The following is a 101988-nucleotide window of genomic DNA, read 5'->3' on the forward strand; positions in this document are numbered from 1 at the left end:
CTTCTGAAGCCTGCGCTGGCAAGCGGCTCGATCCGCTGCATGGGCTCCACCACCTATAAGGAATTCCGCAGCCACTTTGAAAAAGACCGCGCGCTTCTGCGCCGGTTCCAAAAGATCGATGTGAACGAGCCAACGGTTGAGGACACGATCAAGATCCTTAAGGGCCTGAAGCCTTATTTCGAGGACCACCACCAGGTGCGTTTCACGGCGGAAGCCATCAAGACGGCTGTTGAGCTGTCGGACCGCTATATCAGTGACCGCAAACTGCCGGATAAGGCCATCGACGTGATCGATGAAACCGGCGCGGCCCAGATGCTGCTGCCGCCATCAAAGCGCAAGAAAACCGTTGGCGTGAAGGATGTGGAAGCCGTGGTCGCCAAGATCGCGCGCATCCCGCCCAAATCCGTATCGCGCGACGAAAGCCGCGTGATGGAAACGCTGCAAAAAGACCTGAAGCGTGTGGTATTCGGCCAGGACAAGGCGATCGAGGCCCTGTCTGCGTCGATCAAGCTGTCGCGCGCGGGACTTCGCGAACCCAACAAGCCGATCGGCTCTTATCTCTTCTCTGGCCCCACCGGCGTGGGCAAGACCGAGGTTGCGCGCCAGCTGTCCAGCCTTTTGGGTGTGGAACTGCACCGCTTCGATATGTCCGAATATATGGAACGCCATTCGATCAGCCGCCTGATCGGCGCGCCTCCGGGCTATGTGGGCTTTGACCAGGGCGGTCTGCTGACCGACGCGGTTGACCAGCACCCGCACTGTGTGCTCCTTCTGGACGAGATCGAAAAAGCGCACCCGGACCTCTTTAACGTGCTTCTGCAGGTTATGGATAACGGCACGCTCACAGACCATAACGGCAAGAAGATCGATTTCCGCAATGTGATCCTGATCATGACCACGAACGCGGGCGCGGCAGAGCTTTCGAAATCCGCGATCGGTTTCGGCCGCGAAACGGACGAGACAGCCTCCGACGACGCGATCAAGAAGATGTTCAGCCCCGAATTCAGGAACCGTCTGGACGCCACCATCGCGTTCGACTTCCTGCCGCCTGAGGTGGTATCCCGCGTGGTTGAGAAATTCGTACTGCAGCTGGAGCTTCAGCTTGCGGAGCGGAATGTCGAGATCAGCCTCACGGAAGAAGCCAAGGCTTGGCTTTCTGACAAGGGGTATGACCGCCACTATGGCGCCCGCCCGCTCGCCCGCGTGATCCAGGAGCATATCAAGACGCCGCTGGCGGACGAACTGCTGTTCGGCAAGCTCGCCAAGGGCGGCGAAGTGGTTGTGAAGGTGAAAGACAAGGAAATCGCCTTCGAGATCACACCGCATGCCCCGCCTGCCGCCAAGCCTAAGGCACCGAAGAAAAAGAAAGCCAAATCCGGCGTGCCAGCAACCCGCAAGGAAGGCAAGCCGCCGGTGCCAGTGAAATAGCGGCCATCAAGCCCAGATACACAAAAGCCAGTAGCCCCGCGGTTGCTGGCTTTTTTCTTGATCACTGTGTCTGCCCGCGCTATAACCCGCGCCCTTTTCATGCACTATTTGGGGAAATGCCGTGCTTGTGACCGACCGCCTGATCCTGCGCCCGTGGCGAGAGGAAGACCGTGAACCCTTCGCAGCCTTGAACGCCGACGCGGATGTGATGCGCTATTTCCCCAGCGTGCAAACCCGCGCACAAAGCGACGCCACGATTGACCGCCAGATGAAGGCGCAGGCGGAAGTCGGCTATTGCTTCTGGGCCACTGAAAAGCGCGATAGTGGCCAGTTCATCGGCTTTATCGGCATTCAGGACGTGCCGGACTATTACGGCATCGGTGACGGCATCGAGATCGGCTGGCGGCTGGCAGCAAATGCATGGGGGCAGGGGCTGGCCCCTGAAGGTGCGCGGGCGTGCCTGGCCTTTGCATTTTCCAAACTGCAGGCGCCTGAAGTGGTGGCCTTCACCGCCAAAGTAAACGGCCCGTCCATGCGGGTGATGGAAAAGATCGGCATGACGCGGGATCAGGGAGGTGATTTCGACCACCCGATGATCGAAGAGGGCCACCCCATCCGTCCGCACGTCCTCTACCGCATTGGAGCGGAGGATATGCGCTAATCCTTCCTGAACGGCGAGTGTTCGCCATAATAGGCGATGTCGCCTGCGACCGCCTCGCGTTCCTCGGCCAGATACTGAGCAACGGCGCGGTGAAAGCCGGGGTCGCGCAGATAATGCGCGCTGTAGGTCTTCACGGGCTCATAGCCGCGCGCCAGCTTGTGCGGGCCCTGGGCACCTGCCTCAACAAACGTCAGGCCGCGGTTGATGGCGAACTCAATGGCTTGGTAGTAGCAGGCTTCGAAATGCAGGCAGGCGTGGTCTTCCACGCAGCCCCAGTGACGGCCGTAAAGCGTGTTCCCACCAATGAAATTGAGCGCGGAGGCAACCGGGCGGCCATCAAGGCTGCAGTGCACCAGCAGGATGCGGTCCGCCATGCGCTCGCCAATGAGCGAGAAGAACTCGCGGTTCAGATAGGGCTGGCCCCATTTGCGCGCGCCGGTATCGATGTAGCAGCGATAGAAATGGTCCCAGTGATGCTCCTGGATGTCGCCGCCTGTCAGCAGCTCGATCTGGATACCGCTATCCGCAACCGTGCGGCGTTCTTTCCTGATCTGCTTGCGTTTCCTTGACGACAGGGCTTCAAGGAAATCTTCAAAATCCCGGAAGTCCCGGTTGCGCCAGTGGAATTGCTGATCGTTCCTGATCAGATAGCCGTTCGCACCCGCGAGCTGTGCTTCGTCTTCGGGCAGGAACGTCAGGTGCAGGGAGGAAAGCCCCAGCTGGTCCGTCAGGCCCTGCGCGGCTTCAAGAAGGGATATGCGCCCCATATCATCCGCGCGGGACAGCAGGCGCGGACCGGTGGCAGGCACAAAGGGCACGGAAGATTGCAGCTTCGGGTAATATTGGCCGCCCGCCCGTTCATAGGCCTGGGCCCAAGCATGGTCGAACACATATTCGCCATAGGAATGGCTTTTCATATAAAGCGGCATCACGGCCAACGGGCGATCCATACCATCAAGGTCGATCCGGGCATGGAACGGTTGCCAGCCAGTGTCCGCCGAGGCGCAGCCGCTTTCCTCAAGCGCCTGAAGGAAATCGAATCCTATGAAAGGGTTGCTGTGCCCGGCGCAGGCATCCCATGCTTCGCGCCCGATATCACTGATGGAATTTGCGAAGGACGCCTTGATTTGGCTGCCGTCCGGCATGCCTAAAAGTCCTCGCCCACCACGGCAGGGGCTTCAAAGATCAGGGCGTCGGCATGCTGGCGGCCAACGGCCTCGAGCTGTTTGTCCCTTACTGTCCAGGTCAGGAGCGGCTTGCCCTTTTCGCGCCATTTGGTGCAATAGGTGTTGGGCAGCAGGTTGATGTCGCAGGCCAGGAAGTCAGGCTTGCATTTATGGACAGCCAGCTGAAGCCCGAGACGCTTTCTGACACCCAGCAGCACTTCACGGCCAACGACCAGGCCGCGGGCGTATTTCGGCATATAGGTTTTGAACCACAGTACGATTCGCGGGTCGAATGACATCACGGCCACCGGCCCCTGATAGCCTTCAAAGGAGTGGCGAACGCCGGCACACAGTTTCTGGATGTCCATTTTAGGATGGGATTTGATCTCGATAAAAAGTGGCACTTGGCCGTCGATCGCATCCATTACATCCGGCAGGCTTGGGATCGGCTTGCCGCTTTTACCCACAGTGAATTTCTTCAGCTGCTGGAAGCCCCACATGCCAACGGCCCCTTGGCCGTCTGTCATGCGTTCAAGTGTATCATCATGAAATACAACGACAATATCGTCTGCGGTGGCGCGTACGTCGATTTCAACGCCATAGCCCGCATGCACCGCGTCAGAGACTGCAGCGATGGTGTTTTCCTCCGCCACTGTGCCTGGCTTATGCAGGCCCCGGTGGGCGACGTCTTTTTCTGTCAGCCATGGAAATTCGCGGGCTGCTGTCTTGCCGTTTGCCATATCAGTCCTTGATTTCAACGAGCGCGTCGATTTCCACCGGCACATTCAGGGGCAGGGCGTTCACGCCTACTGCAGACCGGCTGTGGCGTCCTGCGTCGCCAAATACGTCAACCATCAGGTCGCTTGCCGCATTGATGATCTGCGGCTGGCCGCCGAAGCCATCGACACAGTTCACAAAGCCGCCAAGCTTTACTACGCGGTCCACGCGGTCCAGGTCGCCGTCGCAGGCTGCTTTCATCTGGGCGATCAGGTTGATGGCGCACAGGCGGGCTGCGGCCTTGGCGTCGTCCTCGGAAACCCCGTTCCCGACCTTGCCTTCAAAGGCAAGCTTGCCGTCCTGCATGGGGATTTGGCCGGAAATGCTGACCAGGTTACCGCTTCTGACAAAGGGGACATAGTTGGCCACGGGGGCAACGGGAGTTGGCAGGTCGATGCCGAGGTCTTTCAGGCGTGCTTCAATGCTCATTGGGGTGTCCAAACTCTAGAAAACCTAAGGAAGTTAAGCCCTTATAGCAAACGGTTGGGCATAAAAAAAGGGCCTTGAAGGCCCCAAAAGCGTCATTCGCCGGCCTGACCGGCGAATCCACTTCTCCGTCTGCGTTTGCTGTGATGGACTCGCCGATCAGGTGGCGTACCGCCAGCTTCGCAAACGGCGAGTGACGACCTGCAATCGCGCTGTGACAGTCTTCCTGATACCCTACGCCGACTTCAGATGCGCGCCCTTGCGCGTCTGTTTGTCGTGGTACATGGCCTGGTCCGCCGCTTCGATCAGCACGGCAGGGTCGGTGGTGCCGTCAAACGCCTGAACACCGATGGAGCACCGCACCGGAATGGTGGCACCGCCGTAGCGTACCTTGCCGGCGTTGATTTCCTTTTGCAGTGTCTGAAGGCGCTTCATCCCCTGCGCGGCAGAGCAGCGCTTCAGAATGACAGCAAATTCGTCACCCGCGATGCGCGCCACGGTGTCTGACGGCCGAACATGCTGCTTCAGGGCCTTGGCAACGAAGCGAAGCACGGCGTCGCCAGCCATGTGGCCGTGAACGTCATTGATATGCTTGAAACCGTCCAGGTCGATAAAGCCCAGCACGCCTTCTTCGCCGTGGCGGCCGGCGGATGCCAGCGTCTGGCCAAGGGCAGTTCTGAGGCCGCGCCGGTTCGGAATGCCGGTCAGTTCGTCAGTGACGGATAGCTGCTCAAGGAAGGAAATCCGTTCCTGTTGCTCCGACATGCGTTGCTCGGCGGCGGCTGCGAAGCTCAACACTTCTGTAATCAACTGCCAGCCTGCGCTGTCGAATTTCATTTCAGCATTAGCCGCGGTCTGCATCAGCTTGCTCGCGAGGTTGCTGACATAGGGGTTGATCTCGGCCTTGTCGTTCAGCTTGTTTTTGGACTGCTCGATCATGCGTCTCTCCAAACATTGGTTGCTCGGGAAAAGACTAGCAAGACCTGTGCCACTGAAGGGGCTGTGATAAGGTTCTGAAATATATGAATTTATTATTTCTTTCTTGGGGAGGGGGCATCTTTTGCCGGGACCTTGGAGCGTCCCTTCATGATGGCTGCCGTGCCAAATTTGCCGCGTAGGGCGTCCATGGCCTTTTCAGCCGTCTGGCGTTTGGTGCGCGCGGGCTCAATCAGGTCCGGCTGGTCGGCCTCAGCGAGCGGCCTGAAATGGCTGACGCCGATGCCGATCAGGCGGTAGGGCGTGCCATCCGCGAGCGGCTTCAGGAGTTGCTGGCCGATCTCGAAGATTGTGCCCGCCAGTTGCGTGGCGCCGGAGATAGTGCGCGAGCGGGTGATGATGCGGTGCATGCTTGTCTTGAGCTTGAGCGTGATGGTGATGCCCGCCAGGTCCTTGCGCTTCAGGTCTGCAGACACGGCTTCGCATAGAGGCCAGAGCTTTTCTTCAAGCGCGTCATAGTCCGCCAGGTCTTTATCGAGCGTGCGTTCGCTTGAAACGCTCTTGGTTTCAGACACGGGGCTGACCCGGCGATTATCAATGCCGCGGGACAGGCGGTAGAGCCGTTGTCCGGTCTCGCCGTACCGGCGCATGAGGGTACTTTCTTCCATCTCCTGCAACTGGCTGATCTGGGTCAGCCCATCTTTTTCCAAGGTTCTTGCTGATTTTGCGCCGATGCCATAGATGCGCGTGATCGGCAGCGAGGCAAGCACGGCTTGCTTGTCGCTTTCACCAATCACAGTGAAGCCCCGCGGCTTGTCCATGTCAGACGCCAGTTTAGCCAGGAACTTGTTGGCGGCCAGCCCGACAGAGACAGTGATCCCCACCTCTCGTTCCACATCCAGCGCGAATTTGGCGAGGAGCTTGGCGGGAGAGGCCTTGTGCAGCCGCTCTGTGCCTGTGAGGTCGAGAAAGGCTTCGTCGATCGACAGCGGTTCCACAAGCGGGGTCAGGTCACGCATCATGTCCCGCACCTGACGGCCGACTGCCTGATAGTGGCTCATGCGCGGCTTCAGGATCACGGCGTCCGGGCATAGCTTCCGCGCCTTATACATCGGCATGGCGGACCTGACCCCGCTCATGCGCGCGATATAGCAACAGGTGGAAACCACGCCCCTGTGCTCGCCGCCGATCATCACAGGTTTTGACGCCAGTTCCGGGTTGTCGCGCTTCTCAATAGAGGCATAAAAGGCGTCGCAATCAATGTGTGCGATGGTCAGGCTAAAAAGTTCCGGATGCGAAATTGTCCTTGGTCTGTCGCACTTGGGGCATATTTTGCCACCGTCATATTCATGCAGGCATACCCGACACAGGCTAGGGCGGGATGAACCCGCCTGTGTCGCGGCTGTCTGGGTCATGGTCGCTGCCCCTGGGCCAGCGCATGCAGGTGATCGCCAAGGGTTGGCCAGTCATTGAAGCGGACATGGGCGTCTGGTGCCTTGCCGATAAGTTTCGCGAGGCGCGGGTCGCCGATGAAATGCACCCTGTGAATTTCCGGCGCGTGGGCTGCCACAGACGTGTGCTGGGGCGGCAGGTCATCGATGAACACGGTATGGGCGGATACAGCATCCGCGAGAGTTCTTGCCCCCGGTCCCTTTTCGCCCTTGTTGGCGATCACCGGATAATCCAGGCCTTGGGCCTTCAGGCTGGCTTCGCGGCGGTCGCGGCAGCGGCTGGGCACGTTAGAGAGAATCGCAATCTGGTAGACCTCGCGCAGGCCGTCGAGCGCATCCCGCGCGCCGTCCACCAGCGGTACATCGTCGACACAGGCATCGAAAAAGCCGGCGATATGGTCGCGCACATGTTCAGGCGGGACCGGAGTCTCGCTGCCTCTGTGAAAGATATTGCCGCTTAGCTGGAAGCTTGAAAGCCTCAGTTCCGCCCCTTGGGTGGCCAGATACTGTTCCAGCCGCTCGACGAACCTGAGCAGCACTTCGTCTGCGTCCAGCAGCAAAAGAGGGCGCCCGGGGTCGATGGTGGCAATGAGGTCTGAAACACTTGTCATGGCGCTACCAGTCCTGGCCTTCGCCGCCGCCCAGCGCGCGCCATGCGGTTACCAGCGTTTCGGGCTTTTCCCCCAGCGTTTCCGCACAGGCCATCAGGTCCGGCTCGAAATTCACCAGGAACTCAAGGACGGACGCCAGGAAAGCCGGGTCTTGGATACGGGCGCGGATATCGTCCACATCCACACCCGAGAGCGCCATGAAGCGGTCGCGGATTTCATCTTCCTGAAAGATGAAGGCCGCGCTCTGGAGCGCAACGGTCTGGGCGATGTCGGGGGTCATGGAAAATGCCTCGCTAGCGGTATGTTTTTGTTTAGCCTGATGCCATTGTCCCAAATTCCACCCGCCAGTGGAATGACTTTTTTGGCACAGGCATGCGCTTTTCAAGGAAAAATTTATTTTAATCCCTTGACGGGCTTGTCTTTTTGTCGAAAGCACGACTATTATCGAAAAGGTTGGGTAATGAACCAAAGCGCCTTGTGGAGGGGCCAGGGGAACCGTATGGGTAAAAAGATCCTGATAGTCGAAGACAACGAACTGAACATGAAGTTGTTTTGCGATCTTTTGGAAGCTCACGATTATGAGACGATCCAGACACGTGACGGTATGGCCGCGCTTGATCTGGCGCGTGAACATAACCCCGACTTGATTCTGATGGACATCCAGTTGCCGGAAGTCTCCGGTCTTGAAGTGACCAAATGGCTGAAGGAAGACGAAGACCTGCGGAAAATTCCGGTGGTCGCCGTTACCGCATTTGCCATGAAAGGCGACGAGGAAAAGATCAGAGAAGGCGGCTGCGAGGCCTATATCGCAAAGCCTATTTCGGTGGGACACTTCCTCGAAACCGTAAAACAGTTCGTAGGATAGAGTGCGATGACAGCGCGGGTGCTGGTGGTTGACGACGTTCCGCCGAACGTCAAGCTTCTCGAAGCCAAGCTTACAAGCGAATATTTTGACGTACTGACAGCATTCAGCGGCCCGGAGGCTCTGGATGTGATCAGTCGCGAGCATCCTGATATTATCCTTCTGGACGTGATGATGCCGGGCATGGACGGTTTTGAGGTTTGCCGCCGGATCAAGGCAGACCCCGCAACCGCCCATATTCCCGTGGTTATGGTGACCGCGCTTGACCAGCCCTCTGACCGGGTGGCTGGGCTTGAAGCCGGGGCTGATGATTTCCTGACCAAACCCGTGCAGGATTTGGCGCTGTTTGCCCGTGTCCGCTCGCTGGTGCGCCTCAAGGTGATGATGGACGAACTTCGGAACCGTGAAGCCACGGGTGCCAGCCTTGGCTGGGAAAACGAAGAAGAGCCCACGCTTGAAATGGACGTGCCTACAGATGGCTCCATCCTGATCGTGGATGAGCAGGAACGGGTGATGGAGCGTATCGCCCGTGCGCTTGAAGGCGTGGGCGAGCTGACGTTCATGGCTGGCGGCGAAGACGCGGCCGAGCGGGCGCGCGAAAAGAATTTCGACCTGATTATCGTTTCGCTGACCATGCGCAACACGGACGGCCTTCGGGTTTGCTCCAAACTGCGCAGTTTCGAGGAAACGCGCCATGTGCCGATTCTGGTGATGGTGGATGACGGCAACACGAAACTGCTGGTGCGTGCCCTAGAGATGGGCGTGAACGACTATGTGGTCCGCCCGGTTGACCGGATGGAGTTCCTGGCGCGCGTCAAGACACAGCTGAAGCGCAAGCGTTATGCCGACAAGCTTTGGGAAAACTTCCACCTGTCGATGCAGTTGGCGACGACAGACGCGGTGACCGGCCTTTATAACCGTCACTATCTGACCAGCCACTTAGAGACCCGCCTGCAGGCGGCGCAGAAGTCCGATAAGGCGCTATCTGTGCTGATGATGGATATCGACCACTTCAAGAAGGTGAACGATACCTACGGGCACGCTGTGGGCGATCTGGTGCTGAAGGAATTCGCCAACCGGATCGGCAAGAATATCCGCGGCGTGGATTTGGCCGCGCGCTACGGCGGTGAGGAATTCGTGGTGATGATGCCCGAGACGCCGACCGACTGGGCTTTCATGATCGGGGACCGCTTGCGCCAGGAAGTCTTTGACAACCCGTTTGATGTGGGCGCCGCAGACGGCCCGCTGACGATCAGTGTTTCAATTGGTGTGGCTACCAGCACCGAAGGGCAAACCCCGGCCGCGCTTTTGGAAGCCGCCGACAAGGCGCTCTATGAGGCCAAGGAAAACGGCCGCAACCAGGTGATCATCGCAGAGGCCAACCGGTCCTGATCCGAATGCAGTAACGGAAGACACAGGAAGACACAGTGCGCCGGGGCTATGCTCCGGCCTTTTTTGTTGGGCAGGCGAGGACAAGAAGCGCAGACAATAAAAAACGCCGCGGCCTATGGTGGGGCGCGGCGCTTTTAAGATCAATTCGAAAACCAAGATTACTTGATCTTAGCTTCCTTGAATTCTACGTGCTTGCGAACAACCGGGTCATACTTGCGCAGGACCATTTTCTCGGTCAGTGTCCGCGGATTCTTTTTGGTTACGTAAAAGTAGCCAGTGTCCGCAGTGCTAAGCAGCTTGATCTTGATGCTGGACGGCTTTGCCATCTTTTTAACTCCAAGAAAACATTGTTCCAGGCCGCTTTGAGTACGACCACGTTGAGGGCGCAAAATACTCACACGGGGCTATAAGTCAAGCGCTGTTTGGAGGAATTTACATTATTTTTGACGCGCCTTGCAAAACTTATTGAAAATGCTAACGCTCGGGTAACCTTTTCTGTGCCAAAAGGGTGACAAGCAAAAGAGACAGAGGCCAGTTTATGTCCACCGTAAATAATGATCTTCTTGAAGAACTCCGTACCGAAGCCATCGACACCGTCGAAGACCGTCTGAGAAACCTCACGGAGGCGGTTCAGGATTTCCAGGCGGGTATCATTCAAGGCGGTGATGCACTGGCGGCCATCCGGCTTGAGGCGCATTCGCTGAAGTCTGTCGCTCAAAGCTTTGAGATGAAGTCGCTGAAAGTCATGTGCCACCGGTTTGAAGACTATTTCTTCAACATGAAGGCGCTGACGCCTGAGTCGTGCAAGGATATCCTTTTTTACGCCGACCGCATGGCCGAATGCCTTGAGGCCTTTATCCAAAACCGGGAAATCGACGTTTCGCAGATGATGCGCAAGCTGCCGAACAAAGGCGGCTTTGATGTGAAGGATGTCTCTGTCACGGATATCGAAGTGATGCTGGTGATGGAGCCGGGAACCGCGACCAAGATCGTTACCCGCGAGCTTCTGGAATGCGGTTACCGCATGATCAATGTGGCCTCCACCATGGATGCCATCCAGCTGATCCCATCCATGCGGCCTGATGCCGTGATCGTTTCCCGCGTAATGCCGGAGCTTTCCGGCATTGATCTGGCGTGTGCCTTGAAGGCCATGCCAAGCACGCGCGATATTCCGGTGGCGCTCATTGCCACCAGCCAGAAAGAAAAATACACCGACCTGCCGGCCGATGTGCCTGTGCTTCGGAAGGGCGCGAACTTTGCCGATGACGTGGCGGATGTGTTCATGAAGCTGGGTATTCTCTAATCCGTAAATCTGCCATCTGATCCAGATAACGGTTTTGTTATCTTATAGCATTAATCTGTTATTGGACGGCAGCACCGCCATCGGGCATGTCCTGTCTGGTGCGCGTTTGCGCGTATGTATTTCCATTGTGTTTCAGGCGCTTAGGTGGGTTTTCCAATAGATGCCTTGACCACATGGCAGTTTTTCTTTGGGGGGCTTATGGTTTTTCTGCGTGTGTTACTGGTGATATCTCTGTTTGTGTTTGGAAGAGGGGCGTCAGCCGAAGGCGACAGCCCGTTCGCGGTTCATCAAATTCGCGACAATGTCTTTGTGCTGACCCGCATGTGGGATGACGTTAGCGGCAACAATATGGGGGTTGTCGTGGGTGATGACGGCCTGCTGTTGATCAATTCGATGATGGCGAACGACTCCGAGGCCCTTGAGGCCACGCTGAAAACGCTTTCTGACAAGCCGGTGAAATATGTCATCAACAGCAACTGGGATTTCTATAACGTCCTGGGCAATGAGTATTTTGCCGAGAGGGGCGCGATGGTCATCGCGCAGGAAGATGTGCTTTATGCCCCGCGAAACCGGGATTATGAGCCTGTTTTCCATGATATCCTTTTCAAGGACAGCATCACCTTGCGCTTTGGCGGCGACACGATCACGGCATACAGAAGCGGCGGCCATTCTTTCCCGCATGTGAACATCCGCCTTGAAAAGGCTAATGTGACTTTCGTGGCAGACAGCTTCCGGCCTGACTGGTTCGGCGTCATGGGGCCAAATGGCCTGAAGGGATATTTTGATGGCTTGGATCGTGTGCTGGCGGAAAGTGATGATGACACCATCATCGTGCCCGGCAGCTTCGGTGGGCAAGTGGCATATGGCCGGGACAGTCTCTTGCATGAAAAGAAGATCAGGCAAGCGTTCGTGGACCGTATCGGCGAGCTCTATCGCACCGGTGTGCCTGTGGCTGAGATGATCGCAGATGAGGCATTGAACCGGATTGTCCGCGAAAATTTCCCGACGAGCTATGACCGCTTTGAGGGCCTGCATGGCTATGACATTTTGCCCACGCTGACGACGGAATTTATCCCCGAGCACCCAATGTCAGACGCTGACAGGCAAGCCTTCACTGGCACCTATCATGGCCCGGAGGGCTTGTCGTTTGAGGTTTATGCAGACGGCGGCATGCTGTTCGCCCAATCCCTTGGCCGGTTCAAGGAAAGGCTGAAGCCTGTGTCTGAAACGGACTTCATCTTTGCCGGTGCGCAGGAGGGAGAGAAGCTTGTGTTTGAGCGGGACGGTCAGGGCACGGTCATCGCTGCACGCCCGGAGCTGGGCGAAAGCCATTTGACCCGCCGGATACCGGCGGGCCGCTGGTTGAGGCAGGAGTAGGAAGTTAGCGCTTGCGGCGGCTGGTGCCGGGTTTTCCCGGTTTGCTGGCGCCGCTGCGCCGCCGGGGCTTGCCGCCCTTGGCGCCTTTTGGCCGGTCGTGACGGCGGCTAAGCTTGGCTGCGCGGTTGCCGCCTTTCTCAACAAAATCAGGCAGGTTGCCTTCACCCACCAGCGAAAGCCGCAGCCCGCCGGTGAATTTGTTGGCTTCCTCAAGCTTTACCTCAACCCGGTCACCCAGCTTGAACACCTCACCGTGCCGTTCGCCCACCAGCCGGTGATGGGCTTCGTCCAGCGTGTAAAAGTCGGCGCCGATCTCGGATATCGGGATCAGGCCGTCACCGCCTGATGGCTCCAGGCTGACGAACAGGCCAAAGCGTGTCACGCCGGTGATTCGGCCAACGAATTCTTCGCCAACATGGTCAGACAGATAGTTCGCCAGATAGCGGTCTGTGCTGTCGCGTTCGGCGGCCATGGCCCGGCGTTCGGTATTTGAAATCTGTTCACCGATGGCGCCCAGTTCCTCAACTTCAAGGTCCGTCATGCCGTCTTTGCCGAGCTTCAGCGCGCGGATAAGCCCGCGATGCACGATCAGGTCGGCATAGCGGCGGATCGGCGATGTGAAGTGGGCATAGCGGGGCAGGGCAAGGCCGAAGTGTCCCATGTTGTCCGGGCCATAGTAGGCCTGTGTCTGGGACCGCAGGACCACCTCATTTACCAGATGCTCCTGCGGGGTGTCTTTCACCTTGTGCAGGATACCGTTGAAAAGCCGCGGCATCATCACCGTGCCCTTGGCCAGGTTCAGGTCCATGGTGGCCAGGAAGTCGCGCAGGCTTTCAAGCTTGTCCATCGGCGGCTCTTCATGCACGCGGTACATGGTGGGCAGGTGGTGCTTTTCCATTTCTTCTGCCGCGCACACGTTGGCGGAGATCATGAATTCCTCGACCACACGGTGGGCGTCAAAACGGTCCCTCAGCGTAATGCCGGTTACATGGCCTTCGTCGTTGATTTCCACCCGGCGCTCCGGCAGGTCCAGGTCCAGCGGTTCGCGCTTACTGCGCGCCTCCATGATGGCCTTGAAAGTGCCCCACAGCGGCTTCAGGACAGGCTCCAGCAGTGGTTCTGTCAGCTCATTCGGGGTGCCATCGATAGCGGCCTGGGCATCTGTGTAGCTTACGTTCGCAGCGCTCTTCATCAGGCCGCGCACGAACTTGTGCCTTATCTTACGCCCCTGTGCGTCAAACCACATGTGAACTGCCATGCAGGCGCGCTCCACGCCCGGCATCAGGCTGCAAAGGTCCGCCGACAGCGCTTCCGGCAGCATGGGTACCACGCGGTCCGGGAAATAGCAGCTGTTGCCGCGCTTCAAGGCCTCGCGGTCCAGCTTGCTTTCCGGCTTCACATAGTGGGCAACGTCTGCGATGGCCACGATGGCGTGCCAGCCGCCTTTGTTCTCTACGTCGGGGTCTGCCTCTGCCCAGATGGCGTCGTCATGGTCGCGGGCGTCGGCCGGGTCGATGGTGATCAGCGGAATGTCGCGCAGGTCCGCGCGCTTGCCAAGCCCCACGGGCTGGGCGGCTTCGGCTTCCTTGATCACATCTTCCGGGAATTCATATGGGATATCGTGCGCGTGGATGGCGATCATGCTGATCGCCTTGGCGCTCGAGATATCGTCCAGGCGTTCTTTCACGCGGGCGCGCTTGGGGCCAGAACCGCGGCGCGATTGAACCGGGTCCGCCAGTACAAGCTCGCCGTCCTTGGCGCCGCCCGTGTCATCGCGGTCCACCCAATATTCGTCCCGGTTCTTCTTGTCGATCGGGTGGATGCGGCCACCGTTCTCATTACCGTGGAAAATGCCCATAAGCGCGCGCGGCGCAGGCTTCAGCACCTTGAGTATGCTGGCTTTGTAAACTGGCGGCTCATCCTTGATGTGCGTCAGGCGAACCAGGGCCCGGTCGCCAGGGCCAAGGGCAGGGCCACCTTTACCGCGACCGCGCTTCTTTTCCTTCAGGAAAATGGTCGGCATCTCGCCGCCGCCTTCGAAATTTACCGGTTTTACAAGCACTTCTCCGTGCTTGTTCAGCCCTGCGAACTCCACTACCTGAACACCGGGCAGCCGGTCTGCGGGTCTGAGCGCATGCCCAGTGTCTTTCGTCAGGATGCCGTCTTCCGACAGTTCCCGAAGCGCCTTTTTCAGATGCACCTTGTCCGGCCCTTTGACGCCGAAGGCGCGGGCGATATCGCGTTTGGTGACTTTGCCGCCCTCGAAATCGCGGATGAACTCCATGATTTCGTCTTTGGTTGGTATCTGGCCGGGCTCTGGTTTACGCGCCAAGGGCGGTGTCCTTTCGGGGAAATGTCGTTGTCATTCCGGACAAGCGTAGCGCGATCCGGAATCTTTGTCAGGCAAAGCTTTTGCGTCTAAAAGATTCCGGCCTTCGCCGGAATGACAGGAACAGGTTAGGAGGCCTTCTTCTTCGGCGCAGCCTTTTTCTTGGCCGGGGCCTTCTTGGCAGCTGCTTTCTTCTTTGCCGGTTTCTTGGCCTTGGCGGCAAGCCATTCAAGCGCCTGTTCAAGCGTCACGCTCTCGGGCTCTGTGCCTTTCGGCAGCGTGGCGTTGGTGCGCTTGTGATTGACGTAAGGGCCATAGCGGCCATCAAGAACGCGAACTGCATCGCCGTCATCAGGGTGCTCGCCCAGTTCCTTCAGTACCGTCTTGCCGCCGCCTTTCTTGGCTTTGGCGTCAGCAACCAGGGAAACCGCGCGATTGAGGCCTACGGTGAAGACTTCTTCAGAAGACTGCAGCTTGGCATAGGTGCCGTCATGGGCCACATAGGGGCCATAGCGGCCGATGGCGCTGGTGATAGGCTTGCCGTCCTCAGGGTGCGCACCAATCTCACGCGGGAGGGAGAGAAGCGCGAGCGCCTTTTCAAGATCGATATCGCCTTGGTCCACATCCTTCGGGATGCTGGCGCGCTTGGGCTTTTCGCCCTTCACGGCTTCACCCACCTGGATATAGGGGCCGAACCGCCCGGTGCGGATGGAAATCGGTTCACCGGTCTCTGGGTCGTCGCCCAGCGTGGTAGGTTCGTCGGAATTGCCTTCGCCGTCATCGCCCTTGTTGCCGAACTGGCGGGTGTAGCCGCATTCCGGATAGTTGGAACAGCCAATAAAGGCGCCATAGCGGCTGGTTTTCAGGCCCAGGCGGCCGTCTTCACATTTCGGGCACTTGCGCGCATCCGGGTTCGTGGACGCATCCGGGAACATCATATGCTCCAGGAATTCATCCAGCGCATCAATCACAACAGAGTTGCGGACACCGATGATCTCTTCCGTCTTGGGCTTGAAGGCATGCCAGAAATCGGCGAGAACCTTCTTCCAGTCCTCTTCCCCGGCAGAGATATGGTCAAGCTGCTCTTCAAGGTTCGCTGTGAAATCATATTCCACATAGCGGGTGAAGAATTTCTCCAGGAAGGCGGTGACCAGGCGGCCCTTGTCGTCCGGGATGAAGCGGTTGCGCTCCATATGCACATAGCTGCGGTCGCGCAGCACCGACAGGATCGATGCGTATGTGGACGGGCGACCGATGCCCAGCTCTTCCATGCGCTTCACCAGGCTTGCTTCCGTGAAGCGTGGCGGTGCGTCGGTGAAATGCTGTTTGGGCTCAACGCCTTCAAGGGTCAGCACTTCGCCTTCCTTGATCATTGGCAGGCGGGTTTCGTCCTCGTCGCCTTCGTCGTCCTTGCCTTCCTGGTAAACGGACAGGAAGCCGTCAAACTGGATGATAGTGCCGGTGGCGCGCAGCTCGGCCGATTGGTCGGCGTTCATGATGGTTACCGTGGTGCGTTCCGCAACCGCGCTTTCCATCTGGCTTGCGATGGTCCGGCGCCAGATCAGCTCGTAAAGCTTCTTCTCGTCCGCGTCCAGCGCGTGCGACACCTCGTTTGGTGTGCGCATTGGGTCGGTAGGGCGGATCGCCTCGTGCGCTTCCTGGGCGTTCTTGGCCTTGGTCTTGTAGACGCGCGGGCTGTCCGGCAGATATTTGTCGCCGTAGCGGCTTTCAATCACGCCGCGGGTGGCGTTCAGGGCTTCCTGCGCGATTGTCACGCCGTCTGTACGCATGTAGGTGATCAGGCCTGTCACCTCACCATCAATCGGCTTGCCTTCATAAAGGCTCTGCGCCACACGCATGGTGCGCTGGGCCGGGAAACCAAGCTTCCGCGCGGCTTCCTGCTGCAGGGTTGAGGTGGTGAAGGGCGGTTGTGGGTGGCGGCGAGCTGGCTTGCGCTCCACTGCTGATACTTTCAGCGGCGTGCGCTCGATCAGCGCGGCGGCGGCTTTTGCGTCCACTTCATTGTTCAGGTCGTATTTCTTCAGCTTGTCGCCGTTCATGGCGAACAGGCGGCTCATGAAGCTCTTGCCCGCGTCGCCTTTGACGCCTGCTTCCACGCTCCAGTATTCCTGGGGCACGAATTTTTCGATCTCGTTCTCGCGCTCGCAAATCAGGCGCAGTGCCACAGACTGCACGCGGCCAGCAGACCGGGCGCCCGGCAGCTTGCGCCACAGCACTGGCGACAGGGTAAAGCCCACAAGATAATCCAGCGCGCGGCGGGCGAGGTAGGCATGCACCAGCTCATCATCCAGATCGCGCGGCTCGGCCATGGCCTTCAGGATCGCGGATTTGGTGATCTCGTTGAAGACCACGCGCTTCACGGCAACGTCCTTCAGCGCCTTCTTCTTGTTCAAGACTTCCAGCACGTGCCAGCTGATGGCTTCCCCTTCGCGGTCGGGGTCAGTCGCGAGATACAGTTTGTCAGCGCCTTTTACGGCGTTGGCGATCTCGGTCAGGCGCTTGTTCGAATCGCGGTCGACCACCCAGTCCATCGCGAAATCTTCGTCAGGCTTTACCGAACCGTCTTTGGCAGGCAGGTCACGGACGTGGCCAAAACTGGCTAAGACCTTGTAATCCTTACCAAGATACTTGTTGATGGTTTTTGCCTTTGCCGGCGATTCCACGATAACGACGTTCATACGTCAGCCCGTTCCTTACATTATAATAATGGTGCGCTATAGCGCTTTGTCTTTGCTCTCACCTAGTTCGAAGCGGCGTTGATTGCAATGGCCTTGTTCAATTCAGGGGTAATTTCGGCTAACCCGGCCGCCCGAATGACGGGTGATTTCACCCGCCAGTTCCAGTTCCAGGAAGGCGGCCATAACCGCCTCGGCACTGGCCCCGGATTGGCGAACCACTTCATCCATATGGATGGGTGTACTCGAAAGTAAGCCAAGCAGATCACCTGGGGCCGATGGTGCGTCACGGCTTGGGGCAGGGGAAATGGGCCCTATGGGTGTGCCCTTTTGTGCCCCAAGAGCACTATTTGGGGCACTATGGGGGCGCGGTGTGTGCCCATAATCCACGACAGCCGGAAGCTCATTCAGGATGTCATCCGCATTTTCCACCAGAATGGCGCCGTCTTTGATAAGCCGGTTGCCGCCCTTGGCGCGCGGGTCCAGCGGTGAACCGGGGATCGCGAATACGTCGCGCCCCTGTTCAAGCGCGAAACGCGCCGTGATCAGCGAACCGGATTTAAGCGCGGCTTCAACCACGAGGACACCCACAGAAAGCCCGGAGATCAGCCGGTTTCGGCGCGGAAAATGCCTGGCCTGCGGGCGTGTGCCCATTGGCATTTCAGAGACCAGAAGCCCGTTTTCTGCGATCTGGCGCTGAAGGGCTTCGTTTTCGGGCGGGTAGAAGATGTCCAGCCCGCCCGCCACGCAGGCAATGGTGGCGTGCTCGATGGCCGCCTGGTGCGCTGCTGTGTCGATCCCGCGGGCGAGACCGGATGTGACCGTAATGCCCGCGTCCGCCAGTGCGCCCGCGAGCGTGCGCGTGAGCTTCAGGCCGGAAACGCTGGCATTGCGGGCACCCACGATGCCAACGCCGCGGGTGTTCAAAAGCTCCAGCCTGCCCATGGCGAACAAAACGGGCGGTGCGTCCTCAAGGGCAGCGAGCTGGGCAGGATAGTGCGCGTCTCTCAGGAACAGGGCATGACCGCCAGCGCGCTCAATGCGCTCAAGTTCACTTTCCGCGGCTGTCGCCGTTGGCGGCACAAGCGGCTTCTTGCGGCCATTTTTCTTTGCCAGCTCAACCGCGCCTTCAAGTGCTTCAATGGCATTGCCGAAGCGCGCGAGAAGCCCTTTGAACGTAACGGGCCCAATGCCTTCCGTGCGGATGAGGCGCAGCTGCGCCAGCTTTTCCGCATCTGTCAGGGGCTTTTCTGTTTCCGTTTTGTTCATGGTGGCAGAGTGCCGCCCATGTGCGCCAAAGTCAATCATTGGTGGCGGGATTGCGCGCTTTTATTTGTTCTTCTTGCCGATTTTGGGCTCTTCGCCACGCATTAGCCTGGCGATGTTTTCCTTGTGGCGGATATAGATCACGAGCGTCATGAAGGCGATGAAAATCCAGCTGTCCGGGCCTACGATATAGTAGCTGATGGCCGGCGCCAGAAGCGAGGCGATCAGGGCCGAAAGGCTGGAGAAGCGGAAAATGGCGGCGGCCAGCAGCCAGGTCACGCCACAGGCGAGCCCCAGAAGCAGGTTGATGGCGAAGATAGTGCCGAAGAAGGTGGCAACACCTTTGCCGCCTTTGAACTTGAGATATAGTGGGAAACAGTGGCCAATAAAGGCGGCAGCACCGGCAAGCGGGGCGAGGGCCGGGTCAACCAGATAGCGGGTCAACAGAACCGCGATGGCGCCTTTACCTGCGTCCATGATGAGGGTTGCGAGCGCCAAGTCCTTGCGGCCTGTCCGGAGCACGTTGGTGGCGCCAATGTTGCCTGACCCCACGTTTCGGATGTCGCCCAGGCCTGCCATTTTGGTAAACAGAAGGCCGAAGGGCACAGAACCCAATAGATAGCTCAGGGCCAGTACCAGCCCCATCTCCCCCGAGAAAGTCATCGCTATTCTCCGCTAAAGAGCGTCTTGCCGCCCACGATCGTCTGCCAAACCTGCCCCTGAACGGGCAGCGTGTCAAACGGTGTGTTCTTGGCGCTTGCACGGAAAGCCTCGCGGTCGATGCGCCATGGCTTCTCCGGATCGAAGATCACCAGGTCTGCTGGCGCGCCAGATTCCAGCTTGCCGCCAGGGACGCCCAGAAGGTCTGCTGGAGTAGCTGTGAGCGCCTTTAGCATGGTGACAAGATCAACCTTGCCTGCGTGCACGGGCGCGAGCGCAAGCGCGAGGAGCGTTTCGAAGCCCACGATGCCTGCTGCGGCCTGGCCAAAGGGCAGGCGCTTCACATCTTCGCTTTTCGGGTCATGGTCGCTCACCAGCGTATCGATGGTGCCATCTGCAAGTCCTGCGATCAGCGCCAGACGGTCTTCTTCGGACCTGAGGGGAGGGCTGACCTTCGCAAACGTGCGGTAGCCTTCCATGGCATTGTCGTTGAGGTGCAGATAGTGAGGTGCAGTGGAACAAGTTACTTTCACGCCCCGCGCCTTGGCGGCGCGAATGGCTTCCACGCCTTCGCGACTTGATATCAGCGCAAAGTGGATGGGTGTACCCGTCATTTCACTGAGGCGTGCATCGCGTTCGATCTGGATCACTTCCGCCATTGCCGGGATGCCAGCAAACCCAAGCCGTGTCGCGATTTCGCCTTCATGGGCGATGCCACCGTTCGCCAGGCCCTTGTCCTGTGGGAACTGCACGATAACAGCACCGAAGTAGCTGGCATATTCCATCAGGCGGCGCATGACCTGGCTGTCTGACACCGGCTTGCGGCAATCGGTAAAGGCAACGGCGCCTGAGGCTTTCATCTGGCCGATTTCGGCCAGTTCCTTGCCTTCCATACCGCGCGTTGCCGCGCCCATGGGGTAGACATTGACGGTGTGCGTGTCTTCAGCGCGCCTGCGAATGCGCTCCACCACCGGATCGCTGTCGATCATCGTCGTCTGGTCCGGCTGCAGGATCACGGTCGTGATGCCGCCAGCCAGCGCTGCGTCGGCGTCAACCGAATGGGCGCGCATGTCGATAAGGCCGGGGCAAAGCACGCGACCTTTGCAGTCTGTAACCGTTGCGTCGTCCGGCACCTTAATATCGGGGCCGAAATCGGCGATCTTGCCGTTGTTGACGATCAGCGTGCCTTTGGTGTCCAGGCCGCTTGCCGGGTCAATGAGGCGGGCGTTTGTGAATGCTGAAATCATGCCGCGTCCTCCCCGCGCAAGCCTCGTGTCAGGATATCAAGGCAGGCCATGCGGACAGCCACGCCCATTTCCACTTGTTCTTCGATCGCGGAGCGGTCCAGGTCGTCGGCGACATCAGAGGCGATCTCCACGCCGCGGTTCATCGGACCGGGGTGCATCACCAGCACATCTTCCTTGGCGTATTTGAGCGTGTCGCGCGTCAGGCCCCAGAAGCGGTAATATTCCCGAAGGCTGGGCAGGAAGGCACCTTGCATGCGTTCCTGCTGCAGGCGAAGCATCATCACCACATCCGCGCCTTCAAGGCCTTCGTCCATGCGGTGGGAAACTTCCACGCCCAGGCGGTCTACGTCCTTGGGCAGCAGCGTTGGCGGTGCCACCAGGCGAACCCGCGCGCCCATGGCATTCAAGAGGTAAATGTTGGAGCGGGCAACCCGACTGTGCGCCACATCGCCTGAAATCACGATTGTCTGGCCATGCAGCTTGCCTTTGCGGCGGCGGATCGTCAGCGCGTCAAGAAGCGCCTGTGTCGGATGTTCTGCCCGGCCGTCGCCCGCGTTAATCACAGCGCAATCCATTTTTTCCGACAGAAGCTTTACCGCGCCACTGTCTGCGTGCCGCATCACCAGCACATCGGGGTGCATGGCATTCAGTGTGGCTGCCGTATCCAGAAGCGTTTCCCCCTTCTTGATCGAGCTTGTGCCCGTGGACATGCTGGTCACTTCCATGCCAAGGCGTTTGCCCGCGATCTCGAAGCTCATCAGTGTCCGGGTCGAATTCTCGAAAAACAGGTTGATCTGCGTCAGGCCCGCGCATTTGGGCGAGGACTTCTGCCGCTGCCTGTTCTGCTCGACATAATGATCGGCCACGTCAAGGACATGCTTGATCGCTGTCGGATCAAGATTCCAGATGCCTAGCAAGTGTTTATGAGGGAAAAGTTGACCCGAGGGCGGAGAAACTTCCGCGCGCGGGTAGGACGATTTGTCGGTCTGTTGCGTGCTCATTAAGCCCGCCTTATAGGCCCAAAATTTGCACCCTGCAAGTCTCTAATCCATTGAGCCAACGCAGGTGTCGGATTTGGGGCATGGGGTTTCAGTCCGCGTAGAATTTCGTGTCATAGACCACCCGGCCTGAAAGGCCTTCGAGCGCCCCTTGCCAGCATTCCATCGCCATAAAGGCGGCATTCTGTTCACGGTCGTCAGAAAATGTCAGGCCGAAGTCTGCTGCGGGCCTGAAACCAACCCTCTCATAAAAGTCTGTGTGTCCCAACAGGACAATGGCGTCTGCCTCAACTTCCTTGAGGCTTTCCTCCAACAGGCGCCGGCCCAGGCCCTCGCCCTGATAGTCATTGTGAATCGCCAGCGGGCCAAGGCCAAGTATCTGGCGTTTTGTGTCTACGTCTTTGATGGATACCGGCGAATAGGCAACATAGCCCACAAGGGCACCCTGATCCCACAGGCCATGTTCCGCCGCCATTACGCGCCGGGTGCGCAGGCTTTCAACCAGCCTGGCTTCAAAGTCTGTTGGATAGGTCGTGCGCAGGAGATGGTCGATGTTCGGCCCGTCTTCGGCAGAAAGACTTGTGTCAAATCGCATGCAGGGCCCCCTGGAGGATATAGGCTGCGGCCATCTTGTCGATCACATCCTTGCGCTTGGCGCGGCTGCTGTCTGCTTCCAGGAGCGTGCGTTCAACGGCGCTTGTAGACAGGCGTTCGTCCCACAGCGTTTGCGGCAGGTCAAAAAATTTGGCGAGATTTTCGGAAAAAGCGCGGACCGACTGGCAGCGCGGTCCTTCGCTGCCGTCCATATTCACGGGCCAGCCAATCACGAAGCCGCCGACATTCTGTTCTTCAACAATCTGCTGGATGCGGGCTACGTCATCCTTGAAGCGTTTGCGCCTGATGATTTCCATCGGCGTTGCGATCATCAGCGTGGTGTCCGAAAGCGCAAGGCCAATGGTTTTAGTTCCAGGGTCCATGCCCAGAAGGCGCTGGCGTGGTTTCAGCCGGCCTTTCATTTCCGTGATGGAAACCTGATGGCTCACCGGTTTTTCTCCAGCCAAGCGCTGGCGCGTTCGGCGGCATTCTGGCGAATGTTCATATAGAACAGATTAATATCATAGGCGTGATAGTTGCCGCCCGCCATCTGGTATTCGCTCCAGGAGCCCTGCGGTGGGCGGGTCAGGTAAAGTACGCCGTCTTTGCCGCAGCGGGCACCCGTGAGGGACGGGATCGGGGCCGAAATCGGGCCCGCTTCCGGCAACAGTTCAATCGCACCCAGGTTCGCCGCCTTTGTGGTTGTGCCGTCCACCTCCCAGCTCAGCGGGTTGGTACACAGCATCTTGGTGCCCGCGCGCAGTTTGCCGTTCAGGCCCGGCGTTGCGGCCACAACTTTCAGAAGCGGGCTTGCGTCGCCGTCCTTGTCGAAGCTCTGGAACGAGACAACGCAGCCTGTATCGGTCTTGCCCTCGCAGGCGTCAATGCCCGGCAGAACCGCCAGATCGCCCTCGTGGCTGACCGGCCAGCCGATGATATAGGCGGCAACCATAAGGTCGCGCAGGTTCGTCGGCGCAACCCGTTCGCCCAACAAGAGAAGGGCGTGCAAGGCTCCTTGGCTGTGGCCGACGATAATAAAGGGGCGTCCCTTGTTTTTTGTGGTGATGTAATTGTCAAAAGCTGCGAGCACGTCGGCATGTGCGTTCAGCATTGCCTGAACACCCTGGCCGCTGTCGTCAAGGAAAGCGCCGAAGGTAGCCTGGCGGTAGTGTGGGGCGTAAACCTGGCCAGCCAGGTTGAAGGCGCTGGCCTGATAGCGGAGGGCGAAATTGTCCGTCCAGCGCATGGTTTTTTCGTCGCCGTCAAAAGGCGCGTTCCAGCGCTCCTTGTTCAGATACGTGGTTGGGTGGATGTAGAAGACATCCACTTCCGGCACCATGGCAGTCCGTATAATGCCTTCAGGCATCATTTGCGCGGGCGATGTTTTGCCGGGCAGGGCAGCCCAGGCCTCTTCTGTCGTATAGTCGGGCGCCGGCGTTGGCTCCTCGGATGCGATTTCATGAGACGGCACAAACGCGACCTTCATCATGGCAGCCTGATTCTGGTTCAGGATAATGCCGCCAATCAGGATCAGAATGATCACAACGGCTATCGCGAGCAGAAATTTGGCTGCCGGTGCGGTTTTATGCTTTGCCATGATGGCTTACCCCCTTGGTATTTCTGGTCTATTGGACCGCCCAGGCCACAAAGCCATGATATGGTCGTCAACGATACGGCCGTCTTCATACCGGACGGCATCTTTCCTGACGCCTTCCTGTTCAAAACCAACGGCCTGGTAAAGCGCGATCGCAGCCTTGTTGTCGCTATGGACATGCAGTTCGATCCGCTCAAGTACTTCATGTATTTGCACCCAATCGATGAAATGCAAAAGCAGTTTTTTGCCGATGCCGCGACCGCGCCAGTTTTCTGCCACGCTCATGGCGAAGCCTGTGGTGTGCCGCACCCTTTTTCTACGGTCTGTCCAGCTGTCCAGCATGCCGACAATATCGCCTTCGGACGTTGCGACCAAGCAGACCTCAAACGGGTTGGTCTGTTTCCGGGCGATCCAGAAACGCTGTTTCCAACTGCCCGCGCGAAATTCAGTCGCGCGCGTAATCAGATGATTGGCGCTGGCATAGGTCTGCCGGATGTAACCATTGAGCGGCCCTGCATCGGACAGGCGCGCTTCGCGTATGGTGATCTGGTCGCTCAATCTTGTGTTCCCAACTGCGGTTATCTGCTGATTTGGGCGCGTTGAGGGGGGGAATGCAAGCCGAATTTTGAGGTTTTCGGCATTGCAGGCAAAAGGCTTATTGCAAGAAATGGCCAATTTGGGCATTTTTATGGGGCCTGCTGGCCTGATCAGCGGGTTTCAGGAGGGTAAAATATCTTCTTTTGATTCAACCACAGACCGGATTGGCAGCAAAGACGGATATGGGAACGGAGATTATTTTCTCTACCCGGCTGCGGATGCGCCCGTGTTTGGCGATGATTTCTCAAGCATCTTGAAGCATTTCGCCTCTTGCAGAGGTGCGCGTGCTTTCAACCAGAAAAAAGATGTCTCTCCAGCCGCACTCAAGGCCTATCTGCCCTGGATATCGCTCGTGGAGCCCATCTGGGGCGGCGACGGCAGGATGGCGGATGCGCGTGTAACCTTGCATGGCAGCGCTGTTGCAGGGGCTTACAGCGAAATCACACACCAGCGGGTGCGCGAAGTTCACCAGCCCGACGTGGCCGACCGGGTGATCGCTTCCATGCAGCATGCGGTGGAGATCAAGACGCCAGTGATTGGAGTCAGTGAGGAGCGGAAAGTGGATCCGCCGGTGCGGCTGCATATCCTTTATGTGCCGCTGTCGGAAGACGGTGAGACGGTCAATCGCTTCATGTCTTACGTGCGGCTTGATCCGCTCGATTAGCGGTTGCGGTGTGACCTCTTGAAGCCTCTCACATCAGAATCTGCACGCGCGGGCGGATAAGCCCTTGCTCACAGGGTTGTCAGGCGTTAAGTTCCGCGCTGATTTCACGCATTTTCCTGGCTAGTATCATAGGAATTTTCATGTCGAATATTGATAAGGCAACCGTTGCCAAAATTGCGCGGCTTGCGCGCATCAAAATTGAGGAAGACAAGCTTGAGCCCCTGGCGGGCGAGCTTAACAACATCCTCGGGTGGGTAGAGCAGCTTGACGAGGTCAACACGGACGACATCCAGCCGATGTCAAGCGTGGTGGACGCGAAGCTGCGTTGGCGCCAGGACGAAGTGTCTGATGGCGACAAGCAGGAAAGCGTTCTCAAGAATGCGCCGAACGCCGAGTATGGCTTCTTTGCCGTGCCAAAAGTAATCGAGTAGGGGGCGGCCATGACGGATCTCACGAAACTGACTATCGCGGAAGCTCGCGACCTTTTGAAAAAGGGCGACATCACGTCCCGCGAACTGACGGAAGCGCATATCGCCTCCGTTGAGGCTGCTGACGCGCTCAATGCCTATATCGCCAAGACGCCTGAGCTGGCGCTGGAGCAAGCCGACAAGGCTGACGCCAAGATTGGGGCGGGTGAGCAGAAGGGCATGACCGGCATTCCTGTGGGCATCAAGGACCTGTTCGCCACCAAAGGTGTGCACACACAGGCGTGTTCCCACATTCTGGATGGCTTCAAGCCTGAGTATGAAAGCACCGTCACCCAAAATCTGTGGGACGATGGCGCAGTAATGCTTGGCAAGCTGAACATGGACGAATTCGCCATGGGCTCGTCGAACGAGACAAGCTTCTATGGCCCTGTGAAAAACCCATGGCGCCGCGGTGATACCGATACGGTTCCGGGTGGTTCCTCAGGCGGTTCTGTGGCGTCTGTGGCTGGTTTTGCCGCGATGGGGGCAACGGCTTCCGATACTGGTGGTTCGATCCGCCAGCCAGCGTCCTTCACCGGTACATTCGGTTTCAAGCCAACCTATGGCCGCTGCAGTCGTTACGGCATGGTAGCGTTCGCAAGTTCGCTTGATCAGGCTGGTACCATCACCCGCACCGTGCGTGACGGCGCGATCATGATGGAAAGCATTTCCGGTTTCGACACCAAGGACAGCACCAGCGTTGATATCCCTGTGCCGAACTTTGAAGCGGCGCTCACTGGCGATATCCGCGGCATGAAGATCGGTATCCCGCAGGAATATCATCTTGCCGGCATGCCGGGCGAAATTGAGGCGCTGTGGCACCAGGGGATTGAGTGGATGAAAGCCGCGGGTGCGGAAATCGTCGACATCAACTTGCCGCATACCAAATACGCGCTGCCAACCTATTATATCGTGGCGCCGGCCGAGGCTTCCTCGAACCTGGCGCGCTATGACGGTGTTCGCTACGGCCTTAGGGAAACGGTTGAAGGCGGTGGCCTTGTTGACATGTATGAAGCAACCCGTGCTGCGGGCTTCGGTGACGAGGTTAAGCGCCGGATCATGATCGGCACCTATGTGCTGTCAGCCGGTTACTATGACGCTTATTACCTGAAGGCCCAGAAGGTTCGTCAACTGATCGCCAACGACTTCAAGATGGCGTTTGAAAAAGTTGACGCGATCCTGACGCCAACGGCGCCATCGGCCGCGTTTGCGCCGGGTGAAAAATCCGACGACCCGATCGCCATGTACCTGAATGACGTATTCACCGTACCGGCGTCGCTTGCGGGCCTGCCTGGCTCCAGCGTGCCGGTTGGGCTTGATGCAAACGGTCTGCCGCTTGGCCTGCAGATCCTTGGCAAGCCGTGGGATGAGGAAACCGTGTTCAAAGTATCTGGTGTTATGGAAGAGGCCGCGAACTTTACGGCCAAACCCGCAGAGTGGTGGAGGTAAGCGTCATGAGCAACTATCGTATTCAAGGCGCCACTGGTGATTGGGAAGTTGTCCTCGGTCTTGAGGTGCACGCCCAGGTTATCTCCAACGCCAAGCTGTTTTCTGGTGCTTCAACCGAATTTGGTGCAGAGCCTAACGCGCAGGTGTCGCTTGTTGATGCGGCCATGCCGGGCATGCTCCCCACGATCAACGCCGAATGTATCCGCCAGGCGGTGCGTACTGGTCTGGCGCTCGGTGCCCAGATCAACAAGCGTTCGGTGTTTGACCGCAAGAACTATTTCTATGCCGATCTGCCACAAGGTTATCAGATCAGCCAGTTCAAGCACCCGATTGTGGGTGAAGGCACGATCACGATCGACCTTGGTGACGGCAAGACAAAAGATATCGGTGTTGAGCGCATCCACCTTGAGCAGGATGCGGGCAAGTCAATGCACGACCAGCATCCGCAGATGACATACGTTGACCTGAACCGGTCTGGCGTGGCGCTGATGGAGATCGTTTCCAAGCCTGATATGTCAAGCCCGGAAGAAGCCGGTGCGTACCTGACCAAACTGCGCACCATCCTGCGCTATATCGGTACCTGTGACGGTAACATGGAGCAGGGCAGCATGCGCGCCGACGTGAACGTATCCGTGCGCAAGCCGGGTGACCCACTGGGCACGCGCTGCGAGATCAAAAACGTGAACTCCATCCGTTTCGTGCGTCAGGCGATCGAATATGAAGCGCAGCGCCAGGTGGACATCATCGAGGACGGCGGCACCATCGACCAGGAAACGCGTCTGTTTGACCCATCGAAGGGCGAGACGCGGTCCATGCGATCCAAGGAAGAAGCGCACGATTATCGCTACTTCCCGGATCCAGACCTTCTGCCGGTTGAATTCGACGATGCCTTTATTGACGCAGCACGTGAAAGCCTGCCGGAACTACCGGACGAGAAGAAAGCCCGTTTTGTCGAAGAATTGGGTGTGTCTGACTATAACGCCAGCGTACTGGTGGGCGAGAAAGAGTCCTGTGACTATTTCGAAGACCTGCTTTCGGCCCTTGCCGCGAAAACCGGCAAGCCATCCCAGAAACTGGCCGCAAAGGCGTCCAACTGGGTGATGGGTGACCTGTTCGGTGCCTTGAACAAGGCAAGCAAGTCCGTCAGCGAAAGCCCGGTATCCGCCAAACAGGGCGCCGACCTTTTGGCGCTGGTTGAAGACGGTACGATTTCGGGCCGGATCGCCAAGGATGTGTTCGAGATCATGTTTGAAACTGGCAAGGACGCGGAAGTCATCGTTGAGGAAAAAGGCCTCAAGCAGGTATCGGACACTGGCGAGATTGAAAAGATCATCGACGAGGTGATTGCGGCCAACCCTGCCCAGCTGGAGCAGTACCGCGCGGGCAAGGACAAGCTGATCGGCTTCTTCGTTGGCCAGGTGATGAAAGCCACCGGCGGCAAGGCCAACCCGGGCATGGTCAACCAGCTTCTGAAGCCAAAGCTGGACGGCTAAGTAAAGCCATCCTCTAATGATTTTGGAAACCACCGGTCAGCCTGGCCGGTGGTTTTTCTTTTGCAGAATAGGCTTTATTGCAGGCAGGGGGGATGCCTCAATTCTGCCACCGGAACAAGAGAGACTGCTGAAGCTGTCAATATTGCAGCACGCAATTGCGGGGACGGTTCACCTGTCTTTATTGCCAAACAAAGGTTCATGCCCCGTTCAGTTTACCGGCCGTATTCTCAGGCACAGGATTAAAGGAGGGCATGATGCAAATGACATCCCTGAAACTCTGGGCCCCGGTATTGATGGCGACAACAATGCTTGCCTTGCCATCCCTTGAAGCTTCTGCTGATGACAAGAAAGACCGCCGTGCTGAATACCGGCGTGAAGCCGCGGCGGAGCAGCGCCGCGAGGCAAGACAGCGGGCGCCAAGACAGACGCGGACAGAGCGACGTGCCCCAAGGCAGCAGCCGGCCCCAAGGCCGCCGCGCACCGAGCAACCGGCTCCACGGCAAGCCCGGACTGAGGCCACAGCCCCAAGGCAGGTTCGGACTGAAGCTACGGCACCAAGGAATGTTCGTGTGCCACGAGAAGTGCGCCAGGATCAGCAGCCCAGCCGTCAGACCTATCGTCTCCAGAATAGTCGCGAACAGGCTAATCGCAATCAGAGGACACGCGACGAGCGCGCGCGTGACCAAAGATCCCGTGACGAGAGGGCTCGTAATCAGACAAACCGCGAGCGTTCCCGCCGGGACGATGCAAGGGGGCGCCGTACTGTCCATGATGATGGCGCGCGCCGTGCATTACGTGACGAACGCCGGACGCGCGCGGAGGCTGACCGTGAACGCCGCAGCTATGACAGCCGTGAAAACTGGCGCGACCAACACCGCGGACGGGATCACCAGCGCAGCAGCACCTGGTGGCGTGACCGCTCGCGCGACCGTGACCGTTATTGGGATCGCAGGTACGGGCGAGACTATAGCTATGGCTATTGGAAAGGGTACCGGAAGGGTTATCGCCACAGCTATCATAACTGGTGGTTCGGGGTGCCCAGCTACACCAGCTATTATTACTTCGGCCACTGGCCCTATTATTCCGGATACTGGCACACCCACGCCACCTGGCTGTGGCATGACCACCACCACCACTATCACTATGGTGGATACTGCCCAGGCTTCGACTATCACTATGATACGCGCTATTCCGTGGGCTATTATGGTGGCGGATCAGACAATGTCGCCGGCACCATCCTTGGCGGTGTGATTGGCGGTATCCTGGGGTCTGAGATCGATGGCGGGCACAACCGCTCTGCCGGGATTATCATTGGTTCCCTCGTCGGGATGGCCATTGGCAACGCGGCGACAAGTGACAGTGGTACGTCCAGCCGGTCCTATGACTCCTATGATTATGACCCTGGGTATCAGGGCCGAGACCCGAACCGTTACTCGCTTGAGGACGAGGTTTACAGTCCGCCGCGCGAAGTGCGGAAGTGCATTGAATATGCCTACCGCCACGGTGAATATGTCTGCCGCAAGTGGGAAGTCGAATATGAGTATGACGACTAAAGCCTGATCCTGAATGGAATTTAGTGAAACAATCAGGGCTGCTGGTCTTTGGATCAGCGGCCTTTATCTTTTTGTTTGGCGCGCCAGCAATGTCAAAAGGGGCAAATAAAAAGGCGGCATCAGCCGCCTTCATTCTCCAATCATTTGTGTCACGCGTTGATCAGAGCACTCGCCCAGTTGGATCAGTTTCTTCTTCCTCTTCGGGCTCGTCTTCTGCAGGTTCAAAGTCCTCCAGGCCGTCGCTTTCGTAGGTGCGCGGCACATATTCTTCTTCCTGCGGCTCGTAATTGCCGTACCGCTCGCGCTCTTCGTATGCTGCATGGTCAAGCCGAATGCGGGTGCGGTCTGCGCCAAATACGATAATGACAGGCGTGCCTTCAGCGAAGGGCTGGCGGTCGGCCTGTACGACGGTGATCAGGTTCCCGCTTTCGGTGCGGATGATATATTCAAACCCGGACGTCTTGCTGGATGATTTGTCGATGCTGCTGCCGATCAGGCCGCCGAGTAAGGCGCCGCCGATGGCGCCGATGACATTTTCAGCGCCGCTGTCGCCCACGGTAGACCCGGCGGCCGCGCCGATGCCGACACCAGCTGCAGTGCCCACACCGCTGTTTGATTTCCTGATTTCCACCCAGCGATAGCTGTCGATGACGCCCCGTTCCACACGCCGGGCCTCGCCCACGGCATAGGAATCATAGGTATGGGGTGATACGCTTTGGGTGCAGGCTGTCGCCGTCAGCGCGAGTGGCAGCAAAAGCGCCAGTTTTTTGTTTTTGATCGTCATGGTGGCTGAACTCCTGGATTTCCTCACCATAGCACTGTTTGCCAGAAACAGGGCCTTTTCATGGCAATGGCAGCATTCCTCCAACTTTACGCCAGTGGGCTGAATGGCCGATGAACGGGGCTTGTCGCCATGTCTTCAAGTCGCAATGAAACTGTCATTACACCGTCATGCCGCTTGCTGATAAGGGCAGGAAATAGCAAAAGAAAAAGGCAGATTCATGCATGACATTACCCTCATTTCGGCACCGGTGCATCCAGAGACGCCGGACGCCCATTGTGGGGCAGTGTTTGAACGCTTTCAAGCGGATCCAAATCTCGTTGCCATCCCTGTGCTAAGTCGTGGTGTGCCGATTGGGCTTTTGAAACGGACGGAGTTTCTTGTGCGACTGGCGGACCGCTTCGGGCGCCCCCTATATGAAAAGCGACCGGTATCGGAACTGATGGACCGTAACCCGCTGGTGGTTGATCATGAAGTCTCAATCGACAGCCTCTATGCCATGCTGATCGACGATCAGCGCCATGCCCTGCAGGAAGGTTTTATCGTAACAGCCGGGGGGCTCTATAAAGGGATCTGCACCTCCCACACGCTGCTGCAACTTCACATGAAGCGGGCGGAACGGCGCATGAAGGCCCTGGATGAAGCCCGGATTGAAGCCGAGGCGGCGACCCGCTCCCGTAGCCAGTTTCTTGCCAACATGAGCCATGAACTCAGGACACCCTTGAACGCAGTGATCGGGTTTGCCGATTTCATCCTGGCAGAGCAGGCCAGGGGGCGGTCGCTTGAAAATGTCTGGAGCTATATTTCTGATATCCGCGAAAGCGGGGCCCATCTTCTGGGTGTGATTAATTCGATCCTGGACTTCACCAAGGTTGAGGCCAACGCTTTCACCCTGCGCGAAGATTATGAAGCCCCGCAGGAAATTATCCACCGGGTGGTGCGCATGATGACAGCAGCTGCGCGAAATAAGAAGATCACCCTCCGGGCTGATGCTGAGGATTTGGGCGTCGAACTGTTTGCTGATTTGCAGGTAACAAAACAGATGCTGATCAATCTGGTGTCTAACGCGATCAAATTTTCGCCTGACGGCGCGGAAGTGACAATTTCTCAGCGTCTCATGGACGATGGCGGTATAGAGATCGTTGTCCTGGACAACGGGCCCGGTATGAACGAGGAGCAGCTTGAACTGGTGCTGCAACCCTTCGTGCAGGGGGATGCCGGTCTTTCTCGGCGGCATGAGGGCACAGGGCTTGGGCTACCCCTTGTGAAAGCCTTTGCGGAAGCCCATGACGGTAGGTTGATACTGGAAAGCCAGCCGGGTGTAGGCACACGGGCTGTCATCCGTTTCCCTGCCGGCCGTTCCGTATCCCGTGAAGGACGCGATTACGCCTATATCTAGCCGGTTTGAAGTGGGAGCAAATTGCTTCTGGTTTTCTGGAATTTTTGCTATGCTCTCAACTGAGCACTGCCAACAAGAAGTAGCTGCCGGTCCGTTCATTCATTCGTGTGTGTCTCCCGCTGTGATGTTTTCACAGGCGGTGGTTGCGCGCCATATTGCGCTCCGCCTAAGGGATGGAGGAATGGAATGGGACGAAAAGACACGGAATTATTCGACTATGTAGCGGAACGTATCGCGAAGGCGGAAGAAGGCGCTTCCGATGCGCTCTATGACCTTGGCCTGCTGTATTCAACCGGGCAGGGGGTGGAGCGCGACTATATCCAGGCACACAAGTGGTTCAATCTTGCTGCCATCCGCGGTGTTCACCGCGCACAGGTGGACCGGTGCGAGCTTGCGAAAGACATGAGCCGCCAGCAGATCGCAGAGGCCCAGCGCCAGGCACGGGAATGGCTGCAGGTGCATTGATGAAAGTTTCATCAAACAGCCGTGGCCAAATGACGTAAAAAAACTATACTGCCCCCAAACTGAAGGAGCGGGGCAGCATGATCCATTTTTCCGAAAACCAGACTTTTCTTGTAACCGGCGCATCCCGTGGGATTGGCGCCGCAACAGCACGTATTCTGCTTGAGGCGGGTGCATCCGTTGTTGGCAGCTATAATTCCAGCGAAGGCGCCCTGGCAGACCTGAAGGCCGAATTCGGCTCCGACCGCTTGCTGGCAGTGAAGGCCAATCTAGGCGAAGTAGGGGCCGGCAAGGCGTTGTGGGCGCAGGCAATGGCCTTCAAGGGCGGCCTGAGCGGGCTTGTGAATAACGCGGGCATCATGCCCGAAACGCCGCTGGATATGGATGACGACAGCTGGCATCAGGCTTGGGCCGATGTGATGGCGGTGAATGTGCAGGCGGTTGCGGACCTTTGCCGCGAAGCCATACGGGATTTTGGCGCTGCGGGCGGTGGCAGGATTGTCACCATCGCCAGCCGGGCATCCTTCCGGGGTGACGGGCCGGAATATTTGAACTATGCCGCCAGCAAGGGGGCTGTTGTATCGCTGATGCGCTCAATCGCCCGCGGTTTTGCGGACAAGGGCATTTATGCCTTCACCATCGCGCCTGGTTGGGTGAAAACTGATATGGCGGCTGTGGCCTTCGAGCCCGGCAACGAATGGATGCTGAAAGAAGTGCCGATGGGTGCCGCAGCGCCGCCTGAAAATATCGGCAGCATGGTTGCCTTTTTCCTGAGCGGCCTGATTGACCATTCGACCGGCTGCACCATCGATATCAACGGCGCGAGCTACGTGCGTTAAGGTCGCACTTGTAAACACTCAGACAAACAAAAACGGCGCCACGTTTTCTTTTTCGTGGCGCCGCTTTCTTTTCTGTATCTAGCTATCAACCTTTGTGTACTTCCAGGGCTTTCTCGATCAGGAAGCCCAGGTGGTCGCGGTGCGCGCGGGTTGCTGCGTCACCCCGCCAGCGCGTCATGTCCTTACCAAGCGACTTGAGCGTCGAGAATGCGTTCGAGCGGGCGACATAGTCGTACTCGTCACCTGATAGGATACCAATCAGGCGCTTGACATAGTGCACCTGCAGCTCCTGGCGGAAGGTGTTTACGGCATCGCGGCTGTCATCTTCGAAGATGGCGTCCGTCAGGTCGGTCATCATCTCGGTAACGCTGTAGCTGTTACCGTAAAGGCCGCTGTCGGTAATCCGCATCAGTGTATTCGGGTGCAGCAGGTGTGCCAGAATATCGGCCTGAATGCTCAGCGCGCGGCCATGCAGGGCAGGGTCTTCGTTGCCGCTGAAGTGGAAGAAGCCACGGCGCTGTATCGCCAGGTGCTGGAACAGGGATGGATCAGCCTGGAAGGCATCTGGCGCGAAGATATAGTCACGCAGCAGCTGCATGGCCTGTTCCTGTTTTTCTTTTTCCACTGGGCGGTAAGGCGCTGTCGCACCTTCCTGTCCTGCCACGGCACGGTCCACATACACGCCGCCCACATAGCGGGAAGCAACGCGCCCCTGCCATGCCATGTCAGCTGTCAGGATCAGGTAGGCGTTCCTGAGCTCCTGATAGCTCTGGCCATCTGTCGTGAATTTCTGGCGGAGTTTGCCCATGGCATCGCGGTCCAGCCTCAGTCGGTCGTTCGCGAATTGAACGGCGTCATCAGTCATGTCAAAGATGTTGACGCGCGGATCGATTGCCTTGCCTGGTGCGCGCATGTCGTCCGCGTCGTTACCAAACACAAGGCCCTTTTCAGTTGACCGCGCAAGGTGGGCTTTCATCTTGTCTGGGTCGTCCAGGTCAGGGTCGTAGCCGAACTGAATGGCCCAGATGTCATAGGTGCCAGGGCGAACCGTATAGTAATGCGCCTGCTTTTCACCCGGAGGGGCGAAGTTGATGCTTGGATAATCCATCACCGAGCCGGCAAGGCCTTCTTCCTGCGCTTCGATGTCATAGGTTTCTTCGTAAGCGCGGGCCTGCGTGGCCTTCATATTGTGGTTCAGGCCCAACGTGTGCCCGACCTCATGAAGCATCAGGTAATAGATAGCTTCTTCCACCAGCTTTTCGCTGGCTTCTGGGCCAGCATCGGTAATGGCAGCCAGCGTCTTGCCCAGCATGTTGTTGATCTGCAGGTGGCCTGCCAGGTTGCAGTTGCGACCGTGTGCCTTGACCGACTGCATGAAGTCTTCCATCTGGCTGTCTTCAGTCTGAAGGCCCAGCGCGGCATTTTCAAAGACTTTGCTGGCGTTCATGCGGTTTGTCAGGAATGAATATTCCAGCATGATGTCTGCTGCAAGAATCTGGCCTGTGCGCGGGTTGGAGAAGCTCGGGCCATAGCCGCCAAATGGTGGTTGCGGGCTTGAGGTCCAGCGAAGCACATTGTAGCGGATGTCTCCAGCGTCCCATTCGGCGTCGTCTGGCTGTTCCTTCACCACGACGGCGTTCTTGAAACCAGCGGCTTCAAACGCGATGTTCCAGGCTTCCACAGCTTTCTTGATCGTTGGGCGTAGCTCTACAGGCGTGGTGTTCTCAATCCACCAGGTGATCGGCTCAACGGGCTCGGAAATCTCGGCGCTTGGATCTTTCTTCACAAGGTGCCAGCGGTTGATCATATCGCGCCAGGGCGTTGCGCCGTGGTCGGTCATGTCGTTGACATAGTCGAGGAAATAGCCGACCCGGGCATCGTCAAAGCGTGGTTTGAAGTCATTCTCCGGCATCGCTACCAGCGTGTGCTGTACGGAAACCGTCACATTGCGGGCATCGGTAATTTCGAACCATTGGCCCCGGTTCATCGGGGTCGGGTTGGTATAGACATAGTCAACTGTAACCGCTGTATTTTCAGGGTAGTTGTTGACGGCCGCGATCTTGGTTTTGCTGCCATCAAGCTTGCCAAGGTTGAAGCGCTCCCATGGCTTGAGGCGAGGGTTAGGCGTCGGTTTGACCTGGTCGAAGGCTTCTGAGCGGAACAAGCCTGTGACGTTGATGAGATAGCTTTTGCCGTCTTCGGATTCCGCATCGATCGAATGGGACGCGATCGTTGCAGGGGAGATATTGGCGTCTTTCGCCTTCGACAGCGCGTTGTCTGGATCAAAGTAGAAGTATGGGTTTACTTCCACGAACTGGAGCTTCTTGAAGTGCTTCTCGATGCGGAAGACTTTCTGCTGGCGGTATTGGCCGCGGAAGTGGCCCCCTTCAACAACGCCGTCCGCTGTGTGGGAGAAATAGATGAATTCCTTGCCCAGTTGGTCCTCGTGGACCTCCATCATCAGCGTTCCGTTTTTAGGATCCTGATACAGTTTGAAAAGGCCATCGATTTCGGTCTTGTCCTTGACCAAATCCGCGATGGTTTTTTCCTTCTTCTTTTTGTCTTCTTCACCCGCCTCTTCAGCTTCGTCGTCGGCCTTTTCTTCTTCTTTGGCCTCAGTATCCTCTTCCTGTTTCTTGGCGACAGCCGGCTTGGCGGGCTTGTCGTCTTCTGCAGCGATCGTCGGCGCAACGAATGCGACAGCACCCAGCGCAACGCCTGCTAACAGGAAACGGAATTTCTGGTCCAGGTTATTCACCTTGCTTCTCCTCGATGATGTTGGCCGCCTTTGGCGATCCTCCCCTTAATGCCCGGCTGACAAGCCTATTGCCTGCCGGAAGCTTATTGTCCCAAAAGCAAAAAATGAGTGTCACCAACGCATTCCGGCGAGTCAATGTCCGTATGCTCAGTTAATCCTTTTTGGAAACCGTTTCGTCGCATTTTGGCGACCGGGCTCAGCGTGCCCTGCGAACCATGTCTTCAAAATTGGTCACAAACGCGTCACACCCTTCTTCGGGCTCACGCGCGGCTGCACCTGCAAGAACATTCTTGAATTCAAGCTTGCCCAGGACTTTTTCATAGTCGTCCTTGGACAGAATGGCCAGGCGGGCTTCTGCCTTGGCTATGAATTCGTCGATCATATCCTCGTCTGCTTTGCAGTATTGGGCGCTGCCAGCGACTTTCGCGCTGCTGCGGGCAAAGTTGAGGAGCTCGTTTTCATCTGCGTGAGACGCTGGAATGCCGCTGCCGATCGTGAAGGCCATGATGAGGCCGAATGCAATGGTGTTTTTCATTGTCATCATTCTTGTTTTTGATTCCTGAGGTCACATTAGCGAGGCAAAATGTGGCATGCAAGTGACCTCACGAATAATTAGGGGAACTCGAACTCAAGTGGCTCGCCGCTTGATGTGATGTCGCCGGCCAGCCGCCGCCCCTTTACCATTACCATCACTGAATTAATCTGCCCGGGCAGCCGGTCGATCAACAGGCTGTTCATGACTTCCATTGTCTCTGGTGCCCTGGGAAGATCACTTTCAAGATAGATGAATACTTCCTGGTCACGGTATTCCAGCCCCAGGAATGTCAGGTCAACAGGATCGCCATTGACAGTAATATGCAGATGCCTGGACACAAGGGGTGCCGCGCCGCTTTCCAGTGCGTCAAAATGATCTGGGTTCAGAAAGCTCAGCCGTTCGCCGTGATCAACTGAAATTCGCGCTTCGAGCAGGTCGGCATGCATCTGCATGATGACTTCAAGTGAACCATCCCTGTCGTTCCATTCAATTTCAGTCAGGGTGGCGAAGGCGCTGTGGGCCAGCGCGGCCGTTGTGAATAGGGCAAGGATTGTCAGTTCCACGGTGAAGGTGCGCAGTGATTTTATCATTACAAATCAACTTCTTGGCTAAAGGTCAGGCTGTGGCATATTCGAAACCGACAACCCGGTTCCTGCCGTAAGCCTTGGCACTATAAAGCGCCTGATCGGCCCGGTCGAGAGCGGGCTCAATCGTAATTTCTTCAGGCTGCCACTGGGCCACCCCGATGCTGGTGGTGAAGCGGAATTTTTCATCTTCCCATTTGGTCTGGTGCTTGGCCGTCTGCCGGCGAATATCCTCTGCAAGGCGGATGGCAGCATGCATGTTCGAACCAGGCAGGATTGCGGCGAACTCCTCCCCGCCCATGCGGCCGACAAAACCATGGTCGCTCACGCTGTTATTGATGATGCCGGCAAAATCCCTGATTGCGACATCGCCTGCCGCATGGCCATAGGTGTCGTTGATGCGCTTGAAGTGATCGATGTCCATCATGATCACCCAGATTTCCGTGTCTATCGCGGCGGAGACGGTTTCTTCGCCGCGCGCAGTGAACCGGCGACGGTTCAGGAGGCCGGTGAGCGAGTCAGTGTTGGCCAGGCGCCTGAGTTCTGCCTGTTTTGCTTCAAGCTCTGCCTTGGCGTGATACAGCTGTTCAGCCAGTTCCGCTGTTCGGGCGGCATCGGCTTCCACCATTGACTGGTGCATGGCGCTATCGTTGTTTGCCTGCTGGACATGCGTGATGTCGCGGAGGAACCAGATGCGCCTGCCATCGTCGTCGAGCGGGCGCGTATTGCGTTCAATTACCCGTCCATCCTTAAGGTTCAGCATCTCGGAAAACTGGATATCGGGGGAGGCCAGGACGGCCTCTACCACTTGGTCTGCCTGTGCGCGGTCTCCAAGTTCCCGGTGCCAGCCATCAAACAGCTTGGAGATATCATGGGAAGGGTCAAAATTGGTGATCAGGCGCTGCGCTATGGCGTTGGCAGCCAGCACTTTACCATTGATCCCTGAAATAAGGACACCGTCTGGCAGGCGGTCTGGATCAAGCAGCAGCTTGCCCCTGCCAGCTTGTCCCGGTTTGATAAGGCCATAGAGCGTGATTATGAACAGACAGCCGAGGCAGAACAGTCCAGCCAGAAAGAAGGGCAGTTCCAGTGGCATATCTGGGCCCAGACCACGTCCCAGCAACAAGAACGTGAATGCAGCCAACCCCAAAACCGCTTTAACTATGTCTAGCTTAGCCATAGTACCCGTACATCATCCTCAAACCCCGGAGGCAAAGGACCCCACAACGCTCTCTTTGTCAAGGGGCCAGCCCAGGTTGAAACCAGTCTAACGGACCAAAAGTAAAATTTTGAAGAACATGGTGAAAAAGAAAGGGAGGCCGAAGCCTCCCGATCGTCTTTGCAAAGTAGCAGGGGTGATCCACCTAGTCCTTCTTATCCGACTCGGCTTCTTTCTCACCGTCCAGCACCTCTTTCATGAGGTTGCGGCCAGCTTTACGCTTATAGAGCTCCACGCGAGACATAACAGGCTTGGCAGGCCAGGCATTGTTGGTCTCGTCCGCATCGGCAATTTCATGGTACGGATCAAGCGTAATGGACTTGATCTGTTTGTCGCGGACCAGCAGCTTTGTGACCTTTTGGGCATTTTCACGCCAGATTTCCGCGGCAATGCGGACTTCTTCGTGGCTGCCGTCTTCATATTCCACGTCGAGGATAAGTGGCATTACAAGGCCGCCGATATTCTCGAAATCAATGAAGTAAAGGTCGTGGCCGAATTTCAGCAACTCTTTTTCCCAGTCCTTCAGGCCCTTGAGCTTGCCGGCATAGGCCTTCTTCTGCTTCTCGGTGACGATGAAATCGTCGTTTTCGTTATAGAAATCCAGAAGCTCCGGGAAACGGTCGATCCGATAATTCAGGTTTGCCGCCTGATCACGCATCTCACCGATATAGACCTTGTCCTTGCGGTCTTGCTCCCGTTTGATCGGGTTCTCAACCTCAGGGTCTTCGGTGTTGATGCGGGCATGGGTTACGCCCGTGATGGCGATATCCACATGGTCGGTGGTGTACCACCAGCCGCGGAAGAACCAATCCAGATCCTTGGCGCTGGCGTCTTCCATGGTGCGGAAGAAGTCAGCGGGGTAGGGGCGCTTGAATTTCCAGCGACGGCTGTATTCATGGAATGCGAAATCAAACAGTTCGCGGCCCATGATGGTCTCACGCAGAATGTTGAGCGCCACAGCAGGCTTGGTATAGGCGTTCGGGCCATAACCGATGATGCTGTCTGATTGCGTCATGATTGGCGTCTGGTTCGGGCTCGTCATGTATGATAGTACGCCCTTCGGCACAGAACGGCGGGCAGGATAATTGGCTTCCCACTCGCGCTCTGCCATCGACTGCAGGAAGCTGTTGATGCCTTCGTCCATCCAGGCCCAGTTGCGCTCGTCCGTGTTGACCGTCATCGGGAAATAGATGTGGCCGATTTCATGAATGATCACCGAGATCAGGCCGTATTTGGTGCGACGGGAGTAGGTGCGGGTTTCGCTGCCGTCTTCGTTTTTCTCGATTTCAACAGGATAGCCGTTTGATGTGATCATCGGATATTCCATGCCGCCGCCGATTGGGCCGTGTACGGACCAGGCAACAGGGTAGGGGTATTCGAATGAATAGCGGCTGTAGGTATCCAGTGTGTGGGCGATTGCCTGCGTGGAATATTTGTCCCACAGCGGCATTGTCTCTTCCGGATAGAGCGACATGGCCATTACGGTGCGACCGCTGTCTGGCAGCTTCACTCCCCAGGCATCCCAGACGAATTTCCGCGAGGACGCAAAGGCGAAATCGCGCACGTTTTCTGCCTTGAAGTGCCAGGTCTTGGTGCCGTCAGTGCCTTCTTTCTCGTTCTCAAGGGCTTCTTCGCGGTTGACGATAAAGACGGGGCGATCCGCCGTGCGGGCTTCATCGAGGCGCGCGCGCTGTTCTTTCGTCAGAACATCCTTCGGGTTTTGAAGCTCGCCTGTCGAGCCGACGATATGGTCAGCAGGTACAGTGATCTCAACGTCATAATCACCGAACTCAAGCGTGAATTCACCGGTGCCAAGAAACTGCTTGTGCTCCCAGCCAGCCAGATCTGTGTAGGCTGCAAGACGCGGGAACCACTGGGCGATAAAGAAGACATCGTTGCCGTGACGCTCATACGGCTGGTAGCCGCCGCGAGCCCACATGGCCTTGCCTTCCGGCACATTGAAGTGCCAGTCGATGGAGAAATCGAAGCTTGCGCCCGGCTTCAGCGGCTTGGGCAGGTCGATACGCATCATGGTGTCGACAACGGTGTACTTTAGGTCCTTACCGCCTGACTTGACGCTGTTCAGCTTGAAGCCCCAGTCCTTGCCTTCAGTGCGGGCAAGGAAGCGCAGGGTGCTGTAACCCATCTTCTTCGATGCCTCTTCGCCCATTTCCATGGTGGTATAGGCGTCAGAGTGTTTGGAAAAACGGTTCTGGTCCAGCTGCAGCCACAGGTATGTCAGCGTATCGGGGCTGTTGTTCTCATAGTGGATGGACTCAGAGCCGTGGATCTGGCGGGCCTTTTCGTCCAGCCGGACCTTGATCTTGTAATCTACCTGTTGCTGCCAGTAGGCATGGCCAGGCGCGCCGGAGGCGGTACGATAAACATTCGGCGTAGGAAGGTCCGCTTCCAGCTGCCGGAACTTGTCGTTGAATGTACCTTTGGTTTGCACATTGGCATCCCCAAAGGCCGGGAAGGCAACCAAAGCTGCCAAAACAATCCCGATAAATCTCATGTTTCTGCCCTTCATTAGATTGGATTGCTCACATTTGCTGGCGGCGACCCTATGCCACAAATCTGCTCTGGGCAAGACTATGGCAAAAATGTGTCGCATCAATAATCCAAAGTTTAGCAAATGGAGCGAAGGGCGCTTGCAAATGGGTTCGTAAAAGCTGTGGACGCGCAGAAATGACAAGAGCCAATAGTAGAGGACCAAGACCATGAATGTCTGGAAAAAGACGATAGCGATTTCCGCAACCGCACTGTTCGCCACCGGTGTGCTGGCGGTGGACGGTTCGAAAGAACGCAGAGCCGAGCATGTTGAAAACATGAAAGCCCATCTTGAAGAACGCTTCAATGATTTGGACAGCAACAAAAATGGCGTTGTCAGCCATGCGGAGATGATGGCGAAAGCGCAGGAAAAGTTTGCGGAATTTGACAAGAACAGCGACGGCTACTTGACGCTTGAAGAACTGCCGAAGGAAATGCCCATCCCTGAACACGCCAGGGAGCGCATGAAAAAACGGGCAGAACGGATGAAGGAGCGCATGGACGAGCGGGGAGAAGATTTCGAACCGGACGATATGCCGGACCCGTCAGGCCCGCGTCATGGCCGATTTGAGGGCAAGCCCACACGGCTGCATTTCATCGCAAAGCACGACCGGGACGGCGACGAGCGTATTTCGCTTGAAGAATTTGCAGCCAAACCAGTCGGTCATTTCAAGCGGATGGATGTGAACGGTGACGGTGAAGTCACCAAAGCGGAACTTCTTGAAGCTGCCAAAGCACGCAGAATGAAGAAAGGTAAAGGCCACCGGATGCAGCCCCACTTTAGGCGGTGACTTTCAAGAACTCTCCTCCCAAGTGAGGCTGACCTTCTGGCTGGTACCCGAAGCGGTACGTATGTTTCGATCAGGAGAGCCTCAAGCACACCCAGCCCATGGACTTACCCCTGTGGGCTGGGAGTGTCATAAATTCAAGCCACCTCTTGCTAGGCGCTGTCATCCTGCTGGATGGGCGGCAAGTGGTTCGCAGGAGCCAATATTGCCGACCACTCCTCAAGCTCCGCATTGGTGACATTGGCTGTTTCCTGCAGTCTTTCCCAATCCAGGATGCTGAGATATCCGTGGCTTACATGACATACGTTTCGTTGCCGCAGGCTGGAGAGTAGGCGATTGACATGGATTTTCGAGACCCCGATCAGGTCTGCCAATATCTCCTGCGTGATCGGGATGGGTTCCATATAGTTGCCAATTTTCCCACAAAGCGACAGGCAGGCCTTGAGGAGAAGGCGACAAAGCCTTTCCTCTGCGTTGCGGTGACACAGGTCGAAGGTGCGGTCCGTCAGGGCCATGAACTGTCGTTCCATCAGTCTCTGGAAGAACTGAAAATAGCGACCATTGCCTCGAATGCGGGCGGTGAAATTATCTACATTGATGATGCAGACACTGAGTTTGGTGATCGCACGGGAACTGCACCCGGTGCGATTGCTGAAGATGTTGGGCCAGCAAAGGATGTCGCCGTCGCTGTAAATACCGCCCAGCTGGCGTTCACCATTGGGCATCATTCGGAAGGAATAGGCCCAGCCGTGCCTGATATGAACCATTTGCCCGGGTTTGAGGAAAGTCGACACCACTTGCCGCGCAGGTACCTCATGGTGCCCGGCGATCAAGTCGCTAACGTCCTCAGAAGGCTTATACTTACAGTCTTCCGGCCCACCATGGTGCGGACAGATTTGACAAAAACCACTCACAAATAGCCTCCCAAATGGCAATCTTACCCCCATAAGATGCCGCTATTTCTCTTAACTATAGAAGTCCCATCGAGAGAGCATAGTTAAACCTTGTTAACCTAAGTTAATAGGTGCCGCCTTGCTGCTTCATGTAGGCGCTACGTATATTTCTATACATCAGGTAACGCTACGGAAATCGGCATTTATTATTGCTGATTGCCCGCAAGCATCAGGCATAGGCGAAGCAGATACCCATGACATCCGGAAAATATCCTGGCGAGGAACGTGTCTTCGACACAGACAAAATCATCGTCAGCAAGACTGACTTGAAGGGCCGGATCACTTATGTGAACCGGCTGTTTTGTTCCATTGCAGATTATGCCGAAGATGAATTGATCGGACGCCCCCACAACATCATCCGTCATCCGGCTATGCCGCGGGGCGTGTTCGAGATGCTCTGGACACGGCTGCAGGCAAAGAAGGAAATCTTCGCTTACGTTATCAACAGCACAAAAAGCGGCGACTATTATTGGGTGCTCGCCCATGTGACGCCCAGTTTCGACCAGTCCGGGCAGGCGGTTGGGTATCATTCCAACAGGCGCGCTCCGCGCAAAGCCGCGCTCGACATCATCCGGCCGATTTACGACGAAATGCTCAAAATTGAGGCCAAATCCGACCGCCGAAAAGACGGTATTCAGGCAAGCTGTCACTTTCTGGAACAGTGGCTGCAGGAAAAAGGGGTGAACTACGATGAATTTATTTTCTCGATTTAACCCGAAAGAGGGGCTTACAGGCAAGATCAGCGGCCCCGAGCTGGACACGCTGATGGATGTCTGTCGCGCTGTTTGTGCGGGGGAAACCAATATATCGCTTCCTGAAGGTGGCGAGGCGGAGGCCCTGTCGCCCATTTGGGCCGTGGCGCAAGCCCTTGTGGCAAAATCCCGGCAGTGTGAGCAATATGAGCGGGAGATGGCCGCCGTCACAGATACGCTTGCAAAGGTCACGGGCGGCGACCTTGAAAGCAGGGTTCCTCTTCAGGAAGATGCAAACGAAGCCTTTTGCGAACTCAGGCATCAGGTGAACGATTTCATTGATATGTCCGACGCCTTCATTCGCGAAGCAGGGGCTGCGATGGAATTCGTCCGCGATGATCTTTACTACCGCCAGGTGCGCCGAACCGGTTTTGGTGGCGCATTCAGGCATCAGGCAGGCGTTATCAATGGTGCCCTTGACGCGATGCATGAACGCCAGAAGGCATCAGCGGCAATCACTGAAAAATTCAGCGGCAATGTGCGAAATGTTGTGGCCAGCATGTCGGAAATGCGGGCTGCGGTGGAGATGCTTGCGGATACGGCACGTGAATCTTCAAGTCGCTGCACTGCGGCCAACAACACCGTTCTGGGGGCAGAGGAAGCCGTAAAATCGGTGGCTGCAGCATCGGAGGAAATGACATCCTCCATCAATGAGATTAGCCGGCGGGTGTCGATGTCATCCTCTGATATTCAGTCTGCCGTGGACGAGGCAACAAATGTGGAACAGATCGTTCAGGATCTGGTTGTGGCGTCTGACAAGGTCACGTCAATCATTCGCCTGATTGAGGAAATATCGGACAAAACGAACCTTCTTGCCCTGAATGCCACCATTGAGGCGGCGCGTGCAGGGGAGGCTGGCAAAGGTTTCGCCGTCGTGGCAAGCGAGGTAAAGGCGCTGGCGTCCCAGACAGGGCGGGCCACCGGTGATATTGCCGACCAGATCGGCGCTATCCAGCAAGCAGCAGGAAATGCGGCGGACTCAATTCGGAAAATCACAGACACCATTGAGAGCATGAACGAAAGCTTTGGTATCGTGGCAGGAACCATGAGCGAGCAGAATGCGGCCACGCAGGAGATCAGCGAACATGCCCAATCCGCCTTCACCATGACCAGTTCTTTGGGCCATGATCTCAGGGAAGCATCTGTTGATGCCCAGAAGACGGGAACGGCCGCAGAACAACTCCGTTCTTCGACCGAGCGCCTGTCGGCGGAATCAGACGCGTTGCTGCAGGAACTGGACGCCTACCTGCAGCGCTAACGGCTAACCTGACGGCTTTGTTGACTGCAAAAAGCAAAACTTGCTTTTTGCAGGAGATAAAATGCGTGGTTTTGCAAGCCGGGGGTGCCTTCTGCCTATTGCCCTTTGACCTGCGCGGCGTTAGGGTGCGCCGAGATTTTTTACAGTAAAAGGCCATCGGTATGTTTAAAGGCTCAATCCCAGCGCTAATCACCACCTTTACGGCAGACGGTAAAGTTGACGGTGACACGTTCCAGAAGTTTGTCGACTGGCAAATCAAGGAAGGCAGCCACGCGCTTGTGCCTGTGGGCACCACGGGTGAATCCCCTACGCTGAGCCATGACGAGCACAAGCTGGTGGTCGAGCTTTGTGTGGAAGCCGCCGGTGGCCGCGTGCCGGTGATCGCGGGTGCGGGCTCAAACAACACGCTGGAAGCCATCGGGCTGATCAAACACGCCGAAAAGGTTGGGGCCGACGGTGCGCTTGTCGTGACGCCTTACTATAACAAGCCAAGCCAGGCTGGCCTTTATGCCCACTTCAAGGCGGTGCATGACGCCTCTGATCTGCCGATCATCATCTATAACATTCCCGGCCGGTCTGTGGTGGACATGGCCACTGACACGATGGCACAGCTTTTTGAGTTGCCGCGGATAGTTGGTGTGAAGGATGCGACGGGTGATCTGGACCGCTGCGCCAGCCAGCGCGCTGCCATGGGACCGGATTTCATTCAACTGTCCGGCGAAGATGCCACGGCGCACGGCTTTAACGCCATGGGCGGCGTGGGCTGTATTTCCGTGACTGCGAATGTGGCCCCAAGCCTGTGTGCGAAAATGCAGGAAGCCTGCCTGGCGGGTGACTATAAAACAGCGCTTGCCATCCAGGACAAGCTTATGCCGCTGCACCGCGCCATGTTTGCAGAACCAAGCCCGGCGCCGGCCAAATATGCCTGCTCAACACGGGGCATCGGCACCGATATGGTTCGCCTGCCGCTGTTGCCGGCCACGGAAGCGCTTCGTTCGACTTTGGATGCAATTCTGCATGATCTCGAACTTGAGACTGTAGCGCTTGGATAACCCACATGGCTGGCAAGAATAAAAACAAGAAAAAGGGCGGAACCCTGCCAAATCGTGTCGCGGCGGATAACCGCAAGGCGCGGCACCTTTATCATATAGAAGACGAATATGAGGCGGGGATCGTGCTATCTGGCACCGAAGTGAAATCGCTTCGGAACGGTGAAGCCAACATCCGCGAAAGCTACGCCGAAGAAAAAGATGGCGAGCTGTGGTTGGTGAACGCCCATATCCCTGAATTTTCCCACGGCAACCGCTTCAATCACGAGCCACGCAGGCCGCGGAAGCTTCTGATGCACCGGCGCGAGATCAACCGTCTTGCGGGCGCGGTCCAGCGCCAGGGCTATACACTTGTGCCGCTGAAGGTCTATTTTACAGAACGGGGCAGGGCCAAGATCCTGATCGGCCTTGGCAAGGGTAAGAATGTCCGCGACAAGCGTGAGGACGTCAAACAGCGTGACTGGGCGCGCCAGAAATCCCGCCTGATGAAGGAAAACGGCTAGGCGTCACCCGCCCCGGGTGGCACGGTTATCAGGAATTTGACAGGGCTTTCAGGCCCGCCTGCAGACACGTGGTTCCAGCCTGTTTTCAGTTTCGCCGTGGCATTCAGCGTATATTTCCCCAGTTTCTGGCCATTCACCATGGTGCCGTGCTGGCTGCCCAGATCCCTGATCCAGATGCTGCCGTCCCGCTTGATGACCTCAAAATGACTGTCTGAAAGCTCTGGCGTGTGATTAAGCGGCACCTTCAGCGTTACGGCGCCCACGATTGCATGATCACTCTTGCTTGAGATATTGCCGACGGTGAAGGGGAATTCCTTCACTTCCGTAAAGGTCAGCAGTTTGTCGGCGACAAGGCGGCTTTCCCCCTCAATGATGGGGTGCTTGCTTTTATATTGGGCTGGCTGGTCCGTCTTTTCCTGGATTGCGCTCTGGATGGCGTAGGAGCTCCTGAGCCGGTTTGCCAAAGTGTGCACAACATGGCGCACAAGGGGGTCGGAAAAGCTTTTGCGGAAGGCTTCGGCAGTGATGAAAAGCGCGATGGTGTCGCGCGAGGCGCGGGCGGTCACCGAATGCTTCTTCTTCTCAATCACACTGACTTCACCAAGCAGTTCGCCGCTGCCAAGCGCCGCAATATGGTGACTGTTTTCCCCTTCAAAACGCCAGATATCAATCTGGCCGTCCAGAATCATGTATACGCCGGTGCTGTCGTCATCCTGCGCATAGATGATGTCCCCCTTCTTGAAGGTGACTTGTTCGCCCATGCTTGAAGGTTGGACGGTCATACGGCCTCCTTATCCTGCCTCTCTGGGGGATTCTACCTTGTTTTTTACCACCGGTAAATGTGCAGAAAATACCATATCTTGTGGTCTTATCTGAAAATTAAGGAATTTATAGTGTAATTGAGTCGTCTAGAACGACAAAGGTAAAAGCAATGGCAGATTATATCCTCCCCCGGACTTATGCACACACCATTGCAGCCATGCGCCCAAATCTCACTCGGGCGTTGATCATGGCGGTGGAAAGCGGTGACGCGGCGACGGCCGCCAGCCTTTTCCCCGTCGTTGCAGGCCCTGGGGCCGCAGCCCATATGGGCCCCCGGGATGTGCTTGATAAGGTCGGAGCCTGGCTCTCCAGCCAGTCCGAACTAGCGAATGAAGTGATGGCGGCTTGAGGCCGTCGTCGCTTTCCTCCTGAAGTTCTGAGTATCCGTTCCGAGTAAGAGCGGCGGTGTAGCCCCCATTGCACCGCCGCTTTCCTATTGATGCAGGCTATGTCCGGCCTGACCATAAGGCTAAAGGTTTGCCGCCTTCTTCAGGTCAGCTAGGGCGGCCAGGAACATTTCCCGCGTCAGCCGCCTGGTGTTCACGTTGTAGCGTGAGCAGTGATAGCTATCGATGAGTGTCAGGCCATTCGGCAAGCTATGCACCGCCTGATGCGCGAACGGATAGTCCGCAAGCTTCAGCCCGAGCGTGCGCAGCGTGGCATCGTGGGCAATTTTCCCAAGGGCAAACAAAGCCTTCAGGTTTGGCAGTTCCCTAATGCGGCTTTCCAGGAACGGGCGGCATTTGGCGGCCTCAGCTGCCGTCGGTTTGTTCTCTGGCGGCACGCAGCGCACAGCGTTGGTTATCATGATGCCGTCCAGGTCAAAGCCGTCCTTGGGGTCATTCTCGAACTGGCCGGTTGTGAGCCCGGCTTCCTGCAGGCAGCTGAACAGCATCTCGCCTGACGCGTCGCCCGTGAATACGCGGCCTGTCTTGTTGGCACCGTGCAGCCCTGGTGCCAGGCCCACGATCAGGGCGCGGGCGCCTTCTGGCCCGAAACTGGGTGCCGCGCCATTGAAATAGTCTGGGAAGGCGCGCTCGTTCTTGCGCCGGAAGGCCACAAGGCGCGGGCAGCGGCTGCAGCTAGGTTTCGGTTCAGCGGGATATCGGGGCATTGGCGGGCCTCTGGACACAGGAAAGGCGGCCAAAGCCGCCTTGATCATTGGTTGGCCGGGACTTTAGCCTGTCCGTCAGGTGCTTTCAACCTGAAGGTCTTCATAAGCTTTGCGCGTGTCGGGCTGGCGCGAGTTGCCGCCGGACGTGCGCCCGATCACATCACGCAGGTTCTCCAGGTCAACGAACTGGTCGGCCTGACGTCTCAGTTCATCTGCGATCATGGAGGGCTGGGTCCTGTTCGAGCTGACGACAGTGGCGCGCACGCCCCGGCGCTGGATGGCTTCCAGCAAGCGGCGGAAATCGCCGTCGCCGGAGAAAAGCACAACATGATCCAGCGCGTCAGAGATATTCAGCATATCAACCGCGATTTCGATATCCATGTTGCCCTTGATCTTGCGGCGGCCATGTTCATCCGTGAATTCCTTCACGGGTTTTGTCACCAGCGTAAAGCCGTTATAATCCAGCCAGTCAATGAGCGGCCTGAGCGGGGAATATTCCTGGTCTTCAAGAATAGCTGTGTAATAGAAAGCGCGCACCAAGCGGCCTTTTTCGGAAAAATGCGCCCTTAGGCTTTTATAATCGATCTCCATGTCGAGAGCACGGGCAGTAGCGTAAAGATTGGCGCCGTCGATAAATAGGCCGAGACGCTCTTCTGGATAGAAAATCATAAGAGGTCCAATCGCTTAAAAATTTAAAAATCACCAAGCAACAAAATCGCGTACAAACTATGCTTTGATCATGCTATCAGGGGCTTAAGTTTTGGTAAATTTGGGTTGAATAATTGACCCTTTCCAGCAACTTTTCCGGGGGGAGCATATGTCAAAGCAACAAGTCGTATTAGGCGTTGGGGCAAACCTGCCGTCACATGCCGGTCAGCCTGCCGATACAATCAAAGCCGCAATTGCCGATCTTGCAATTCGTGCAGGCAAGATGCTTGCAGTTTCCCCAATCTACCGGACAAAAGCTGTCACCCTTGATGGGGACGAAAACGTGCCCGATTTTGTGAACGGCTGTGTGCTGATTGAGACAAGCCTGAACCCTGATGACCTCCTTGACATTTGCAAGAGGCTGGAAGCCGACTATGGCCGGATGATCGCCGCACGCTGGAGCGCCCGCACACTTGATATTGACCTGATCAGCTATGGTGACATGGTGCTGCCGTCGCTTGAGGGCTGGACGGCCCTGGCAGAAAGCGAAGACCCAGCGGCCTATACCGAAGAACCCATGGTGCCGCACCCGCGCGCTCACAAACGCGCCTTCGTGCTTATGCCAATGAACGACATAGCCCCGAATTGGCAGCATCCTGTTTTAAAACAAACGGTTAGTGAGCTTTTGTTGAGCATGCGGCAGCAGGGCCTCTGTGTTGGCGTCAAACAAATTGCTGCTGGCATATAAGTTGATTGCGATTATAGTGATTCCAAGCTTTACAGGGGCGGGTGGCGCCTGTATAAGCGGGCGCTCGTATGCCGGACGGCTGAAGCCAGTACCGGCGGACAGAAGAATTGGAGAATAAAGCATGGCTCGCGTTACCGTTGAGGATTGCGTTGATAAAGTAACCAACCGGTTTGATCTGGTGCTCGCTGCTGCACAGCGTTCCCGTCAAATCTCTTCCGGTGCTCCGCTTGAGGTTGAGCGCGACAACGACAAGAACGCCGTTGTGTCCCTGCGCGAGATCGCGGAAGAAAAAGTCGTGGCTGATGACCTGATGGAATCAGTGATCCACGGCCTCAGGAAAGTAGTAGAATCCGACGAGCCGGAAGAAGTGGATATGTCCATTCTGATGGCCGGTATGGAAGATGGCGACGCGAAGAAAGACAGCGCGGAATAAGCCTTTTCCAAAAACGGAATACCCAAAAAGCCCGGCCACATGGTCGGGCTTTTTTTATGGTTGCTTTACCGATGTTGGCTAAGGCTGAATAAGGGCTGGATTAATCCGCCAGAACCATTATTTCTGTCTATTCGGTGTTGTGTAAAAGACGAAGTGAGAAGAACGCGTGATCCGTCAGTTTGAGCTTGTTGAGAAGGTCAGGGCCTACGACAAGAATGTCGATGAAGCCTTGCTTAACAGGGCCTATGTGTTTGCAATGAAAGCACATGGCACGCAGACACGCGCGTCCGGGGACCCGTATTTTTCGCATCCGCTGGAGGTTGCGGGCATCCTGACGGACATGAAGCTGGACGGCAATACCATCGCCACAGCACTTCTCCATGACGTTGTTGAAGACACGGTCGCCACCATCGAAGAGATCGAAGAGCTCTTCGGCCCCAAGGTTGCTGAACTGGTTGACGGGGTGACCAAACTCTCGAAAATCGAGATGCAGACCGAAAGCCTCAGGCAGGCGGAAAACTTCCGTAAATTCCTGCTGGCCATGTCGAACGATATCCGCGTGCTTCTGGTGAAGCTGGCCGACCGGCTGCACAATATGCGCACGCTTTTCTACATCAAAAAGCCTGAAAAACGGCGTCGTATCTCGCTTGAGACGTTGGAAATCTATGCGCCGCTGGCCGAGCGGATCGGTATGCATGAGTTGAAGGACGAGCTTGAGCATCTGTCGTTCCAGCATCTTGACCCGGAAGCGATGGAATCAATCAATGCCCGCCTGCATTATCTGATTGAGGAAAGCCCGGACCTTGAAAAAGACATGGTCGAGGCCCTGAGCAACCTGATGAAGGATAAGGGCATCGAGGCCAAGGTCAGCGGACGGATAAAGCGACCATATTCCATCTGGCGCAAGATGGAGCGCCAGAATATCACCTTCGAGCAGTTGTCTGATGTCATGGCGTTCCGTGTGAAGGTGGATGACGTTGAGGAATGCTACAGGGCGCTTGGGGTTGTGCACCAGACGTTCCCGATGGTGCCGGGCCGCTTCAAGGACTATATCTCCACCCCGAAACGAAATTTCTACCGGTCTATCCACACCACGGTGATCGGCCCGCAGAATTACCGGCTGGAAATCCAGATACGCACCCACAAGATGCATGAGCAGGCTGAAATCGGTGTGGCCGCGCACTGGCAGTACAAGCAGGGCGCCGAACAGGTTGAGGGTTCACAGTACCGCTGGGTGCGTGAACTTCTGGAAATTCTGGAACATACGAATGATCCCGAGGAGTTCCTTGAGCACACCAAGCTTGAGATGTTCCAGGACAAGGTGTTCTGTTTCACGCCGAAAGGGGAGTTGGTTTCCCTGCCGCGCGGTTCATCCACGGTGGATTTCGCCTATGCGGTGCACACGGAAGTGGGCGACCACTGCGTTGGCGCTAAGGTCAATGGCCGGATGGTGCCGCTTAGGCACCAGTTGCAGAACGGTGACCAGGTTCAGATTCTGACGTCCAAAGGCCAGTCGCCATCGCCGCGCTGGGACAGCTTCGTGATCACCGGCAAGGCACGGTCTGCCATCCGCCGCCACGTCAAGCACAAGCGCAAGGTGGAATACGGCCAGCTTGGCCACACGCTGATTGAAAAAGCCTGTCGCCGCAATGGCCTTGATTTCTCTGACCGGGTGATCGAACAGGCGGCCAAGGTGCTGAATCTTGATGACGCGAACATGCTCTATGCGCTGGTGGGGCAGGGCACGCTGACGGAAGAGGAAATCCTGCGCGCGGCATTCCCCGGCTTCAAGGAAGATGCCCGCGGCGAAGGCCTGCCGGAAGTTCACCACGACTGGGAGGAAACGGGCGGCAATGCAGTGCCCATTTCCGGTATTAACCAGGAATCCGCCATTCATTTTGCTGAATGCTGCCACCCCGTACGCGGGGACCGGATCGTGGGTATTCGCGTTCCGGGCAAGGGAGCGGAAATCCATACCATCGATTGCAGTACGCTGAGCCACTATGATGACCACCCGGACCTTTGGCTGGACCTACGCTGGGAAGACGGCGAGGGCGACGGTGCCTTCTACACGGGCCGTCTTCGCCTTGAAGTGGTCAACGAACGCGGCGCGCTTGCAAGCATTGCTGCAACGGTTTCCAAGGGTGGCGGTAATATCTCGAACCTCGAGATCCCGGATCGCGACCCGGAATTTTATGTGATGGTTGTGGATGTGGAAGTGCGCGATGTGAAACATCTCAATGACATTAGCCGTGCGCTTCGGGTCAGCCGTGTAATCAGCCGCGTGGACCGGGTAATCGGATAAGGCTGTCATTTCGCCGCATAAAGCCTGAAATTGCTTGACCTTCGGCCACGCGCGCACTATCCGCGCTATAGCTATTTTTACATTCGCCGGAAACAGGAGCTTGAGCCATGGACCAGGAAGCGGTTTTGAACGAATTTCGCGCGGCGGACGCGCTTCTTGAAGGCCATTTCAAACTGTCCTCCGGGCTCCACAGTTCTGTCTATCTGCAGTGCGCACGGGTGTTGATGAACCCTGAGCGTGCGGGCCGCCTGTGTGCCGCTTTCGCTGAAAAGCTGAAAGCCACAGGGGTAGAGATCGACCTGGTTGTCAGCCCGGCAATGGGGGGCGTGATCGTGGGCTATGAAGTCGCCCGCCAACTGGGTGTGAACAGCATCTTCTGTGAACGCGTTGAAGGCGAGTTCAAGTTTCGCCGGTTCGACCTGCCACAGGGCGCGCGTATCCTGATGATGGAGGACATTATCACCACTGGCCTGTCGTCCCGCGAATGTATTGAAACCATTAACGCTGCTGGTGGTAATGTTGTGGCTGCTGGCTGTCTGATCAACCGCTCTGGCGGTCGGGCTGACGTTGGCGCGCCGATCACGGCGCTGGCAACCATCGACGCACCAACTTATAAGCCGGAAGACCTGCCGGAAGAGTTGAAAGCCATCCCTGCCGTCAAGCCGGGTAGTCGTGGCCTGAAATCATAACTGCCTTTCGGGGCATAGAGAAAGTAGACCGACATGCTGTTTCGGCGCCGCCATCAATTGCCGTGGTGGAAGAAGCTCCTGGGCTGGCTCTGGCCGCGCTCGGGGCTCAAGCGCGCCGGTCAGTATCTTTGGCACCGCATTGCGCGCCTGCCGGGCACGCCGCATAGCATTGCAGCCGGGGTGGCGTCTGGCGCGGCTGTTTCTTTCACGCCGTTCCTTGGCCTCCATTTCCTCATGGGGTTTGCCGTTGCCTGGCTTGTCAGGGGCAATTTGCTGGCATCGGCGATCGGGACAGCAATTGGCAATCCCTGGACATTCCCGTTCATTTTTGCGCTGACCGGGCAGGTAGGCGGCCTGATCCTGGGGGATGCCGTGGTTGCCGAAATCCCGGCCTGGAACTGGGATGCGCTGCTGGGTGATCCGGTTACCTATCTCTCTGCTTTCCTGCCGGTCGTGTTTCCGTTACTTGTAGGGGGCGTGCCGGTGGCAATCGTTGTGTGGCTTCTTTTCTATTTTTCTTTTAAAGGGCTGCTGACGGGCTATCATGCCGCAAGACTAAACAGACGACAGGCAAAGAAGTCGCGGTAGGCGACGCAGAGGCATCAAATGAGTAACAAGAGCAGACTTCGTCTCGGGGTCAATATTGACCATGTGGCAACCATTCGTAACGCCCGCGGTATCCGCCACCCGGACCCGGTGCGCGCGGCAGGCCTTGCGGTTCTGGCAGGCGCGGACGGTATTACCGCGCACCTGCGCGAAGATCGCCGGCATATTTCGGATGAAGATATCGCCACACTCTCTGACGTATTGTCCGTGCCGCTCAATCTGGAAATAGCGGCCACGGAAGAGATGCTGGAGATCGCGCTTCGCCATAAGCCACATGCCGTCTGCCTGGTGCCCGAAAAACGCCAGGAACTGACGACAGAAGGCGGGCTGGATGTCGCTGGCCAACACAACCGGCTGAAACACTATGTGAACGAACTGAACAAGGCCGGTTGCAGGGTAAGCCTGTTTATCGACCCGGATGAAACACAGCTGGACGCTGCCGTATCACTTGGTGCGCCAGTAACAGAACTGCATACTGGCGCATACTGTGAGCTCACTGGAGAACCACAAGCCGAAGAGCTTGAGCGCATCCGCCGTGCGGTTGCCTATGGCGCGGCCAAAGGGCTTGAGATACACGCAGGGCACGGCCTGTCGTATGATACTGTCAAGCCCATTGCAGCAATTCCGGAGCTGGTGGAACTGAATATCGGCCACTTCCTGATCGGGGAAGCCATCTTCCACGGCCTTGAAGCCTCCATTAAGGAAATGCGCCGCCTGATGGACGAAGCCCGCGCGTAAAAAGAGATATATGAGTATTCAAAAGACCATCGCAGACTATACCTTCACCAGTCCCAGCCTTCTTGAAGAAGCGCTGACACACCCTTCGCTGTCTGGATCGCACAATTATCAGCGGCTTGAATTCCTGGGGGACCGGGTTTTAGGGCTTTCTGTTGCGACGCTCCTTCTTGAGGCGTTCCCAGGCGAGGCGGAAGGCAAGCTGAACCGCCGCTTCACAGCGCTTGTGCGCCGGGAAACGCTGGCTGAGATGTCGCGCACCCTTGGCCTTGCTGATGCACTGAAGGTGACGCCGGGCGCGGAAGCCGAAGGCACGCGCACCAAGGAAGCCGTTCAGGCGGACGTCACTGAAGCCGTGATCGGCGCCATGTATCTGGATGGCGGGTTTGAGGTGGCGGACAAATTCATTCGCAAGCACTGGGCGCCCCTGATGAAGGAAGGCCCCAGTGTGCACAAGGATCACAAGACCCAGCTTCAGGAATGGTGTCAGGCCCGAAGCCTGCCGCTGCCATTCTACAAAACGGTGGATCGGTCAGGGCCTGACCACAGCCCGGTTTTCACCATTGAAGCCACAGTCGAGAACAAAGGATCGGCGACAGCGCAGGGCAGTGCCAAGCGCCAGGCCGAACAAGCCGCCGCAGCAGAGCTGCTGGCGACGCTTACAGGAGAAAGATAATGGCCGAAACGGCTACACCAGGAACCCGCTGTGGGTTCGTTGCCCTGATCGGTGCACCGAACGCGGGTAAATCCACCCTGCTTAATGCCATGGTTGGCGCCAAGGTGGCGATTGTGACCCATAAGGTGCAAACCACGCGCACGCGCATCACAGGCATCGCAATGCAAGAAGACTTGGGCGCCCAGCTGGTGTTTATTGACACACCGGGCATTTTCCAGCCCAAGCGCCGGCTTGACCGCGCCATGGTCAACGCCGCCTGGAAGGGCAGCGAGGACGCTGAGGAAACTGTTCTGCTGATTGACGCCAAGAAGGGCCTCAATGAAGAAGTAGAGAAGATCATCGAGGCGCTTAAAAAGGCAGGCCGCACCGTGCATCTGGCGATCAACAAGATCGATACGGTCAAACGTGACAGCCTCCTCGCGCTCGCGCAGGAGCTCAGCGAGACCGGCGTGTTCGATGAGATTTTCATGATCTCGGCCATCAATGGCGACGGCGTGGCTGACCTGAAGAAGTTTTTGGCCAAACGCGCGCCTGTGGGCCCGTGGATGTACCCGGAAGACCAGGTGGCGGACGTAACCATGCGTATCCTGGCCGCTGAAGTAACGCGCGAAAAGGTGTTCCTGCGGCTGCATGACGAACTGCCTTACGCCACCACGGTTGAGACCGAAAAATGGGAAGAGCGCAAGGACGGCAGCGTGCGGATTGAGCAGGTCATCCACGTACAGCGCGAAACCCAGAAGGGTATCGTGATCGGCAAGGGCGGTACCATGCTCAAGACGCTGGGCCAGATGGCGCGCGAAGAGCTTGAAGAGATGTTCGGCCGCAAGGTGCATCTGTTCCTGCATGTGCGCGTGACCGAACGCTGGGCCGAAGACCGCACCATGTATCAGGACATGGGCCTCGATTTCGTCGAATAGGGCGGCTAAAAGTGACGCGCTGGAAATTTACAAACATAGTGGCAAAAGTTTTCGTGCTTGTTGCCATCTTTGCAATTCCAATATTTGTGTTCGCGGATTCCTTTGATCTAAAAATGTCGGCTTTTGTGCCCCTGTTTCTTGTAATGATGGTGGGCAACATCAATTACATGACTTGGCGGTGTAGAGCATGCAGTTGTCGGCCAATGACTTACAATAGAATTACCAGCCGTGTATTCCCGCCGACGAAATGCCCAAAATGTGGGGTAGACTTAACAGAAACTAGTTCGATATAGAGGCATCGCGTGGAATGGCAGGATGAAGGTATTGTTCTTTCGGCAAACCGCTTTGGCGAGCATGACGCGCTTCTGGAGTTGATGACCCGCTCCCACGGTCGTGCGCGCGGCTATGTGAAGGCGGGGATGAGCCGCCGGAACAAAGCCAACCTGCAGGTGGGCAACCGCCTTTCCGTTTCCTGGCGCGCGCGGCTGGAGACCAACCTGGGCCGTTTCACGCACGAGCTGATCCACAGCCCCTTGGGCCTCATGATGGGCGACGGCAACCGCATCTCCGCGCTTTCCGCCATTACCGCCGTGGTGGCCAGCACCATGCCGGAACGCGAACCCCATGAAGGCTTGTTCGAACGACTTGAAGCTGTTGTTGCGCTTCTGGAAGAATCTGACGGCGATATCGCGCTGTGGGCCGGGGCGCTGGCGAAGCTTGAGCTCGCGATCCTGAAGGAACTCGGCTATGGGCTTGACCTTTCCCAGTGCGCAGGTACCGGCACCACGGAAAACCTGCGCTATGTCTCGCCCAAAACCGGGCGGGCGGTCAGCCTGGAGGCAGGCGGGCCCTATAAAGGCAAGCTGCTGCCACTGCCTGCCTTCATGACCGAAGGCCAGCTTGCAGACGCCAGCATGCACGACGCGCTCGACGCGCTCAGGACCACCGGATACTTCCTTGATCGCTTTGTCTGGGTCGTCAGCGGCAAGGGCATGCCGCCCGCGCGTGACCGGTTCCTATCAACGCTTAGCCGCTTGGCCGTCTCTCAATCGTCACCCTGAACTTGGTTCAGGGTCCATAGCGTCAGTTGCACTAGGCACTGCGGCGCCAGGCATTTTATGGATGCTGAAACAAGTTCAGCATGACAGTCATATCACCATCGTCAAATTTTGCTGTGGATAACCACAATATCTTGTGGAAACGCGCGATGTGCTTGATATAGTCGTGCCCATGACGACAAATCCTGAGTTCACAGAGAATATCATCGAGGCCCCGTTCGCAGATGCATTGAGCGAACGCTACCTCGCATACGCCCTTTCCACCATCATGTCCCGGTCGCTGCCGGACGTGCGCGATGGCCTTAAGCCCGTGCACAGGCGGCTTCTCTATGCCATGCGGCTTCTGAAGCTGGACCCAAAGACCGGTTACAAGAAATGTGCCCGCGTGGTTGGTGACGTGATCGGTAAATACCACCCGCACGGCGACCAGGCGGTCTATGATGCCATGGTGCGTCTGGCGCAGGACTTTTCCGTGCGCTTCCCGCTGGTGGACGGGCAGGGCAACTTCGGCAACATTGACGGCGATAACGCGGCGGCGATGCGGTACACCGAAGCCCGTCTGACCGAAGTCGCCGCCGTTCTGATGGAAGGGCTGGAAGAAGACGCAGTCGACTTCCGCGAAACCTATGATGGCGAAGACGAAGAACCGATCGTCTTCCCGGGCAGTTTCCCGAACCTCTTGGCGAACGGCTCATCCGGTATTGCCGTGGGTATGGCCACCAATATCCCGCCGCATAATGTGGGCGAATTGGTTGACGGGCTGCAGCTTCTTATTGAAGCGCGCCGCAATCCGGCCCGCGAAGTGACGGTATCTGACCTTCTTGACCGTATTCCAGGCCCGGATTTTCCAACTGGCGGCCAGGTGGTCGAGAACCGGGAAACCATCCTGCACGCTTACGAGACCGGCCGGGGCAGCCTGCGGGTTCGCGCCCGCTGGGAAAAGGAAGAACTGCCGCGCGGCCTCTATAACATCGTGATCACGGAAATTCCGTATCAGGTGCAGAAATCCAAGCTGATTGAAAAGATCGCAGAGCTGATCGGCGACAAAAAGCTGCCGATCCTGACAGACGTTCGCGACGAATCCGCCGAAGACCTGCGCATCGTACTGGAGCCCAAGAACCGCACGGTGGACGAGAAGGTTCTGATGGAGAGCCTGTTCAAGTTCACCGAGCTTGAAACGCGCTTCTCGCTCAATATGAATGTGATCGGGCTCGACAACCGTCCGCGCGTTCAGTCGCTCAAGGAAATACTGGACAGTTTCCTCGATCACCAGATCGACGTGCTCTTGAGGCGCAACCGCTTCCGGCTTGAGAAGATCGAGCGCCGCTTGGAAATCCTCTCCGGCTATCTGATTGCCTACCTCAATCTGGATGAAGTGATCCGCATCATCCGGGAAGAGGATGACGCCAAGGCAAGCCTGATGAGCACCTTCAAGCTGACGGATAACCAGGCCGAAGCCATCCTGAACATGCGCCTGCGGGCGCTCAGGAAGCTCGAGGAAATGGAAATCCGCACCGAGCACGCCAAGCTTGAGGAAGAAAAATCCAAGATCCTGGCCCTGCTGGGCAGCGAAGAGCTCCAGTGGATCGCGGTTGGCGACAAACTCAGCGATATCAAAGAGCGTTTCGGTCCCGAAACAGACCTTGGCAAGCGCCGGACCCGCTTTGGCGATGCGCCGGTGGCAGAGGTCGTACCGCTTGAAGCCATGATCGAGAAAGAACCGATCACGGTTGTCTGCTCCAAGCGCGGTTGGATCAGGGCGCTCAAGGGCCATGTGAAGCCAGAGGAAGAGCTGAAATACAAGGAAGGCGATGAGGAGCGGTTCCGCTTCCATGCTCAGACGACTGACAAGATCTTCCTGTTTGCCACCAACGGCAAGATATTCACGCTGGGGGCTGACAAGCTGCCGGGTGGGCGCGGCAACGGTGAACCCGTGCGCCTGATGGTGGATATGGAAGCCAATGACGAGATTGTCTCCATCCTGCCGTATCAGCCTGGTGGCAAGCTGTTTGTTGCTTCCTCCATCGGCAAGGGCTTCATTGCTGAAGCCGATAACGCCGTGGCCATGAAAAAAGGCGGCAAGCAGCTGCTGAACGTCAAGGGCGACACGGTGGGCACCCACTGTATTCCGGTAGACGGAGACAGCGTCGCCGTAATCGGCGAAAATCGCAAGCTGCTGGTATTTGATGTCGAGGAAGTACCGACACTTGCGCGCGGGCAGGGTGTGACGCTGCAGCGTTACAAGGATGGCGGCATGGCTGACGTGATGATCTTCCACAAGGAAGAGGGCCTGACCTGGCCAATGGGTGGCAACAGCGACCGCTGGCGTACGGAAACAGAGCTCGCACCATGGACAGGCAAACGTGGTAATGCCGGCCGCCTGCCACCAATGGGCTTCCCACGGAGCAATAAGTTCCGATAAGGTAACGCCTCACATACAAGCCAGTCGTTTAATGGGGGAAACGATGCGTGCTTTAAAGTTCCGCGAGTTCGACGATGTCGGGCTCGTGCCATTCGAAAAACTTCTGCCATATCTGCGCGGCGGCTTTGCCACACCGGAGCAATTGCCGGCCATCTTTCGCCATCGGCGCAGGGGCAAGCTTAGTAAAGACCAAGCGGTTCAAGCAGACCTGGTGGGGGCGCCTCGCTTGAAACCTGCGCCTGGCGATACCTTTGTTTATGGCGGCGTGCTGCACTGGCATTTCGGGCACCTGATCGCCGAGTTCGTCCACCGGCTTTGGGTCCTGCGAGAGCCTGGCCTGGAAAACGCCACCGTCTTATTTGTCGGCAAAAAGCATGTGCCGCAGGTATTTCGTGACTGCATGGCTTACTTCGGTGTTAGCAAGTGGCAAGTTGTGGATAGTCCCTGCATCATTGAGCGGCTTGTAATCGCAGAGCAGGGCAAATCGATCGGTGAGACGCCGCACCCGCAGTATGAAGCGTTCCTCGGAAGCCTCGCGCAGGAAAACCGGCTGGATGATCTGGAAACAGAAAGGCGCTTCGCTGTCCTGAGGGGCCACCTGCCAGACCGCCGGTTCCTGGGGGAGGCTGATTTCGAGCGCTTTCTTGAGGGGGAAGGCTATGTGCCGTTCAGGCCGGAAAAGCATGACCTCCGCAGTCAGCTTGCAACTTTCCTGCAGGCGGAAGAAATCGTAATGTCTGATGGAAGCGCCTGCCATTTATTCGACCTGCTGCCGCGCACGGACGCGCGTGTTGCTTTGATTTCAAGGGCTCGCCGGACGGACTGGAAGGCCCGGGACGCAAAGGCTGTCGTCAATTCAATTGAAGCAAAATGCAGGGAACTGGAGGTGTTTGACGATACCAGCCATGTGGCATCCCCGACAAGGGACGGGCGACAGAGGCCTTTGGGACTTCGCTATGTGCCGCTGGACCGCTTGATCGACTTCCTCAAGCATCACCGATTTCTGCGCGAAGACGCCCGAATGACGGAACAGCCTGACATGATTGCTGATCTACAGTCATATGCAGCCCTTCATCTAAGGGATCAGATACGGGACGTGGACAATACTGATGAGCTTGTGGCCTTCCTAGTCAGCCGCCTTCATGAAAATACACTAGAGAACGAGCGCCTGAAGACAGCCATCGCAAAGCGCCGTGGCCTTTGTGGGCTGGCGAGAAGAATTCTGGGCTGATCGATTGACCGAGCAGGCTTTCGGATTAACTCAAAGGATAAGACTGCCAGAGACCAGAAGGGGGAATGATCATGGAACAAATCAGACAGAACTTGCGGGTGTGGTATGACTTCGTTGCAGACGAGGATGAGAAAGCGCTCAGCGACATGCTGGCTGACGAGGTGGTGTTTCATTCGCCTGTGGTGCACACGCCGCAAGTAGGTAAGGCCATCACCTTCATGTATCTATCTGCCGCGGGTAAGGTGCTTGGAAACGATGACTTCAAATATGTAGGCGAATATCTGACCGACAACGGCGCGGTGCTGGAGTTCAACACACAGATCGACGGTATCCAGATTGACGGGATCGACATGATCACTTGGAACGATGACGGTAAAATCACCGAATTCAAGGTCATGGTCCGGCCGCTCAAGGCCGTTAACAAGCTCCATGAAATGATGAAGGCCATGCTGGAAAAAGCAATGGCCGGCAGTGCCGCCTAACAGGTAGGCGACGTCACGGTGCCTGTGATACTTGGTGGGCTAGACGGAACAACCGTGCCGCCGTCGAGCAGATAGCGCGTTTCTTTCCAGCCGGAAAGCTCCTGCGTAAGGGGATCCCGTTCCCACAAGGTGAAGCCGAAAGCATTTTGCCAGTCAACCGTTGCAGCCAGGTTTGGGCCAAAGGTTGACGGCGAATATTGCGGCACTTTAAAGGCGCAGGGGCTTGCCTGCATTGGCGGTGTCAGCACCACCCCGCTGTTTCCGGAAACATATTGCATGGGCCTGATCCATGATTGGGATTTTGACCCGGTGCCGAAAAACAGCACACGTTCCAGGTTATGGATGTGCCCGGCGATCATGGTTCTGAGCGAACAGGGCAGGTTGCTGTCTGCCCAGCATGGCGTGCCCTGGCTGAAGGACTTAAGCGCAGCCGTTAGGTCTTGTTCCAGATTGGCCTCCAGCGCTGAAACCGGGGAATAGGGGTTGATGCCCCAGATGGGGCGGTGCCCGGTCCACCAGGCGCTGTTGGTAGCGGCGGTATCGCCCAGCATGGTCGTGAAATTGGCCACCTGCTTGGATGAAGGCGTGTCGGTTGAGCTGTCCATCACGATGATGCGGTGCGGTGCCCTCAAGGTGCCACCCCCAATAACACCAACATCAAAGTACCAAGGTGGCTGATACGCGGTCGGGTCAGGCGTGGATTCTGTGCTGTCGGCGGGGCAGGACAAGGAGTTTGCCGCGTCATGGTGCTGCAGGAAGTAGAACCAGCCGGTCCCCCAGGGGGCGTCAACGGGTGTGGGGTTGTCATACCCGCAGGCTTCATGGTTGCCGCGCACCATCACCCAGGGGCTTGTCAGCAACAGGTTGCGGGCAGGATAGAAGAATTCCTCATACCAATATTTCCAGCTGTCGCTGTGGCCTTTGTGGCTGTAACGGTAATCCCCCACATGCAGGACAAAGTCTGGTGTTTGGGCAGCGGCGGCGTCCGACAGCGTTCCAAACGGCCAAGTGGCGCTGGAGGTGCAGGACTGCTGGCTGTTATCGCGGCAGCCGGTGTCGCCCACAGTTACCATCTGTATCTGTCCACCGTTCCTGCGGCCTACGGCGTGCAAGGTAGGGAATGATACATATGGGCCAGCAGCGCCATCAGGCAGCCACAAGGGCGCCTTCTTCCCGCCGGTGGTCAGGGCGATGGTGTTCCATTTAGGGTCAACCGGGGCCTCACATACCGTCACGGGGAACTTGCTTGGGACATCGTTTTGTCGGGCCTTCAAGGCGGGTATGGGGGCAGTGGCATCGCCGAAGACCTGAAGGCTATAACTGTCGCAGGCTGTCTGGCCACCGGTGCCTGCCAGTGCAACCCGAACCAGGCCGGTCAGGTCTCCCTGTTTGGAGCCGTTACCAGTAATCTGGGTCCAGGCTGCCATGACGCTGCCGTCAGGGGCGCTCAATGGTGATGGCCCTATTTGGCCACTGGCAGGAGCTGCAATGGACGTGGAGAGAATAAAGGCGGCAGAAAGGGCGCGGATGGTCATGTGGTATATTCCCGAAAAATGGTGTGATGATCAGGGACTGGGAACAGACAAGTGATGATCTGGAAATACACCAATAAGCATATATATTAAAGCTTTTGTTTGTTTTTCAAGAAAAAGGGCGCAACCAGCGCCCTTCACTCGTGTTTTTCCAGTATCCGGCTGTTAGCGCCGGAAGTGGAAGAAATTCAGTTTATTGCCGTCCAGGTCCCGGAAGTATCCCGCGTAAAATGGGCTGTCATCATTGTCGCGCGGTCGTGGACCGGGGGTGCCTTCACATGTCGCACCAAGCTCAATCGCCTTGGCATACATTTTGTCAACGGTTTCCCGGTCTGGCGCTGCGATGGCGATCATCACACCGTTGCCGACGGTTGCGCCGTTGCCGTCATCCGGCTTGGCAATGCAGAACATGGGGCCGCCTGCGGACCAGCCTTTGAAACCGTCACTGTCCCACGCGCGTGCGTCCACGCCCATTTCAGCAAAAAGGGCGTCATAGAAGGCAGCAGCCCGCGCCATATCGTTTGTGCCAACAGTTGAATATCCGATCATTGTCTTGTCCCTCACATATATCGATAGGCTTGATATAGGGCGGGGTAGCGCGGTCGGTAGCTTCAAAAACGAATAGCAGGCTTTCGGCGGCGTGCGGTGTCAGTTGATACCATTTGCCGTGAGGAAGCCGAGGATCTTGTCCCCGCTGACCAGTCCGGCCTCGCGGGCGACTTCCCGACCGTTCTTGAACAGCACGAGCATACCGGTGCCCTGATATCCGTGCGCCTGGATGAAGCTGGTATCGCGGTCGAAATCGACCCTGACGGCACGGATTTCTGGTGCGCGGCCTGTTTCATGAAGTTCTTCGAAAGCGCGGTGCTGCAACAGGCATGTTGGACACCAGCTGGCGTAGATTTCCACCAGTACCGGCTCACCGCTGGCCATCAGTTCTTCGAAACGCGCAGGGCTGTATTCTTCCCAGCCTGGCAGGATCGGGTCAGCGGACCGCAGGTTCATGTAGATGAGCGCGCTGCCAAGAATGACGGCGATAACGCCAGTGACGCCTAACATGGCCCAAAGCTTGTTGAGTTTCGCTTTCATAAGAGATGCCTATCAGGGTTAGCCGCCGAACAGCTTGTTGGGAAGCCAGGTAACGATTTCAGGCTCGAACGCGATTACAATCAGCGCCAATACCTGGATGATCACGAAGGGAATAACGCCCCTGTATATGGCGGTTGTCGGCACGCTTTCAGGTACAACGCCGCGCAGGTAAAAGAGCGCAAAGCCGAAGGGCGGCGTGAGGAAGCTGGTCTGCAGGTTCATTGCCATCAGAACACCAAGCCAGATCGGGCCATAGGTGCCGTCCATGGCCAACAGTGCAGGGGCGACGACAGGCACAACGACAAAGGTGATTTCGATGAAATCAAGGAAGAAGCCTAGAACGAACATCAGCACCATCACGAGAAGGATGGCGGTAAACTGGCCGCCTGGCAGGCCGTGCAGCATGTTCTCGATGATTTCGTCCCCGCCAAGGCCCCGGAACACCAGCGAGAAGAGCGCGGCACCGATGAGGATACCATAGATCATGCTGGTGATACGAACGGTGGAGCGCATCACTTCGCCGAGCACACCGGTCTTGTGGGTGCGCAGGAGCGCGGCGCACAGGCCTGCGGTGAACACCAGCGTCAGCACAATCGCAAGATAATAGGCAACCTTGTCGGCCGTTGGCACCACCTCGCGCGCCATACGGAGGTCAGCATAATTCGCGATGGCAAGCAGCCCAAGAAGGGCGATCAGCGTGGCGATCACGATCATGCGCATTCGGGCCTGCAGCCGTGCAGCCCCCAGAAGGATCGCGCCAATCGCGCCAACGGATGCTGCCTCGGTCGGCGTAGCGATGCCTGTCAGGATGGACCCCAGCACGGCCACAATTAGGATAAGAGGCGGCAGAAGCGCCAGCAACAGGCGGCCGTAAAAGCCCGCATCCAGCTTTTCGCCTTCTTTGGCCGGAATGGCAGGGCTGGCGGACGGCCTGACAATGGCAATAAAGACCTGATACAGGATATAGAGCCCGACCAGCATCAGCCCTGGCACCAGGGCGCCAGCGAACAGCTCGCCTGCGCTCATGGGCGTGGGGGAGAATATCCCCTGATTAAGCTGTGCCTGCTGCCAGGCGCTTGAGAGCACGTCGGCGAGAAGGATCAGCACGATGGACGGCGGAATGATTTGCCCAAGCGTACCGGCGGCGGCGATAGACCCTGTGGCGAGCGACGGGTTATAGCCGCGCTTCAGCATGGTTGGCAGGCTCAAGAGGCCCATGGTCACGACCGTCGCGCCCACGATGCCAGTGGAAGCCGCCAGAAGCGCCCCTACAATGGTCACGGAAATCCCCAGGCCACCGCGCAAGGGGCCGAACAGCCGCCCCATGTTCTCGAGCAAGTCTTCAGCAACATTGGATTTTTCCAGCATCACGCCCATGGCGACAAAAAGCGGCACGGCGAACAAAAGCTCGTTCCGCACCACATTGCCAAACAGGCGGTTGGGCAGGATTTCGAGGAACGTGGCATCCAGCGCGCCTGTGCCGATGCCGATCAGGCCAAAGAGAAGCCCCGTGCCCCCAAGGGTGAAAGCAACTGGGAAGCCAGAGATCAAAAGGCCGACAAGGACCAGAAACATGGATGCGGTAAGGACAACAGACATATCCATGGCTTAGTCCTTTCGCGCCAGTTTGCCGCCGAAGCGCATCAGGTCGGCAACCGCATGCAGCGAAAGCGTCAGCGCGAACAACAGTAGTGTCGACTTGAGGATATAGACGAACGGCAGGCCTGAGGCCTCAACGCTGGTTTCCTTGATGGCCCAGCTGTCCATCACATAAGGCAGGGCCGAGATCCAGAACAGCACAAGAAACGGTACCAAGAGGAACAGGGTGCCGCAGAAGTTGACAATGGCCTGGCCGCGTTCGCTCATACGACTATAGAAGATATCCACGCGCACATGACCGTCCTTGACGGCGGTATAACCTGCGCCGCCCAGGAACATCATGGCGTTGATATATTGCAGGCTTTCCTGAAGCTGAATGCTGCCGGTCGCGAATACATAGACCATCAGCACCACAGCAAACTGAATAAGCACAAGCGCCAGCGGCAGGACCGCAAGCACATGGCCGCTCTTTTCCTGGAATGCGTCAAGCGCAGCAACAAGCCTGGCCGTCATTGCGGAACTATTCCTCAATCAGGCTGCGGGCGTGGGCAAAGGCCTGCTCCGAAATTGCACCCCAGCGGATACCGCTCTTGCGCGCTGTCTCAAAGCTTTCATAGACGCGGGCAGTGATGGCATCAGCCTTGGCGGCGTCTGCCAGCACGGTTGCGGAAATCGCGCCCAGCTCCCGAAGGATATCATCGCTGAAGCGCTTCAGCTTCACACCGTGGTCGTTGATCAGCGTTTCGAGCGCCCGGGCGTTGCCGGCAGTGAATTCGGAATACATGATGTCATTTTCGGCGGCGCTGGCCGCGCGGATGATTTCCTGCTCTTGCGGGGTCATGTCTTCCCACAGTTCCTTGTTCAGGCCGAGTGAGAGTGTCGTGCCAGGCTCGTGAATGCCTGGGTAGTAATAGTTTTTCACAATGGAATGGAAGCCGAACGCAAGGTCGTTCCATGGGCCGATCCACTCTGTTGCGTCGATATTGCCCTGGCTGAGTGCCTGGAAAATTTCACCGCCCTGTTTGGTGACAGGCGTGGCGCCCACGCGTTTGAGCACCTCGCCGCCAAGCCCAGGCATGCGAATCCGAAGGCCCTGGAAATCTTCGAGGCTGTTGATGTCTTTCTGGAACCAGCCGCCCATCTGGACGCCTGTGTTACCTGCGAGGAACGGTTTGATGCCAAAGCTGCCCGAGAGTTCGTCCCACAGTTCCTGGCCGCCTTCGAAACGCACCCAGGCGTTCATCTCAGAGGCAGTCATCCCCATGGGGACCGCAGCGAAGAAGTTGAAGGCCGGGGATTTGCCTTGCCAATAATATTCGGCAGCATGATACATATCCGCTTTGCCCTGGCTAACGGCGTCGAAGCCGCCCAGCGCACCGACAAGTTCACCGGCCGCATAGACCTTGACCTTGATGCTGCCGCCCGACAGCGCCTCAATGCGCTTGGCCAGGCGCTCGGCACCGGTGCCGAGGCCCGGGAAGTTCTTTGGCCAGCTTGTCACCATCTTGAGCTGGCGCTGTTTGCTGACGATGGCGGGGGCACCGCCTGCGCCTGGTTGCGGGCCACTGTCGCAGGCCGCCACCACGGCGGCTGCGCCCACAAGGCCCGCGCCGCGCAACAGATTGCGGCGGTTCAGCACTGTGTCGCTGCTGGTCGAAGCCGTGTTCTTTGTTTTGCCTTTTGCTGGCTGGTTTTTGGCACCGAAACGCACGAGAAACTCCCCCTTACAAAAATCCCTGGCGACCATTGGTTGGGCGCCGGCGGTCAGTATAGAGCGCCCGCCATGGAGGGCAAGCCCAGTTGGTGGTCAAATCATTGGGAGGACAGGGAAAAGAGGCTTATTTTTCAAGCTCGTCGTCGGCCAGCTCATACCAGCCGTTCTGGCCCAGGCGCTCAAGCGGCCTGAAGCGTCCCTTATAGTTCATTTTCGGGCTGTTTTTCACCCAGTAGCCCAGATAGACATGGGGGTGATTCGCAGCTCGCGCCCGGTTGATATGATCCAGGATCAGATGCGTGCCCAGGCTGCGGTTCGGCTCAGACGTGTCGAAAAAGCTGTAGATCATTGAATAACCGTCAGACAGCTCGTCTGTCAGCGCCACGGCCATCAGCTTGTTGTCGATCGCCCGGCGATATTCGATCAGGATTGTCGGCACGGGGCTGGTTTCCACCATGTCGCGGTATTCGTCCGCTGTCATGTCCGCCATGGTTCCGTCCGAATGACGGGTGTTCAGGTAAGCCTGCAGCAGGTCATATTGCTCGTCGGTCACAAGGGGCGGGCGAATTTCGGACTTGAGGTCAGCATTGGTTCGCGCGACCCGGCGGTGTGACCGCGACAGGCGGAAGTCTTTGGCCCGGACACGAACGGAAACGCATTCCGAGCATCCCTCGCAGGCAGGGCGATACACCACTGACTGGCTACGGCGGAACCCCACGCGCCCAAGCGCTTCATTCAGCGCTGCGGCATCTGGCCCCCTGAGTTCGGTGAAAACTTTACGTTCCGTCTTGCCGTCAAGGTAGGGGCACGGCGAGGGTGCCGTGACATAAAACTTTGGAAATTGAAGGCCTTGGTCGGTCATCGCAACATGACATCCTTTCTACAGGAGGTCATAATACCATGGAACAAACAGCGTAAAGGTTAACCAGACCACAAAAATTAGTGGTGTGCCCACGCGCATGAAGTCGATGAAGCGGTAATGGCCCGGTGCCATGACCAGAAGGTTGGTCTGATAGCTCATCGGTGTTGCGAAGCTGCAGTTTGCGCCGAAGATAACCGCCAGCAGGAACGGCATGGCCGGAACGCCCAACTCGTGCGCCACGGAAACCGCAATCGGCGTAAACAGGACGGCGGTCGCATTGTTCGAGAGAACATTGGTCAGCACCGCCACCAGCAGGAAGAAGCCGGAAAGGATAACCCAGACAGGGGCGCCCATCAGTGCTTCGATCATCGTGTGCGCCAGCCAGGAAGCACCACCTGTGGCCTGCATGGCTGTACCAAGGGCGAGGGCCGCGCCGACAATGGTGAAAACGCGGCGATCAATGGCCCGCGATGCCTGCCGGACGTTGAGGCAGCGGGTGATCATCATCAGCGTTGCACCCATCAGCGCGGAAACCACAATCGGAAAAATCTCCAAAGCGGCAGTCGCTACAACCGCGCCAAAGATGGCGAGCGCCCGCCACGCGAATTCCTGCATCGGCACATCGCTGGCGGAACTTTCCATCAGCATCACATCGCGGTTGTCGCGAAGGGCCAGAACATTGGTGCGGCTGCCCATGATCAGAAGCACATCGCCAGCTTCCAGCCTGAGGGCGGAGAGGGCGGCACGGATCATGCGGCTGCGACGCTGCACGCCAAGTACCGAACACCCGGTTTCGGCACGGAAACCAGTTTGGGCAAGCGTCCGTCCGTCCATGCGTGATGCCGGCGCGATCACAGCTTCTGCGATGACACGCCGTTCACCCGCCTTGTCGTCCACATCTTCGCCTTCGGCGGAGGAGACCAGTTCGGGGGAGGCGTTCAGAAGTTCCGTCATGACAGAGCGCGTCGCGGCCACCAGCACGATGTCACCAGTCTGAAGGGTGATGTCATCATAGGGCGGCAATAGCTTTTCCGTGCCGCGCTGGATCATCCGCACCGTGACTTCCTTGAGTCCCGGGAACATGCCAGCCACGGCACGTTGGCCCACAAGGCCGTTGTCGGGCGTCAGCTCCATTTGGAACAGGAACTGTTTGCCGCCGCCGCTGGCCATGCGTTTGGCGAGGCTTGCGCGGTCAACCAGAAGGCGCGGCGCGATCAGGATGACATAAAGGAACCCGACAGAGGCCAGAACCGCCCCCGGAACGGTGAAATCGAAAAAGCCGATGGTGTCGCCACCGGTCTGTTCAAAGGCGCCGATTGCAAGAAGGTTGGTCGATGAGCCGATCTTGGTCATGTTCCCGCCCAGGATGGCGGCAAAACTGAGCGGCATCATAACCATGGCGGACTTTTTGCCCATGCGGTCAGCAAGGGCCGCCAGGATCGGAATGAAGATCACGACAACTGGCGTATTGTTCATGATTGCTGAAATCAGCATCACGATAATCAGGCAGGCCAGGATAACAAGGCCCGGATAATTCTTGCCCCACCTGACCATCAATCGCGCCGGGCTGTTGAGAGCACCGGTCTGGACCAGGCCCTGGCCCGTTACCAGAAGTGCCATGATGGTGATCAGGGCAGGGTCAGCAAAGCCCTGCAACAGATCACGTGTGGTAACAAGGGACCTGCCGCTCGTGTCCACAAGCGGCAGGACTTCGAAAACGAAAAGCAGCATCGCAATTGTCGCGATGGAGGAAATTTCAAGCGGGATACGGTCATAGGCATAGGCGACAATCGCACCTAGGACGATGGCAAACGTCAGCCACATCTGGATGGTTGGTTCAATTAATTCCATAAGAGTACCAAGTACCTATGCTCTATTGTTACTGGATGCCCGGCAATGGGCAGCCCCCCTTTTGAAAGAAAAGAGTGTTACAGACGTGCCCACCTATGGACAAGTCAAAAGATAATAGAAAGTTTACCGGAAGAGTTGTCCAGTAGGTAGGTCGGCTGAGGCCCCTCTAGTTGGGGCCAGTCAGGTTTGGTGGCACAACCGGCGCTTCCCGTAGCACGAGAACGGTAATACGGCGGTTTTCTGTGCGGTTCGGTTGGTCCGGGTACAGGGGGTCTGTGCCCGCCTTGCCGACAACCTCAAAGAAGCGGTCCTGCGTTACGCCGGAATTATCCAGTACGCGGCGGGCGGAATTGGCGCGGTTTGCGGAAAGCTCCCAATTTGTCTCGCCATTCGGGCCGACAAAAGCGCCACCGTCTGTATGACCCTGGATTGTCACCCGGTTTGGCAGGGTTTGAATGGACTTTCCAATTTCAGCCAGCAGCTTCCGGGCGAAATCGTATAGTTCGTCCGTGCCGCTTTTGAACATGGCGCGACGGTCTTTGTCCAGCAGTTGGATCTTCATGCCATCTTCTGTGATTTCCATGATGATCTGGTCAGACATGTCCGCAAGGTCAGGAGACTGCTGCATGGCAAGCCTGAGCTGTTCCTGCATCTGGGCGAAAGCCGCGTCTTCCTGGGCCTTTAAGTTCACAGATCGATCATTCGGGAAGTTCGGATCCCCGCCGCCTTCTTCGGTCTGGCCGCGCTTGTCGCCGTCTGACGGGCCGCTTTGTGGCGGGCCGGGGACGGTGATAGCTACGACAGGAGATGGGTTGTTGCCGACTGCATCGCTGGACGGCGCATTGACAGCGTCAGAGCCGGTTCGGCCCGAAACTGCTGCTGTGGTTGGCGAAAAATAATCCGCAAGGCCCGCAAGGGTTTCCGGCGGAGCCACATTTAGAAGCCACAAGAGCATGAAAAAGGCCATCATCGCGGTCGTAAAGTCGGCATAGGCAACCTTCCAGGCGCCACCGTGGTGTCCGCCTCCCTGCACCTTTTTGACCTTCTTGATAATCGGCCTTACTTCGTCGTTGTCTGCCACTCTTGTCTCCCACCAGCACTAGGGTGCTTCAATCGCTTGCTACGATAGTGTGTCGAATTCCTTGTGTTAAGGATAAAGTTCAAGCTTAAGCATATGGTTAACGCTTTGGCATGAGTTTCAGAATATGCCTGCTGTCTGCTGGCACGGATTCTTTGGTCTCAATCCTGAAATATGTACCGTCCCGCCACATGGGGAACAGGTCGTCATAATGGTCTGACAGCGGGTTGCCTGACTGCCCGGTTGGGTGCGCATAAAGCGATTTGTCCAGGTCAGACAGGTCGAAAATGCCGCGATAACTTGGGCCAAAGGTCGACCGGTTTACTGCGCTGTCCCCCTGGCTTACACCGGCAACATTGATAGTGTGTGTGCTGCCGGACATAGGGGTGGTTATTTCGAAAAATTCTTTTAGAGCAGGAACTTGCCCAAAAGGTCTGTGAGTTTGGGTCAGGATATGTTCGCTGCCCCATTGCCAGCTTTTCCAGTCTGCACCATGACGCGCGGACAAGTCGGCGATGGTGGCTTCCATGGCCTGCCGGGCAAGAGAAGCACAGGTTTCAATCGTGTCTGCTGTTGTTGTGTTATCGCACCAGGCAAGCGCACTGTCGCGGTCAAGGGGTGGCTGTTCATAATAAGCGGGCGCGATCTTGGTGCGCTTGATGTCTGACCAGAAAAGCGTGCTTTTGATCAGTCGTGTACGTAAGCGTTTAAAGTCGCCATACAGGTCTCCCAGTTCATCCGCCATCAGGGCCGCCTGATACTGCCTAAGCCAGCTATAGAAAATTAGGGGCTCCGGCCTGTCTGCCGCCATGTTGCCGTCCCAAGCATGAAGGGCTTTGGCGATGTCTTCATTTTCGCCGCCCGCGGAGACGGCAGCGGCAATGAGCGGTGCCATTTCCCGCGCCATATCCGACGTGATGTCTTGTTGAAGAGCCGTGAAGCTCTCTAGGTCATGCTTTTCTGTAGCGTCCAGAAGATGGCGGATACGGTTGCCGCGGTAGGGCTGGGCCCAATCACGTGTCATGTAGAAAGGATAGTCGTTATCGACAATCTTCTCATTCGCTGTGGCAATCATGCCGCCTTCCGGGTTGAACCGTGTTGGCAACTGACCGTAGGGGATGAAGCCTTGCCAGTCATAATCCGCGATCCAGCCAGGGGAGGGCAGGCGCCCCATGATGTCATTGTCAGGGTGCCGGATGGGAACAAGGGCCGGGGCGTGATAGCCGATGTTCCCTTCGGTATCCGCGAAGATCATGTTTTGCTCGGGGCCGAAATAGAAGCTGCCGGCCATTTTGAAGTCTTCAAAGGTCTTGCTGTGTGCGAGCGCAAGCAAGCCTGTAATCGCCGTGTCCTCTTTCATGAGGGCGGTCCACTGCAGCGCCAGCACATACCCTTCGCGCTTAAACTCGGTGGGTGACGAGAGGGCATCGTCCATCACCGGGCCGTGGCGGGTTTCCCGCACTTTCAGCAGGACGTCACGCTCCCCTTTCACTTTGATCAGTTCATTTCTGATAATGAAATCGGCTGGTCCTTCGGGTGTCAGATACTGGTTTTCCCCGACCAGCTTTTCGATGAAGAAATCTTGCACGTCTGGGGCGGTATTGGTGAAGCCCCAGGCAATCCTGTCATTCCGCCCCAGGATGATGGACGGCGACCCGGGAAAGCCAACCCCCACAAGGTTTGTACCAGTGGTGCTGTTATGTAGCCTAAGCAGGTACCAGATGCTGGGGGTGGTCAGGCCCAGGTGTGGATCGTTGGCCAGCAGTGGTTTGCCGCTTTTGGTGCGGTCGCCGCTGATGACCCAGTTGTTGGAGCCAATGCCTTCCGGCAGTTCGCCGCCGATCATGGCAATGGTCTTATCAATCTGCAGCCCATACAAATTGCTGAAGTATGGGAAGGGAGGTTCTCTGTCGCCCGGATAAGTGGGATAAATAGCTGCCAATTGCTTTGGTGTCAGTTTGGTCAAAAGCCTGGCGCGTGACAGTTCCTGGCGCATGTTGCCCGAAAGGCTGAGCCACATCATTTTCTGCCAGACCATTGTGTCAATCGGGCTCCAGGGTTCGGGTTCAGCACCGAGGATAAGGAATTCGGGCGGCAAGGCGCCCTTGTGGGTCTCAAGATAGGCATTCACGCCGTCGGCATATGTATTGAGGGCAGCGCGGGTTTCCTGATCCAGCTTCTCCCAGGCGGATGCGGCACGATCCGCAAAGCCGAGCGTGCGGAAATATTTGTCGATCCCGAGCGTGTCCGGGCCAAGAATTTCAGAGAGGCGGCCGAGGCCAGCGCGGCGGTTCATTTCCATTTGCCACAGGCGGTCCTGCGCATGCACATAGCCGGTCGCGAAAAAGAGGTCATGGTCGCTGCTGGCGGAAATATGGGGCACGCCGTGTTTGTCTCGGGCGACGGTAATGGCTGCTTCAGGGCCCTTGATCGTCACGGTGCCGTCCAGGGTCGGCAGACTGCTTCTAACCCACCCGACCCCAAGAAGTACCGATAGTGCGATAACGCCGGCGATTGCCGCCAACCAGACCTTGAATGTGTTCATTTTGCCTCCCCATCCCTCTAAATGTTGGACACTTGCGACTTCCCCTCTTACACAGAGTGCCACACTCTTCACTAACCATATTGGACTGACTAGTCCAGTTTCGGAGGCGCGTATGGCAAATGTAGCATTCATCGGACTTGGCGTTATGGGTTATCCCATGGCGGGGCACCTGGCCAGGGCAGGGCATAATGTAACGGTTTACAACCGCACAGGCGCCAAAGCGGAGCAGTGGCTTGAGGACTATTCGGATGCAGAAGGTGTGGAGCTGTTTGCGGCGCCGACGCCTGCTGGTGCTGCTGCGGATGCGGATGTGGTGTTTGCCTGTGTCGGGGCAGACAAGGACGTCGCAGAGGTTTGCGTGGGCGAAGGCGGCGCGTTCACAGCCATGAAGGCGGGGGCTGTATTCGTCGATCACACGACGGCGTCGGCTGAATGTGCCCGCGTTATGGCGGCGGCGGCGAAAGAGGCTGGTGTCGGCTTTGTTGACGCGCCGGTTTCTGGCGGTGAAGCCGGTGCCGTTAACGGTGTGCTGACGGTGATGTGCGGCGGTGATGCGGTCGCTTTTGCCGAGGCAGAGCCGATCATGCAGGCCTATGCAAAGTCCGTGAAGTTGTTGGGCGAGGCCGGATCCGGCCAGCTGGCCAAGATGGTGAACCAGATTTGTATCGCCGGTGTGGTCCAGGGCCTGTCTGAAGCGCTGCATTTCGCCATGGAAGCCGGCCTTGACGCTAAAGCGGTTGTAGACGTTATTTCCAAAGGCGCGGCACAAAGCTGGCAGATGGAAAACCGTGCCTCGACCATGATCGACGGCGAGTTTGATTTCGGATTCGCGGTTGACTGGATGCGCAAGGACCTTGGGATTGTGCTCAGTGAAGCGACCAGCATGGGTGTGTCCCTGCCGCTGACAGCGCTTGTTGACCAGTTTTATTGCGATGTTCAGAAGATGGGAGGCAACCGCCAGGATACGTCGAGTCTTATCCGCCGCTTCCGAGGCTAGGCGGCGATTTCTATTGGTGGTTGGTTCTAACCGGCGGCGTGGTTTCTAAGGTGTTTTCTACACTTAACCGTGTCGCGGCTAGACTTTTTCTTCAGTTCACGTGGAAAGGGGCAAAAAACCTCTACGGGTAAAGGTATTCTTAATAGTCGTTCGCCTAAAAACACTACTAAGTAGTGTTTTTACCGGATTGTATGATGAAGTTTCTTACCTTTGCCCAAGACTTGGCAATCGGAAAAAAGATTGCCGCAGTAATGGCGACCATGGCTCTGGGCTTGCTGGCCATCATCTGGATGGCGCTCGCAATGGTTCACGACCAGATGCAGTCCGATCGGATCACCTCGCTTAAATGGATACTTGAAACGGCGCATGGCGTTGCCGCCCAACTGGATGTTCGCGTGCAGGCGGGGGAGATAACGCAGGATGAGGCCATCGCAGAGCTTGGCCGTATAGCCACGGGGATGCGTTATGCTGACGGTGAGTATCTGTTCGCTAACAATTTTGCGAATATCAACGTGTTCCATGCCGCTCGGCCGTCGCTCGTTGGCGGCGACCAAAGCCAACTGAAAGACGCAAACGGATTCTTCTTCATTCAGGAAATGTTGCGTATTGCGCAAACAGAAGGCGGCGGCAGTGTGCCCTATATGTGGCCTAAGTCCGGGTCTGACGTGCCAGTCCAGAAGCTGACCTATGTAAAGGCTTTCGAACCTTGGAAGATTTACCTGGGCACAGGCATTTATATGGATGACTTCGAGGCCGATTTTGCAGCCTTTCGGCTGAATATGCTGATGGGGGCCTCCATCGTGCTCTTGCTTTCCGGGGTGGTAACCTGGTGGATCGGGCGCAACATCACCCGTCCAACCAACAGACTTACGCTTGCAACTCGTGCCCTGGCAAATGGCAAGCTGGACACCGAAGTGCAGGACAGGGCGCGCAAGGACGAACTGGGCGAACTCGCGAACGCGGTTCAGGTCTTCAAGGAAATGGCAATCGAGAGCGAAAAGCTGAAGCTCGAAGCCGAAAAGCACCTGGAGAAAAGCGAAAGCATGCGCGAGGAGCAGCTCCGCCTGCAGGAAGAAGCGGAAAAAGCACACCGCCTCGCTGCTGAGCGGGATGAGGAAGCCGCAAACCGCCGCCGCGCTGCGATGCTTGATCTCGCGGGGGCTTTCGAAGGCGAGGTTGGTACCATAGTGGACGACCTGCAAAAAGTTGTTGAGGAAATGCGCGTTGCCTCGCGCGAGCTTACGAATAACACCGAGACCTCAAGCCAGGAATGCGCCTTGGTTGCCGGCTCGGCGGGTGAAGCGTCCGCGAATGTGCAGACCGTGGCAAGCGCGGCAGAGGAACTGACCGCCTCGATCCAGGAAATCAGTCGCCAGCTTGCTGAATCACGCGAAGGATCGTCGCGCGCTGTTGATATGATCAATAACACCGATGAAGCGGTCCTGTCGCTCGCCGAACAGGCGGAGCAGATCAACCAGATTATCAAGCTGATCACGGATATCGCCGAACAGACCAATTTGCTTGCGCTCAACGCCACTATTGAGGCTGCGCGCGCAGGAGAAGCCGGACGGGGCTTTGCCGTCGTGGCGACAGAGGTCAAGGCTCTTGCGACCCAAACAGGTTCCGCGGCGACGGAAATCGGCGAGCAGATCATTAGTGTGCAGGAAAAGACTGAAGCGACGGTTTCAAGTATACGGGGTGTGAAACAGCTTATCCATGACAACGACGGTGTCACCAGTGCCATCGCGGCCGCTGTGGAACAGCAGGGTGCAGCAACCCAGGAAATCGTCCGCAATATCCAGGAAGCTGCGAACGGTACAGCCGACGTGTCTGAACGGATCGAGACGGTGCAGTCACTTGCCAATGGGGTGGAAAACAGCGCTCAGTCGGCGCGGGCAATTTCACGTAAGCTTGGCGAAGTGTGCGAGACGCTGAACACATCTGCCACCAATTTCTTGAGCACGATGCGTAGCGAATAGGCGGCCACACCGGGCCATGTCGATTTTGTCGCCAGCATGGTCACTTGACTGGGGGCGGCAGTCCGAAGGGGGGCAGGAGCAATGTCAGGTTGGCGGGCTTTCCGGCGCCCGCATCCATCGGTCGTAATATTCAGCGAATAGCAAGCTGAGCCGCGATTGCCTGAATCCACCATCTTATCCTCAATCCGTCCTTCCGGACCGTATCTTAGGCTTGTCTGCAGAACCAAATATTTTCATATGTGGAATAAACGCAGGGCGGACCTTGAAGGCGACCATATGCTTTCCTATACTATAGGGGGTATAGTATAGGAGCAAAAAATGATCGCTGCCCAAGACAGGAAAGACATGAAGGTGCGTCTGGCCAGAATTGAAGGCCAGCTGCGCGGCTTGCAGAAGATGATGGATGCCGAAGATGCGGACTGCATCAAGGTGGCGCAGCAGATGCTGGCCGCGCGGAAGGCGCTTGATAAAGCCGGGCACGCAATGCTGGCCTGTATGGTCAAAGGTAAGATGGCCGGGGACCTCCCGGGCGGCGACGACATGGACATTGAGACATTGATTGGCAAATATGCCTAAGGAGTTCTGGTTATGAAAAATTTGAAAATGATTTCCGTTGAGGCGTTCAAGAAGGCCCACGACGCAGGAGCATGCGAGACACTGATTGATGTCCGGACTGGAGCCGAATTTGAAGCCTGCCACGTGCAGGGAGCCAAGCTGTTTCCCCTTCAAAGCCTGAAGCCAACAGAAATTCTGCAGGCAGTAGAAGGCAGCGACGCCCCACTTTATATTCTGTGTAAAGCAGGTGGTCGTGCCAAGAAGGCTGCGGAAGCCATTGCCCCGCATACAGACCGGGATGTTCTGGTTGTTGAAGGCGGCACCGACGCGTGCGTCACTGGTGGGCTGCCTGTTAACCGAAACAAGGAAACAATGTCGCTGGAGCGGCAGGTGCGTATTGCGACAGGGTCGTTGGTTGTTGTTGGAGCTATATTGTCCATGACGGTCGCGCCGGGCTTTATCTGGTTGTCTGCCGCCGTGGGCGCGGGGCTTGTCTTTGCTGGTGTCACGGATTCGTGTGCCATGGGCATGATGCTGGCACGCATGCCCTGGAATCGGTCCTAGGCTATATAGGCGCGTTGCAAAAAGCAGGCTTCCGAGCATTCTTTGGGGTGCTACTGCCTTTTTTACTGCTTTTTCCTTGACTTGGGGCGGGGTTTCCCATATTCCCCGCCCGTTAATGAATGGTTCTGGCAATAAAGCTAAGAACCGCGCGGGCACCATAGTGCACTGGTTTTCGGACAGCACACCGCCCGTGGCGCTTATTTGAAAGGAGCGATTCGCATGTCCAAGCGTATCCAAGCGAAATATAAAATTGACCGCCGTATGGGCGAAAACATCTGGGGCCGTGCCAAGTCTCCAGTGAATTCCCGTGAATACGGCCCAGGTCAACACGGTCAGCGCCGTAAAGGCAAACTGTCTGACTTCGGTATCCAGCTGCGCGCCAAGCAGAAGCTCAAAGGCTACTATGGCAGCATCTCCGAGAAACAGTTCCGTCGTTACTATGACGAAGCTGTGCGTCGCCGCGGCGACACCGGTGAGCACCTGATCGGCATTCTTGAGTGCCGTCTGGACGCAATCGTATATCGTGCGAAGTTCGTACCGACCGTGTTCGCTGCACGTCAGTTTGTGAACCACGGCCACGTTCTCGTGAACGGCAAACGCTGTAACATTCCTTCCCGTCTTCTGAAGGCTGGTGACGTTGTGGAAATCCGTGAGAAATCACGCAACATCCCAATGGTTCTGGAAGCGCAGCAAAGCCCAGAGCGTGACGTTCCTGAATATGTTGCTGTTGATGGCCCTAAAGCTACGTACGTGCGCATTCCAGCGCTCGACGAAGTGCCATACCCAGTGATCATGGAACCGAACCTGGTGGTGGAATTCTACTCCCGTTAATTTTTGCGGGTCTGGACATTTCAGGAAGGCCGTCCGGCATATGCTGGGCGGCCTTTTCTTTTGTTGTTCGTGCCTTCCGTTGCTGCGCAATCAGGCAATGAGGGAAGTATGCGACAGCTTGCACCTTGGCGAGAGTGGGTGGATGGGCTACACAGGCGTCAGAAGTATAGGGGATCAGTGTGGCAAACTCACTTCAGGAACTATGGAATCAGGCACAGCAGGCCCAGGCACAGGGACAGCTGGATCAAGCCGAAGCGTTGCACAAACAGATTGTCGCCAGTAAGCCCGATGCCTTGCCGTCGTGGCAGTTCCTTAGTGCGCGGGCTGCGGCACGCGGAGACTATGCGACCAGCGCGCACGCCATTCGAAACTATCTGAAGGTTGATAACCTGTCAGCCGAGGGATGGCGTTCCTTGGGCGTAGCCGAAATGCAGCAGGAAAATTGGGCCAAGGCGCTTGAAGCGTTCAAGGAAGCCCTGAAGCTTCAGCCGGGTGGCATGGCCAATTTAGTATATTTGGGTGGCGCCGCACAGAGGGCAGGTGAAGATGATCTCGCCGCTGATTGTCTTTCTCTGGCCCTGCAGGGCATGCCTGTGGCAGATATTTTGTCCGGTAACAGCAAAGCCGAACCCACGCTAAAAGCCATTCTTGAAGGAGCTCCAGCTTTTCTTGAAGAGTATGTTGCAAATCTGGTTTGGGGAGATATCGCTCACGATGGCGCGCTCGAAGGTGCACGCTGGCGCTTCCATGAAACGAAGGAACCGGTATGGAATGATCCACACCAGAAACCAGAGCGCTTCTATTTGCCAGCCATACCACCCAAGCCATGGTTTGGGCACGAAGACCTGACGTGGGGTAAGGCCCTGGAAGGTGCTTTCGACGATATCCTGGCAGAGGTTCAGGCCGCCTTGTCGCTCGATGATGCAACGCCCTATATTGCGACGCACATGGCGGAAGCGGAACAATGGCAGAAGCTGGCCGGCAACAAAGACTGGAGCGCGATCCATCTTTATAACGGCGGTATCCCCAATGAACGTATACTGTCCAAGTTTCCGAAAACCATGGAAGCTCTTGAGAAGCTGCCGCTTTGCCGAACCGGGGGGCGGCCTGTTGAGGTGTTTTTCAGCCTGCTGCAGCCTGGCATGCATATCGTGCCGCACCACGGTACCTCGAACGCAAGATTGACAGTCCATCTGCCAATCATCGTGCCAGAAGGCGAGGGCTGTATGCTGCGCGCGGGTGATGAGACCCGAGTGATGGAAGCGGGCAAGCTGTTCGCTTTCGATGACACGTTCGAGCATGAAGCCTGGAACAAGTCAGATAGCCTGCGGGTCAACCTCATATTCGAGACATGGAACCCAGCGCTTTCCTCAGAAGAGCAACAAGAATTGTCAGAAGTCATGGACCGGTATGACCAGTGGTTCTCTGGTCGTGGCCGGCGTATGGATTTCTTGGGGACAACCTTCGCACAAGCTGCGCAGGCAGAGCGTCTCTTTCAGATGGCGGAGCAGACTATCCGTTCTGGTGATCCCCAGGCCGCAGGACAACTGAGGCAGGCGATTGCGCTTAGCCCGAAACACAAGAAGGCTCTGCGTTACCTTGCAGATATGGCGTTCGATGCGGGCGAAGACATGCAGGGGCTTGAGTACCTGAGGCGCTGGGGCGCAGAGGTGCCGATGCATGCGCCGACGCAGTACCGTCTGGCTGTCGTGGAAGAGCAGATAGGGACCGCCGAGCGTGCCCGAGCGGCCTACCTGCGCTGCATTCATGCCGCGCCTGGCAATATTCTGTCATATCTGTATGCCGGATATTTCTTCGAGCAACAGGGTGAAGAGGATCTCGCCGCTCAGATATATTCGCTTGGAAACGATGTGGACGGGCGGTTGACGATGCTCTTTAGGCAGGCGGATGCAGACCCGGAAACCGCGCTTCGATCCAAGGCTGCTTTCCAGTGCATCTCTCGCAGGATGCATGCGCTGCATCAGGGGGCAACCCGAAATGCACCAAGAATATTGGAAGCCCAGTGGGTGCAAAACCTTGATCACCCTGTAGGTTACAGGGAAGCCGATCAAAAACCCCATGAGTTCTACATTCCGGGTATCAGTCCGCATCGTTTTCTGACGCGTGATCAAATGCCGTGGGCGGAAAAGGTGGAAGCGGCATTTGCGGACATCAAAGCCGAACTTCTTGCCGCCTTGCCCCGAGCGGACGAGGCCGGTAGGCCATATCTGGATGCGGGTACGGATATGGGAGCCGCTTTTGATCCGATCAATGGTAGCATGAATTGGACGGCGCTTGACCTCTTTAGGGACGGCAAAGCCAACGAAGCGCTTGTTGGCGCCTTCCCGAAAACACTTGATGTGCTTAAGGCTGCGCCGCTTGTCTGCGTTGGCGATGCGCCGTTTGAGGTTTTTTTCTCGCTGTTGAAGGCGCACCAGCATATTCCGCCTCACTTTGGTCTTTCAAACCACGGCATCACGGTTCACCTGCCGCTTCTGGTTCCGCCGAACTGCCAGATACGTGTAGGGCAGGAATGGCGCCCGTGGGTCGAAGGCAAGCTGATCGCCTTCGATGACAGTTTTGACCATGAGGCCCGCAACGACAGCGATGATTTACGTGTTGTCCTGATTTTTGAGGTTTGGCATCCAGATTTGACGGATGAAGAGATTGAGGCCGTCAGGGCAAGCTTTATTGCACGGGATAGTTGGTTGAAAGCCCGGCGTGTGCCGGAAGCGCCAGCAAGTACGGAGGAAATGTGATGCAGTTGCGCAAGGTTACAGACAAGGATGCAAAGGGCCTGATTGACTTGATCGGCGGCATATTCAGCGAATATGAGGGCGTGTTCCTGGAGCCTGATGGCCTTGATGAGGATCTGAAAGCTTATGCCAGCTACATTGAAGGCATCGGCGGAGAAGGCTATGTGGTGGACGGCGACGATGGCGCTCTGTTGGCTTGCGTTTCCTATGCGCCGCTTGAAGGAAACCGCTTCCAGCTCAAGCGTATCTATCTCTCGAAGGACCTGCGCGGGACTGGAATGGGGTTGAAGTTGCTTCACCATGTGGAAGACAAGGCGCGCGCGCGTGGTGCAACAGAAATGGAGCTGTGGTCAGATACCCGCTTTACCCGGGCGCACCGATTTTACGAGCGCGAGGGCTATGTGAAGCAAGACTATACCCGTGATCTGCACGACAGTTCCAACACTACAGAATACTGTTTTATCAAGGCTCTCTGATTTTACCGATCAGGGTGTTGAAGCGCTGGATGGCGTCAGGCTTCCAGATGTCAGCCTTGCGGTAGTATTCAGGCATTGCTGGCGTGCCGCTCCCAAGCGTTACCCATGGCTGTTTGCTATTGGTGAAAATATGCACATCTGGGGGCAGGGCAGCGGGGTCTTCCAGAGTGCCCACACGCACAAAGGAAACCTGTTCCCCCATGCCCGCATAATGGCTCCATAGCGTTGTCAGGCAGTCCGGGCATTTGATCAAGATCTGGCCCTTGCCACTCTCGCTTGGGACGTCAAGGCGCGCCAGTCCTCCCTTGATAACTTCCAGCCGGTCACTTTCAATCAGGGCATTCAGTGCGAACGCGCCTCCACTTTCCCGTTGGCACCAACTGCAGTGGCAGCAATGGACGACCAGTGGCACACTTGTCATTCGGTAGTGGACCTGACCGCAGGTGCAGCGGCCTTCAAACTCGCCTGTCATTATTTCACCTCTCCATGCTGGTGGCGTTTCCGGCGCCTTTTTATTTTATGCGCTACATATCAAGGGCATATGTTCCTTTTGCTGCGGCGACATGGCGATAAATACTATAGGTTATGTGATAGTCTTGAGAACATTTGATTTTCATGACGTTCTTGATCGCCCGGCCAATAGATGCTTGGCATCATGACGTGCGCAGACGTCAGGAAGTGGCCTCTGGTCAAATCTGACAAAATAACTCGTATTATTGAACGGATATGGTTCGATTGGCCTTGATCCGGCAAGGCAAGAAGCGTAAACCGGGGGCCTACACACATGTGTTCCGAGGGGAGCCCCGCTGCCAATAAGGGCGAGAAGGGCTGAGAGTCTGAAAGCAGCGTCCACGAGTGGAATGTCCGCGCAACAGTGACCCTTAGAACCTGATCTGGCTAACACCAGCGAAGGAACGGAGCTTTTTATGCCTGATACAGCCAATACCGATTTCAAAATCACCACCGGTCCTATCTCCGGCTCGAAGAAAATCTATGTGCGGTCTGAGAACGACCCGTCTGTGCGCGTGCCGATGCGGGAAATCCACCTGCATCCGACCGCGAACGAAGTGCCTGTGCGCGTCTACGACACCTCGGGTCCTTACACGGACCCGGCGGCCGAGATCGACATCTACAAAGGCCTGCCCGAGCTCAGGAAGGAATGGATATTGGCGCGCGGCGACGTGGAAGAATACGAAGGCCGCGACATCAAGCCGGAAGACAACGGCAATGTGGAAGACAAATATCTCGCGCCAGAATTTCCGGTGAAAAAGCGCCCCTTGCGCGCCAAAGAGGGCATGAATGTTACCCAGATGCACTATGCCCGCAAAGGCATTGTCACACCCGAGATGGAATTTGTGGCTGTACGCGAAAATCTGGGCCGCAAGAAGCAGGCCGAGGCGCTCAAGCGTTCGGGCGAAGGCTTCGGCGCAGAAATCCCTGACTATATCGATGGCGAGTTTGTGCGCTCTGAGATTGCCCGTGGCCGTGCTGTGCTGGTGAACAATGTGAACCACCCGGAAAGCGAGCCGCAGATCATCGGCCGGAATTTCCTGGTGAAAATCAACGCCAACATCGGTAACTCGGCGGTCTCTTCTTCCATTGCGGAAGAGGTGGACAAGATGGTCTGGGCCACGCGCTGGGGCGCGGACACGGTGATGGACCTCTCGACCGGCCGCAACATCCACAACACCCGCGAATGGATCATTCGCAACTCGCCTGTGCCGATCGGTACCGTGCCGATCTATCAGGCGCTCGAGAAAGTAGACGGCATCGCCGAAGACCTGACGTGGGAGATTTACCGCGATACGCTCATTGAGCAGTGCGAGCAGGGCGTTGACTATTTCACCATCCACGCCGGCGTGCGCCTGCCGTTCATCCACCTGACGGCCAAGCGCGTGACCGGCATTGTGTCCCGTGGCGGCTCGATCATGGCGAAATGGTGCCTGGCGCACCATAAGGAAAGTTTCCTCTACACCCACTTCGAGGACATCTGTAAAATCCTGAAGCAGTATGATGTGGCCTTCAGCCTTGGCGACGGCTTGCGTCCGGGCTCCATAGCTGACGCCAACGACGAAGCCCAGTTCGCTGAGCTGCGGACACTCGGGGAGCTCACCAAAATCGCATGGGAACATGACGTGCAGGTCTTCATCGAAGGGCCGGGCCACGTGCCGATGCACAAGATCAAGGAAAACATGGAAGAGCAGCTCAAGCACTGCCATGAAGCGCCATTTTATACGCTTGGGCCACTCACAACCGATATCGCACCGGGCTATGACCATATCACCTCGGCGATTGGTGCGGCGCAGATCGGCTGGTACGGCACGGCGATGCTTTGCTATGTGACGCCGAAGGAGCACCTTGGCCTGCCGGACAGGAACGACGTGAAGGAAGGCGTGATCACCTACAAGCTGGCGGCGCACGCGGCGGACCTCGCCAAGGGCCATCCGGCCAGCCAGATCCGGGACGATGCGCTTTCCCGTGCGCGCTTCGAGTTCCGCTGGGAAGACCAGTTCAACCTGAGCCTGGACCCTGACCGCGCCCGCGATTTCCACGACCAGACCCTGCCCAAGGAAGCCCACAAGGTGGCGCATTTCTGTTCCATGTGCGGGCCGAAATTCTGTTCGATGAAAATCACGCAGGACGTGCGCGATTATGCCGCCAAGAAGGAAGAGGCGGAGACAGGCATGAAGCAGATGTCGGAAGAGTTCGCCAAACGCGGCGCAGACCTCTACCTGCCTGCGGACGAGGTTGAGGCGGCTGAATAGCGTGTCTGCCTAACCCACTACCGAATATACCGAAAAGGCGGTCCTTGGGGCCGCCTTTTTATTTGCCATGACAGGCTTTCACCTGCCACCTGATCCCCCCCAACTGCCACCGGCGCCGATCACATATTTTTGTTCTCGCGCCTTCCTGTTTGACTGGCCGCCTATCCGTCATCCGGTTATGGTTTGGCCACGTATCAAGAATACTGATGTCAAACAGTTAAAGGGGGATATTCGATGAAAACTTTCTTCAAAGCTGCTGCGGTGGCTTTATCAATGGGCGGCATGCTCGCGGGCGCAGCCACGGCAGACCACCACGGCCATAGCGCGTCGGCCAAGCTTGACGGCATCCTGGCGGCCCAGCCGGATGAGGCCAAAGCGCGCTACCAGTATCGCCACCCCAAAGAAACGCTTGAGTTCTTTGGGGTTGAGCCAGGCATGACGGTCGCGGACACGCTGCCGGGCGCTTACTATAGCCGCATCCTGCTGCCGTATCTGGGTGACGATGGCGCGCTTATCGGCGTGCAATATTCCATGACCCACCGGGGCATTGACTATAAGGGCGACGCTGAAAAGCTGGCCAAACACAAGGCCTGGCCCGCGCGCTTCACCGAAATGGCGGAAGACTGGCGCGGCGGCAGCAAAGCAGCCATCAGCGCCCATCTGTTCGGGGATTTCCCGGCCTCAATGGACGGCACGGTGGACGTGTTCCTGATGCTGCGTGCCACCCACCACCTCAATAAGCACGACGGCGCGGCAGGCACGCTCAAGTCAGCGCTGGCGGATATCATGCGGGTGCTGAAGCCCGGCGGCACGCTTGGCATCGTCCAGCACCGCGCGCCAGAAGGGAGCAGCGACGAATGGGCCAAGGGCTTCAACGGCTATGTGAAGCAATCTGCGGTGATCAAGGCCGTGACAGACGCGGGCTTTGAATTTGTTGAGGCGTCAGAAATGAACGCGAACCCGAAGGACCAGCCAACGGAAAGCGACTATGTCTGGCGCCTGCCGCCATCCGGTGACGCAAAGGATATCGGCGAAAGCGACCGCATGACGCTGAAGTTCCGCAAGCCGGAGTAGGGCGGGTCATACCGTCACCCTGAACTTGTTTCAGGGTCCATCTTTCGAGTGGATATGCGGTTGATAGGTTAAATGGATGCCGTTTGTGAAGCTGGCGGTACGCCACCTGATCGGCGAATCCATTTTGGCGGTAAACATAGACTCACCGGTCAAGCCGGTGAGTGACGAACAAAGAAAAGGCGGTCCCCGTGGCCGCCTTTTTCTGTCGAACCTATTGGCTTTGTCTATGACTACTGGAACAAATACTGCTGTATCTGGTTCACAAGGGGCAAGAAGGCTGGGCATAAATTGGCGAAATCATCGTCGGATTTTCGAACGATGTGGTTTGCGATCAGTGATTTTCCTTTTTCCTTGAATTTGTACTTAACGAAAATTTCCCAATCTTTATCCATGTAGTCTTCTGCTGTCTTGTTTTCGTTAATCAAATCTTCGGTGATATTATCGGGCAATATTTCAATCAATTTCCGAGGTTCGAGGTAGTGTCTGGCGAGCGCATATTCCCAAATAGATTTCGGATATAAAGTCTCTAGCGTAATAGGGAGCTGCCAATTTGCCCTTAACACTGGAATAATATGTGTTGGCGTATCATAACAAAAACATTTGCATGATTGGGTGTTGTTGGGTTCAGAGTTCCATGTCTTTTTCGCACTTGCACCTGGCTGGTCTTTGTCTAATACGCCAACAGCTTTTGGTAGCCCTGGGTTGTGTTTTTGGACAGATCTCCAACCTGTCAAGTGATCTATAACATAACTATGACCGCCGCCAGGTGACTTGGTCTCAATGCTAACGAGTTGCTCTATTCCAGGCTGAAAAACACGAATAGCTTTTTCAATTAGCAGTTTGTCTGTCGTTCCCTCTACGAATATCTTTGCTTTGTTCTCATTGGATGCTTGTTCGGCTAGTAATTTGGCTCTTTCTCGATCTCTAACCTTATCTTCTATCGCCTGAATTTGTGGTGCAAGCAGAGTCATTGTACCCATTTTTTCATCTAGATCGCGGGCGGAGGAGTCTGCCATTGTGCCAGACTCTGGAGTTTCCAAGAAGACATGATGGCAAATAGTACTCTCCTTGGCATCTTCTCTTGCAGACAAATTGAAGAAAACTGGGGAATGAGTAGTCAGGAGGATTTGGGCTACATTACTAGTGCTGTATTCAGCAAAAGTGTCAGCTAGAGCGACACAACTTGATAGTTCAAGATTGTTTTCAGGTTCTTCATAGCCCCAAATAAACGAATAGGGCATTGCTCCTCGCGTCTGCAATGAACTCTTCTTCTCTGCCATGAATTTCAATATCAGAGGAATGTGGCGAGCTTTAATCCCATCCCCACGAGCGTCTAGAGATACCGAACTAGCGCCGCTTACAAAATCTAACCTCTCAAATATGTGGCTAAGGTCCCTAGGGAGCGCGAGTTTGGTATCAAAATGCAATGCATTTGTAATGTCCGTAGTGAGATCAACTAGGTGGTTCGCAATCGCCGTTTCAAAAGCCGAGCTAGATTTCAGAAAGGTTGCTGCAGCTACTTCAGAGATGATGCCGTATATCTTTCCTCTTAAGGTATCGAAATAATGAGCATCTTTGATCGCGGGAATGTATTGGAACTCGATCTTCTTAAGTAGGCTATGAAGGTTGGATTTCTCAGGAATTTCGACTTTTTCGCGTATATTTTTTTCAGGGCCTTTGAGGCGTATGCCATAGTAACCATCATCTAGCATGCCATCTGCCCGCCATCGCTTCTTCCAGATCAGTATATCGCCATTTGTAGCTCTGTAGGATTGAGGAATCTCAAACTCAATTTGAACAACTATTTGTGGCGCCTTTTTCTCTACGCGAACGTAGGCAAGACTGAAATCTTCTCTAAAGTTAAATGGGGTTCCGGGATTGGTTTGGTTGTTAAAAAAAAGGTTCAAAGCCCTAAGAATGTTAGATTTTCCGCAATCGTTTTTTCCAACCAACACAGACAAATTTTGAACGTCTAAGTTCAATCGGCGTATCGAACGAAAATTTTCGATAGTAATTTTTCGTATCAAAATACCCATCTGCTGACCAGGGTTCCTTAATTAGGGGGTTATTTTATCAAATATAAACGCGGAAAGTGTTCCGAATGCAACTGTGATGTTAGAATAATACAATTCACGCGTAGAGATTTGATCTCTAGAACTTAACATTGCCATCTATTCTCGTGGAAGGCTTGACGCTTTCAAGCGACATGCATGTTCGCAATTTGCCTAAAAGTTTGATATAAGCGCGGTGGGGACACTAAAGGGAACGTATCGGGGGATATATGCCTGACATTCAGACAGACAAGGAAGCCAAGCGTGCGCTTGACAAGCAAAAGGCCATGGGCGTTGGGCTGGGTTGCGCACTCGGCGCTGGTTTTGGCTCGGCAATCGGGGCTGGTTTCGGGGCCGTAATGGATGATATGGCCGTTGGCATGCCGCTTGGGATATCCGTTGGCATGGGGCTTGGCGTGATGGGCGGCAGCATTTATGGCGTGATTCTGGAGCGCCGCGCCAGGGAAGACAGCGAACAGTCTTAGGCCGGGGCCAAGCCCTGTCCAGCTGCATACCGCACCACACATCAACGCAGCCGAAAATAGGGCAGGACATGCTTTCGCAGGGCATGAAAGCCTGCTAGGCTTCGCGCTGGCATCCATCATTCTTTTGGTTGGCCCGGGGAGGCCTTTATGACGTCTGAAACACTTCAAACTTACCGTGTGTGGGACCGCACAACCCGCCTGTTCCACTGGATCAATTTCCTCAGCATTCTGGTGCTGATCGCCGTTGGGCTTGTTATCTATAATGCCAAGGCATTCGGCCTTTCCTCCGGCGGCAAGGTTTTCGCCAAGGAACTGCATGTCTATGCGGGCTATGTGTTCGCTATCAACCTGTTCTGGCGGCTCATCTGGGGCTTCATTGGCGGCGCTTACGCGCGCTTTGGCCGCATTCTGCCGTTTGGCAAGGGCTATGGCGCAGACCTGAAGGCTTACCGGTCTGGCGAAAAAACAGCCTGGCTGGGCCATAACCCCATGGGGCGGCTTGCTGTCACAGCGCTGCTGCTGCTCTTGACCATACAGGCGGTCACCGGCCTTGTGCTGGCGGGCACGGATATCTATTTCCCACCCTTTGGCGGCATGATCGCCGAATGGGTCGCGGCAGAGGGCGTAGACCCCGCCACTTTGGTGCCATACGCCAGGGAAATGCTTGACCCAGCGGCCTATAAGGACATGCGCGAGTTTCGCGGCCCCTTCATTGAAACCCACGAAATTGTTTTCTTCGTCTTGGCTGGCATGATCGTGCTGCATATCGCGGCGGTGGTCTGGTCTGACATCAGGCACGGCGGCGGCATCATTTCCGCCATGTTCACCGGCCGCAAGGCATTCAGCGAAAAACCGGCGGACGCGCCGGAGGATGATTAATGGGGACGTGGTTCCAAAGCCTAACTGATTGCGTGTCTGGACCCTGAAACAAGTTCAGGGTGACAGGTTTACCCGACATTTAGGTTTGTAAAAGCACTGTCATGCTGAACTTGGTTCAGCATCCATGCGGTGCTTCAATACTGGAAATTACATGCGAAAAGGCGGCCCGGTTGGTGCCGCCTTTTTTTGTGCTCTAATGGGCGATGAAGGGGTCTGAGAAACGCTCGTCAACCAGCAGGCTTTCATCCGTCAGGGTGTTCAGGAAGGCCAGCAGGGCGTCCTTTTCCGCCTGTGTCATATTCAGCCGCCGGGGCTGCCCGCCCGGCCGCCTCAGCCGCTGGTCCAGGTTCGGGCTTGGCTGAACGCCTGAATTATAGAATTCAATCACTTCCTCAAGCGTTTCAAACCGGCCGTCATGCATATAAGGCGCGGTCACGGCGATATTCCGCAGGCTTGGGGCCTTGAAGCGTTTGTCGCCTGCGCCGTCGTCGCCCGTGACGGTGATATCAAGGCCATTGTTGTGAATATCGTCCGCGATATGGCCGGGTGTGCCGTGGCACGCCGCGCAGCCAAGGGTGCGGCCGGCGCGGTCACCGCCCTGGCCGAACAGCACAAGGCCTTGAATTTCCTGCGGTGTAAACACGGCCTCGAAGTCCGGCGGGTTGCCGCCGCCGGTGAAGGCGCTGTCATACCTTGTATTTGTGCTGGTCATGGCTCGCACGAACTGCGCCAGCGCTTTTGCGATGCGGTCGCTTGTCACCGTGTCGCTACCGAAGGCGGCTTCAAACAGGGGCCCATAATAGTCTGTGGCCTGCAGCTTGGTCTCAAGTTCAATCAAGGTCATGCCCATCTCAACGCTGTCCTGAACCGGCATCAGTACCTGGTCTTCCAGCGTTTCGGCGCGCTCGTCCCAGAAAAAATGGCCGCGCTCATAAAAGCGGGCGTTCGCCAAACTCATGGAATGGCGGGCTGTCTGGCCGCCGTCAAAGCCGGTTGAAAGCGTCGCGGGGTCGGAAAAGCCGTTCGCTTGCTGGTGGCAGGACGCGCAGGAAACCGTGTCGTTCGCGGACAGTTTCACGTCATAAAACAGCACGCGCCCCAGTGTGGCTCCTGTGTTCGTAATGGGGTTGTCTTCTGGTGTGTTGTCTGCGTCAGCCAGGCGGCCACGGCGATAGTAAGCGGGCAGGGTGGCGTCTGTGTAATTCAGCAGCACATCAGGCAGCTGCGGTGCCTCCAGCCGTGTGGCTGGGGGCTGCGTGGTGTCGCCTATAGTGTCGGTAGTGCCTGTATTGGTGGGTTGCGGCGCTGGTGGCTGTACCGTAGGTGGTTGGGGCGGCTCGGGCGGCCTTGGCCGTGTGGGGCGGACCGAATCCGGCCGTGGCGGGCGCTCCTGGGCCTCGGCTGTGCCTATAGGGCCGGATGCCGCCATCAAGGCAGCCAGCATTAATGTGCTCATTGTTCGGCAAGTCGTCATTGCTTCCCCTTCCTTCGTTGCTGAAGGCTGGTACGGGCGGAAGGGTCAGCGGCCTTCGAAAAAATACTCAGGCAAGGAAAAGCAGGTAGGCGGACGAAAGGGTAATCCAGCTTGCGGCAAAGATTTTCAGGCGGAATGGCCCCAGCATTTCTGCGAACGGCCGGGCAATAAAGCCGCCGGTGATGGCGCCGGGCACTACATACAGCAAGATGTCCCACGGCTGGGGCGTGGACAGCAGATGGTCCCACACGCCAAACAGCACGCTGACGGCGCTGGCGATCACGGCAAGGGCGGCGGTGGTTACCAGCGGGAAGTTCCGCACGAACAGGTAAAGCGCCACCAGTTCCCCCACGCCCACACTGAAGAAAGCCGTGGCCACGCCGCCGATCAGGCTAAGCCCCGCAAGGGCGGCATAATCAACGCCGGTGGGGTGAGACCGGTTCTGCGCCCGTCCGCGCCCCAGCCAGCTGGTGACAAGCACCAGCATCCCAAGCCCCACGGATACCGCCTTGAACGCCCACAGCACCGCCTCCGGCGGGCTGGTGTGCAGTGCCTGGGTGGCCAGCATGGCGGGCAGGGCACAGCCCAGTACCAGGGCAAGCATGCGCAGGAAGACGGCGGGCGGCACGCCAGTGTCGGTGCCTCGCGCGTCGTGGATGCGGTGCAGCCAGCGCAAAGACCCGGTCGACATGCCGAAAGACTGGATGATGAAGCTCATGCCCACGATCTGCCCGGCGACGATGGCGATGTGTCCGTTCGCGCCCAGAAACTCGAACGCGGGCAGAAAAACAACGCCGCCGCCCACCCCGGTTGAGTTGGCGATGGTGGCGGCGCCCAGGCCCACCAGATAGAGGAACAGGCCCTCAAGGGCCGTCAGGGCACTATGGTCCACCGATATCGCCATGCCGCCGTAGGCTGCCACCATGGTGGCGGCGGCCCCGGCGGTGGTGCGCGCCAGCCAGCGGGGCTTTCGTTTCGCATCCGTTCTGGTCTGGTTTATGGGGGTGGCCATGGGGGTGAAAACCTCGGTGCAACAAAAAGGGCACTTTTTGGGCACTACCACTGTGCCCTTTTGTGCCCCAAGGGCACATGCAGTGTGCCCATTTTTATGCCCGCCGTTCAATAGAAAAGCTCATGCTTTCATGAAGAAACTCTGGCTTTAAATGGGGTGGTCGCGTGCCCATGTCAGAAGGGCAAGTGAGGAAAAGTGGAGGGCAAGATGCCGCGCAGTAACCACCCTGGTGAGGGGTTCAGTCCAGCGAATTTCGAATTAGCTCAGCTTAACGTAGGCAAGATCAAATACCCGAAAGACAGCCCCGAGATGGCCGATTTTGTCAGCGCGCTGGACCATATCAATGGCCTCGCCGAACAGTCAGACGGCTTCATCTGGCGGCTCAAGGACGAAAGCGGCAGCGCCATGTCTTTCTCGCTGTTTGATGACGACACGCTGCCGAACCTCAGTGTCTGGCGGGATCGGGAAAGCCTCTTCACTTATGTCTACAAGACAGCCCATACAGACTATCTGGCGCGGCGGAAAGAATGGTTTCACATGCCGTCAGAAGGGCATCTGGTGCTGTGGTGGGTGCCGAAAGGCCATCGCCCGACGATTGAGGAAGCCGCCAGGCATCTGGAATATCTCAGGAAAAATGGCCCGACCCCCATGGCCTTCACCTTCAAGCGGGCGTTTGGCGCGGATGGGGAACCGCTTGTTGGCAAGCCTGTGGCCCAGCCCGTCTGACCGTTTGCTTTTGCGGGTGCGGGCGGGGTGTTTGTCCCGCTTATGGCTCGGTCTGTCGCTTTCTTGTGGCGCGTATGGTCTGGCCGCGCATGCTTCACGTCTATATGATTTGGCGCCTTTTTGCCGTGGGGGTAGGCTGGCACCTTGATAGTGACGACAGAGGAAGTGGGGACATCAGATGACCATTAGAAATTCTTTACGTGCGGGCGCGGCTGCGTTGGCGCTCTCGGCAGCATCCTTCGGCCTCCTACCAGCCCAGGCAGACCATCATGAAGCGGCGATCGAGGCGGCGGTGAACCATCCGGACCGGCCGGCCACGGACCGCGCACGCGACGCTCTGCGCAAGCCTGCCGAAATCCTCAAGTTCGCGGGTATCAAACCGGGCATGACGGTCCTAGACATCAACTCCGCGGGCGGCTATTACACCGAACTCCTGTCCCGCACGGTTGGTGAAGAAGGCAAGATTTATGCTCATAACGGGTCGGTATATTGGGCTTTTATGAAGCAAACCACACCTCCCCGATACGAAGAGGGCCGCTTGCAGAATGTGGTGCAAATTCATGACGGCAACGAGACATTTAGTCTTCCGCCTGAGAGCCTAGACGCTGCCATGGCGGTGCTAGCATACCATGATTATTACTTTACCCATGAAGCTCGTCAGGGGGGTGGATATGAAGACGTGCCAGCTGTACTTGCATCTCTCTATGCTGCGCTAAGGTCTGGCGGATACGTAGTGATAGTAGATCATTTAGCTCCAGCAGGAACTGGCCCCGCAGATTTTGACACAATGCACCGCATAGATCCAGATGTCGTCAGAGCACAAATGCTGGCTGCTGGATTTAAACTGGATGGGGAAAGTAGTATATTGCTTAACCCTGATGACGGACTAATTGGCTCGCCATTCGATCCAGCTATTCGGGGCAAAACAAGCCGCTTCATTCTTAGATTCGTCAAGAAGTAGCAATAAATAAGGCGCCTTAAACTGGCGCCTTATTCTTTCAGTATCTTAAGCTGCCCCAAGGCCTTTGTCTTTGAGAAGCTGTTGAAGCTCGCCGCTTTCAAACATTTCACGCACGATATCGCAGCCGCCAACAAACTCACCTTTGACATAAAGCTGAGGGATCGTGGGCCAATCGGAAAATTCCTTAATGCCTTCACGCAGGTCGAAGTCCTCAAGTACGTTATAGCTCTCGTAAGGTACACCGACATGGGTCAGCACTTGGGCTACAACGCTGGAAAACCCACACTGTGGGAACACTGGAGTGCCCTTCATAAAGAGGACCACGTCGTCCTTACCGACATAGTCTTGGATACGATCGAAAACAGGATTATCACTCATTACCGGTTCCTTTGAAATTCCACTTTCGCCTAGAAATAAGCCCCCAGGGCGATCTTGCCAAGGGGGGGGGCGTCTAAATTAGACGAATTTTATCAGGATTAGGGTGCCAAGGCTATTCTGGTGCGCTGGTCTGAAGTGCAAGCGCGTGCAGCTCGCCGCCCATGCGGCCCTTCAGGCTTTTATACACCATCTGGTGCTGCTGGACACGGGTCAGGCCCTTGAAGCCATCATAAATTACATGTGCAGCGTAATGATCGCCGTCGCCACGCAAGTCCTCAATGTGAACTTTTGCGCCCGGGAGGCTTTCCTTAATCAGCTTTTCAATGTCTTCCGCATGCATTGCCATGTGATTTTTCCTCGAATACTCGGTTGCTTCAACGATAGGTTTGTCGCCAGCCCATACCAATGTGATGGTACACATGAGATACGTTCAGCCTTTGTAGCCGGGGACATTAATGCTTTCAATGTTTTTGGGCCTGGGAACCACAAAAAGCTATCAGGGTAAGTTGATGGATCAATTGTCCAAATGCAGGTTGACTGGGCGGCTTCTCTTAGGCTTTATCGCATAGATATCAAATAGATCGGTAGCATGACGACTGTAGCAGCAAAGCATATAATTATCACAACGCACTACTGTCCTCTCGTTGGTGGTGCCCAAACCGTATATGATGCACTGGCATCAGCGCAGCCCGACAAGATTGAGATTCTGACCTCTTCAACAGACTATACAACCGGCCAAAAAGTGGCGGGTTGGGAAGGGTTTGACGCTAGTGCCCCTTATTCGATTGTCAGGCTTGAAGAAATGCGACCGCCTCTGGTGGAAGGGCCTGTCGGGTTCTTCAGGCGCCTGTCCATGGCAGCTTACGACTTGCTTCTGAGGCGGCGGATTGTCGGACGACTTAAACGCCTTTCAAAAGAAAAATCATATGAAACCATAGTGTTAGGGTCTGTTGATGGCCTTGGCTGGATGATGCGCCCCCTGCGTAAAATTTTCCCCGATGCAAAGATTGTGATCTATACCCACGGCGAGGAGATCTCGCAGCAGACCTATTCCATCAGGGCCGACCAAAGGCGGGCAGGTGCCCTGAGAGCGGCAGACGGTGTGGTCACGGTGAGCAGCTTTACAGCAGGCCTGCTTACAAGCAAATACGGTGTCCCTCGTGAGCGTATCGAGCTTGTGACCAACGGTGTGGACCTGGCTATATTCGATAGTCTGCCACAGGGAAACATCCGCTCACACTTTGGTCTCACGAGCGGTCCCCTGGTGCTGGGAGTAGGGCGGCTGGTACGCCGAAAAGGCTTCGATACACTGCTTGCCGCGTGGCCTAGAATCTTGGCAGCTGTCCCCGGCGCCCAGTTGGCAATCGCAGGCACAGGCCCGCTTTCAGAGGAATTGAAGGCAGCTGCTGCTAGGCCAGAGATGGGCGGAAGCGTGCATATGCTGGGGTTTGTTGCGGATGAGACGTTGCCTTCGCTATACGCCAGCGCGGACCTGTTTGCCATGCCGAACCGTACGATGCCGGATGGCGACACCGAGGGCTTTGGCCTTGTGTTTCTGGAGGCTGCTGCGGCTGGAACGCCGTCGGTTGGCGGGAACGCGGGCGGCGCAGTTGACGCCATTCTGGACGGCGAAACAGGGCGACTGGTGGACGGCGAGGACCCTGGTGCCGTTGCCTTTGCCATCAGCGAACTTTTGAATGACGAAGTCACCCGCAGAAGGATGGGCGAAGCAGCGCGATCTCATGCGCTGACGCAGGGGTGGGACGATAAGGCAAAGCAATTGCTGAGCTTTTTCAAGCGCTTGCAGGAGGAAAGCTGAAATGCTGCGGCTTTTCGAGCAACGTGTCATGCGGCGCTTATCAGCCCATCCTGGGCTTGAGCGGACCGCAGCCCATGCCATGGGCCTCTTTCGCGCTAAAGCACCACTGCCTACCTACAGGGACGTAGATAAATTTCCCAACAATAACAATTCATTACATCCCGATGGACCTGTATTCATAACGGCCCGTTTCAGGAGTGGCTCGACCCTTCTGTGGCAAGCGTTCGACCGGCTCGCGGGCTTTACGGCCTATTATGAACCACTGAACGAGCGTCGATGGTTTGACCCGATCACAAGGGGCGAGGGCACAGATGAGACCCATCGGGGTGTTCAGAATTACCATAGTAATTACAATGGCTTGGAGCATCTTTCGCAGTGGTTTACGGACGAATGGACATACAAAAATCTGGTTTTGGGCCATAGTGCCCATGCGTGTGCCCTTGAAAAATACATCGCCGAGCTGATCTCAAGGGCCCCTGAACGGCCTGTTTTGCAGTTCAATCGCGTGGATTTCAGGCTGCCTTTTCTCAAGAAAAACTTCCCTGAGGCGAGCATCCTGCACCTGCGGCGGAACCCGCGCGATACGTGGCGCTCGACCCTCAAGGGGCATCAGAATGACCAAAGCTGGAATCTTCTAAGTTATTCGGATCATTGTCATTTTTACCTTCTGCCCTGGTATCGTGATCTGGTGATCAGCTATCCTTGGCTCTTGATGGATGGTCGGCGCACACACCCTTACAGGCTACATTATCTGGTGTCTCGGCTGTCTGATCTGTTTGCGGCGGAATGGGCTGACGCGTCCATCAGCTATGAAGCCTTGTGCAACGATTTTACAGGCATTTTCGAGCGTATTCTCTCCGAAAAAGGGCACACTCATAGTGCCCAAAAATCGAAAAAGGGCACACCCATAGTGCCCAAAGAGTGCCCATTTGACCTGAGCCCTCTCCATGGTCTGATGGCCCCACGACAGAAGGCATATGATCACAGCGCCGATGAAGAATTTTATGCCGCGGAAGAGGCCGCTGCAGAGCGGCTACTTCGGGCACACCTTCCGCACCTCGAACGTGATTGATTTCATGGCTTGAAACCGCTAGCGTCCAATTACGAGACTGATCAGTTTGATAAATGGGGCGCATATGGGGGACTGGGTAACAATCGACAACGGTAAAGGCGTTTCCGTGCCGCTGAATACCTATGCACCGGATGGTGAACCGAAAGCTGCGATGTTGCTTTTACCGGCGCTTGGGGTGCCAGCACGTTTCTACCGCCATCTGGCTGAGCGCCTTGCCGCAGCGGGTATCGCAACCTGCCTTTTTGAACAGCGCGGGCACGGCAATAGCCCACACCGGGCGGGGCGGGGGCAACACTTCGGGCTGAAGGCCTTTCTGGAAGACGACATCCCGGCTGCCATCAATCATGTACAAAATGCGTTGCCTGATACACCCCTTTTTCTGGGCGGCCACAGCCTTGGTGGGCACCTTAGCTCCATCACGGCAGGGCAGCGGGATGATATCAAGGGGGTGGTGCATCTGGCGTGCGGGTTTCCATACCATGGGCTATTCGGCAGCAAACAGGCGCGCCAGATCAAGTGGCTGTGCCGACTGCTGCCAGTGCTGACAGCTGTTGTCGGATATTTCCCGGGTGACAAGTTAGGCTTTGGCGGTCGGGAATACCGCAGGCTTATGCTTGACTGGCGCGACTGGGCCAAAGGCGGCAGCTATGATGGCCCGGCAACTCCAGGCGCCATGGCCGCCATTGCCGGATATGAAGGCCGGGTACTGTCATTAGCGTTCGACAGGGACAGGCTTGCCCCGGATAAAGCCGTGGAGTTCAGCCGTGGCTGCTTCAAGAATGCCGACGTTACAGGCAGGAAATTGGGGGAGCCAGAGCAGGGAAGGTATGTCGGCCATTTCGACTGGGCTCGCAAGCCAGAAGGTGTAGTCCGCGAAATCGTGAAGTGGATAGGCTAGTCGGCTCACTTGCCCGAAGCCGGTTTCCAGCTATGTCACCTTCTAACAAGGGAGACTTTCAATGAGCCATATCGATCCAGAGCGCGACCAGTTTGAAGCCTTCAAGGACCTGCCGCGTGATACGCCCATCAATATGCTGAATCTGGTCCGCTTGAAGGACAAGGCAGACTATGACGGCACAGCGCCCGAAGGCGTGGTGACAGGGGCAGATGCCTATAAGGCCTACAGCCGGGAAAGCGGGCCCATCTTTGCCCGCGTTGGTGGCAGCATCCTTTGGCGTGGCGCGCCGGAACTGATGCTTATTGGCCCCAAGGATGAAGCCTGGGACGTGGCGTTCGTGGCGCGCTATCCGAACGCAGGGGCCTTCATGGAAATGGTGACAGACCCGGATTACCGCAAGGCGGTGAAGCACAGGCAGGCTGGCGTGCTCGATAGCCGGCTCTTGAGATGCGCCGAACTTGGCGATGCCAAAGGGTTTGGCTAAGCCTTTGAAATAATAGTCTCTTGCCTCAGTTCCCCAAGCTCCGGTACACTGCTGTCGGGCGCATAAGAAAGCGCCGTATAGGGAAAAGGGGACTAATCTTATGAATATCAATCTTGGGCGTAATGATATTATCACGCTGGTTGGGTCACTGATGGTGGCGATCGGGGCATTTCTGCCAATGATCAACATCGGCGGGATCGGCACCATGAGCTATGCTGACGCGGCAGATCCGGAGGTCTATCTTCTGGTGGTGTTTGCGCTGGCGGCTTCTGTTGTGATCTTCCTGGACAAGCGTAATTTCAGCCTGTTCGCGGCCATTGGCGCGTGGCTGGTGCTGTTGTGGCCGGTGATCAAGAACATAGGCGGCGACAGCGGTGATGACGGCGGCCTGATGGGGAAGCTGTCGAAAGTGACCGATCCGATCCAGAAAGCGGCTTCGGACGTAGCTGGCAAGATTTTCTCGAACGTGTTCGATATGGAAATCGGCGGTATGATGTTTGTTCTGGGCATGATCGTGATGACGGTGGGTGCCGTGATGGCATTCATGGCGGCCAAGAAAGCCTAAGGCCGCACCCGTGAAACAACCGAACAGAAACATCAGCCTGCTGATGTTTACAGGGGCGCTGATGACAATCATCGGCGCCTTTTCACCCATGCTGGAGGTGCTGCACCTGAAGGTGATCAGTTACGCTGATATCGGCAAGCCCCAGCTATATATCCTGATTGCCTGTGCGGTGCTAGCCCCGGTTCTTGATGCTGTTCGGGCGCGCTGGGGGGCTTTTCTGGCGGTTCTTGGTGTTTGGGGCGCGCTTTGCTGGCCGCTTATTCGTTGGCAATTGCACCTGGAGCGGGAGCGTGGCCTTTTGGGCGAAATCGAAAAGCATGTTACCGACCCGCTTGAGGAAGCCGGCGAACATATAGCCGAACGCTTGTTCCTGCATGTGAAGGATTTTGAATGGGGCGGGTATGTGTTTCTGGGCGGCGTGGTGTTGATGACCATCGCGGCGCTGATGGGGCTCAGGAAAGCTCGATAAAACAATAAAGTCATCAAAAACGACGATAATGAGGAATCAACAATGATCGCTATAGTCAAAACGGCATCGACAGCGCTTAAGGCCGTTCTTTGTATGGCTGGACTTATTTGGGGCCTGAGTAGTGCGCAGGCGGCAGATGATGAAATGCCAAAGGTTATGATGTTTGGCGTGTTTCATTTTGCCAATCCGGGCAAAGACATGGTTAAGACAGATCAGATCAATGTCATGACCGATAAGCCGCAGGCATATCTTGACCGACTAGCCCAGCGGATTGTAACCGAATTCAAACCTACAAAAATCCTGCTGGAATACTCGCCGGCTGGCGAGGAAGTGTGGCAGGACCGCTATCAAAAGTATTTGGACGGCACTTATGAATTGCCAAGCAACGAGAATTACCAGCTAGGGTTCCGTATCGGTAAGGCGGCAGGTGGTATTCCTGTCCGTGGCTATGACGAACAGGAAATCGGATGGGAGGCGGACGCTATGTTTGAGGTGATGCCGGTTGCTGCCCCTGCGCTGCAGGCTGAGGTGGAGCGTATGATAGGCGAGATTAGCCAGGAAACGGCCGAGGCCCATCGCACCAAATCTCTGGGAGAGTTGTTGTTGGACGCCAACGACCCGGAAAAAGACCGATTGAACAAAAGCTTCTATATCATGACCAATGGCGTGTCTGCAGATGGAAAGTTCCAGGGCGCGACTGCGTCCGCCAGTTGGTGGCACCGAAATTTCCGCATGTACGCCCGTATCCAGCAAAATGCAGCGCCGGGTGAGCGCTTGCTAGTGATTGGTGGGCAGGGGCATACGGCGATCCTGAAGGATTTCCTGGCCATGGACAGTCACATGGACGGGTTGGACATTCGTCCGCTTCTTTTGGACGCCGAGCAGAGTGCGCCCTAGTCAGCTGCGATTTTCCTGAAACCGAAGCGGTTGTTGCCTGGGTGTATCAGCATTTCATAGGCCATCAGAACATTGCGGCCTGTATTGATAATGCGGCCCTTCTTAGACGTACCCCAACGAACGTAATCTGCTGCCATTGGCGGATTTCCCTCATGGTCGCCGACCGTAAAATCATAGCTGATACCACCGTCAAACTTTATAGATGTGCCGTCCAGAAAATGACCCGTCTCTTTGTTGCAGAACCCGGGCGGCGCGTCAGTCACTGACCGAAGTGAGGGGTTCAGGATCATGTATCCGATGCCGCTGTCGATCAGGGCAGGGGCCTTGAAGTGATAGAGGGCTCCTCCGACCGTGCCCGTCGGTTTCAAGTGAACGGTGGCCTTGAAGTCGTCCATGGGAACCATTGTAGGAAATTGGCTGACAATTTCCTCTGATAGTCCCAGCGTAATGCCGTCTTTGCTCAGGACATAGCCTTGGGTGACAAAGGTGTTCGGGCTGCCCTTCAATGTGATGCTGTCGATGCTCAGGAACGGGTTGAAGGTTGCAGGCTTGTCCCCTTGTACGCCCACGCCGCACATGGCCACCCCCGGATGGCTTGTGGCACTGAAAATGGGAAGCTGGTTCGTGACGGCGCAGCCACCCACGCCTGGTATGGTGACATTTACGCTATACCACGCGCCTGCATAGGCCTTGTCGCTGCTGCTGTAGCCAACCTTGTATGGGGGCTGAGGGTCCATTTTCACCGCGCTTGACGGCAGGTGTTCATGGCCGATGACAATGCCGGTTGATCCAGTATCCAGCAGGACACCAATTGGAGCGTTTTCGCCCAGCCGGATTTTTATGTGGAATGGACCTTTTTCGCGCCGCTGAATGGGCACCTGCAGGCTGGCTGGCTCCTGAGTATTGGATGTCATGCGTTCCTCCCTCTTGATGGCGTTAGACGGAGAAAACGCTAATTTATGAAGCTTCGGTGATCGTTTTCACGCGAAGAATTGTGAAACCCATTGGCGTTATCCATTAAGCCAAGACGATGTTGCCAACGAGAGAAAGGCGCCCGGTAAGGCGCCTTATTATCTTTGTCACCCTGAACTTGGTTCAGGGTCCATGTGTCAACCTCTTGTATGGTTGAACCGTAGATATGGATGCTGAAACAAGTTCAGCATGACGGCCGGACTTAGCCTGCCATGGCGAGGATGTCCTCGAACGTCTTACCGCTCAGCTTGTCGCCCATTTTTTCATAAAGCGTTTCGGTGAGCGATTTGCCGGAAGCCATGCTTTTGGCAGTGTCCATCAGGCCGCTTGAGCCTTCCTTGCTGTCTGCCACCATGCCGGAAAGGGCATCCATCAGCTTGGATTGGTCCTCAGCCGACAGGGAGCCTTTCATGTTCGCGAGGCTGGTCTTGAAAGCATCGAGCGAGCTGGTGTCCAGTTTCAGGGATTCGACCGCTTTGGTGGCCATGTCCTTGGCGGCCTCTGTGGCTTTGTCCATGGTGGACTTTTCAGCTGTGGCCGCTTCCATGGCTGGGGCTTGGCTTGTATCACCCTTGTTATCGCTGCTGTCGCCGCAGGCGGCGAGGGCAAGCAGCATGGCTGTGGCGGTCAGGGGCTTCAAATAGTGTGTCATGCGTTGTCTCCCTTTTTGATTGTCTCTGTACGCGCACACTATAGCATAAGATGTGGAAAATTTATGGCATCAAACAAGCTTGGGCTGGTTCAGCATCATATGTGACAAAGGTGGCGCAGGCGACATGGAACGGCATGAAAACAGTTAAACATAAGCGCCATCGGCATTCTGAAGGTCCGGGATATTACAAGTGGGTCGTCACTGGACTTGCTGCGTTGGGTCTTGTTCATCTTTGCTACCGCGTCGCAGGCGAGCATTTTGACAGTTTCGGCGGGGCGCTCATGACCGTGTGGGTATTGCTGCCGGCTTTTGGGGCGGTGAAGGTTGGGGCTCAGGGCGTTATCAAGGGCGGTTTGCCTGCACTTATTGGAACACTGTTCCTGGTTGCCAACTATTTTCTGCCGATTGTGGGCTATGTGGGGTGGGAGGACGGCCTCTCAACCCCCGTGCTTCTTGTATCGCCCGCCATTCACTGGGTGGTGGTTTTTGCCGTATCCGTGCTTTTGAAGGCGCTCAAGCGCTGAGCCCAATAAAAAAGCAGCGGTGTTATGTGTCAAGCGCGGCTGCATAGTGATCCCTCATTTTTGCGTTTGCGCGAATGAGGATTTTTCTAG

99 protein-coding genes and 1 riboswitch (1 of these 100 running past the window's edge) are annotated in these 101988 nt (G+C 56.7%); of the genes, 53 read left to right on the forward strand and 46 right to left on the reverse strand.

Features of this window, described 5'->3' with window-relative positions:
* Both clpA and ACFO5Q_RS18365 read left to right on the forward strand, forming a co-directional pair.
* Positions 1–1428: the 3' portion of an ATP-dependent Clp protease ATP-binding subunit ClpA gene (gene clpA / locus ACFO5Q_RS18360; RefSeq protein ID WP_068144519.1), read on the forward strand. The gene continues 954 nt to the left of window position 1, outside the view; 1428 of the gene's 2382 nt are visible here — the last part of the coding sequence; its start codon lies beyond the left edge, outside the window; it ends in the stop codon at positions 1426–1428.
* 121 nt (positions 1429–1549) lie between these two features.
* Positions 1550–2089, forward strand: a complete 540-nt coding sequence (locus tag ACFO5Q_RS18365) for a GNAT family N-acetyltransferase (RefSeq protein WP_068144516.1) — start codon at positions 1550–1552, stop codon at positions 2087–2089.
* Here ACFO5Q_RS18365 and ACFO5Q_RS18370 read toward each other — a convergent pair.
* The 7 genes from ACFO5Q_RS18370 to ACFO5Q_RS18400 all read right to left on the reverse strand — a co-directional run bounded on the left by ACFO5Q_RS18370 (position 2086) and on the right by ACFO5Q_RS18400 (position 7736).
* Positions 2086–3234 (reverse strand): GNAT family N-acetyltransferase, encoded by a 1149-nt coding sequence (locus ACFO5Q_RS18370; RefSeq protein ID WP_068144513.1) that lies wholly within the window; start codon positions 3232–3234, stop codon positions 2086–2088. The genes ACFO5Q_RS18365 and ACFO5Q_RS18370 overlap by 4 nt on opposite strands.
* 2 nt (positions 3235–3236) lie before the next feature.
* Positions 3237–3995 (reverse strand): glycerophosphodiester phosphodiesterase family protein, encoded by a 759-nt coding sequence (locus tag ACFO5Q_RS18375; protein WP_068144510.1) that lies wholly within the window; start codon positions 3993–3995, stop codon positions 3237–3239.
* 1 nt (position 3996) lies between these two features.
* Entirely contained in the window at positions 3997–4461 is a 465-nt protein-coding gene (locus ACFO5Q_RS18380) for a RidA family protein (RefSeq protein ID WP_068144508.1), read from the reverse strand.
* A 231-nt stretch (positions 4462–4692) separates the two neighbouring features.
* Entirely contained in the window at positions 4693–5397 is a 705-nt protein-coding gene (locus ACFO5Q_RS18385) for a GGDEF domain-containing protein (RefSeq protein ID WP_068144506.1), read from the reverse strand.
* Between the two features lie 92 nt (positions 5398–5489).
* Complete coding sequence (locus ACFO5Q_RS18390; RefSeq protein WP_068144503.1) at positions 5490–6809, reverse strand: DNA polymerase IV; 1320 nt, start codon at positions 6807–6809, stop codon at positions 5490–5492.
* The gene (locus tag ACFO5Q_RS18395; protein ID WP_068144500.1) at positions 6806–7456 is read right to left on the reverse strand and encodes a hypothetical protein; all 651 of its coding nucleotides are present in this window, start codon (positions 7454–7456) and stop codon (positions 6806–6808) included. The genes ACFO5Q_RS18390 and ACFO5Q_RS18395 overlap by 4 nt, the downstream gene beginning before the upstream one ends.
* Before the next feature lie 4 nt (positions 7457–7460).
* Complete coding sequence (locus tag ACFO5Q_RS18400) at positions 7461–7736, reverse strand: DUF3572 domain-containing protein (protein WP_068144497.1); 276 nt, start codon at positions 7734–7736, stop codon at positions 7461–7463.
* 219 nt (positions 7737–7955) lie between these two features.
* Between ACFO5Q_RS18400 and ACFO5Q_RS18405 the strand changes: the two genes are divergently transcribed.
* The gene (locus ACFO5Q_RS18405) at positions 7956–8321 is read left to right on the forward strand and encodes a response regulator (protein ID WP_020401241.1); all 366 of its coding nucleotides are present in this window, start codon (positions 7956–7958) and stop codon (positions 8319–8321) included.
* 6 nt (positions 8322–8327) lie between these two features.
* Positions 8328–9710: a PleD family two-component system response regulator gene (locus ACFO5Q_RS18410; protein ID WP_068144494.1), complete on the forward strand. Its 1383-nt coding sequence runs from the start codon at positions 8328–8330 to the stop codon at positions 9708–9710.
* Between the two features lie 158 nt (positions 9711–9868).
* On the opposite strand, the gene rpmG is transcribed toward ACFO5Q_RS18410, so the two are convergent.
* Complete coding sequence (gene rpmG, locus ACFO5Q_RS18415; RefSeq protein WP_068144491.1) at positions 9869–10036, reverse strand: 50S ribosomal protein L33; 168 nt, start codon at positions 10034–10036, stop codon at positions 9869–9871.
* 212 nt (positions 10037–10248) lie between these two features.
* On the opposite strand from rpmG, the gene ACFO5Q_RS18420 reads away from it, so the two are divergent.
* Positions 10249–11013: an Hpt domain-containing protein gene (locus ACFO5Q_RS18420; protein ID WP_068144489.1), complete on the forward strand. Its 765-nt coding sequence runs from the start codon at positions 10249–10251 to the stop codon at positions 11011–11013.
* Positions 11014–11211: 198 nt separating this feature from the next.
* A complete protein-coding gene (locus tag ACFO5Q_RS18425) occupies positions 11212–12390 on the forward strand; it encodes an MBL fold metallo-hydrolase (protein ID WP_068144485.1) in 1179 nt (392 codons plus the stop codon).
* Between the two features lie 4 nt (positions 12391–12394).
* Here ACFO5Q_RS18425 and rnr read toward each other — a convergent pair whose 3' ends face one another.
* The 10 genes from rnr to ACFO5Q_RS18475 all read right to left on the reverse strand — a co-directional run bounded on the left by rnr (position 12395) and on the right by ACFO5Q_RS18475 (position 24332).
* Entirely contained in the window at positions 12395–14722 is a 2328-nt protein-coding gene (gene rnr / locus ACFO5Q_RS18430; RefSeq protein ID WP_231727118.1) for a ribonuclease R, read from the reverse strand.
* A 125-nt stretch (positions 14723–14847) separates the two neighbouring features.
* Positions 14848–17418 (reverse strand): type I DNA topoisomerase, encoded by a 2571-nt coding sequence (topA, locus tag ACFO5Q_RS18435; protein ID WP_068144483.1) that lies wholly within the window; start codon positions 17416–17418, stop codon positions 14848–14850.
* A gap of 102 nt (positions 17419–17520) precedes the next feature.
* Entirely contained in the window at positions 17521–18684 is a 1164-nt protein-coding gene (dprA, locus tag ACFO5Q_RS18440) for a DNA-processing protein DprA (protein WP_197420947.1), read from the reverse strand.
* Positions 18685–18744: 60 nt separating this feature from the next.
* Positions 18745–19344 carry a glycerol-3-phosphate 1-O-acyltransferase PlsY gene (gene plsY, locus ACFO5Q_RS18445; RefSeq protein ID WP_082719718.1) on the reverse strand — a complete coding sequence of 200 codons (600 nt, stop codon included), beginning with the start codon at positions 19342–19344 and terminating at the stop codon, positions 18745–18747.
* Between the two features lie 2 nt (positions 19345–19346).
* The gene (gene pyrC, locus ACFO5Q_RS18450; protein WP_068144480.1) at positions 19347–20588 is read right to left on the reverse strand and encodes a dihydroorotase; all 1242 of its coding nucleotides are present in this window, start codon (positions 20586–20588) and stop codon (positions 19347–19349) included.
* Positions 20585–21589 carry an aspartate carbamoyltransferase catalytic subunit gene (locus ACFO5Q_RS18455; RefSeq protein WP_082719717.1) on the reverse strand — a complete coding sequence of 335 codons (1005 nt, stop codon included), beginning with the start codon at positions 21587–21589 and terminating at the stop codon, positions 20585–20587. The genes pyrC and ACFO5Q_RS18455 overlap by 4 nt, the downstream gene beginning before the upstream one ends.
* Before the next feature lie 88 nt (positions 21590–21677).
* On the reverse strand, positions 21678–22181 hold the full coding sequence (locus tag ACFO5Q_RS18460) for a GNAT family N-acetyltransferase (protein ID WP_068144477.1): 504 nt from the start codon (positions 22179–22181) through the stop codon (positions 21678–21680).
* Complete coding sequence (gene ruvX / locus ACFO5Q_RS18465) at positions 22171–22602, reverse strand: Holliday junction resolvase RuvX (protein WP_068144743.1); 432 nt, start codon at positions 22600–22602, stop codon at positions 22171–22173. The genes ACFO5Q_RS18460 and ruvX overlap by 11 nt, the downstream gene beginning before the upstream one ends.
* A gap of 23 nt (positions 22603–22625) precedes the next feature.
* Complete coding sequence (locus ACFO5Q_RS18470; protein ID WP_068144474.1) at positions 22626–23777, reverse strand: DUF3089 domain-containing protein; 1152 nt, start codon at positions 23775–23777, stop codon at positions 22626–22628.
* Between the two features lie 6 nt (positions 23778–23783).
* Complete coding sequence (locus ACFO5Q_RS18475) at positions 23784–24332, reverse strand: GNAT family N-acetyltransferase (protein WP_068144469.1); 549 nt, start codon at positions 24330–24332, stop codon at positions 23784–23786.
* Positions 24333–24462: 130 nt separating this feature from the next.
* Between ACFO5Q_RS18475 and ACFO5Q_RS18480 the strand changes: the two genes are divergently transcribed.
* The 5 genes from ACFO5Q_RS18480 to ACFO5Q_RS18500 all read left to right on the forward strand — a co-directional run bounded on the left by ACFO5Q_RS18480 (position 24463) and on the right by ACFO5Q_RS18500 (position 29997).
* Positions 24463–25035 (forward strand): PAS domain-containing protein, encoded by a 573-nt coding sequence (locus ACFO5Q_RS18480; RefSeq protein WP_082719715.1) that lies wholly within the window; start codon positions 24463–24465, stop codon positions 25033–25035.
* A gap of 140 nt (positions 25036–25175) precedes the next feature.
* Entirely contained in the window at positions 25176–25466 is a 291-nt protein-coding gene (gatC, locus tag ACFO5Q_RS18485) for an Asp-tRNA(Asn)/Glu-tRNA(Gln) amidotransferase subunit GatC (protein ID WP_068144465.1), read from the forward strand.
* A gap of 9 nt (positions 25467–25475) precedes the next feature.
* On the forward strand, positions 25476–26951 hold the full coding sequence (gatA, locus tag ACFO5Q_RS18490) for an Asp-tRNA(Asn)/Glu-tRNA(Gln) amidotransferase subunit GatA (protein ID WP_068144464.1): 1476 nt from the start codon (positions 25476–25478) through the stop codon (positions 26949–26951).
* 5 nt (positions 26952–26956) lie between these two features.
* Positions 26957–28444, forward strand: a complete 1488-nt coding sequence (gene gatB / locus ACFO5Q_RS18495; RefSeq protein WP_068144462.1) for an Asp-tRNA(Asn)/Glu-tRNA(Gln) amidotransferase subunit GatB — start codon at positions 26957–26959, stop codon at positions 28442–28444.
* Positions 28445–28698: 254 nt separating this feature from the next.
* Positions 28699–29997 (forward strand): glycine zipper 2TM domain-containing protein, encoded by a 1299-nt coding sequence (locus ACFO5Q_RS18500; protein WP_068144458.1) that lies wholly within the window; start codon positions 28699–28701, stop codon positions 29995–29997.
* A 160-nt stretch (positions 29998–30157) separates the two neighbouring features.
* On the opposite strand, the gene ACFO5Q_RS18505 is transcribed toward ACFO5Q_RS18500, so the two are convergent.
* Positions 30158–30781 carry a glycine zipper domain-containing protein gene (locus ACFO5Q_RS18505; RefSeq protein ID WP_068144456.1) on the reverse strand — a complete coding sequence of 208 codons (624 nt, stop codon included), beginning with the start codon at positions 30779–30781 and terminating at the stop codon, positions 30158–30160.
* Between the two features lie 217 nt (positions 30782–30998).
* On the opposite strand from ACFO5Q_RS18505, the gene ACFO5Q_RS18510 reads away from it, so the two are divergent.
* From ACFO5Q_RS18510 to ACFO5Q_RS18520, 3 genes are all read left to right on the forward strand, one after another.
* Complete coding sequence (locus tag ACFO5Q_RS18510) at positions 30999–32177, forward strand: ATP-binding protein (RefSeq protein ID WP_068144451.1); 1179 nt, start codon at positions 30999–31001, stop codon at positions 32175–32177.
* A gap of 186 nt (positions 32178–32363) precedes the next feature.
* The gene (locus ACFO5Q_RS18515; protein WP_068144446.1) at positions 32364–32642 is read left to right on the forward strand and encodes an SEL1-like repeat protein; all 279 of its coding nucleotides are present in this window, start codon (positions 32364–32366) and stop codon (positions 32640–32642) included.
* A gap of 77 nt (positions 32643–32719) precedes the next feature.
* Complete coding sequence (locus tag ACFO5Q_RS18520) at positions 32720–33478, forward strand: SDR family NAD(P)-dependent oxidoreductase (RefSeq protein ID WP_068144443.1); 759 nt, start codon at positions 32720–32722, stop codon at positions 33476–33478.
* Positions 33479–33563: 85 nt separating this feature from the next.
* On the opposite strand, the gene ACFO5Q_RS18525 is transcribed toward ACFO5Q_RS18520, so the two are convergent.
* The 5 genes from ACFO5Q_RS18525 to ACFO5Q_RS18545 form a co-directional block, all read right to left on the reverse strand.
* Entirely contained in the window at positions 33564–36236 is a 2673-nt protein-coding gene (locus tag ACFO5Q_RS18525) for a zinc-dependent metalloprotease (protein WP_068144438.1), read from the reverse strand.
* A 196-nt stretch (positions 36237–36432) separates the two neighbouring features.
* Positions 36433–36780, reverse strand: coding sequence for a hypothetical protein (locus tag ACFO5Q_RS18530; RefSeq protein ID WP_068144437.1), 348 nt, complete (start codon positions 36778–36780; stop codon positions 36433–36435).
* A 68-nt stretch (positions 36781–36848) separates the two neighbouring features.
* Positions 36849–37361, reverse strand: a complete 513-nt coding sequence (locus tag ACFO5Q_RS18535; protein WP_068144435.1) for a DUF6702 family protein — start codon at positions 37359–37361, stop codon at positions 36849–36851.
* A 25-nt stretch (positions 37362–37386) separates the two neighbouring features.
* A complete protein-coding gene (locus tag ACFO5Q_RS18540; RefSeq protein ID WP_068144433.1) occupies positions 37387–38451 on the reverse strand; it encodes a GGDEF domain-containing protein in 1065 nt (354 codons plus the stop codon).
* 268 nt (positions 38452–38719) lie between these two features.
* Positions 38720–41089 (reverse strand): M1 family metallopeptidase, encoded by a 2370-nt coding sequence (locus ACFO5Q_RS18545; RefSeq protein WP_068144430.1) that lies wholly within the window; start codon positions 41087–41089, stop codon positions 38720–38722.
* Between the two features lie 205 nt (positions 41090–41294).
* Between ACFO5Q_RS18545 and ACFO5Q_RS18550 the strand changes: the two genes are divergently transcribed.
* Positions 41295–41915: an EF-hand domain-containing protein gene (locus ACFO5Q_RS18550; protein ID WP_068144427.1), complete on the forward strand. Its 621-nt coding sequence runs from the start codon at positions 41295–41297 to the stop codon at positions 41913–41915.
* A gap of 149 nt (positions 41916–42064) precedes the next feature.
* Here the strand turns inward: ACFO5Q_RS18550 and ACFO5Q_RS18555 are convergent, their stop codons facing one another.
* On the reverse strand, positions 42065–42826 hold the full coding sequence (locus tag ACFO5Q_RS18555; RefSeq protein WP_197420945.1) for a Crp/Fnr family transcriptional regulator: 762 nt from the start codon (positions 42824–42826) through the stop codon (positions 42065–42067).
* Positions 42827–43059: 233 nt separating this feature from the next.
* On the opposite strand from ACFO5Q_RS18555, the gene ACFO5Q_RS18560 reads away from it, so the two are divergent.
* The 4 genes from ACFO5Q_RS18560 (at position 43060) to smpB (ending at position 46427) form a co-directional block, all read left to right on the forward strand.
* Positions 43060–43578, forward strand: a complete 519-nt coding sequence (locus ACFO5Q_RS18560; RefSeq protein WP_068144421.1) for a PAS domain-containing protein — start codon at positions 43060–43062, stop codon at positions 43576–43578.
* Positions 43556–44875 carry a methyl-accepting chemotaxis protein gene (locus ACFO5Q_RS18565; RefSeq protein WP_068144418.1) on the forward strand — a complete coding sequence of 440 codons (1320 nt, stop codon included), beginning with the start codon at positions 43556–43558 and terminating at the stop codon, positions 44873–44875. Before ACFO5Q_RS18560 ends, ACFO5Q_RS18565 begins: the two co-directional genes overlap by 23 nt.
* A gap of 161 nt (positions 44876–45036) precedes the next feature.
* Entirely contained in the window at positions 45037–45927 is an 891-nt protein-coding gene (gene dapA / locus ACFO5Q_RS18570; protein WP_068144415.1) for a 4-hydroxy-tetrahydrodipicolinate synthase, read from the forward strand.
* A 5-nt stretch (positions 45928–45932) separates the two neighbouring features.
* The gene (gene smpB / locus ACFO5Q_RS18575) at positions 45933–46427 is read left to right on the forward strand and encodes an SsrA-binding protein SmpB (RefSeq protein ID WP_068144412.1); all 495 of its coding nucleotides are present in this window, start codon (positions 45933–45935) and stop codon (positions 46425–46427) included.
* Here smpB and ACFO5Q_RS18580 read toward each other — a convergent pair.
* The gene (locus ACFO5Q_RS18580) at positions 46424–47209 is read right to left on the reverse strand and encodes a cyclic nucleotide-binding domain-containing protein (protein ID WP_068144409.1); all 786 of its coding nucleotides are present in this window, start codon (positions 47207–47209) and stop codon (positions 46424–46426) included. The genes smpB and ACFO5Q_RS18580 overlap by 4 nt on opposite strands.
* Positions 47210–47358: 149 nt before the next feature.
* Here ACFO5Q_RS18580 and ACFO5Q_RS18585 point away from each other — a divergent pair, with 149 nt between their 5' ends.
* Positions 47359–47598, forward strand: a complete 240-nt coding sequence (locus tag ACFO5Q_RS18585) for a hypothetical protein (RefSeq protein WP_068144406.1) — start codon at positions 47359–47361, stop codon at positions 47596–47598.
* A 120-nt stretch (positions 47599–47718) separates the two neighbouring features.
* Here ACFO5Q_RS18585 and ACFO5Q_RS18590 read toward each other — a convergent pair whose 3' ends face one another.
* Together ACFO5Q_RS18590 and ACFO5Q_RS18595 are read right to left on the reverse strand one after the other, a co-directional pair.
* On the reverse strand, positions 47719–48363 hold the full coding sequence (locus ACFO5Q_RS18590; protein WP_068144739.1) for a uracil-DNA glycosylase: 645 nt from the start codon (positions 48361–48363) through the stop codon (positions 47719–47721).
* 75 nt (positions 48364–48438) lie between these two features.
* Positions 48439–49032 carry a LabA-like NYN domain-containing protein gene (locus tag ACFO5Q_RS18595; RefSeq protein WP_068144404.1) on the reverse strand — a complete coding sequence of 198 codons (594 nt, stop codon included), beginning with the start codon at positions 49030–49032 and terminating at the stop codon, positions 48439–48441.
* A gap of 148 nt (positions 49033–49180) precedes the next feature.
* Here ACFO5Q_RS18595 and folK point away from each other — a divergent pair, with 148 nt between their 5' ends.
* The 12 genes from folK (at position 49181) to ACFO5Q_RS18655 (ending at position 61313) form a co-directional block, all read left to right on the forward strand.
* A complete protein-coding gene (gene folK / locus ACFO5Q_RS18600; RefSeq protein WP_068144399.1) occupies positions 49181–49759 on the forward strand; it encodes a 2-amino-4-hydroxy-6-hydroxymethyldihydropteridine diphosphokinase in 579 nt (192 codons plus the stop codon).
* 121 nt (positions 49760–49880) lie between these two features.
* Positions 49881–50192 carry a DNA-directed RNA polymerase subunit omega gene (gene rpoZ, locus ACFO5Q_RS18605; RefSeq protein ID WP_068144395.1) on the forward strand — a complete coding sequence of 104 codons (312 nt, stop codon included), beginning with the start codon at positions 49881–49883 and terminating at the stop codon, positions 50190–50192.
* 166 nt (positions 50193–50358) lie between these two features.
* On the forward strand, positions 50359–52497 hold the full coding sequence (locus ACFO5Q_RS18610; protein ID WP_068144392.1) for a RelA/SpoT family protein: 2139 nt from the start codon (positions 50359–50361) through the stop codon (positions 52495–52497).
* A gap of 107 nt (positions 52498–52604) precedes the next feature.
* The gene (gene pyrE, locus ACFO5Q_RS18615) at positions 52605–53186 is read left to right on the forward strand and encodes an orotate phosphoribosyltransferase (protein WP_068144389.1); all 582 of its coding nucleotides are present in this window, start codon (positions 52605–52607) and stop codon (positions 53184–53186) included.
* A 33-nt stretch (positions 53187–53219) separates the two neighbouring features.
* Complete coding sequence (locus ACFO5Q_RS18620) at positions 53220–53774, forward strand: DUF2062 domain-containing protein (RefSeq protein ID WP_068144385.1); 555 nt, start codon at positions 53220–53222, stop codon at positions 53772–53774.
* A gap of 18 nt (positions 53775–53792) precedes the next feature.
* Positions 53793–54530: a pyridoxine 5'-phosphate synthase gene (locus ACFO5Q_RS18625; protein WP_068144382.1), complete on the forward strand. Its 738-nt coding sequence runs from the start codon at positions 53793–53795 to the stop codon at positions 54528–54530.
* A gap of 10 nt (positions 54531–54540) precedes the next feature.
* Complete coding sequence (rnc, locus tag ACFO5Q_RS18630; RefSeq protein WP_068144379.1) at positions 54541–55203, forward strand: ribonuclease III; 663 nt, start codon at positions 54541–54543, stop codon at positions 55201–55203.
* Positions 55203–56120, forward strand: coding sequence for a GTPase Era (gene era / locus ACFO5Q_RS18635; RefSeq protein ID WP_068144375.1), 918 nt, complete (start codon positions 55203–55205; stop codon positions 56118–56120). The genes rnc and era overlap by 1 nt, the downstream gene beginning before the upstream one ends.
* A gap of 302 nt (positions 56121–56422) precedes the next feature.
* On the forward strand, positions 56423–57181 hold the full coding sequence (recO, locus tag ACFO5Q_RS18640; protein ID WP_068144371.1) for a DNA repair protein RecO: 759 nt from the start codon (positions 56423–56425) through the stop codon (positions 57179–57181).
* 169 nt (positions 57182–57350) lie between these two features.
* Positions 57351–59600, forward strand: coding sequence for a DNA topoisomerase IV subunit A (gene parC / locus ACFO5Q_RS18645; RefSeq protein ID WP_068144367.1), 2250 nt, complete (start codon positions 57351–57353; stop codon positions 59598–59600).
* 43 nt (positions 59601–59643) lie between these two features.
* Positions 59644–60831 (forward strand): glycosyltransferase 61 family protein, encoded by a 1188-nt coding sequence (locus ACFO5Q_RS18650; protein ID WP_068144364.1) that lies wholly within the window; start codon positions 59644–59646, stop codon positions 60829–60831.
* A 71-nt stretch (positions 60832–60902) separates the two neighbouring features.
* Positions 60903–61313: a nuclear transport factor 2 family protein gene (locus ACFO5Q_RS18655; protein WP_068144362.1), complete on the forward strand. Its 411-nt coding sequence runs from the start codon at positions 60903–60905 to the stop codon at positions 61311–61313.
* Here the strand turns inward: ACFO5Q_RS18655 and ACFO5Q_RS18660 are convergent.
* From ACFO5Q_RS18660 to ACFO5Q_RS18705, 10 genes are all read right to left on the reverse strand, one after another.
* Positions 61310–62848: a metallophosphoesterase gene (locus ACFO5Q_RS18660; RefSeq protein WP_082719708.1), complete on the reverse strand. Its 1539-nt coding sequence runs from the start codon at positions 62846–62848 to the stop codon at positions 61310–61312. The two genes, ACFO5Q_RS18655 and ACFO5Q_RS18660, sit on opposite strands and share 4 nt — an antisense overlap.
* A 162-nt stretch (positions 62849–63010) precedes the next feature.
* On the reverse strand, positions 63011–63394 hold the full coding sequence (locus tag ACFO5Q_RS18665; RefSeq protein ID WP_068144358.1) for a VOC family protein: 384 nt from the start codon (positions 63392–63394) through the stop codon (positions 63011–63013).
* Between the two features lie 99 nt (positions 63395–63493).
* Positions 63494–63934, reverse strand: coding sequence for a thioredoxin family protein (locus tag ACFO5Q_RS18670; protein ID WP_068144355.1), 441 nt, complete (start codon positions 63932–63934; stop codon positions 63494–63496).
* A gap of 18 nt (positions 63935–63952) precedes the next feature.
* The gene (locus tag ACFO5Q_RS18675; protein WP_068144352.1) at positions 63953–65539 is read right to left on the reverse strand and encodes a TRAP transporter large permease; all 1587 of its coding nucleotides are present in this window, start codon (positions 65537–65539) and stop codon (positions 63953–63955) included.
* Positions 65540–65542: 3 nt separating this feature from the next.
* A complete protein-coding gene (locus tag ACFO5Q_RS18680) occupies positions 65543–66046 on the reverse strand; it encodes a TRAP transporter small permease subunit (protein ID WP_068144350.1) in 504 nt (167 codons plus the stop codon).
* A gap of 7 nt (positions 66047–66053) precedes the next feature.
* Positions 66054–67169, reverse strand: coding sequence for a TRAP transporter substrate-binding protein (locus ACFO5Q_RS18685; protein WP_068144735.1), 1116 nt, complete (start codon positions 67167–67169; stop codon positions 66054–66056).
* A 202-nt stretch (positions 67170–67371) separates the two neighbouring features.
* On the reverse strand, positions 67372–68109 hold the full coding sequence (locus tag ACFO5Q_RS18690; protein WP_068144347.1) for an arginyltransferase: 738 nt from the start codon (positions 68107–68109) through the stop codon (positions 67372–67374).
* A gap of 18 nt (positions 68110–68127) precedes the next feature.
* Entirely contained in the window at positions 68128–69960 is a 1833-nt protein-coding gene (locus ACFO5Q_RS18695; protein ID WP_068144346.1) for an SLC13 family permease, read from the reverse strand.
* Positions 69961–70126: 166 nt separating this feature from the next.
* Positions 70127–71041 carry a flagellar motor protein MotB gene (locus tag ACFO5Q_RS18700; protein WP_068144343.1) on the reverse strand — a complete coding sequence of 305 codons (915 nt, stop codon included), beginning with the start codon at positions 71039–71041 and terminating at the stop codon, positions 70127–70129.
* Between the two features lie 97 nt (positions 71042–71138).
* The gene (locus ACFO5Q_RS18705) at positions 71139–73583 is read right to left on the reverse strand and encodes a penicillin acylase family protein (RefSeq protein WP_068144341.1); all 2445 of its coding nucleotides are present in this window, start codon (positions 73581–73583) and stop codon (positions 71139–71141) included.
* A 112-nt stretch (positions 73584–73695) separates the two neighbouring features.
* Between ACFO5Q_RS18705 and ACFO5Q_RS18710 the strand changes: the two genes are divergently transcribed.
* The 7 genes from ACFO5Q_RS18710 to ACFO5Q_RS18740 all read left to right on the forward strand — a co-directional run bounded on the left by ACFO5Q_RS18710 (position 73696) and on the right by ACFO5Q_RS18740 (position 81741).
* Positions 73696–74580 carry an NAD(P)-dependent oxidoreductase gene (locus tag ACFO5Q_RS18710; protein WP_068144339.1) on the forward strand — a complete coding sequence of 295 codons (885 nt, stop codon included), beginning with the start codon at positions 73696–73698 and terminating at the stop codon, positions 74578–74580.
* Between the two features lie 191 nt (positions 74581–74771).
* Complete coding sequence (locus ACFO5Q_RS18715) at positions 74772–76559, forward strand: methyl-accepting chemotaxis protein (RefSeq protein ID WP_068144337.1); 1788 nt, start codon at positions 74772–74774, stop codon at positions 76557–76559.
* 318 nt (positions 76560–76877) lie between these two features.
* Positions 76878–77135, forward strand: a complete 258-nt coding sequence (locus tag ACFO5Q_RS18720; protein ID WP_068144334.1) for a metal-sensitive transcriptional regulator — start codon at positions 76878–76880, stop codon at positions 77133–77135.
* Positions 77136–77147: 12 nt separating this feature from the next.
* On the forward strand, positions 77148–77678 hold the full coding sequence (locus ACFO5Q_RS18725) for a rhodanese-like domain-containing protein (RefSeq protein WP_068144331.1): 531 nt from the start codon (positions 77148–77150) through the stop codon (positions 77676–77678).
* A 219-nt stretch (positions 77679–77897) separates the two neighbouring features.
* Complete coding sequence (gene rpsD, locus ACFO5Q_RS18730; protein ID WP_068144327.1) at positions 77898–78509, forward strand: 30S ribosomal protein S4; 612 nt, start codon at positions 77898–77900, stop codon at positions 78507–78509.
* A 179-nt stretch (positions 78510–78688) separates the two neighbouring features.
* Positions 78689–81268 carry an aspartyl/asparaginyl beta-hydroxylase domain-containing protein gene (locus ACFO5Q_RS18735; protein ID WP_068144324.1) on the forward strand — a complete coding sequence of 860 codons (2580 nt, stop codon included), beginning with the start codon at positions 78689–78691 and terminating at the stop codon, positions 81266–81268.
* A complete protein-coding gene (locus ACFO5Q_RS18740; RefSeq protein ID WP_068144320.1) occupies positions 81268–81741 on the forward strand; it encodes a GNAT family N-acetyltransferase in 474 nt (157 codons plus the stop codon). Before ACFO5Q_RS18735 ends, ACFO5Q_RS18740 begins: the two co-directional genes overlap by 1 nt.
* On the opposite strand, the gene ACFO5Q_RS18745 is transcribed toward ACFO5Q_RS18740, so the two are convergent.
* Positions 81728–82213 (reverse strand): GFA family protein, encoded by a 486-nt coding sequence (locus tag ACFO5Q_RS18745; RefSeq protein ID WP_068144317.1) that lies wholly within the window; start codon positions 82211–82213, stop codon positions 81728–81730. The two genes, ACFO5Q_RS18740 and ACFO5Q_RS18745, sit on opposite strands and share 14 nt — an antisense overlap.
* 312 nt (positions 82214–82525) lie before the next feature.
* Positions 82526–82673, forward strand: a riboswitch (TPP riboswitch).
* Here ACFO5Q_RS18745 and thiC point away from each other — a divergent pair.
* Entirely contained in the window at positions 82668–84506 is a 1839-nt protein-coding gene (gene thiC, locus ACFO5Q_RS18750; protein WP_068144312.1) for a phosphomethylpyrimidine synthase ThiC, read from the forward strand. (Overlaps the previous riboswitch by 6 nt.)
* 234 nt (positions 84507–84740) lie before the next feature.
* Positions 84741–85580: a class I SAM-dependent methyltransferase gene (locus ACFO5Q_RS18755; RefSeq protein WP_068144308.1), complete on the forward strand. Its 840-nt coding sequence runs from the start codon at positions 84741–84743 to the stop codon at positions 85578–85580.
* 230 nt (positions 85581–85810) lie between these two features.
* Here the strand turns inward: ACFO5Q_RS18755 and ACFO5Q_RS18760 are convergent, their stop codons facing one another.
* Positions 85811–87616, reverse strand: a complete 1806-nt coding sequence (locus tag ACFO5Q_RS18760; RefSeq protein WP_068144305.1) for an ATP-dependent nuclease — start codon at positions 87614–87616, stop codon at positions 85811–85813.
* A gap of 245 nt (positions 87617–87861) precedes the next feature.
* Between ACFO5Q_RS18760 and ACFO5Q_RS18765 the strand changes: the two genes are divergently transcribed.
* The gene (locus ACFO5Q_RS18765; RefSeq protein WP_068144303.1) at positions 87862–88116 is read left to right on the forward strand and encodes a hypothetical protein; all 255 of its coding nucleotides are present in this window, start codon (positions 87862–87864) and stop codon (positions 88114–88116) included.
* Positions 88117–88263: 147 nt separating this feature from the next.
* Complete coding sequence (locus ACFO5Q_RS18770; protein WP_068144300.1) at positions 88264–88995, forward strand: cytochrome b/b6 domain-containing protein; 732 nt, start codon at positions 88264–88266, stop codon at positions 88993–88995.
* 193 nt (positions 88996–89188) lie between these two features.
* Here ACFO5Q_RS18770 and ACFO5Q_RS18775 read toward each other — a convergent pair whose 3' ends face one another.
* Both ACFO5Q_RS18775 and ACFO5Q_RS18780 read right to left on the reverse strand, forming a co-directional pair.
* On the reverse strand, positions 89189–90469 hold the full coding sequence (locus ACFO5Q_RS18775) for a cytochrome-c peroxidase (RefSeq protein WP_380084457.1): 1281 nt from the start codon (positions 90467–90469) through the stop codon (positions 89189–89191).
* A gap of 67 nt (positions 90470–90536) precedes the next feature.
* The gene (locus ACFO5Q_RS18780; protein ID WP_068144294.1) at positions 90537–91481 is read right to left on the reverse strand and encodes a sulfite exporter TauE/SafE family protein; all 945 of its coding nucleotides are present in this window, start codon (positions 91479–91481) and stop codon (positions 90537–90539) included.
* A gap of 207 nt (positions 91482–91688) precedes the next feature.
* On the opposite strand from ACFO5Q_RS18780, the gene ACFO5Q_RS18785 reads away from it, so the two are divergent.
* The gene (locus tag ACFO5Q_RS18785) at positions 91689–92207 is read left to right on the forward strand and encodes a DUF3291 domain-containing protein (protein WP_068144293.1); all 519 of its coding nucleotides are present in this window, start codon (positions 91689–91691) and stop codon (positions 92205–92207) included.
* Between the two features lie 178 nt (positions 92208–92385).
* Positions 92386–93168, forward strand: coding sequence for a class I SAM-dependent methyltransferase (locus ACFO5Q_RS18790; protein ID WP_068144291.1), 783 nt, complete (start codon positions 92386–92388; stop codon positions 93166–93168).
* Positions 93169–93213: 45 nt separating this feature from the next.
* Here ACFO5Q_RS18790 and grxD read toward each other — a convergent pair whose 3' ends face one another.
* Both grxD and ACFO5Q_RS18800 read right to left on the reverse strand, forming a co-directional pair.
* Complete coding sequence (gene grxD / locus ACFO5Q_RS18795; protein WP_068144288.1) at positions 93214–93546, reverse strand: Grx4 family monothiol glutaredoxin; 333 nt, start codon at positions 93544–93546, stop codon at positions 93214–93216.
* Between the two features lie 112 nt (positions 93547–93658).
* Positions 93659–93892, reverse strand: coding sequence for a BolA family protein (locus ACFO5Q_RS18800; RefSeq protein ID WP_068144285.1), 234 nt, complete (start codon positions 93890–93892; stop codon positions 93659–93661).
* 243 nt (positions 93893–94135) lie between these two features.
* Here ACFO5Q_RS18800 and ACFO5Q_RS18805 point away from each other — a divergent pair, with 243 nt between their 5' ends.
* From ACFO5Q_RS18805 to ACFO5Q_RS18835, 7 genes are all read left to right on the forward strand, one after another.
* Positions 94136–95365 (forward strand): glycosyltransferase family 4 protein, encoded by a 1230-nt coding sequence (locus ACFO5Q_RS18805; protein WP_068144282.1) that lies wholly within the window; start codon positions 94136–94138, stop codon positions 95363–95365.
* 1 nt (position 95366) lies between these two features.
* The gene (locus ACFO5Q_RS18810) at positions 95367–96437 is read left to right on the forward strand and encodes a sulfotransferase (RefSeq protein WP_068144279.1); all 1071 of its coding nucleotides are present in this window, start codon (positions 95367–95369) and stop codon (positions 96435–96437) included.
* A 64-nt stretch (positions 96438–96501) separates the two neighbouring features.
* A complete protein-coding gene (locus ACFO5Q_RS18815; RefSeq protein ID WP_068144277.1) occupies positions 96502–97335 on the forward strand; it encodes an alpha/beta hydrolase family protein in 834 nt (277 codons plus the stop codon).
* A gap of 61 nt (positions 97336–97396) precedes the next feature.
* On the forward strand, positions 97397–97819 hold the full coding sequence (locus tag ACFO5Q_RS18820; RefSeq protein ID WP_068144274.1) for a DUF1330 domain-containing protein: 423 nt from the start codon (positions 97397–97399) through the stop codon (positions 97817–97819).
* A 100-nt stretch (positions 97820–97919) separates the two neighbouring features.
* Positions 97920–98384 (forward strand): hypothetical protein, encoded by a 465-nt coding sequence (locus tag ACFO5Q_RS18825; protein ID WP_068144271.1) that lies wholly within the window; start codon positions 97920–97922, stop codon positions 98382–98384.
* 61 nt (positions 98385–98445) lie between these two features.
* Entirely contained in the window at positions 98446–98853 is a 408-nt protein-coding gene (locus tag ACFO5Q_RS18830; RefSeq protein WP_156431874.1) for a hypothetical protein, read from the forward strand.
* 93 nt (positions 98854–98946) lie between these two features.
* On the forward strand, positions 98947–99750 hold the full coding sequence (locus ACFO5Q_RS18835) for a DUF5694 domain-containing protein (protein ID WP_156431873.1): 804 nt from the start codon (positions 98947–98949) through the stop codon (positions 99748–99750).
* Here ACFO5Q_RS18835 and ACFO5Q_RS18840 read toward each other — a convergent pair.
* Together ACFO5Q_RS18840 and ACFO5Q_RS18845 are read right to left on the reverse strand one after the other, a co-directional pair.
* Entirely contained in the window at positions 99747–100664 is a 918-nt protein-coding gene (locus ACFO5Q_RS18840) for a hypothetical protein (RefSeq protein WP_068144258.1), read from the reverse strand. The genes ACFO5Q_RS18835 and ACFO5Q_RS18840 overlap by 4 nt on opposite strands.
* A 260-nt stretch (positions 100665–100924) precedes the next feature.
* Positions 100925–101374, reverse strand: coding sequence for a DUF6694 family lipoprotein (locus ACFO5Q_RS18845; protein ID WP_068144254.1), 450 nt, complete (start codon positions 101372–101374; stop codon positions 100925–100927).
* Positions 101375–101508: 134 nt separating this feature from the next.
* On the opposite strand from ACFO5Q_RS18845, the gene ACFO5Q_RS18850 reads away from it, so the two are divergent.
* Positions 101509–101898: a hypothetical protein gene (locus ACFO5Q_RS18850; protein WP_156431872.1), complete on the forward strand. Its 390-nt coding sequence runs from the start codon at positions 101509–101511 to the stop codon at positions 101896–101898.
* The last annotated feature ends 90 nt before the right edge of the window (positions 101899–101988 follow it).

It is taken from the genome of Kordiimonas lipolytica, assembly GCF_042651265.1.
Classification (GTDB): Bacteria; Pseudomonadota; Alphaproteobacteria; order Sphingomonadales; family Kordiimonadaceae; genus Kordiimonas; species Kordiimonas lipolytica.

What these genes read in the sequence shown, in the direction of transcription:
- ACFO5Q_RS18370 (WP_068144513.1), bottom strand. Translation starts at nt 3,234, where the DNA reads ATGCCGGACGGCAGCCAAATCAAGGCGTCCTTCGCAAATTCCATCAGT.
- ACFO5Q_RS18375 (WP_068144510.1), bottom strand. Translation starts at nt 3,995, where the DNA reads ATGGCAAACGGCAAGACAGCAGCCCGCGAATTTCCATGGCTGACAGAA.
- ACFO5Q_RS18380 (WP_068144508.1), bottom strand. Translation starts at nt 4,461, where the DNA reads ATGAGCATTGAAGCACGCCTGAAAGACCTCGGCATCGACCTGCCAACT.
- ACFO5Q_RS18385 (WP_068144506.1), bottom strand. Translation starts at nt 5,397, where the DNA reads ATGATCGAGCAGTCCAAAAACAAGCTGAACGACAAGGCCGAGATCAAC.
- ACFO5Q_RS18390 (WP_068144503.1), bottom strand. Translation starts at nt 6,809, where the DNA reads ATGACCCAGACAGCCGCGACACAGGCGGGTTCATCCCGCCCTAGCCTG.
- ACFO5Q_RS18395 (WP_068144500.1), bottom strand. Translation starts at nt 7,456, where the DNA reads ATGACAAGTGTTTCAGACCTCATTGCCACCATCGACCCCGGGCGCCCT.
- ACFO5Q_RS18400 (WP_068144497.1), bottom strand. Translation starts at nt 7,736, where the DNA reads ATGACCCCCGACATCGCCCAGACCGTTGCGCTCCAGAGCGCGGCCTTC.
- ACFO5Q_RS18405 (WP_020401241.1), top strand. Translation starts at nt 7,956, where the DNA reads ATGGGTAAAAAGATCCTGATAGTCGAAGACAACGAACTGAACATGAAG.
- ACFO5Q_RS18410 (WP_068144494.1), top strand. Translation starts at nt 8,328, where the DNA reads ATGACAGCGCGGGTGCTGGTGGTTGACGACGTTCCGCCGAACGTCAAG.
- rpmG (WP_068144491.1), bottom strand. Translation starts at nt 10,036, where the DNA reads ATGGCAAAGCCGTCCAGCATCAAGATCAAGCTGCTTAGCACTGCGGAC.
- ACFO5Q_RS18420 (WP_068144489.1), top strand. Translation starts at nt 10,249, where the DNA reads ATGTCCACCGTAAATAATGATCTTCTTGAAGAACTCCGTACCGAAGCC.
- ACFO5Q_RS18425 (WP_068144485.1), top strand. Translation starts at nt 11,212, where the DNA reads ATGGTTTTTCTGCGTGTGTTACTGGTGATATCTCTGTTTGTGTTTGGA.
- topA (WP_068144483.1), bottom strand. Translation starts at nt 17,418, where the DNA reads ATGAACGTCGTTATCGTGGAATCGCCGGCAAAGGCAAAAACCATCAAC.
- dprA (WP_197420947.1), bottom strand. Translation starts at nt 18,684, where the DNA reads ATGAACAAAACGGAAACAGAAAAGCCCCTGACAGATGCGGAAAAGCTG.
- plsY (WP_082719718.1), bottom strand. Translation starts at nt 19,344, where the DNA reads ATGACTTTCTCGGGGGAGATGGGGCTGGTACTGGCCCTGAGCTATCTA.
- pyrC (WP_068144480.1), bottom strand. Translation starts at nt 20,588, where the DNA reads ATGATTTCAGCATTCACAAACGCCCGCCTCATTGACCCGGCAAGCGGC.
- ACFO5Q_RS18455 (WP_082719717.1), bottom strand. Translation starts at nt 21,589, where the DNA reads ATGAGCACGCAACAGACCGACAAATCGTCCTACCCGCGCGCGGAAGTT.
- ACFO5Q_RS18460 (WP_068144477.1), bottom strand. Translation starts at nt 22,181, where the DNA reads ATGCGATTTGACACAAGTCTTTCTGCCGAAGACGGGCCGAACATCGAC.
- ruvX (WP_068144743.1), bottom strand. Translation starts at nt 22,602, where the DNA reads ATGAAAGGCCGGCTGAAACCACGCCAGCGCCTTCTGGGCATGGACCCT.
- ACFO5Q_RS18470 (WP_068144474.1), bottom strand. Translation starts at nt 23,777, where the DNA reads ATGGCAAAGCATAAAACCGCACCGGCAGCCAAATTTCTGCTCGCGATA.
- ACFO5Q_RS18480 (WP_082719715.1), top strand. Translation starts at nt 24,463, where the DNA reads ATGGGGCCTGCTGGCCTGATCAGCGGGTTTCAGGAGGGTAAAATATCT.
- gatC (WP_068144465.1), top strand. Translation starts at nt 25,176, where the DNA reads ATGTCGAATATTGATAAGGCAACCGTTGCCAAAATTGCGCGGCTTGCG.
- gatA (WP_068144464.1), top strand. Translation starts at nt 25,476, where the DNA reads ATGACGGATCTCACGAAACTGACTATCGCGGAAGCTCGCGACCTTTTG.
- gatB (WP_068144462.1), top strand. Translation starts at nt 26,957, where the DNA reads ATGAGCAACTATCGTATTCAAGGCGCCACTGGTGATTGGGAAGTTGTC.
- ACFO5Q_RS18500 (WP_068144458.1), top strand. Translation starts at nt 28,699, where the DNA reads ATGCAAATGACATCCCTGAAACTCTGGGCCCCGGTATTGATGGCGACA.
- ACFO5Q_RS18505 (WP_068144456.1), bottom strand. Translation starts at nt 30,781, where the DNA reads ATGACGATCAAAAACAAAAAACTGGCGCTTTTGCTGCCACTCGCGCTG.
- ACFO5Q_RS18510 (WP_068144451.1), top strand. Translation starts at nt 30,999, where the DNA reads ATGCATGACATTACCCTCATTTCGGCACCGGTGCATCCAGAGACGCCG.
- ACFO5Q_RS18515 (WP_068144446.1), top strand. Translation starts at nt 32,364, where the DNA reads ATGGGACGAAAAGACACGGAATTATTCGACTATGTAGCGGAACGTATC.
- ACFO5Q_RS18520 (WP_068144443.1), top strand. Translation starts at nt 32,720, where the DNA reads ATGATCCATTTTTCCGAAAACCAGACTTTTCTTGTAACCGGCGCATCC.
- ACFO5Q_RS18530 (WP_068144437.1), bottom strand. Translation starts at nt 36,780, where the DNA reads ATGATGACAATGAAAAACACCATTGCATTCGGCCTCATCATGGCCTTC.
- ACFO5Q_RS18535 (WP_068144435.1), bottom strand. Translation starts at nt 37,361, where the DNA reads ATGATAAAATCACTGCGCACCTTCACCGTGGAACTGACAATCCTTGCC.
- ACFO5Q_RS18540 (WP_068144433.1), bottom strand. Translation starts at nt 38,451, where the DNA reads ATGCCACTGGAACTGCCCTTCTTTCTGGCTGGACTGTTCTGCCTCGGC.
- ACFO5Q_RS18545 (WP_068144430.1), bottom strand. Translation starts at nt 41,089, where the DNA reads ATGAGATTTATCGGGATTGTTTTGGCAGCTTTGGTTGCCTTCCCGGCC.
- ACFO5Q_RS18550 (WP_068144427.1), top strand. Translation starts at nt 41,295, where the DNA reads ATGAATGTCTGGAAAAAGACGATAGCGATTTCCGCAACCGCACTGTTC.
- ACFO5Q_RS18560 (WP_068144421.1), top strand. Translation starts at nt 43,060, where the DNA reads ATGACATCCGGAAAATATCCTGGCGAGGAACGTGTCTTCGACACAGAC.
- ACFO5Q_RS18565 (WP_068144418.1), top strand. Translation starts at nt 43,556, where the DNA reads ATGAATTTATTTTCTCGATTTAACCCGAAAGAGGGGCTTACAGGCAAG.
- dapA (WP_068144415.1), top strand. Translation starts at nt 45,037, where the DNA reads ATGTTTAAAGGCTCAATCCCAGCGCTAATCACCACCTTTACGGCAGAC.
- smpB (WP_068144412.1), top strand. Translation starts at nt 45,933, where the DNA reads ATGGCTGGCAAGAATAAAAACAAGAAAAAGGGCGGAACCCTGCCAAAT.
- ACFO5Q_RS18580 (WP_068144409.1), bottom strand. Translation starts at nt 47,209, where the DNA reads ATGACCGTCCAACCTTCAAGCATGGGCGAACAAGTCACCTTCAAGAAG.
- ACFO5Q_RS18585 (WP_068144406.1), top strand. Translation starts at nt 47,359, where the DNA reads ATGGCAGATTATATCCTCCCCCGGACTTATGCACACACCATTGCAGCC.
- ACFO5Q_RS18590 (WP_068144739.1), bottom strand. Translation starts at nt 48,363, where the DNA reads ATGCCCCGATATCCCGCTGAACCGAAACCTAGCTGCAGCCGCTGCCCG.
- ACFO5Q_RS18595 (WP_068144404.1), bottom strand. Translation starts at nt 49,032, where the DNA reads ATGATTTTCTATCCAGAAGAGCGTCTCGGCCTATTTATCGACGGCGCC.
- folK (WP_068144399.1), top strand. Translation starts at nt 49,181, where the DNA reads ATGTCAAAGCAACAAGTCGTATTAGGCGTTGGGGCAAACCTGCCGTCA.
- rpoZ (WP_068144395.1), top strand. Translation starts at nt 49,881, where the DNA reads ATGGCTCGCGTTACCGTTGAGGATTGCGTTGATAAAGTAACCAACCGG.
- pyrE (WP_068144389.1), top strand. Translation starts at nt 52,605, where the DNA reads ATGGACCAGGAAGCGGTTTTGAACGAATTTCGCGCGGCGGACGCGCTT.
- ACFO5Q_RS18620 (WP_068144385.1), top strand. Translation starts at nt 53,220, where the DNA reads ATGCTGTTTCGGCGCCGCCATCAATTGCCGTGGTGGAAGAAGCTCCTG.
- ACFO5Q_RS18625 (WP_068144382.1), top strand. Translation starts at nt 53,793, where the DNA reads ATGAGTAACAAGAGCAGACTTCGTCTCGGGGTCAATATTGACCATGTG.
- rnc (WP_068144379.1), top strand. Translation starts at nt 54,541, where the DNA reads ATGAGTATTCAAAAGACCATCGCAGACTATACCTTCACCAGTCCCAGC.
- era (WP_068144375.1), top strand. Translation starts at nt 55,203, where the DNA reads ATGGCCGAAACGGCTACACCAGGAACCCGCTGTGGGTTCGTTGCCCTG.
- parC (WP_068144367.1), top strand. Translation starts at nt 57,351, where the DNA reads ATGACGACAAATCCTGAGTTCACAGAGAATATCATCGAGGCCCCGTTC.
- ACFO5Q_RS18650 (WP_068144364.1), top strand. Translation starts at nt 59,644, where the DNA reads ATGCGTGCTTTAAAGTTCCGCGAGTTCGACGATGTCGGGCTCGTGCCA.
- ACFO5Q_RS18655 (WP_068144362.1), top strand. Translation starts at nt 60,903, where the DNA reads ATGGAACAAATCAGACAGAACTTGCGGGTGTGGTATGACTTCGTTGCA.
- ACFO5Q_RS18660 (WP_082719708.1), bottom strand. Translation starts at nt 62,848, where the DNA reads ATGACCATCCGCGCCCTTTCTGCCGCCTTTATTCTCTCCACGTCCATT.
- ACFO5Q_RS18665 (WP_068144358.1), bottom strand. Translation starts at nt 63,394, where the DNA reads ATGATCGGATATTCAACTGTTGGCACAAACGATATGGCGCGGGCTGCT.
- ACFO5Q_RS18670 (WP_068144355.1), bottom strand. Translation starts at nt 63,934, where the DNA reads ATGAAAGCGAAACTCAACAAGCTTTGGGCCATGTTAGGCGTCACTGGC.
- ACFO5Q_RS18675 (WP_068144352.1), bottom strand. Translation starts at nt 65,539, where the DNA reads ATGGATATGTCTGTTGTCCTTACCGCATCCATGTTTCTGGTCCTTGTC.
- ACFO5Q_RS18680 (WP_068144350.1), bottom strand. Translation starts at nt 66,046, where the DNA reads ATGACGGCCAGGCTTGTTGCTGCGCTTGACGCATTCCAGGAAAAGAGC.
- ACFO5Q_RS18690 (WP_068144347.1), bottom strand. Translation starts at nt 68,109, where the DNA reads ATGACCGACCAAGGCCTTCAATTTCCAAAGTTTTATGTCACGGCACCC.
- ACFO5Q_RS18695 (WP_068144346.1), bottom strand. Translation starts at nt 69,960, where the DNA reads ATGGAATTAATTGAACCAACCATCCAGATGTGGCTGACGTTTGCCATC.
- ACFO5Q_RS18705 (WP_068144341.1), bottom strand. Translation starts at nt 73,583, where the DNA reads ATGAACACATTCAAGGTCTGGTTGGCGGCAATCGCCGGCGTTATCGCA.
- ACFO5Q_RS18710 (WP_068144339.1), top strand. Translation starts at nt 73,696, where the DNA reads ATGGCAAATGTAGCATTCATCGGACTTGGCGTTATGGGTTATCCCATG.
- ACFO5Q_RS18715 (WP_068144337.1), top strand. Translation starts at nt 74,772, where the DNA reads ATGATGAAGTTTCTTACCTTTGCCCAAGACTTGGCAATCGGAAAAAAG.
- ACFO5Q_RS18720 (WP_068144334.1), top strand. Translation starts at nt 76,878, where the DNA reads ATGATCGCTGCCCAAGACAGGAAAGACATGAAGGTGCGTCTGGCCAGA.
- ACFO5Q_RS18725 (WP_068144331.1), top strand. Translation starts at nt 77,148, where the DNA reads ATGAAAAATTTGAAAATGATTTCCGTTGAGGCGTTCAAGAAGGCCCAC.
- rpsD (WP_068144327.1), top strand. Translation starts at nt 77,898, where the DNA reads ATGTCCAAGCGTATCCAAGCGAAATATAAAATTGACCGCCGTATGGGC.
- ACFO5Q_RS18740 (WP_068144320.1), top strand. Translation starts at nt 81,268, where the DNA reads ATGCAGTTGCGCAAGGTTACAGACAAGGATGCAAAGGGCCTGATTGAC.
- ACFO5Q_RS18745 (WP_068144317.1), bottom strand. Translation starts at nt 82,213, where the DNA reads ATGACAGGCGAGTTTGAAGGCCGCTGCACCTGCGGTCAGGTCCACTAC.
- thiC (WP_068144312.1), top strand. Translation starts at nt 82,668, where the DNA reads ATGCCTGATACAGCCAATACCGATTTCAAAATCACCACCGGTCCTATC.
- ACFO5Q_RS18755 (WP_068144308.1), top strand. Translation starts at nt 84,741, where the DNA reads ATGAAAACTTTCTTCAAAGCTGCTGCGGTGGCTTTATCAATGGGCGGC.
- ACFO5Q_RS18760 (WP_068144305.1), bottom strand. Translation starts at nt 87,616, where the DNA reads ATGGGTATTTTGATACGAAAAATTACTATCGAAAATTTTCGTTCGATA.
- ACFO5Q_RS18765 (WP_068144303.1), top strand. Translation starts at nt 87,862, where the DNA reads ATGCCTGACATTCAGACAGACAAGGAAGCCAAGCGTGCGCTTGACAAG.
- ACFO5Q_RS18770 (WP_068144300.1), top strand. Translation starts at nt 88,264, where the DNA reads ATGACGTCTGAAACACTTCAAACTTACCGTGTGTGGGACCGCACAACC.
- ACFO5Q_RS18775 (WP_380084457.1), bottom strand. Translation starts at nt 90,469, where the DNA reads ATGACGACTTGCCGAACAATGAGCACATTAATGCTGGCTGCCTTGATG.
- ACFO5Q_RS18780 (WP_068144294.1), bottom strand. Translation starts at nt 91,481, where the DNA reads ATGGCCACCCCCATAAACCAGACCAGAACGGATGCGAAACGAAAGCCC.
- ACFO5Q_RS18785 (WP_068144293.1), top strand. Translation starts at nt 91,689, where the DNA reads ATGCCGCGCAGTAACCACCCTGGTGAGGGGTTCAGTCCAGCGAATTTC.
- ACFO5Q_RS18790 (WP_068144291.1), top strand. Translation starts at nt 92,386, where the DNA reads ATGACCATTAGAAATTCTTTACGTGCGGGCGCGGCTGCGTTGGCGCTC.
- grxD (WP_068144288.1), bottom strand. Translation starts at nt 93,546, where the DNA reads ATGAGTGATAATCCTGTTTTCGATCGTATCCAAGACTATGTCGGTAAG.
- ACFO5Q_RS18800 (WP_068144285.1), bottom strand. Translation starts at nt 93,892, where the DNA reads ATGGCAATGCATGCGGAAGACATTGAAAAGCTGATTAAGGAAAGCCTC.
- ACFO5Q_RS18805 (WP_068144282.1), top strand. Translation starts at nt 94,136, where the DNA reads ATGACGACTGTAGCAGCAAAGCATATAATTATCACAACGCACTACTGT.
- ACFO5Q_RS18810 (WP_068144279.1), top strand. Translation starts at nt 95,367, where the DNA reads ATGCTGCGGCTTTTCGAGCAACGTGTCATGCGGCGCTTATCAGCCCAT.
- ACFO5Q_RS18815 (WP_068144277.1), top strand. Translation starts at nt 96,502, where the DNA reads ATGGGGGACTGGGTAACAATCGACAACGGTAAAGGCGTTTCCGTGCCG.
- ACFO5Q_RS18820 (WP_068144274.1), top strand. Translation starts at nt 97,397, where the DNA reads ATGAGCCATATCGATCCAGAGCGCGACCAGTTTGAAGCCTTCAAGGAC.
- ACFO5Q_RS18825 (WP_068144271.1), top strand. Translation starts at nt 97,920, where the DNA reads ATGAATATCAATCTTGGGCGTAATGATATTATCACGCTGGTTGGGTCA.
- ACFO5Q_RS18830 (WP_156431874.1), top strand. Translation starts at nt 98,446, where the DNA reads ATGACAATCATCGGCGCCTTTTCACCCATGCTGGAGGTGCTGCACCTG.
- ACFO5Q_RS18835 (WP_156431873.1), top strand. Translation starts at nt 98,947, where the DNA reads ATGGCTGGACTTATTTGGGGCCTGAGTAGTGCGCAGGCGGCAGATGAT.
- ACFO5Q_RS18840 (WP_068144258.1), bottom strand. Translation starts at nt 100,664, where the DNA reads ATGACATCCAATACTCAGGAGCCAGCCAGCCTGCAGGTGCCCATTCAG.
- ACFO5Q_RS18845 (WP_068144254.1), bottom strand. Translation starts at nt 101,374, where the DNA reads ATGACACACTATTTGAAGCCCCTGACCGCCACAGCCATGCTGCTTGCC.
- ACFO5Q_RS18850 (WP_156431872.1), top strand. Translation starts at nt 101,509, where the DNA reads ATGAAAACAGTTAAACATAAGCGCCATCGGCATTCTGAAGGTCCGGGA.